At 71.7% G+C, this 105,335-nt stretch carries 83 protein-coding genes and 2 pseudogenes (1 of these 85 cut by a window edge); 48 read left to right on the forward strand and 37 right to left on the reverse strand.

Annotated elements, in window-relative coordinates:
- The 3 genes and pseudogenes from ACZ4AA_RS14195 to ACZ4AA_RS14205 all read right to left on the reverse strand — a co-directional run.
- Positions 1-1,149, reverse strand: the 5' portion of a protein-coding gene (locus ACZ4AA_RS14195; RefSeq protein ID WP_467600766.1) for a PHP domain-containing protein. It extends 561 nt beyond the left edge of the window; 1,149 of the gene's 1,710 nt are visible here — the first part of the coding sequence; the start codon lies at positions 1,147-1,149; its stop codon lies beyond the left edge, outside the window.
- Between the two features lie 247 nt (positions 1,150-1,396).
- Positions 1,397-2,122 carry a rhomboid family intramembrane serine protease gene (locus ACZ4AA_RS14200; protein ID WP_467600769.1) on the reverse strand — a complete coding sequence of 242 codons (726 nt, stop codon included), beginning with the start codon at positions 2,120-2,122 and terminating at the stop codon, positions 1,397-1,399.
- 48 nt (positions 2,123-2,170) lie between these two features.
- A pseudogene (locus tag ACZ4AA_RS14205) lies at positions 2,171-3,905 on the reverse strand (DUF2264 domain-containing protein).
- A 246-nt stretch (positions 3,906-4,151) separates the two neighbouring features.
- Between ACZ4AA_RS14205 and ACZ4AA_RS14210 the strand changes: the two are divergent.
- The 3 genes from ACZ4AA_RS14210 to mmuM all read left to right on the forward strand — a co-directional run bounded on the left by ACZ4AA_RS14210 (position 4,152) and on the right by mmuM (position 7,673).
- A complete protein-coding gene (locus tag ACZ4AA_RS14210) occupies positions 4,152-4,604 on the forward strand; it encodes a hypothetical protein (RefSeq protein WP_467600772.1) in 453 nt (150 codons plus the stop codon).
- On the forward strand, positions 4,597-6,600 hold the full coding sequence (locus tag ACZ4AA_RS14215; protein ID WP_467600775.1) for a caspase, EACC1-associated type: 2,004 nt from the start codon (positions 4,597-4,599) through the stop codon (positions 6,598-6,600). The genes ACZ4AA_RS14210 and ACZ4AA_RS14215 overlap by 8 nt, the downstream gene beginning before the upstream one ends.
- Positions 6,601-6,746: 146 nt before the next feature.
- Complete coding sequence (gene mmuM / locus ACZ4AA_RS14220) at positions 6,747-7,673, forward strand: homocysteine S-methyltransferase (RefSeq protein WP_467600778.1); 927 nt, start codon at positions 6,747-6,749, stop codon at positions 7,671-7,673.
- A 61-nt stretch (positions 7,674-7,734) separates the two neighbouring features.
- Here the strand turns inward: mmuM and ACZ4AA_RS14225 are convergent, their stop codons facing one another.
- Both ACZ4AA_RS14225 and ACZ4AA_RS14230 read right to left on the reverse strand, forming a co-directional pair.
- Complete coding sequence (locus tag ACZ4AA_RS14225; RefSeq protein ID WP_467600781.1) at positions 7,735-9,633, reverse strand: carboxylesterase/lipase family protein; 1,899 nt, start codon at positions 9,631-9,633, stop codon at positions 7,735-7,737.
- Positions 9,634-9,764: 131 nt separating this feature from the next.
- The gene (locus tag ACZ4AA_RS14230) at positions 9,765-10,454 is read right to left on the reverse strand and encodes a ThuA domain-containing protein (RefSeq protein WP_467600784.1); all 690 of its coding nucleotides are present in this window, start codon (positions 10,452-10,454) and stop codon (positions 9,765-9,767) included.
- 154 nt (positions 10,455-10,608) lie between these two features.
- Between ACZ4AA_RS14230 and ACZ4AA_RS14235 the strand changes: the two genes are divergently transcribed.
- Positions 10,609-11,022, forward strand: a complete 414-nt coding sequence (locus ACZ4AA_RS14235; RefSeq protein ID WP_467600787.1) for a VOC family protein — start codon at positions 10,609-10,611, stop codon at positions 11,020-11,022.
- Here the strand turns inward: ACZ4AA_RS14235 and ACZ4AA_RS14240 are convergent, their stop codons facing one another.
- On the reverse strand, positions 11,023-11,736 hold the full coding sequence (locus ACZ4AA_RS14240) for a helix-turn-helix transcriptional regulator (protein ID WP_467600789.1): 714 nt from the start codon (positions 11,734-11,736) through the stop codon (positions 11,023-11,025). It abuts the gene before it with no gap.
- 193 nt (positions 11,737-11,929) lie between these two features.
- Positions 11,930-13,099 carry a YihY/virulence factor BrkB family protein gene (locus ACZ4AA_RS14245; RefSeq protein WP_467600792.1) on the reverse strand — a complete coding sequence of 390 codons (1,170 nt, stop codon included), beginning with the start codon at positions 13,097-13,099 and terminating at the stop codon, positions 11,930-11,932.
- 17 nt (positions 13,100-13,116) lie between these two features.
- Here ACZ4AA_RS14245 and ACZ4AA_RS14250 point away from each other — a divergent pair, with 17 nt between their 5' ends.
- From ACZ4AA_RS14250 to ACZ4AA_RS14320, 15 genes are all read left to right on the forward strand, one after another.
- Positions 13,117-14,751, forward strand: a complete 1,635-nt coding sequence (locus ACZ4AA_RS14250; protein ID WP_467600795.1) for an acyl-CoA dehydrogenase family protein — start codon at positions 13,117-13,119, stop codon at positions 14,749-14,751.
- Between the two features lie 259 nt (positions 14,752-15,010).
- A complete protein-coding gene (locus ACZ4AA_RS14255) occupies positions 15,011-16,306 on the forward strand; it encodes a GAF domain-containing protein (protein ID WP_467600798.1) in 1,296 nt (431 codons plus the stop codon).
- 334 nt (positions 16,307-16,640) lie between these two features.
- Complete coding sequence (locus ACZ4AA_RS14260) at positions 16,641-17,987, forward strand: hypothetical protein (RefSeq protein WP_467600801.1); 1,347 nt, start codon at positions 16,641-16,643, stop codon at positions 17,985-17,987.
- Positions 17,988-18,051: 64 nt separating this feature from the next.
- Positions 18,052-18,624 (forward strand): GNAT family N-acetyltransferase, encoded by a 573-nt coding sequence (locus ACZ4AA_RS14265; RefSeq protein ID WP_467600804.1) that lies wholly within the window; start codon positions 18,052-18,054, stop codon positions 18,622-18,624.
- A gap of 162 nt (positions 18,625-18,786) precedes the next feature.
- Positions 18,787-18,870: a putative leader peptide gene (locus ACZ4AA_RS14270; RefSeq protein ID WP_309486338.1), complete on the forward strand. Its 84-nt coding sequence runs from the start codon at positions 18,787-18,789 to the stop codon at positions 18,868-18,870.
- A 135-nt stretch (positions 18,871-19,005) separates the two neighbouring features.
- Positions 19,006-20,700, forward strand: coding sequence for a nitrite/sulfite reductase (locus tag ACZ4AA_RS14275; RefSeq protein ID WP_467600806.1), 1,695 nt, complete (start codon positions 19,006-19,008; stop codon positions 20,698-20,700).
- On the forward strand, positions 20,697-20,876 hold the full coding sequence (locus ACZ4AA_RS14280; protein ID WP_261704338.1) for a hypothetical protein: 180 nt from the start codon (positions 20,697-20,699) through the stop codon (positions 20,874-20,876). The genes ACZ4AA_RS14275 and ACZ4AA_RS14280 overlap by 4 nt, the downstream gene beginning before the upstream one ends.
- Positions 20,873-21,583 carry a phosphoadenylyl-sulfate reductase gene (locus ACZ4AA_RS14285; protein ID WP_467600809.1) on the forward strand — a complete coding sequence of 237 codons (711 nt, stop codon included), beginning with the start codon at positions 20,873-20,875 and terminating at the stop codon, positions 21,581-21,583. The genes ACZ4AA_RS14280 and ACZ4AA_RS14285 overlap by 4 nt, the downstream gene beginning before the upstream one ends.
- On the forward strand, positions 21,580-22,170 hold the full coding sequence (gene cysC / locus ACZ4AA_RS14290; protein WP_467600812.1) for an adenylyl-sulfate kinase: 591 nt from the start codon (positions 21,580-21,582) through the stop codon (positions 22,168-22,170). The genes ACZ4AA_RS14285 and cysC overlap by 4 nt, the downstream gene beginning before the upstream one ends.
- Positions 22,167-23,105: a sulfate adenylyltransferase subunit CysD gene (cysD, locus tag ACZ4AA_RS14295; protein WP_467600815.1), complete on the forward strand. Its 939-nt coding sequence runs from the start codon at positions 22,167-22,169 to the stop codon at positions 23,103-23,105. The genes cysC and cysD overlap by 4 nt, the downstream gene beginning before the upstream one ends.
- A 2-nt stretch (positions 23,106-23,107) precedes the next feature.
- On the forward strand, positions 23,108-24,463 hold the full coding sequence (locus ACZ4AA_RS14300; protein WP_467600818.1) for a sulfate adenylyltransferase subunit 1: 1,356 nt from the start codon (positions 23,108-23,110) through the stop codon (positions 24,461-24,463).
- Positions 24,464-24,692: 229 nt separating this feature from the next.
- A complete protein-coding gene (locus tag ACZ4AA_RS14305; RefSeq protein WP_467600821.1) occupies positions 24,693-25,814 on the forward strand; it encodes an aliphatic sulfonate ABC transporter substrate-binding protein in 1,122 nt (373 codons plus the stop codon).
- 36 nt (positions 25,815-25,850) lie between these two features.
- Complete coding sequence (locus ACZ4AA_RS14310) at positions 25,851-26,639, forward strand: ABC transporter ATP-binding protein (protein WP_467600824.1); 789 nt, start codon at positions 25,851-25,853, stop codon at positions 26,637-26,639.
- Positions 26,626-27,525: an ABC transporter permease gene (locus ACZ4AA_RS14315; RefSeq protein ID WP_467600827.1), complete on the forward strand. Its 900-nt coding sequence runs from the start codon at positions 26,626-26,628 to the stop codon at positions 27,523-27,525. Before ACZ4AA_RS14310 ends, ACZ4AA_RS14315 begins: the two co-directional genes overlap by 14 nt.
- Before the next feature lie 7 nt (positions 27,526-27,532).
- Entirely contained in the window at positions 27,533-28,279 is a 747-nt protein-coding gene (locus ACZ4AA_RS14320; RefSeq protein WP_467600830.1) for a sirohydrochlorin chelatase, read from the forward strand.
- Between the two features lie 201 nt (positions 28,280-28,480).
- On the opposite strand, the gene ACZ4AA_RS14325 is transcribed toward ACZ4AA_RS14320, so the two are convergent.
- From ACZ4AA_RS14325 to ACZ4AA_RS14340, 4 genes are all read right to left on the reverse strand, one after another.
- Positions 28,481-29,098, reverse strand: a complete 618-nt coding sequence (locus ACZ4AA_RS14325; protein ID WP_467600833.1) for a mycothiol-dependent nitroreductase Rv2466c family protein — start codon at positions 29,096-29,098, stop codon at positions 28,481-28,483.
- Positions 29,099-29,188: 90 nt separating this feature from the next.
- Entirely contained in the window at positions 29,189-29,782 is a 594-nt protein-coding gene (locus tag ACZ4AA_RS14330; protein WP_467600836.1) for a TIGR03086 family metal-binding protein, read from the reverse strand.
- Between the two features lie 10 nt (positions 29,783-29,792).
- The gene (locus ACZ4AA_RS14335; protein ID WP_467600839.1) at positions 29,793-30,200 is read right to left on the reverse strand and encodes a nuclear transport factor 2 family protein; all 408 of its coding nucleotides are present in this window, start codon (positions 30,198-30,200) and stop codon (positions 29,793-29,795) included.
- Positions 30,193-30,741 (reverse strand): DUF1697 domain-containing protein, encoded by a 549-nt coding sequence (locus ACZ4AA_RS14340; RefSeq protein ID WP_467600842.1) that lies wholly within the window; start codon positions 30,739-30,741, stop codon positions 30,193-30,195. Before ACZ4AA_RS14340 ends, ACZ4AA_RS14335 begins: the two co-directional genes overlap by 8 nt.
- Positions 30,742-31,058: 317 nt before the next feature.
- On the opposite strand from ACZ4AA_RS14340, the gene ACZ4AA_RS14345 reads away from it, so the two are divergent.
- Together ACZ4AA_RS14345 and ACZ4AA_RS14350 are read left to right on the forward strand one after the other, a co-directional pair.
- Entirely contained in the window at positions 31,059-33,332 is a 2,274-nt protein-coding gene (locus ACZ4AA_RS14345; RefSeq protein ID WP_467600846.1) for an MMPL family transporter, read from the forward strand.
- Positions 33,333-33,533: 201 nt separating this feature from the next.
- On the forward strand, positions 33,534-34,397 hold the full coding sequence (locus tag ACZ4AA_RS14350) for a phosphotransferase enzyme family protein (RefSeq protein ID WP_467600849.1): 864 nt from the start codon (positions 33,534-33,536) through the stop codon (positions 34,395-34,397).
- A gap of 138 nt (positions 34,398-34,535) precedes the next feature.
- On the opposite strand, the gene ACZ4AA_RS14355 is transcribed toward ACZ4AA_RS14350, so the two are convergent.
- From ACZ4AA_RS14355 to ACZ4AA_RS14370, 4 genes are all read right to left on the reverse strand, one after another.
- Positions 34,536-35,258 (reverse strand): exonuclease domain-containing protein, encoded by a 723-nt coding sequence (locus ACZ4AA_RS14355; RefSeq protein WP_467600852.1) that lies wholly within the window; start codon positions 35,256-35,258, stop codon positions 34,536-34,538.
- Between the two features lie 106 nt (positions 35,259-35,364).
- Complete coding sequence (locus tag ACZ4AA_RS14360; RefSeq protein ID WP_467600855.1) at positions 35,365-36,603, reverse strand: SAV2148 family HEPN domain-containing protein; 1,239 nt, start codon at positions 36,601-36,603, stop codon at positions 35,365-35,367.
- 119 nt (positions 36,604-36,722) lie between these two features.
- Positions 36,723-38,039, reverse strand: a complete 1,317-nt coding sequence (locus ACZ4AA_RS14365; protein ID WP_467600858.1) for a copper amine oxidase — start codon at positions 38,037-38,039, stop codon at positions 36,723-36,725.
- Positions 38,040-38,095: 56 nt separating this feature from the next.
- Positions 38,096-38,914, reverse strand: a complete 819-nt coding sequence (locus ACZ4AA_RS14370) for a Tat pathway signal sequence domain protein (protein ID WP_467600861.1) — start codon at positions 38,912-38,914, stop codon at positions 38,096-38,098.
- A gap of 178 nt (positions 38,915-39,092) precedes the next feature.
- On the opposite strand from ACZ4AA_RS14370, the gene glgX reads away from it, so the two are divergent.
- Together glgX and treY are read left to right on the forward strand one after the other, a co-directional pair.
- Complete coding sequence (gene glgX / locus ACZ4AA_RS14375) at positions 39,093-41,201, forward strand: glycogen debranching protein GlgX (protein ID WP_467600864.1); 2,109 nt, start codon at positions 39,093-39,095, stop codon at positions 41,199-41,201.
- Positions 41,202-41,364: 163 nt separating this feature from the next.
- A complete protein-coding gene (gene treY / locus ACZ4AA_RS14380; RefSeq protein ID WP_467600868.1) occupies positions 41,365-43,815 on the forward strand; it encodes a malto-oligosyltrehalose synthase in 2,451 nt (816 codons plus the stop codon).
- Here the strand turns inward: treY and ACZ4AA_RS14385 are convergent.
- Entirely contained in the window at positions 43,775-45,049 is a 1,275-nt protein-coding gene (locus ACZ4AA_RS14385) for a cytochrome P450 (protein ID WP_467600871.1), read from the reverse strand. The genes treY and ACZ4AA_RS14385 overlap by 41 nt on opposite strands.
- Positions 45,050-45,422: 373 nt before the next feature.
- On the opposite strand from ACZ4AA_RS14385, the gene ACZ4AA_RS14390 reads away from it, so the two are divergent.
- Positions 45,423-46,673, forward strand: coding sequence for a M14 family zinc carboxypeptidase (locus ACZ4AA_RS14390; RefSeq protein WP_467600874.1), 1,251 nt, complete (start codon positions 45,423-45,425; stop codon positions 46,671-46,673).
- Between the two features lies 1 nt (position 46,674).
- Here the strand turns inward: ACZ4AA_RS14390 and ACZ4AA_RS14395 are convergent, their stop codons facing one another.
- From ACZ4AA_RS14395 to ACZ4AA_RS14405, 3 genes are all read right to left on the reverse strand, one after another.
- A complete protein-coding gene (locus tag ACZ4AA_RS14395) occupies positions 46,675-47,094 on the reverse strand; it encodes an SSI family serine proteinase inhibitor (RefSeq protein WP_467600878.1) in 420 nt (139 codons plus the stop codon).
- On the reverse strand, positions 47,091-48,443 hold the full coding sequence (locus ACZ4AA_RS14400) for a M14 family zinc carboxypeptidase (RefSeq protein ID WP_467601361.1): 1,353 nt from the start codon (positions 48,441-48,443) through the stop codon (positions 47,091-47,093). The genes ACZ4AA_RS14395 and ACZ4AA_RS14400 overlap by 4 nt, the downstream gene beginning before the upstream one ends.
- A 227-nt stretch (positions 48,444-48,670) precedes the next feature.
- On the reverse strand, positions 48,671-49,237 hold the full coding sequence (locus ACZ4AA_RS14405) for an FHA domain-containing protein (protein ID WP_467600881.1): 567 nt from the start codon (positions 49,235-49,237) through the stop codon (positions 48,671-48,673).
- 193 nt (positions 49,238-49,430) lie between these two features.
- Here ACZ4AA_RS14405 and treZ point away from each other — a divergent pair, with 193 nt between their 5' ends.
- Entirely contained in the window at positions 49,431-51,176 is a 1,746-nt protein-coding gene (treZ, locus tag ACZ4AA_RS14410; RefSeq protein ID WP_467600884.1) for a malto-oligosyltrehalose trehalohydrolase, read from the forward strand.
- A 63-nt stretch (positions 51,177-51,239) separates the two neighbouring features.
- Here treZ and ACZ4AA_RS14415 read toward each other — a convergent pair whose 3' ends face one another.
- The 6 genes from ACZ4AA_RS14415 to ACZ4AA_RS14440 form a co-directional block, all read right to left on the reverse strand.
- On the reverse strand, positions 51,240-52,193 hold the full coding sequence (locus ACZ4AA_RS14415) for an aminoglycoside phosphotransferase family protein (RefSeq protein WP_467600887.1): 954 nt from the start codon (positions 52,191-52,193) through the stop codon (positions 51,240-51,242).
- Positions 52,194-52,255: 62 nt separating this feature from the next.
- Positions 52,256-53,380 (reverse strand): M24 family metallopeptidase, encoded by a 1,125-nt coding sequence (locus ACZ4AA_RS14420; RefSeq protein WP_467600890.1) that lies wholly within the window; start codon positions 53,378-53,380, stop codon positions 52,256-52,258.
- 94 nt (positions 53,381-53,474) lie between these two features.
- Entirely contained in the window at positions 53,475-54,095 is a 621-nt protein-coding gene (locus ACZ4AA_RS14425; protein ID WP_467600892.1) for a LysE family translocator, read from the reverse strand.
- Positions 54,096-54,194: 99 nt separating this feature from the next.
- A complete protein-coding gene (locus ACZ4AA_RS14430) occupies positions 54,195-54,896 on the reverse strand; it encodes a PDZ domain-containing protein (RefSeq protein WP_467600896.1) in 702 nt (233 codons plus the stop codon).
- A 120-nt stretch (positions 54,897-55,016) separates the two neighbouring features.
- Positions 55,017-57,194 carry a germacradienol/geosmin synthase Cyc2 gene (cyc2, locus tag ACZ4AA_RS14435; RefSeq protein ID WP_467600899.1) on the reverse strand — a complete coding sequence of 726 codons (2,178 nt, stop codon included), beginning with the start codon at positions 57,192-57,194 and terminating at the stop codon, positions 55,017-55,019.
- A gap of 101 nt (positions 57,195-57,295) precedes the next feature.
- Entirely contained in the window at positions 57,296-58,495 is a 1,200-nt protein-coding gene (locus ACZ4AA_RS14440; protein ID WP_467600902.1) for a damage-control phosphatase ARMT1 family protein, read from the reverse strand.
- Between the two features lie 531 nt (positions 58,496-59,026).
- Here ACZ4AA_RS14440 and ACZ4AA_RS14445 point away from each other — a divergent pair.
- Positions 59,027-59,986, forward strand: a complete 960-nt coding sequence (locus ACZ4AA_RS14445; protein WP_467601364.1) for a lytic polysaccharide monooxygenase auxiliary activity family 9 protein — start codon at positions 59,027-59,029, stop codon at positions 59,984-59,986.
- Positions 59,987-60,114: 128 nt separating this feature from the next.
- Positions 60,115-61,079, forward strand: a pseudogene (locus ACZ4AA_RS14450) (IS200/IS605 family accessory protein TnpB-related protein); the annotation flags it as partial.
- Positions 61,080-61,085: 6 nt separating this feature from the next.
- Here ACZ4AA_RS14450 and ACZ4AA_RS14455 read toward each other — a convergent pair.
- Positions 61,086-61,751 carry a Tat pathway signal sequence domain protein gene (locus tag ACZ4AA_RS14455; protein ID WP_467600905.1) on the reverse strand — a complete coding sequence of 222 codons (666 nt, stop codon included), beginning with the start codon at positions 61,749-61,751 and terminating at the stop codon, positions 61,086-61,088.
- A 721-nt stretch (positions 61,752-62,472) separates the two neighbouring features.
- Here ACZ4AA_RS14455 and ACZ4AA_RS14460 point away from each other — a divergent pair.
- The 3 genes from ACZ4AA_RS14460 to ACZ4AA_RS14470 all read left to right on the forward strand — a co-directional run bounded on the left by ACZ4AA_RS14460 (position 62,473) and on the right by ACZ4AA_RS14470 (position 64,991).
- Positions 62,473-63,147 (forward strand): DUF6230 family protein, encoded by a 675-nt coding sequence (locus tag ACZ4AA_RS14460; protein WP_467600908.1) that lies wholly within the window; start codon positions 62,473-62,475, stop codon positions 63,145-63,147.
- Complete coding sequence (locus ACZ4AA_RS14465; RefSeq protein WP_467600911.1) at positions 63,147-63,560, forward strand: DUF6114 domain-containing protein; 414 nt, start codon at positions 63,147-63,149, stop codon at positions 63,558-63,560. The genes ACZ4AA_RS14460 and ACZ4AA_RS14465 overlap by 1 nt, the downstream gene beginning before the upstream one ends.
- A gap of 186 nt (positions 63,561-63,746) precedes the next feature.
- Positions 63,747-64,991 carry a cytochrome P450 family protein gene (locus ACZ4AA_RS14470; RefSeq protein WP_467600914.1) on the forward strand — a complete coding sequence of 415 codons (1,245 nt, stop codon included), beginning with the start codon at positions 63,747-63,749 and terminating at the stop codon, positions 64,989-64,991.
- Positions 64,992-65,056: 65 nt separating this feature from the next.
- Here the strand turns inward: ACZ4AA_RS14470 and ACZ4AA_RS14475 are convergent, their stop codons facing one another.
- Positions 65,057-66,484: an ATP-binding protein gene (locus tag ACZ4AA_RS14475; RefSeq protein WP_467600917.1), complete on the reverse strand. Its 1,428-nt coding sequence runs from the start codon at positions 66,482-66,484 to the stop codon at positions 65,057-65,059.
- A 209-nt stretch (positions 66,485-66,693) separates the two neighbouring features.
- Here ACZ4AA_RS14475 and ACZ4AA_RS14480 point away from each other — a divergent pair, with 209 nt between their 5' ends.
- Positions 66,694-67,662: an AraC-like ligand-binding domain-containing protein gene (locus tag ACZ4AA_RS14480; protein WP_467600919.1), complete on the forward strand. Its 969-nt coding sequence runs from the start codon at positions 66,694-66,696 to the stop codon at positions 67,660-67,662.
- A 39-nt stretch (positions 67,663-67,701) separates the two neighbouring features.
- Here ACZ4AA_RS14480 and ACZ4AA_RS14485 read toward each other — a convergent pair whose 3' ends face one another.
- A complete protein-coding gene (locus ACZ4AA_RS14485) occupies positions 67,702-69,105 on the reverse strand; it encodes a YhgE/Pip domain-containing protein (protein WP_467600922.1) in 1,404 nt (467 codons plus the stop codon).
- A gap of 537 nt (positions 69,106-69,642) precedes the next feature.
- On the opposite strand from ACZ4AA_RS14485, the gene ACZ4AA_RS14490 reads away from it, so the two are divergent.
- Both ACZ4AA_RS14490 and ACZ4AA_RS14495 read left to right on the forward strand, forming a co-directional pair.
- The gene (locus ACZ4AA_RS14490) at positions 69,643-70,731 is read left to right on the forward strand and encodes a lysylphosphatidylglycerol synthase transmembrane domain-containing protein (RefSeq protein ID WP_467600925.1); all 1,089 of its coding nucleotides are present in this window, start codon (positions 69,643-69,645) and stop codon (positions 70,729-70,731) included.
- A 158-nt stretch (positions 70,732-70,889) separates the two neighbouring features.
- The gene (locus tag ACZ4AA_RS14495; RefSeq protein ID WP_467600928.1) at positions 70,890-71,141 is read left to right on the forward strand and encodes a hypothetical protein; all 252 of its coding nucleotides are present in this window, start codon (positions 70,890-70,892) and stop codon (positions 71,139-71,141) included.
- 770 nt (positions 71,142-71,911) lie between these two features.
- Here ACZ4AA_RS14495 and ACZ4AA_RS14500 read toward each other — a convergent pair.
- Positions 71,912-78,898: an RHS repeat-associated core domain-containing protein gene (locus ACZ4AA_RS14500; protein WP_467600931.1), complete on the reverse strand. Its 6,987-nt coding sequence runs from the start codon at positions 78,896-78,898 to the stop codon at positions 71,912-71,914.
- A gap of 490 nt (positions 78,899-79,388) precedes the next feature.
- Here ACZ4AA_RS14500 and ACZ4AA_RS14505 point away from each other — a divergent pair, with 490 nt between their 5' ends.
- The gene (locus ACZ4AA_RS14505; RefSeq protein WP_467600933.1) at positions 79,389-83,456 is read left to right on the forward strand and encodes an SGNH/GDSL hydrolase family protein; all 4,068 of its coding nucleotides are present in this window, start codon (positions 79,389-79,391) and stop codon (positions 83,454-83,456) included.
- Positions 83,457-83,570: 114 nt separating this feature from the next.
- On the opposite strand, the gene msrB is transcribed toward ACZ4AA_RS14505, so the two are convergent.
- From msrB to ACZ4AA_RS14525, 4 genes are all read right to left on the reverse strand, one after another.
- Positions 83,571-83,978, reverse strand: coding sequence for a peptide-methionine (R)-S-oxide reductase MsrB (msrB, locus tag ACZ4AA_RS14510; protein ID WP_467600936.1), 408 nt, complete (start codon positions 83,976-83,978; stop codon positions 83,571-83,573).
- A 46-nt stretch (positions 83,979-84,024) separates the two neighbouring features.
- Complete coding sequence (gene murC, locus ACZ4AA_RS14515; RefSeq protein WP_467600938.1) at positions 84,025-85,413, reverse strand: UDP-N-acetylmuramate--L-alanine ligase; 1,389 nt, start codon at positions 85,411-85,413, stop codon at positions 84,025-84,027.
- Positions 85,414-85,591: 178 nt separating this feature from the next.
- Positions 85,592-86,065: an indole-3-glycerol phosphate synthase gene (locus ACZ4AA_RS14520; RefSeq protein WP_339132136.1), complete on the reverse strand. Its 474-nt coding sequence runs from the start codon at positions 86,063-86,065 to the stop codon at positions 85,592-85,594.
- Between the two features lie 113 nt (positions 86,066-86,178).
- A complete protein-coding gene (locus tag ACZ4AA_RS14525) occupies positions 86,179-86,991 on the reverse strand; it encodes a pyrimidine reductase family protein (RefSeq protein WP_467600941.1) in 813 nt (270 codons plus the stop codon).
- Here ACZ4AA_RS14525 and zapE point away from each other — a divergent pair.
- The 7 genes from zapE (at position 86,990) to ACZ4AA_RS14560 (ending at position 92,807) form a co-directional block, all read left to right on the forward strand.
- Positions 86,990-88,135: a cell division protein ZapE gene (gene zapE / locus ACZ4AA_RS14530; protein ID WP_467600944.1), complete on the forward strand. Its 1,146-nt coding sequence runs from the start codon at positions 86,990-86,992 to the stop codon at positions 88,133-88,135. The two genes, ACZ4AA_RS14525 and zapE, sit on opposite strands and share 2 nt — an antisense overlap.
- A 152-nt stretch (positions 88,136-88,287) precedes the next feature.
- Positions 88,288-89,445, forward strand: coding sequence for a slipin family protein (locus tag ACZ4AA_RS14535; protein WP_467600947.1), 1,158 nt, complete (start codon positions 88,288-88,290; stop codon positions 89,443-89,445).
- Between the two features lie 229 nt (positions 89,446-89,674).
- Positions 89,675-90,604, forward strand: a complete 930-nt coding sequence (locus ACZ4AA_RS14540) for a polysaccharide deacetylase family protein (protein WP_467600950.1) — start codon at positions 89,675-89,677, stop codon at positions 90,602-90,604.
- A 9-nt stretch (positions 90,605-90,613) separates the two neighbouring features.
- Positions 90,614-90,790, forward strand: coding sequence for a hypothetical protein (locus ACZ4AA_RS14545; RefSeq protein ID WP_467600953.1), 177 nt, complete (start codon positions 90,614-90,616; stop codon positions 90,788-90,790).
- A gap of 116 nt (positions 90,791-90,906) precedes the next feature.
- On the forward strand, positions 90,907-91,632 hold the full coding sequence (locus ACZ4AA_RS14550; RefSeq protein WP_467600957.1) for a peptidyl-tRNA hydrolase: 726 nt from the start codon (positions 90,907-90,909) through the stop codon (positions 91,630-91,632).
- Between the two features lie 192 nt (positions 91,633-91,824).
- Positions 91,825-92,538, forward strand: coding sequence for an antitoxin VbhA family protein (locus ACZ4AA_RS14555; protein WP_467600960.1), 714 nt, complete (start codon positions 91,825-91,827; stop codon positions 92,536-92,538).
- Positions 92,535-92,807 (forward strand): hypothetical protein, encoded by a 273-nt coding sequence (locus tag ACZ4AA_RS14560; protein ID WP_467600962.1) that lies wholly within the window; start codon positions 92,535-92,537, stop codon positions 92,805-92,807. The genes ACZ4AA_RS14555 and ACZ4AA_RS14560 overlap by 4 nt, the downstream gene beginning before the upstream one ends.
- 170 nt (positions 92,808-92,977) lie before the next feature.
- Here ACZ4AA_RS14560 and ACZ4AA_RS14565 read toward each other — a convergent pair whose 3' ends face one another.
- The gene (locus ACZ4AA_RS14565) at positions 92,978-93,451 is read right to left on the reverse strand and encodes a hypothetical protein (protein WP_467600964.1); all 474 of its coding nucleotides are present in this window, start codon (positions 93,449-93,451) and stop codon (positions 92,978-92,980) included.
- Positions 93,452-93,742: 291 nt separating this feature from the next.
- Here ACZ4AA_RS14565 and ACZ4AA_RS14570 point away from each other — a divergent pair, with 291 nt between their 5' ends.
- Positions 93,743-93,973, forward strand: a complete 231-nt coding sequence (locus ACZ4AA_RS14570; protein ID WP_467600966.1) for a DUF397 domain-containing protein — start codon at positions 93,743-93,745, stop codon at positions 93,971-93,973.
- A gap of 129 nt (positions 93,974-94,102) precedes the next feature.
- Positions 94,103-95,026, forward strand: a complete 924-nt coding sequence (locus ACZ4AA_RS14575; protein WP_467600968.1) for a helix-turn-helix domain-containing protein — start codon at positions 94,103-94,105, stop codon at positions 95,024-95,026.
- A 9-nt stretch (positions 95,027-95,035) separates the two neighbouring features.
- On the opposite strand, the gene ACZ4AA_RS14580 is transcribed toward ACZ4AA_RS14575, so the two are convergent.
- Entirely contained in the window at positions 95,036-95,863 is an 828-nt protein-coding gene (locus ACZ4AA_RS14580) for an SAM-dependent methyltransferase (RefSeq protein ID WP_467600970.1), read from the reverse strand.
- A gap of 315 nt (positions 95,864-96,178) precedes the next feature.
- Between ACZ4AA_RS14580 and ACZ4AA_RS14585 the strand changes: the two genes are divergently transcribed.
- From ACZ4AA_RS14585 to ACZ4AA_RS14595, 3 genes are all read left to right on the forward strand, one after another.
- Positions 96,179-97,555 (forward strand): MbnB/TglH/ChrH family RiPP precursor modification enzyme, encoded by a 1,377-nt coding sequence (locus ACZ4AA_RS14585; RefSeq protein WP_467600972.1) that lies wholly within the window; start codon positions 96,179-96,181, stop codon positions 97,553-97,555.
- 144 nt (positions 97,556-97,699) lie between these two features.
- Positions 97,700-98,473: a TIGR04222 domain-containing membrane protein gene (locus ACZ4AA_RS14590; protein WP_467600974.1), complete on the forward strand. Its 774-nt coding sequence runs from the start codon at positions 97,700-97,702 to the stop codon at positions 98,471-98,473.
- A 154-nt stretch (positions 98,474-98,627) separates the two neighbouring features.
- Positions 98,628-100,241 carry an alpha/beta hydrolase gene (locus ACZ4AA_RS14595; protein ID WP_467600977.1) on the forward strand — a complete coding sequence of 538 codons (1,614 nt, stop codon included), beginning with the start codon at positions 98,628-98,630 and terminating at the stop codon, positions 100,239-100,241.
- Between the two features lie 115 nt (positions 100,242-100,356).
- Here ACZ4AA_RS14595 and hemQ read toward each other — a convergent pair whose 3' ends face one another.
- Both hemQ and hemG read right to left on the reverse strand, forming a co-directional pair.
- Positions 100,357-101,088 (reverse strand): hydrogen peroxide-dependent heme synthase, encoded by a 732-nt coding sequence (gene hemQ / locus ACZ4AA_RS14600; protein WP_467600979.1) that lies wholly within the window; start codon positions 101,086-101,088, stop codon positions 100,357-100,359.
- A 4-nt stretch (positions 101,089-101,092) separates the two neighbouring features.
- Positions 101,093-102,547, reverse strand: a complete 1,455-nt coding sequence (gene hemG / locus ACZ4AA_RS14605) for a protoporphyrinogen oxidase (protein WP_467600981.1) — start codon at positions 102,545-102,547, stop codon at positions 101,093-101,095.
- A 194-nt stretch (positions 102,548-102,741) separates the two neighbouring features.
- Between hemG and ACZ4AA_RS14610 the strand changes: the two genes are divergently transcribed.
- Both ACZ4AA_RS14610 and ACZ4AA_RS14615 read left to right on the forward strand, forming a co-directional pair.
- Positions 102,742-103,764, forward strand: a complete 1,023-nt coding sequence (locus tag ACZ4AA_RS14610; RefSeq protein WP_467600983.1) for a DUF4349 domain-containing protein — start codon at positions 102,742-102,744, stop codon at positions 103,762-103,764.
- 27 nt (positions 103,765-103,791) lie between these two features.
- Positions 103,792-105,210, forward strand: coding sequence for an FAD-dependent oxidoreductase (locus tag ACZ4AA_RS14615; protein ID WP_467600986.1), 1,419 nt, complete (start codon positions 103,792-103,794; stop codon positions 105,208-105,210).
- Positions 105,211-105,335 lie beyond the last annotated feature (125 nt).

Genomic DNA, 105,335 nt, shown 5'->3' on the forward strand with positions numbered 1-105,335 from the left:
GTACTGGCCGGGCCAGAAGTCGCCCTGGGTGAGGTCGACCTTGCCGCCGTAGACGGGGTCGGTGTGCCGGCCGTTGAGGTTGAAGTCGCTGTCCGGCCCGCCGCGCACCGCGGTGTCCGTGTACACCTGGTGGGAGTCGGAGTTGGCGGTGATCCACCAGGGCTTGCCCTCGGCGAGCAGGCTGTCCCACAGGCCGCCGACGGTGGCGGTCATCCAGTCGAAGCCGCCCCAGGTGCGGTAGCTCTCCAGCGGGTAGCCGGCGAAGGAGTTGGCGCTCGGACTGTTGTCGTACAGACCGCGGGCGACGCCCATGCCGTACGTCTTCTCGATGCCGCCCGCCTGGTGGCCGGGGGCGCCCTCGAATCCGACGGCGATCTGGTGGGAGGCGGGGGTCGCGTCGCGCCAGGCGCGGATCTCGTGCGGGGAGTCGAGGCCCTTGCGGGCGGGGTGGTTGGCCAGCATCAGGATGTCCTTGACGCGACGGCTCCTGACCTGCTCGGAAAGGAAGTTGAGGCCCGCGACGGCGAGCGCCTCGTTGGCGGGCGTCGAGTCGGTGGCGCCCTTGACGCTGCCGTCGTAGTCGGTCTCGAACTGCTTGAGGACCGCGACCTCGTTGCGGCCCGGGTGGACGAAGACCGTGCCGTGCTCGGCGGCCGGGATGTTCCATTCGAGGCCCTGGAAGACGAGGGTGTCCTCGTAGGTGTCCCGGGCCTCCTTGATGTCCGGGTTGACCTTGTCGACACCGATCTTGGCGTGGGTGTCGCTGCCGTGGTCGGTGATGACCATCCAGTCCAGGCCGTGCGCGGCACCCTGGCGGACCTGGTCGCCGACGCGGTACTTGCCGTCGCTGCTGTACTGGGTGTGGATGTGGTGGTCCCCGGCCAGCCAGAGGTAGCCGTTCCTTCTGCGGCCGCCCGTGGAGGCGTACGCGGGGGCGGTGGCCCCCTGCGCGAGGACGCTTCCGGCGGCGAGGCCGGCGCCGAGCAGTCCCGCGCGGCGCAGCAGCGAGCGGCGCGAGCGCTGCTCGGGGGTGAGGGCCTCGTCGGGCACCGCGGTGTCGAAGGCGGCGGGCAGCGGGGTGTCCGTGCCCTCGTGGCCGTGCGGGTGGTGATGGTGGTGCCCGTGCTCGTGTCCGTGCGTGTGCCCCATGACCGCCTCCTGAGTCCAGCCCCGCCCCTGCGGGCGCGTCATGAGGAGATTCGGGGTGGAGCATGAACGGCGGACGGCTCCCTCGTGTGCGCGGGACGACCTGAATCGGTCAACTGGCCATATCTGTCGGCATGTTGGTGTGCGCCCTGTCCGTTGCGTCACGAATTCCGCGGAGTCGAGGGCTGTCCGAGCCCGATCTGACCGACGCAGTCCGCCTGTTGCGCAGCACGCTGACCCGCCCTCCCGGTCAGAGCAGTCCCAGATCGCCCAGTTCCTTGTGCAGGTCGGCACGCGGGGCGGCGGGGTCCTGGGTGGTGGTGCGGTGGGCGGGGGTTCCGGAGCCGGTGCCGCCGGCCGGGCGGGGACCCGGGCGGCGGTCGCGGAAGATCCAGGCGCCGGCCAGGCCGCCGATCAGACCGCCGAGGTGGCCGAGCCAGCTCACCCCCGGAGTTCCGGGCACCGCCACGGTGACCATGTAGGCGAAGGAGGCCGCCATGACGACACCGATCAGCGTGTCGATCAGGTGCCGGTCGAAGATCCCGCGGACCACGACATAGCCGAAGTACCCGAAGATCAGGCCGCTCGCGCCGACCGTGTCCACATCACCGCGTTCGAAGAACCAGACGACCGAACCGCTGGCCAGCGCCACCAACAGGCTCAGGCCGAGGAAGCGGACGACACCCCGGTAGGCGGCGAGGAACCCGAAGACGAACAGCGGTCCGGAGTTGCTCTCGATGTGCGCCCAACTCCAGTGCAGGAAGGGCGCGGTGAGGATGTCGGGCAGGGTGGTGACATCGCCGGACACCACTCCGTAGTCCCGGGAGAGGGCGTAGTGGTCGGCGTAGTTGGCGAGTTGTACCAGCCAGAGGACCGCCAGGAACCCGAACATCACGAAGAACGCCTTCCGCGCCTCCGCGATCATCTGCTCCGCGCCCACCGGGCCCTCGCTCCGGCCCACGTCGGAACCACCCATGACACACCCCCCTGCTCCGGCCGATCCGTCTCCGCCTCACCGCGAACTCTAGGCAACGCCGGTGAGGTCGCCGCCGTCCAGGGGCACCACTCCGCCGACGCCGTCGAAGCGGAAGGCCGCCGTTCCTCCCGCGGCCCAGGTCACCGTCACGTCGTACGTGCCGATTCCCGTGCCCTCCGGCGTCGTCACCCGCACGGACACCAGGTCCGGGAGCGGGAGCGGGTCCCGGTCGGCGGTGAGGCGGACGAGGGCGACGAAAAGGGAGGGGCCGTCCCCGGTGACGCCCTCCCCGGTGGCCGACAGACCGTGCGCGGGCCGGAGTTCGGGGCGCGCGCCGTCGTACGCCGCCCAGCCCGTGACCCGTACCGGCGTCCCGGGATCCGCGCCCGACACCAGATGCGCCCGCACCTCCACGGCACCCCGCGCCACCACGAGGCAGACCGCCTCGACGCCGTCCGAGACGGTGTGCCGGGAGGCCGCCCAGCCCTCTCCCACGCCCAGGGGCACGATCCCCGTACGGCTCGCCTCGCCACCGACGATCACGCTGTTGTCGTACGAGGGTGAGGGCTTCGTCGCCGTCGAGTAGGCGAGCCGCGTGTAGAAGGGGTCGTAGCGGACGTCCTCGCTGCCGTGGTTGTGGAGGCGGACCACACCGTCCGAACGCGTCGACTGGAGAAGCCAGTTGGGCGGGCCGACCGGGGTGACGGCGTCGGCGCGTTCCGCCGGGCCCGGCTCCTCGGTGGCCGTCCAGCGCGTGCTCCGGGGGCAGCAGCAGGGCGACGAAGGCCTTGCTCGCCCAGTACGGCGAGGCGGGGCCGGAATAGTGCTGGAGGAACGCCTGGTCGGGGCCGTGCCAGCCGAGGGTGAGCAGGCCGTCGCCGTCCACGGCACCCCGGTCGAGGAAGTGACGCAGGGCGCCCGAGGCGAGGCGGCGGGTCTCCCCCGGGGACAGGGGTGTGCGGCCGGTGAGCGCGCCGAGCCACAGCGGGGCGGTGGCCGCGAAGCGGTAGGTGAGCGAGCGGCCCTGGAGCATCGGGGCGCCGTCGCCGCCGAACAGGCGGGCGCAGTAGGCGAGATGGGCCTCAAGACGGCCGGCGTACAGGTCCAGGAGCGATGTGTCGCCGGCCAGCCACGCGTGCAGCACCGGGTAGAAGTGCATCGCCCAGCCGTTGTAGTGGTCGAACTTGCGGCCGTGGCCGTCGGTGTACCAGCCGTCGCCGAGGTACCACTGTTCGATGCGCTCAAGGCCCCGGTCGATCGCGGCGCGCGACGCCTCGGGCTCGTGCCCGACCTCCTGGAGGAAGCCGCCGACGGTCACCGGGAACAACTCCCAGTTGCAGGGCCACGGTTCGGCCGTCAGCGCGTCGCCGAGCCAGGCGGCGGTCCGCTGTCGCACCGCGTCGTCCAGACGGTCCCACAGCAGCGGACGCGTGAGCCGCAGCGCGAGCGCGATCGAGGCGGCCTCGACGAGGGGCTGGCCGCGGTCCTCGACCCGGGGCCAGACGCCCGCCGGTCCGGCGGCCAGCCCTCGCGCGTAGCGCTCCAGGACCTTCTCGTCCCGGCGGAAGCCGGCCAGCAACAGCGTGCGGGCGTAGCCCTCCAGTCCGTCGGAGAGCCGTCCGGCGCTGCTCGTGCGCTCCCCGGGGAGGTGGTAGAGGGCCTGGTCGGCGGTGGCGTACGGGGCGACGGCGGCGAGCAGGGAATCGGCGACCGCCTCCCAATGGGCGCGCGTGCGGCCGGTGTACGGGCTCAGCGACCTGTCCTCGGCGGGCTCGACGGGCATCACGGGCCTTCCTGTTCCGGTCCGGCCCCGACGGTACCGCCCCACGGCAAACGCTTTCCAGAGTGCGTCCCGAGGACGCCGGGGCATCGACCGACGCCCCGGGCCCGCGGCCCGCCGTGGGGGCGGCACCCTATACAGCCCGTCGGCCGAGGGACGCATTTGCCCCGTTCCGTCCAACGGCAGGCTCCGGGCTGCCACACTGGCCTCTTCCGGGTGGGGGCCCGGACGGCCGACGGGGAGGAAACCTTGAGCGATCCGCGATGCGAAGCCGCGCTGACGTTCACCGACGAGGCGGACTCCGAGGGCACGGAGGACGCCGTGGCCCTCCTGGCCGAGGAACTGGCCCTGCTGGACCTGTCCTCCGTACGGCACCCGTCGGGCGGCCCCGCTCCCGGCGGCACCCGGGCAGGGGAGACGGCGATCCTCACGACGCTCCTCGTCGGCATGACGAGCGCGGCGACGCTGCGGGCACTCCTCGCACTGCTCCAGGACTGGCTCGCGCGCCGCAACTCGGGTGCGATCGACCTGACGATCAACGGTGAGGAGCTGCGTCTGACGTCGGTCTCCCGCGCGGACCAGCGGCGCGCCGTCGAACTGTTCGCCGCCCGGCACGCCCCGCCGGACGTCCGAGACCCGCGTGACGCCCGCGAGCCGCGAGGCGCCGGAGACCCGCGTGATGCCGGCACGTCCGATGCGTAGAGCGGCGCTCCTCGTCGTCAACCAGCATTACGCGGACGGGCATTTCGACGAACTGCCCGGCGCCGCGGCGGACGCCGAGCACCTGGCCGCCGTGCTCGGCGACCCGGCCGTCGGCGCGTTCGAGGTCACCGTCGTCGAGAACGGCACGGCGCTGGAGATCCGCAAGGCGATCCAGTCCTTCTTCACCCGAGCGCGGAGCCAGGACCTGCTCCTGCTCCACCTCTCCTGCCACGGGCGCAAGGACCCGCGGGGCCGGCTGCACTTCATCGCCTCGGACACCGAAGAGGCCTGTCTGGACGCGACCGCCGTCTCCTCCCGGTTCGTCGCGGACCAGTTGGAGCAGAGTTTCTGCCGCCGGGCCGTCGTCCTGCTGGACTGCTGTTACAGCGGGGCGTTCGCGAAAGGGCTGAGGACCCGCGGGGCCGCGCCCGCCGTCGACGTGCGGGAGCCCTTCTCCGGGCAGGGCCGGGTCGTCATCACCTCATCGACCGCCCTCCAGTACAGCCACGAGAGCGAACTGACCAGCAGACAGCGGGCCGAGCCGTCCGTCTTCACCGCCGCCGTGGTGGAAGGGCTGCGGGACGGCACGGCCGACCTGGACGGGGACGGGTACGTGTCGGTGGAGGAGCTGTACTCCTTCGTCCACGACCGCGTGCGCGGACAGCTACCCAGCCAGACACCGACGCTGAGCGTCAACAACGCCGAGGGCACCCTCTATCTGACGCGCAACCCCGGCACGCTCCGTACCGCCGAGGCCGAGCGGCTCCGGCGCGGCCATGGCCTCGACGAACCGCCGCCGGGTGCACATGGCACCGCCCCCCGGACGCCGCGACCCACAAGGCCGACCGCGGACGGATCGAAGATCCTCGGCATCGACTTCGGGACGACCAATTGCGCGGTGGCCGTGTTCCTGGAAGGCGAGGTGCGGGTCATCCCGAACCGCCACGGGGAGCTCACCACTCCGAGCGTCGTGGCGTTCGCCGAGGACGGGACGCTGCTCGTGGGGAAGGCCGCCGAGGAGCAGTCCGCGCGCGTTCCGGGCGGCGGCATCCACCGGGTCAGACGGGAACTGGGCACGGGGTGGACCCACCGGCAAGGAGTGGACCGCTTCTCCGCCGAGGAGGTCGCCTCCTGGATCCTCGCCGATCTGCGCCGGAGCGCGGAAGCCCACCTCGGCGAGACGGTGACCCGGGCGGTCCTCACCGCGCCCGCCCACTTCACCCGCGTCCAGCGCGCGGCCCTGACGGACGCCGCGGCCCTCGCGGGCATCGAAACGGTCAGGATGCTCGACGCACCGGCCGCGGCGGCACTTGCGTACGGCTTCGGCCGGGACGAGGAGAACATCCTGGTGTTCGATCTGGGCGCGGCCACCCTGGACGTGTCCGTGCTCGGGATCGGCGCCCGGGGCGTCGAGACCCTGGTCACCGGCGGCGACAGCGAGCTCGGGGGAAGCGACTGGGACGGTCGCATCGTCGATCACCTCGTACGCGACCTCGCCCTGCGCCGGGGAGTCCGGCTCATCGACCGGACCGCCCTCCAGCGGGTGGCCGCGGCGGCGGAAGCCGCGAAGATCGAGCTGTCGCGGGCCACGGCGACCACGATCGACCTGCCGTACATCGCGGCCTCCCCGTCAGGACCGGTGCACCTGGACGTCACGCTGACGCGCGCGCAGGTGAAGATGCTGACGAAGGATCTGCTGGAGCGCTGCGCGGAGCCGGTGCGGCGGGCTCTGAAGACCGCCCGGGGCATCGAGGGGGTCGAGGACGTCGACCACGTCATCCTGGTCGGCGGTGCCACCCGGATGCCGGCGATCACCGGGCTCCTCAAGGAGCTGGCGGGTGGCCGTGAACCGATCCGGGCTGTCGTTCCCGAGGGCGTGGTCGTCGGCGCCGCGCTCCAGGGCGCCCTGCTGACCGGCCGGTCTCGCGACGATCCGCTGCCGGACGTGACCTCGCTTCCTCCCGGCAACGAGACGCGGGACGGCACGACCGCGTGACGGCCGGGGATCGGCGCCGATCCCCGGAAGGCGTTGACCCGCGTCCCTCGGCCGACCGGAGTGACGGCGGTTCTCATCCCTCGGGACGGTCGCCCAGCAGGTGGACGGCGCGTGGCGGGGATGCCCCGATCGGTTAGCGTCGTGCCATGGCCAGTGACAACGCCCTCACCCTCGCCGCCGCGCTGTCCTCCGGCACGGTCGTGCTCGACGGAGGCATGTCCAACCAGCTCGAAGCGGCCGGGCACGACCTCGGTGACGCGCTGTGGTCGGCACGGCTGCTCGCGGACCGGCCCGAGGCCGTCGTCGAGGCGCATCTCGCCTACTACGAGGCGGGCGCGGACGTGGCGATCACCTCCAGCTACCAGGCGACCTTCGAGGGCTTCGCCCGGCGCGGCATCCCGCGCGAACGCGTCGCCGAACTGCTCGGTCTCAGCGTCGAGGCGGCCCGCGAGGCGGCCCGGCGGGCACACGCGAAGGGCGCGACGCGGCCCCTGTGGGTCGCCGCGTCGGTGGGCCCGTACGGGGCGATGCTCGCGGACGGTTCCGAGTACCGGGGGCGGTACGGGCTGAGCGTCGCGGAACTGGAGCGGTTCCACGCGCCGCGCCTGGAGGTGCTGGCCGCCGCCGCGCCCGACGTGCTGGCCCTGGAGACGGTTCCGGACGCCGACGAGGCGCGGGCGCTGCTCGGGGCGATACGCGGGCTCGGCATACCGGCGTGGCTGTCGTACAGCGTCGCCGGTGACCGTACGCGGGCCGGGCAGCCACTGGAGGAGGCTTTCGCCCTGGCCGCCGAGGCGGACGAGGTCATCGCGGTCGGGGTCAACTGCTGTGCCCCCGAGGACGTCGACGCGGCCGTCGCCACGGCGGCTCGGGTGACCGGAAAGCCGGTCGTGGTCTACCCGAACAGCGGCGAGGCGTGGGATGCGGCGGCCCGCGCCTGGAGAGGCGACTCCACGTTCACGGCCGCCCAGGTCGGCGCGTGGGAACAGGCCGGAGCAAGGCTGATCGGGGGCTGCTGCCGGGTGGGTCCTGAGGCGATCACGGGGATCTCGTCGGCGCTGCGAGCCGCCTGACCTCCCGCCCGGTGCACAGGGACCCCGGAGCGCCCGCGGACGCGGGCGGGCTCAGCGGTGCTCAGCGTCGCCCCGTGGAGCCCGGGCGGCGGAATCGGAGGACGGCCGCCAGCGGTGCCGTGATGCGCACGGGCGCGTCGGCTACGGGAGGGGCCGACGCGGACGCGCCCTCGCTCGCGCCTGCCGTGCCGGGCGGACCGTCCGCGCGATCCGTTCCGGGGGCGGGAGCCACGACGGAAGCGGAGCCGGAGCCGGAAGCGGTGCTGGGACCGGTGTCCGCACCGGCAGCGGGAACCGTGTCCGCTCCCGCCGCGGGCCGGCCGGCGGTCGTGAGGATCGGCGTGCTCATGGTCCCGACCGTGGATCCGCCTGTGTGCCTGCGGGTGGAGCCGGTCGCGGGCTTGGCCGCCGCTCTGGCCGATTCGGCTTCCCACAGGGCGAGTTCGCGGTCGCGCGGGCCGTGCGCGGTGTGCGGCTCGTCGCGGCCGTCGCCCTCGCCGAAGACGCGGACCGGGTGCGAGGCGTCCCACGCGGCCCACCCAGGGTCACCGTCGACCGCGAACCGCACCCACGCGCTGTGCATGGCGTCGGCCAGTTCCCGCGGGGCGCCCTCTCCCGCGAGCTTCGCCGCCTCCGGCACACCGGCCGTGTCGAAGACGAAGCCCAGTTCCAGGGCGTGACAGGCGCCGAGGCCGGGCACATTGGAGGGCCAGGCGAATTCGTAGACGTGCGCGGGGGCCCGGTCCCCGCCGGGGGCGTCGGCGCCGGGAGGCCCGGTGCACGTGCCGCTCCGCGCGTCGGCGAGGCGGTGCAGCGGCACCCGCAGCAGATGGTCGGTGATCATCTGGCCGACGAGATCGGCGGTGCCGCACTCCGGGTGGAGGGCGCGGTAGCCGCGGGGCACCTCGTGACCGCAGTGGCAGCGGGCCATCGCACCGGCCAGGGCGACAGGACCGAGCCGGTCGACGCGTTCCAGGAGCCCGCCCGGCACGAGCCACAGCCGGTACTCGTCACGGGTCCAGCCCAGCATCAGGCCGACGTCGGCCGCGGCACCCTCGACCAGGGCCTCCAGCGGGTCGCGGGGCACGAGGTCGCCGTCGACGACGATGCCGAAGGCGGGACCGCCGAGAACCGGGCTGCTGAGCCTGCCCACCTCGGCCTGGGTGCGCAGCAGCAGATCCCGGTCCACGGCGGCGAACGCCTCCGCCGTAGCGGGGATCTTCAGCCGGGTGGCCATCCTGCGCACCATGCGGCGCACCTTGTCGCGGTCGCTCGCCTCCGGCGGCCCGCTCTGGAGCACCGCACGCCGGAACAGGCCCCGGGCGCGCGGGCTCGCGAGCAGCGCGCCGATGCTGATGGCCCCGGCGGACTCGCCGAACACGGTCACCCGGCCGGGATCTCCCCCGAACCGGGCGACGGACTCCCGCACCCACTCCAGGGCGGCCAGCTGGTCACGCAGCCCGGGGTTGGCGGGAGCATCCGGGAAGAGGCCGTAACCCTCCACTCCCAGGCGGTAGTTGACGGACACGAGGACCACGCCGTCGCGGGCGAAGGCGTGCCCGTCGTACACGGGCACGGCCGAGGAACCCCGGGTCAGGGCTCCGCCGTGGATCCAGACCATGACGGGAAGGCGGGCGGCGGGGTCGGGCGCCGGGGTCCACACATTGAGGTTGAGGCAGTCGTCGCCGGGCACGACGGGGTCGGCGAGGAGCCGGGAGAACGCTTCGGAGTACGGCGGCTTCGGCGGCGTCGGCCCGAACGCGCCGGCGTCCCGGACTCCGTCCCAGGGCTCGGGCGGGACGGGGGGCAGGAAGCGGCGGGCACCGAAGGGCGGGGCAGCGTACGGGACGCCCCGGAAGACCGCGATCCCGTTCTCGTACCGGCCGCGCACCGCGCCGTAGGGGGTGGAGACCACCGGGTCCTTCGTCTCCGCCACCGGATCCACCGAGTCCACCGCCATCCGGGACCAGCTCCTCACCGTCGCGCGCTGTAGAGATCAGAGCACCACAACGCGTCCCGGTATTCCTGCGGAGGTCCCCCGGACGGCCGACACCGCCGTACGACAGGGGCCGGACCGGACCCGTGATCCGGTCAGCGGCCCCGGTCCTGAGCGGTCGCGAAGGGGTCCGGGGCCGCCCAGAGGATGCCGCCGAGCAGATGCCGACGGAAGTCCGGATCCTCGTACGCCTCCGCGGCATGGCCGAGCGCCGTGTAGAAGACCCGGCCCGCGCCCTGTTCCCGGCACCACACCAAGGGATGGTCGGCGCCCATGCCCCCGCCCCGGTACGAGGCCTCGTCGGCGGTGGCGAGCACCCGCACGCCATCCGTATCGCGCGGGTTGGAGCGGAAGTCGTACCACTCGTCCGTGAACTCCCAGACCGGTGGCAGGAGCCGCGTCGCGGGGTGTCCGCGGTCCTCGACGAGGACCCGGCCCGGCTGGAGGTCCGGGTGCCGGTCGAAACGGGCGCCGAGCAGTTCGCCGTAGTGGGGCCAGTCGTATTCGGTGCAGGCGGCGGCGTGCACCCCGACGAAACCGCCGCCGCCCTCGACATGGGCGGCGAGCCGGTCACGGCCCTGCGGGGTCAGCACCTCGCCGCTCGTCGACAGGAAGACGACGGCCGCATATGGGGCGAGGGGGGCCTCGAAGACCGCGGGGTCCTCGGTGGCGTCGGTCTCGAAGCCGTGCTCACGGCCGAGGGCGCGCACGGCACCGACGGCGGCCGGGATGGAGTCGTGCCGGTAGCCGGTCGTACGGGTGTACACGAGAACGCGGAAGACCATGCCCGGAGCCTAGGTCGTACCCGGCCGGTCACCCCAGCCCCTCGGGCGAACCGGTCAGCCCGGTCCCGCGGCCGCGCACCCAGGGGCGGGCAGGCTGCGGGCGGTGTCCGTTTCCTTCAAGACCGGGCGCCCGCGGCACGCCTACGGTGGCCGTATGACTCCACGATTCGATGTGATCGGGCTGGCCGTCTCCGACATGGCCGCCTCCGTCGCCTTCTACGGCCGTCTCGGGCTCGTCTTCCCCGAGGGCGCGCCGGACGAACCGCACGTCGAGGCCCCGTTGCCCGGTGGGCTGCGCCTCGCGCTGGACACGGAGGACACCATCCGGTCGTTCCACAGCGGGTGGCGGCCTCCGAGCGGCGGCGGCCGGGCCTCGCTCGCCTTCCGCTGCGAGAGCCCCGCCGAGGTCGACGCCGTCTACGAGGAACTCGTCGGCGCGGGCCACCACGGCGAGCTCAAGCCGTGGGACGCCTTCTGGGGCATGCGGTACGCCGTCGTGCACGACCCGGACGGCAACGGCGTCGACCTGTTCGCCCCGCTGCCCGCGGAAGCGGACGCCTCGCGCTAGTCACCGGCGACCGACGAGTGCACCGAGCGTCGCTCCCGTCAACTCCCTGACGTCCCGGGCCAGATGGGCCTGGTCGGCGAACCCGGCGCGCAGCGCGGTCTCCGCGAAGGGCCTACCGCCGCGGGCGAGGGCGAGCGCCCGCTGAAGCCGCAGGATCCGCGCCAGGGTCTTGGGCCCGTAGCCGAAGGCGGCTAGCGAGCGGCGGTGCAACTGGCGTGCCCCCAGGCCGAGCCGGTCGGCCGTCTCGGCGACCGGGCGGCCCGCGTCCAGGGCTGCCACCACGTCCAGGAGCAGCGGATCCGGGGGCGGTGCCCCGGCCGCCCGGAGCAGCGCGACCTCTTCGAGCGCGACCACGGGGTCGGCGGCCGCGTCGATCCGGGCGGTGAGGCGGCGCACCTCGGCGGCCGGCCACAGGTCGGTCAGCTCCACCCGCCGGTCGCGGAGTTCGTACGCCGGTACGCCCAGACGGACGGGCGCGGTGCCGGGGTGGAAGCGGACGCCCGCCCAGCCGCCGGGCACCTCGTCCGGGCTGTGGGGCCGTGTGTCGGGACCGGCGACGAGCAGCCGGCCCTCGGTCCACAGCAGATCCATGCAGCCGTCGGGCAGCACGGCGTCCCGGACGCCCTCCCCCGCGGCCGTGTCCGGTGCGGGAGCGGGCGGTGTCCGGCTCCAGAGCACCGCGCCCGGCAGCCGGGACGCCCGTTCCGCGTACATGTCCGCCAGGCTACGCCGGGCGGGTCCGGTGCTCCCGCGGACTGATGCCGTACACCCGTTCGAAGGCGCCGGAGAGCACTAAGGCGCTGCCGTGGCCGACACGGCGCATGTCCGAGTGCGGCGGAGCGTCCGTGCGGCCGGCGTAGAGGGCGGCACGGACGGCGAAGGCCCGCGCGCGGGGGACCGGCCGGGGTCAGTCCTCCGGCGGGTGCTCCTCGCCGTTCTTCGGAGCGTGGTGGGGGTGGTGGGTGTTCTTGGCGTGGGTGCGCAGGCGGGAGGTGACGTCCTCCGGGGGCAGGAAGCGCGACCAGCGTTCGGGGAACTCGGAGGGCATGTCGGGGTCGTCGGGATCGGCGTCGTACGAGCGGTGCGCGGCGACGCGGGCCACGTACTCGGCGGCCTGGGCCTCGCGCAGCCGTTCGTTGGCGGCACGGGCCGCCGCGGTGGCGGCGGCCGGCCAGACCCGGTCGATGGCGGCGTTGACGGCCGCGCCGACCAGGACGGCGAAGGCGGCGACACCGATCCACAGCAGGACGGCCACGGGCGCGGCGAGGGAGCCGTAGATGGTGGGGCCCTCGATGGTGTTCGTCAGGTAGATGCGCAGCAGGAAGCTGCCGAGGACCCACATGGCGAGGGCGACCAGGGCGCCGGGCACGTCCTCGACCCAGGGTGAGCGGACGGGCACGGACACGTGGTAGAGCGTGGTCAGGAAGGCGACCGACAGGACGATGACGACCGGCCAGTACAGGACCTGCACGAGGGTCGTCGACCACGGCACCACGCTCACCACGGCGTCCGGGCCGGCCACCATCAGCGGGAGCGCGACGGAGCCGATCAGCAGCGCCACGATGAACAGCAGGAACGACATCATCCGGGTCTTGACGATGCCCCGGGTGCCGTCGAGCCCGTACATCACGGTGATGGTGTCGACGAAGACGTTGACCGCGCGCGAGCCGGACCACAGGGCGAACAGGAAGCCCAGGGAGATGATGTCGGGCCGCCCGCCCTTCATCACGTCGTGCAGGATCGGCTCGGCGATCTGGTGGACGCCCTTCTCGGTGAGCACCGTGCGGGAGGCGTTCAGGAGGTTCGACTCCAGGCTGGCGATGGTGTCGGCGCCGGTCCAGGCGTCCACGTATCCGAGCAGCCCGATCATGCTGAGCAGCAGCGGCGGGACGGACAGGAGCGTGAAGAAGGCCGCCTCCGCCGCGAGTCCGAGGATCCGGTACTCCATGCACGAGTTGACGGTGTCCTTGAGCAGCAGCCAGGCGGTCCTGCGCTTGGAAACGTTCCGGTAGAGCGCGCGAGCGCGGTGGAAGCGGCCCGAGCGAGGCCGTTCAGGTGTTTCTTTTGCCTGGTGCACGTCCTTACGGTAGCGGTATGGCAGCCAGCACCCACACCGTGACCAACCAGGCTCCGCCCCTGGTCGGATATGACGTATTCGCCGCCGACCGGGCCCTCGTCGAGGCGGTCGACCGGCATCTCGATCCAGAGCTTCTCCAGGAGGCGCGTGAGGAACTGTCGTCGCTCGGCCGGACGACGGGGTCCGCCCAGGTCCAGGAATGGGGTGCGCTGGCCAACGAGAACCCGCCGAAGCTGCGCACCCACGACCGCTACGGCAACCGGGTCGACGAGGTCGACTTCCACCCGGCCTGGCACCGCCTGCTCGGCAAGGGCGTGTCGGCGGGGCTGACATCGGCGTGGACCCGGCCCGGCGGGCATCTCAGGCGCGCGGCGGGCTTCGTGATCTGGACGCAGGCCGAGGCGGGCAACGGCTGCCCGCTGTCGATGACCCACGCGGCGGTGCCCGCGCTGCGCACCGACCCGGCGCTCGCCGCCGAGTGGGTGCCGCGTCTGACGTCGGCCGTCTACGACCAGGAGCTGCGCCCCGCCTCCCAGAAGGCCGGCGCGCTCTTCGGTATGGGCATGACGGAGAAGCAGGGCGGCAGCGACGTCCGCGCCAACTCGACGGAGGCGAGGCCGCTCGCCGAGGACGGGACGTACGCGCTGACCGGGCACAAGTGGTTCTGCTCGGCACCGATGTCGGACGGTTTCCTCGTGCTGGCGCAGGCCCCGGGCGGGCTGACCTGCTTCCTGGTGCCGCGGGTCCTTGAGGACGGCACCCGGAACGTCTTCCGGATCCAGCGGCTCAAGGACAAGCTCGGCAACAGGTCCAACGCGTCGAGCGAGGTCGAGTTCGACGGGACCTGGGCGCGCCGGGTGGGCGACGAGGGACGCGGGGTGCGCACCATCATCGAGATGGTCGCGGCGACCCGTCTCGACTGTGTGCTCGGTTCGGCCTCGCTGATGCGGCAGGCGGTCGCGCAGGCGATCCATCACTCCACGTACCGCGAGGCGTTCGGCGGCCGTCTCATCGACAAGCCGCTGATGCGCAACGTCCTGGCCGATCTGGCGCTGGAGTCGGAGGCGGCGACGACGTTGGCGATGCGGCTCGCGGCGGCGTACGACGACGGGAGCGAGCAGGAGCGGGCGTTCCTGCGGCTCGCGGTGCCCGCCGCCAAGTTCTGGGTGACCAAGCGGTGTACGCCGGTCGCGGTGGAGGCACTGGAGTGTCTGGGCGGCAACGGCTACGTCGAGGAGTCGGGCATGCCTCGACTGCTGCGGGAGTCTCCGCTCAACTCCATCTGGGAGGGCGCCGGCAACGTGCAGGCACTGGACGTCCTGCGCGCCCTCCAGCGGGAGCCCGGGGCCCTGGACGCGTATCTGCGGGAGGTGGGCCAGGCGCGCGGCGCCGATCACCGGCTGGACGGGGCCATCAAGAACCTGCTGACCGAACTCGCCGACCTGGACGGGATCGAGGCGCGTGCCCGCCGGCTGGTCGAGCGGATCGCGCTGGTGCTCCAGGGATCGCTGCTCGTGCGGTACGCGCCGCCGGAGGTGGCCGACGCGTTCTGCGCCTCACGCCTGGGCGGCGACTGGGGCACGGGGTTCGGCACGCTGCCGCACAGTCTGGATCTGGCCACGGTGGTGGAGCGGGCCCGGCCGGTGGTCTGAGGAGGCGCTGACGCGGGGGTGGTGCTGCGCCGACACGGCACCACCCCCGCCGCTCGCCCCCGTTCAGGAGCTCGGACACCGCACGGGCGGCGTCGCTGTCAGTTTCGAGGAACCTTGTGACCGTTGGCGAGAGTTGCAGACCGTTGCATTCCTTTGTGCACCTTGTGCGAAGCTCCGGCGGACGGCCCCGAGAGCAGGCACGATGTGGGAAGACGGCTGTGCCGCGACCCGTACGAGGTCCTTGTTTCGGGAGTGCTCTGTGAAGACCACATCGTTCGACCCAGCCCGTGTCGCACCGTCCGACGCGTCCGGGAAGGCCGGCCATCTCAAGGAGACCTGGACCGCGTCGGCCGAGGGCGGGCGGGGCGCGTTCGCCCCGCGTCCGCTGATCGGCCGGTCCTGGCAGAGAGCGAAACGTTTCGGCATCAAACCCGAACAGGGAACGGACAGCATCCTGCTCCAGCCGGACGAACTCGAACACCGGCGGACGTCCACGGCACTCGCCGATGTGATGCCGACCCTGCACGGCGGCCTCGGGACGGTCGCCGACGCCTCGCTCCAGATCATGGTGGTCACCGACGCCGAGGGCCGGGTCCTGTGGCGCTCGGGGAACCCGGGGGTACTGCGCCGGGCCGACGCCATCTGCCTGGAGGAAGGCGCCGCCTGGGGCGAGGAGGCCACGGGCACCAACGCCATCGGAACCGCCCTGTCCGCGGACCTCCCCCTCCAGGTGCACTCCGCCGAGCACTTCGTGCGCGCCCTGCACGACTGGACGTGCGCGGCCGCGCCCGTGCACGACCCGCGCGACGGACGGTTGCTCGGGATCATCGACGTGAGCGGGCCGGGCAGTACCTTCCATCCCGCCACCCTGGCCCTGGTCGACACGGTGTCCAGACTGGCCGAAAGCGAACTGCGGGCCGCGCATCTGACGGCCATCGAGCGGCTGCGCGCGGTGGCCGCGCCCCTGCTGTGCCGCCTGGACGGTCCGGCCCTCGTGGTGGACTCCCACGGCTGGCTCGCCGCGGTCACCGGGATGCCGCCCGTGGACCGGGTCCCGCTGCCCGACTCCTTCCGCGCGGGCCGCAGCTGGCTGCCCTCCCTCGGTACGTGTGTCGCCGAGCCGATGCCCGGCGGCTGGCTGCTGCGCGTCACCGGCGCCGACGACCTCGGGAGCGCCGGCCGGGTCGTCCTCGACCTCGGCGAACCCCGGCGCCCGCACATCACCGTCTCGGGCACGGCGGGCAGCTGGGCCCAGGACCTGAGCCCGCGGCACGCCGAGCTGCTCTACGTCCTCGCCGTGCACCGGCAGGGGCGCAGCGCGGCCCAGCTCGCGGTCGACCTCTTCGGCGACCCGACCCGCACGGTCACGGTCCGCGCCGAACTGTCCCGCGTACGCCGCCGGCTCATCGGGCTGCTCGACCACCGGCCGTACCGCTTCCGCGAGGAGGTGGAGGTCGAGGTGCTGTTGCCCCACGACCCCCGGGACCTGCTGCCGCACTCGACCGCGCCCGCGGTGCTCGGCGCCCGCACACCGGCCGAACCGGGAACACCCTGAGGAGGAGTCCTGAGGAGGGGTCCTGGGGAGGCGTCCTGAAGCGGGGCGGAGACGGGGACGGGGAGCGGGGCCGGGGTGGCGAGGGTGGCGAGCGGGGCCGGGGTGGCGAGGGTGGCGAGCAAGGCCAGCGGGGCGACGGTGACGAGCAAGGCCAGCGGGGCGAGGGCGGCGAGTGGGGCGAGGGTGACGGCGTGAGCGTATTTCGTGGGCGTCTTCCGCCGTCTTTGTCCTGGCCGGGGGGTCACTGCCGTAGCATCCACTCCACGGGCCACCCCACCCGTCTCTCCGTCAACGCCCTCGGCGGGGGAGGCAGTTGGCCTATCCGGGAGGACGCATGAAGCAGCGCGGCAGGCACCGTCGCCGAAGAAGGGGTCAGGCGCTGCGCGCCGGCCTGGCCGGAACCGCGCTCGCGCTCACCGCGGCCGCCACGCTGATCAGCACCTCACAGGCCACCGGCGCCAACAGCCCGGGCGACCTCACCGCGCTGCGCGCCGGAACCTCCTCGCAGCTGCGCCTCCACGAGAACCTGACCTCCCGGGAGACGCTCGACACGCTCAGCGGGAACATGGGCGGCAACGTGGGCGTCGACGGGGTCCTCGGCGACACCGACCACGCGATGCGCAACACCGCCGACTGCACGACGGACGAGCGGACCGCGCTGCCCGTAGAGCCGACGGCCACCCGCGCGTACTGCTGGGACGACGTCGACGCCGGGACCGCGCGGTGGCGGCCGCGTTCGGTGACCACCTCCGGTGACGCCGAGTACAACGGCGCGTGGGGCACACACCAGGTGATCCTGGCCGGCTGGACCCACCGCGACGGACAGGCGGCCGCGCCGGACCGGGACGAGGGACTGGCCCGGATCGCGTTCGTCGACGCCACGGACCCGGACACCCTGCGCTACCGCTGGGTCCTGCTCGTCGTCCCGCGCGCCGGCGGCAGGGACTTCACGGCGGTCCGCACCGGCCTCGGCGGCATGGTCTGGTACCGGGACAAGCTGATCGTCACCGCGGACCACGGCGACGGCCTGCTCGTCTTCGACCTGCACCGGCTGCTGCGGACCGACGTGGACGGTCCCGCCGTGGGCCGGGTCGGCCACGGCTACTCGGCGGCCGGCTACCGGTACGTGCTCCCCGCCATCGGCTCGTACGACCCGGAGGGCGGCTCGTGCACCCGCGGACGTGACCACGCGGTCCCCTGTATCGGCTCGCTCTCCCTCGACCGTACGACGGCTCCCGACAGCCTGGTCGCGACGGAGGCCCCGGGCGACCGCCCGGAGCGCACCCGTATCTGGCGGTACGCGTTCAGTACCGCCGCGTACCGCACCGGGCTGCTCGCCGACGCCCAGGGGCATGTGGACGCGGCCGAGGCCTACACGACCAAGGGGTCCGGGATCTCCGGCGCCCTCTCGCACCGGTCCGCCGGGGCCCACGAGGCCCAGTGGTACATCGGACGGCCGTCCGACAGACGTGAGGGGCACGGCTCTCTGTGGCGCCAGAGCGGACACGGTGCCGGGGCGGCCACCTGCACCGCGGACCAGTCGCACGCCTGCTGGGGCCTCGGTACCGGGTCGCTGTCGTACTGGCAGCGGACCGGCGAGCTGTGGAGTCTCAGCGACAGGGCGGACCGCAGGGTGCTCTACGCGGTGCCGCTGTCGTCGGTCGACGGCTCGCTCGGTTAGCGGGGCGGCGGGGTCGGGCGGGCGCCTTTGGAGAGGCGGCCGCCCCCGTGATTCCCTGGCCGTCATGAGCGACATCAGTGTGACCACCTGGTCCCTGGAGCAGACGGCCCCGGCCGACCTGCTCCCCGCGAGCGTGCCCGAGGGGGATCTGCGGATCGTCCGCGCCGAGATCCCCTCCCCCGAGTTCAGCCGCTTCCTGTACGCCTCGGTCGGCGGCGACATCCTCTGGACGGACCGGCTCGGCTGGACGTACGCGCAGTGGCAGGCGGTCCTCGGCAAGCCGGGCACGGAGACCTGGGTCGCCTACGACCGGGGCACCCCGGCGGGCTACATCGAACTCGACGCCCAGGACGACGGGGTCGTGGAGATCGCCTACTTCGGGCTCGTCCCCGCGTTCCGCGGGCGCCGGATCGGGGGGCACCTCCTGTCGTACGGCGTCGCGCGCGCCTGGGACCTGGCCGACCGTTGGCCGGGGCGGGCCGGGACGAAGCGGGTCTGGCTGCACACGTGCAGCAAGGACGGCGAGCATGCCATGGACAACTATCTGCGGCGCGGCTTCCGGCTCTTCGACACCAAGGTCGAGGAGGAGGCGGAGGCCCTCACCCCGGGTCCCTGGCCGGGCGCGTACACCGTCTGACCCGCTTTGCACCGCCGTGTCCACGACTCGCGGCCCTCCTGACGGCACCGCGGGAGGGCCGGTCATGTGACCGGCACCACCCCATCTCAGGATTCGGGACCAGTGTGTCCACATGATGGATGACGGTGGACTGCCCCGAGATCCCCGTGACACGCTTCCGTCATGTCTGGAACTGGAATTGCCTTGGTGAGTCGGCGGCACGTCGACCTCGGCCGCATGTCCAGCGCCATCTGTCCGGCGAGCTGATCAGCCCAGCACCGCCGATCCTCTTCTTTTTGCGACCCTTGCGCAGTGCTGCGCCCATTCTTCCGTATGCACCCGTATGCGCAGGTCAGAGCCGCAGATCAGACCTGCCCCGCAGTCTCGAAGGACGTAACAGCCATGGCCGCCACCCCGCAGGATCCCGTTGTCGCGCCCCGCCGCAAGGTGAGCCGTCACCGCGGTGAGGGCCAGTGGGCCGTAGGTCACTTCACCCCGCTCAACGGCAACGAGCAGTTCAAGAAGGACGACGACGGTCTCAATGTGCGGACACGCATTGAGACGATCTACTCGAAGCGGGGATTCGACTCGATCGACCCCAACGACCTGCGCGGCCGGATGCGCTGGTGGGGTCTCTACACCCAGCGCAAGCCCGGGATCGACGGCGGCAAGACCGCGATCCTGGAGCCTGAGGAGCTGGACGACAAGTTCTTCATGCTGCGGGTGCGCATCGACGGTGGCCGGCTGACCACCGAGCAGCTGCGGGTCATCGGCGAGATCTCGCAGGAGTTCGCGCGCGGCACCGCCGACCTCACCGACCGCCAGAACGTCCAGTACCACTGGATCCGCATCGAGGACGTCCCGGAGATCTGGGAGCGCCTGGAGGCCGTCGGTCTGTCCACCACCGAGGCCTGCGGCGACACCCCCCGTGTCATCCTCGGCTCACCGGTCGCCGGCATCGCCGAGGACGAGATCATCGACGGCACCCCGGCCGTCGAGGAGATCCAGCGCCGGATCATCGGCAACAAGGACTTCTCCAACCTGCCCCGCAAGTTCAAGTCCGCGATCTCCGGCTCGCCCCTGCTCGACGTGGCGCACGAGATCAACGACATCGCCTTCGTCGGTGTGAACCACCCGGAGCACGGCCCCGGCTTCGACCTGTGGGTCGGCGGTGGTCTGTCGACCAACCCGAAGATCGGGCAGCGCCTCGGCGCCTGGGTCCCGCTCGACGAGGTCGCGGACGTCTACGAGGGTGTCATCTCGATCTTCCGTGACTACGGCTACCGGCGGCTGCGCAACCGCGCCCGGCTGAAGTTCCTGCTCGCCGACTGGGGCGTGGAGAAGTTCCGCCAGGTCCTGGAGGACGAGTACCTGAAGCGCCCCCTGGTCGACGGCCCCGCCCCCGACCAGCCCGTCGCCCGCTGGCGCGACCACGTCGGAGTGCACCGGCAGCAGGACGGCCGCTACTACGTCGGCTTCGCCCCGCGCGTCGGCCGCATCGACGGCGCCACCCTGACGAAGATCGCCGAGCTGGCCGAGGCGCACGGCTCGGGCCGGGTGCGCACCACCGCCGAGCAGAAGATGATCGTCCTCGACATCGAGCAGGAGCAGGTCGACTCGCTGGTCGAGGGCCTGGAGGCGCTGGACCTCACCGCCCGGCCGTCCTCGTTCCGGCGCGGCACGATGGCCTGCACCGGCATCGAGTACTGCAAGCTCGCGATCGTCGAGACCAAGGCGCGCGGCGCCTCCCTGATCGACGAACTCGAGCGCCGCATCCCCGAGTTCGACGAGCCCATCACCATCAACATCAACGGCTGCCCCAACGCCTGCGCCCGTATCCAGGTCGCGGACATCGGCCTCAAGGGCCAGTTGGTCCTGAACGACGCGGGCGAGCAGGTCGAGGGATTCCAGGTGCACCTGGGCGGCGCGCTCGGCCTGGAGGCCGGGTTCGGCCGCAAGGTCCGCGGCCTGAAGGTCACTTCGGACGAACTGCCCGACTACATCGAGCGTGTCCTCAAGCGCTTCCAGGCGGAGCGCGAGACGGACGAGCGCTTCGCTCTCTGGGCGGCGCGTGCCTCCGAGGAGGCCCTGTCGTGAGCGAGCGCGCGGCACCTTTCTACTGCCCGTACTGCGGAGACGAGGACCTGCGGCCCAGCGAGGAGGGCCACGGGGCGTGGGAATGCGCGGCGTGCAACCGAGCCTTCCAGCTGAAGTTCCTGGGGCTGCTGTCCCGGGGCGTCCAGCGGGAAGAGCGTGGAGGGGCGGAGATATGACGGTCGTTCAGCACGAGCGCGCGGACGGCGACTTGAAGGTCCTGGCCGAGCGGGCCGGACGCGACCTGGAGGACGCCTCCGCGCTGGAGATCCTGCGCTGGGCCGCGGACACCTTCGGCGCGAGGTTCTGCGTGACCTCCTCCATGGAGGACGCGGTGGTCGCTCATCTCGCCTCGCGCGCCCGGCCCGGTGTGGACGTGGTCTTCCTCGACACCGGCTACCACTTCCCGGAGACGATCGGCACGCGGGACGCGGTCGAGGCCGTGATGGACGTCAACGTCATCACCCTGACCCCGCGTCGCAGCGTCGCCGAGCAGGACGCCGAGCACGGGCCGCGGCTCCACGACCGCGACCCGGACCTGTGCTGCAAGCTCCGCAAGGTCCAGCCGCTGGAAGAGGGCCTGACCGACTATCAGGCCTGGGCGACCGGCCTGCGCCGCGACGAGTCCCCCACCCGGGCGAACACCCCGGTCGTCGGCTGGGACGAGAAGCGCCGCAAGGTCAAGGTCTCCCCGATCGCCCGCTGGACGCAGGACGACGTGGACGCGTACGTCGCCGAACACGGCGTACTGACCAACCCGTTGCTGATGGACGGCTACGCCTCCGTCGGCTGCGCCCCCTGCACCCGCCGGGTGCTGGAGGGCGAGGACGCGCGCGCCGGCCGCTGGGCGGGCAGCGCGAAGACCGAGTGCGGACTGCACGGATGACGACGAACACCGCGCCCGCCGCGGACCCCACGACTTCCCAGGAGCGGCACGTGACGAGCGGAGCCACCGTCTGGCTCACCGGACTGCCTAGCGCCGGCAAGACCACCATCGCCTTCGAACTGGCGGGCCGGCTGCGCGAGCAGGGCCATCGGGTCGAGGTGCTCGACGGCGACGAGATCCGCGAGTTCATCTCGGCGGGCCTCGGCTTCAGCCGCGAGGACCGGCACACCAATGTGCAGCGCATCGGCTTCCTCGCCGAACTGCTCGCCCGCAACGGCGTCAAGACCCTCGTCCCGGTCATCGCGCCCTACGCCGACAGCCGCGAGGCGGTGCGCGGGCGCCACGAGGAGAACGGCACGACGTATCTGGAGGTGCACGTCGCGACCCCGGTCGAGGTCTGCTCCGTACGCGATGTGAAGGGTCTGTACGCCAAGCAGGCGGCGGGCGAACTGAAGGGGCTCACCGGGGTCGACGACCCCTACGAGGCGCCGGAGTCGCCCGACCTGCGCATCGAGTCGCACACCCAGACCGTGCAGGAGTCCGCCGCCGCGCTGCACGCGCTGCTCACCGAGAAGGGTCTCGCATGACGACCGTCGCCAGCGTCTCCGAGGGGACCGAGAGCAGCCCGTACGCGCTGTCGCACCTGGACGCCCTGGAGTCCGAGGCCGTCCACATCTTCCGTGAGGTGGCGGGTGAGTTCGAGCGGCCGGTGATCCTCTTCTCCGGTGGCAAGGACTCCATCGTCATGCTGCACCTGGCGCTGAAGGCGTTCGCGCCGGCCGCGGTGCCCTTCACGCTGCTGCACGTGGACACCGGGCACAACTTCCCCGAGGTCCTCGAATACCGCGACCGGACCGTGGAGCGCCACGGGCTGCGGCTACATGTGGCCTCGGTGCAGGACTACATCGACCGCGGTGTGCTGCGCGAGCGTGCCGACGGAACCCGCAATCCGCTCCAGACGCTGCCGCTGACCGAGAAGATCCAGGCCGAGCGCTTCGACGCCGTGTTCGGCGGCGGACGCCGTGACGAGGAGAAGGCGCGGGCCAAGGAGCGGGTGTTCTCGCTGCGCGACGAGTTCTCGCAGTGGGACCCGCGCCGTCAGCGGCCCGAGCTGTGGAACCTGTACAACGGCCGGCACGCGCCCGGCGAGCACGTCCGGGTGTTCCCGCTGTCCAACTGGACCGAGCTCGACGTGTGGCAGTACATCGCCCGTGAGGGCATCGAACTGCCCGAGATCTACTTCGCGCACGAGCGTGAGGTCTTCCAGCGGTCGAACATGTGGCTGACCGCCGGGGAGTGGGGCGGCCCGAAGGACAGCGAGAACGTCGAGAAGCGGCTCGTCCGCTACCGCACGGTGGGTGACATGTCCTGCACCGGTGCCGTCGACTCGGAGGCGACCACGCTGGACGCCGTCATCAACGAGATCGCCGCCTCCCGGCTCACCGAGCGCGGCGCGACCCGCGCCGACGACAAGATGTCCGAGGCCGCGATGGAAGACCGCAAGCGCGAGGGGTACTTCTAGACATGACCAGCACCACCGAACCCACCGAGCCCCTGTCGGTCGAACAGCTGTCGGCGACCACCCTGCTGCGTTTCGCGACCGCGGGCTCCGTCGACGACGGCAAGTCCACGCTCGTCGGACGCCTGCTGCACGACTCGAAGTCGATCCTGACCGACCAGCTGGAGGCCGTCGAGCACGCCTCCCGCAACCGCGGCCAGGACACCCCCGACCTCGCGCTGCTCACCGACGGTCTGCGGGCCGAGCGCGAGCAGGGCATCACCATCGACGTCGCCTACCGCTACTTCGCCACCGCGCGCCGCCGGTTCATCCTCGCCGACACCCCCGGCCATGTGCAGTACACGCGCAACATGGTCACCGGCGCCTCGACCGCCGACCTCGCCGTCGTGCTCGTCGACGCCCGCAACGGCGTCATCGAGCAGACCCGCCGGCACGCCGCCGTCGCCGCGCTGCTGCGCGTCCCGCACGTGGTGCTCGCCGTCAACAAGATGGACCTCGTCGCGTACGAGGAGACCGTCTTCGCCGCGATCGCCGAGGAGTTCACGGCGTACGCCTCCGAACTGGGCGTCCCCGAGATCACCGCGATCCCGATCTCCGCGCTGGCCGGCGACAACGTGGTGGAGCCGTCCGCGAACATGGACTGGTACGGCGGCCCGACCGTCCTCGAACACCTGGAGACCGTGCCGGTCAGCCACGACCTGGCGCACTGCCACGCGCGGCTGCCCGTGCAGTACGTGATCCGCCCGCAGACCGCCGAGCACCCGGACTACCGCGGCTACGCCGGCCAGATCGCCGCCGGTTCGCTGCGCGTCGGCCAGGAGATCACCGTGCTGCCCTCGGGGCGCACCTCGACGATCTCCGGCATCGACCTGCTGGGTGAGCCGGTCGACGTCGCCTGGACCCCGCAGTCGGTGACCGTCCTGCTGAAGGACGACATCGACATCTCCCGCGGCGATCTGCTGGTGCCGACCAAGGACGCCCCGCCGACCACGCAGGACGTCGAGGCGACCGTCTGCCACGTGGCCGACGAGGCGCTCACCGTCGGCCACCGGGTGCTGCTCAAGCACGGCACCCGGACCGTCAAGGCGATCGTCAAGGACATCCCCTCCCGCCTGACCCTCGACGACCTCTCGCTGCACCCGCACCCGGGCCGGCTGGTCGCCAACGACATCGGCCGCGTCAAGATCCGCACCGCGGAGCCGCTGCCGCTCGACGCGTACGCCGACTCCCGCCGCACCGGCGCCTTCATCCTGATCGACCCGGCCGACGGCACCACGCTGACCGCGGGCATGGTCGGCGAGTCCTTCGCCGCGCCGCAGCCGGTCAAGGACGAGTCCGACGACGACGGTTGGGACTTCTGACATGAATCCCATCGACATCTACTCCACGTTCGCGAAGGAGGGCGGCCGCGTCGGCAGCGGCGCCCTCGGCAGCGGGCAGGGCGGAGTCGCGCGATGTGCGCGATGACGTACGCGCACTGCCTGCGCGCCCCGTCCCCCCACCCGACGTCCCGGATGCGACGAAGACCTGCCGACCTTCCCGGCCACGATTGAAGACGTGACCGCCGGGCCACCGAGAGGAACACCTCCCGTGCCTGCCATCCGCTCCACGCGTTCCAAGCTGCTGACCCGCGGCGTAGCCCTCGCCACCGCTCTCCCCCTGCTGACGCTCGCCGCTTGCAGCTACGGCTCCGACGCGAAGGACGACAACGCCGCGGCCAAGGTCGCCACCGGGGCGAAGAAGATCGACGGAGTCGACTCCGTGAAGATCGGCTACTTCGGCAACCTGACGCACGCCACCGCACTGGTCGGCAACCAGAAGGGCTTCTTCCAGAAGGAGCTCGGCGCCACCCAGGCGAAGTACCAGATCTTCAACGCCGGGCCCTCCGAGATCGAGGCGCTCAACTCGGGCTCCATCGACATCGGCTGGATCGGCCCGTCGCCGTCCATCAACGGTTTCACGAAGTCCGAGGGCAAGAGCCTGCGGATCATCGGCGGTTCGGCCTCGGGCGGCGTCAAGCTCGTGGTGAACCCCAAGAAGATCAAGTCCCTGAAGGACGTCAAGGGCAAGAAGATCGCGACCCCCCAGCTGGGCAACACGCAGGACATCGCGTTCCTCAACTGGGCCGCGGAGCAGGGCTGGAAGGTCGACGCGCAGAGCGGCAAGGGTGACGTGTCGGTGGTCCGCACCGACAACAAGATCACCCCGGACGCCTACAAGTCCGGTTCCATCGACGGCGCCTGGGTGCCGGAGCCGACCGCGTCCAAGCTGGTCGCCGAGGGCGGCAAGGTGCTGCTCGACGAGTCGAACCTGTGGCCCGACAAGAAGTTCGTGATCACGAACATCATCGTGTCGCAGAAGTTCCTCAAGGAGCACCCGAAGGTCGTCGAGGCGGTCCTGAAGGGCTCCGTAGAGACGAACAAGTGGATCAACGCCAACCCGGACGACGCCAAGGCCGCCGCGAACAAGCAGCTGGAGGCCGACTCGGGCAAGGCACTGCCGGCGAACGTCCTCGACCCGGCGTGGAAGTCCATCCAGATCACCAACGACCCGCTGGCCTCCACGCTGAGCACCGAGGCGGACCACGCGGTGAAGGCCGGTCTCCTGGACAAGCCGAACCTGACCGGCATCTACGACCTGACGCTCCTGAACAAGGTCCTGACCGCCGCGGGTGAGAGCAAGGTCGACGACGCCGGTCTCGGCGTCAAGTAAGCCCGGATCCCGATGAGTTCCCAGGAGGTGACGACCATGGCAACGACGCTCGCCAAGGCCGCCGACGGCGCCGACACGACCGAGTACGCCGCCCGCATCGAGCACGTCTCGAAGTCCTTCGCCGGACCCGCGGGGCCCCAGCTCGTCCTCGACGACATCACCCTCGATGTCGCGCCGGGCGAGTTCGTCACCCTCCTGGGGGCCTCGGGGTGCGGCAAGTCCACACTGCTGAACCTGGTCGCGGGTCTCGACCAGCCCTCGGCCGGCACCATATCGACCAACGGGCGCCCCGCCCTGATGTTCCAGGAGCACGCCCTCTTCCCGTGGCTGACCGCGGGCAAGAACATCGAACTCGCCCTGCGGCTCAGGGGAGTCGCCAAGCCCGGACGACGCGAGCGGGCCGAGGAGCTGCTCGAACTCGTCCGGCTGAAGGGCGCTTACGGCAAGCGGGTGCACGAGCTGTCCGGCGGTATGCGCCAGCGCGTGGCGATGGCCAGGGCGCTCGCCCAGGACAGCCAGATCCTGCTGATGGACGAGCCGTTCGCGGCGCTGGACGCCATCACCAGGGACGTGCTGCACGACGAACTGACCCGGATCTGGCGCGAGACGGGAGTGTCCGTCCTCTTCGTCACGCACAACGTCCGCGAGGCCGTCAGGCTCGCCCAGCGCGTGGTCCTGCTGTCCTCCCGCCCGGGGCGCGTCGCCCGCGAGTGGAGGGTGGACATCCCGCAGCCGCGCCGTATCGAGGACGCTCCCGTGGCGGAGCTGTCCATCGAGATCACCGAAGAACTGCGTGGGGAGATCCGCCGTCATGGCCAGCACTGAGACGAAGTCCGACGCGGACGTCAGGGACACCGGGCTCGGCGGGCTGGAGGCGGGCCTCGACGCGCTGGAGTCCTCCGTCGCCGGCCGGCGCTCCTTCGGGACGACGTTCCGGGAGAAGGTGCTGCCGCCGCTGGTCGCGTTCGTGATCGTCCTGGCCGCCTGGCAGGCACTGATCACCTTCAAGATCGTCGACGACCCGACCAAGCTGCCCTCGCCGTCCGACGTGTGGGGCGAGGTCAAGAACGCCTGGCTCGAAGGCACCCTGCTCGACTACATCTGGACGAGCGTCTCGCGCGGTCTGCTCGGCTTCCTGTTCGCCCTGGTGATCGGGACCCCGCTGGGTCTGCTGGTGGCCCGGGTGAAGTTCGTGCGCGCCGCGATCGGCCCGATCCTGTCGGGCCTCCAGTCCCTGCCGTCGGTGGCGTGGGTGCCGCCGGCGGTGATCTGGCTCGGCCTGAACAACTCCATGATGTACGCGGTGATCCTGCTCGGCGCGGTCCCCTCGATCGCCAACGGGCTGGTGTCGGGCGTGGACCAGGTGCCGCCGCTGTTCCTGCGGGCGGGCCGCACGATGGGCGCGACGGGGCTGCGCGGGACCTGGCACATCGTGATGCCGGCCGCGCTGCCGGGCTATCTGGCCGGTCTGAAGCAGGGCTGGGCGTTCTCCTGGCGCTCCCTGATGGCCGCGGAGATCATCGCCTCCTCCCCCGACCTCGGGGTGGGCCTCGGCCAGCTGCTGGAGAACGGCCGCAACGCCAGCTCCATGCCGATGGTCTTCCTGGCCATCTTCCTCATCCTGTTCGTCGGTATCGCCATCGACCTGATCGTCTTCAGTCCGGTGGAGCGGTGGGTGCTGCGCAGCCGCGGACTCCTGGTGAAGGGCTGACCCCGTCATGAGCAGGCCCGAGCGTCCCGTCCTCGTCGTCATCGCCCACGGCAGCCGCGATCCGCGGCACGCCGCGACGGTGCACGCCCTGGTGCGAAGGGTGCGCGCCCAGCGCCCGGGCCTGCGCGTGGAGACCGGGTTCCTCGACTTCAACATCCCTTCCGTGCAAGGGGTGCTGACGTCGCTGGCGGCGGAGGGGGTGCGCGACGTGGTGGCGCTGCCGCTGCTGCTGACCCGCGCCTTCCACGCCAAGTCGGACATCCCGGCGGTGCTGCGCGAGGCACCGTCACAGCTGCGGATCCGGCGGGCGGAGGTGCTCGGCCCGTCCCCGCTGCTGAACTCCGCGCTCGAACGACGGCTGTACGAGGCCGGGCTCGCGCCCGCCGACAAGTCCCGGACCGGGGTCGTACTGGCCTCGGCCGGGTCCACCGACCCGGAGGCGATCGCGGTGATCGCAGACATCGCGCGGGAGTGGCGGCACACCGGTTGGTGCGCCGTGCGGCCCGCGTTCGCCTCCGCGGCCCTCCCCCGCACCGAGGACGCCGTCCGCGAGCTGCGTGCCCTCGGCTGCGAGCGCGTGGCCGTCGCCCCGTACGTCCTGGCCCCCGGTTTCCTGCCGGACCGCATCGCCCGGGGCGCCGCCGAGGCGGACGTGCTCGGCGATGTCCTCGGTCCGGCGCCCGAGGTGGCGCGGGTCCTGCTGGACCGCTACGACGAGGCCCGGATGCCGTCGCTGGCCGCGGTCGGCGCCTGACCCGCGCGCGGCACCCCTTCCAGGGCCTGTCTGACAATTCGCGTCGTCGCCCGGAGGGCGGCCCTGCGGCGTCAGGCGCGTGCTCTCGGCGTGCCTGCCCCAGGCCTGCGTACTGGACGTACTCGGGTCTGGGGCCGGTGCGGCGAGAGTGCGTGCATGGCGTCGCAGGGCAGACGCGAATTGTCAGACAGGCCCTAGGGGTCAGTCGAAGGAGAGCCCGCCGGTCCGGGTCCGCTTGAGCTCGAAGAAGTCGGGGTGGGCGGCCAGGACACGGAAGCTGTCGAAGAGTTCGGCGGCCTTCTCGCCGCGCGGGACGGCCCGGAGCACGGGGCCGAACCACACCGTTCCGTCGACGTGGACGGTGGGGGTGCCGACATAGGCTCCCGTGTCCGCCTCGGCTCCGGCGTCGTGGCTGCGGCGCACCGCCTCGTCGTACGAGGGGTCGTGGGCCGCGTCGGCGAGGGCGGCCGGGAGCCCGAGCTCGGCGAGCGACTCGGCGACCACCGCGTCGAAGTCCTTCGCCCCGCGCTCGTGGATGCGGGTGCCGAAGGCGGTGTACAGCTCGCGCAGCACCTTCTCGCCGTGCGCCTCGGCGGCGGCCACCGCGACCCGTACCGGACCGATGGACCGGTCCACCAGATCCCGGTACCAGTCGGGCAGTTCGTTGCCGGTGTTGTGGAGGTACAGGCTCATGGCGTGGAACCGGAGGTCGAGCGGACGGCTCCGCTCGACCTCCAGGATCCAGCGCGAGGTGATCCAGGCGAAGGGGCAGGCGGGGTCGAACCAGAAGTCGACCCGGGTGGGCGAGGTGGTTGTCATACCGTCGACGCTAGTGGCCCGGTGGCACGGAAACCCGGCCCACTTCCGTACGGAGAACGTGGGCCACTTCTCCGGTTCGGACCTCGGGCGCTACACGGCGGACAGGCGTGGATCCCGGCCGCTGTGGGCGAGGGCGCGGTCGAAGGCGGGGGCGTCCTCAGGGACGTCCACCGGGTCGGCGAAGCCGTCGTACCGGCGGTAGAGCTCGGCGTGGGTGTCGACCACGCCGAGGACGAAGCGGGCGGCGCCGTCCGAGACGCGGAACGTGCCTCCCGTGGCCGCGGCGACGTCCCAGCCGTGCACCGCCATCTCCTTGACGATCATCGCGGCGATGTCCGCCGCGGGCATCCTCGCGGAGCCGAGCTCGACCTCGCCGTCCCACACGGCGGGGTCCTCCCAGGCCGCGACCGCGCGGTCGAGCTGTTCGGCGTAGGCCTCGGCCCAGCCGGGTTCGGCCGTGAAGTCGCGCGCGGTCAGCTCGTCGGGCAGCTGCTTGCGCAGGGCCCGGTGCTCCAGGCCGTGCGAGGTGTAGAGGACCCAGTGGTTCACCAGGGTGCGGACGTCCCAGTCCGTGCAGTGCGAGGGCCCGGGCAGCTGCGCGTCGGTGACACCGCGGGCCACCCGGGCCGCCTCGGCGGCGCATTCGGCCATGTGCGGATACACGTTCTCGTACGCATCGTTCATGGCGTCCACGCTAGGGACCGGGAGTCGCCGGTTCTTGAACAAACGCGACAGCGTCGGCGGGACCGTACGGCGTGCCCTGATGGAAGTAGAGGAGCCAGTCGTCGCCGAGGAGCCGCCACAGGGAACTCCGGTGCGCCCGGCGGCCGTTGTTGTCGGTGTCGAAGGTCAGGTGGACCAGGTCGGGGGCGAGCTGCACGCCCTTCACATGCGAGGTCGTGGTGCGGCTGCCGTCCTCCGTGCCGGCGGCGAGCAGCGCGACGGTCGCGGCGCGGTCCCAGATACGGCCGGAGGCACCGAACTCGTAGAAGTCGGGGTGCAGCAGCGCGCCGACGAGGTCGGCCGAGCGGCGCACCGCCGGGTCGAGCAGGCGCAGTTCGCCCTCGATGGCGGCCTCCACGGCGGCATTGCGCTCAAGCACCGGTCAGCTCCTCCAGTTTGACGACGGTGTTCCAGTTACGCGTGGTGGCGAGGAGGCCCTTGAGCAGTCTGGCCTTCCCCAGGGTCTCCGCCAGCTTGGAGCGGCCTAGGCCGTCGGGCGCGTAGAGGTAGAGGGCGCGGTCCCCGAGGCGGAACTCCTCGGGGAGGAAGGCAGCGGGTTCGACGGAGGCGAAACGCTCGGCGTCGACGGGGTGCGAGAAGTACGTGATGTGCAGCTGCCTGGCCTCGAGCTCGGCGGCCGGGAACGGGCAGGCCTCCCGGACGGCCCGCAGATAGGCGTGATCGCGGACGAGGACGCCGACACCGAAGCCGAAATGTTCCTCGATGGCGCCGGAGAGCTCCCCGGCGAGCGACTCCTCGTCCCCGGCACCGCTGCTGAACACCGCGTTGCCGCTCTGGAGATAGGTGCGGACGTCGCCGTACCCGAGCCCTTCCATCAGGGTCCGCAGCTCGGCCATCGGCACCTTCTTCGCACCGCCCACGTTGATGCCGCGCAGCAGCGCCGCGTACGTCGTCGTCATCCGCACACCATAGGCCGGGCGCCCTGCCACCGGGCGTGGGCGCGACGGCCGTGCCGCGGGGAGCCGTCCGCGTGCCGAGGGGAGCAGTCCGCCCCTGCCGCGGGCCGGTCCGGTCCCTGAGCGGCGTCCCCGAGAAGTGCCGTTACGTGTAAGGGGCTTCTGTCCTCCCCAGTGCGGAGAACGCGGGGTCCGCGGGGAGGAGCGGGAGGCGCGACGGTTCACCGGACAGTACGAGGAGACAGGCTTATCGGGCCCTTACCTTCGATAGGAAAGGTGGCGGCAGGGGCTGTCACCGTGCTCAAGGGGGCAGGCCCGTCATGGGGAACACGGACACACGGGTGCGCGGCATCGCCGCGCGAGCAGGCGGCTGGAGCGCCCGCCACCGATGGGCGGCCGTCGGAATCTGGGTGCTGTTCGTCGTCCTGGCGATGGGCCTCGGCTCCGCGGCGGGCCGTGTCGACGTCAACGAGAGTGACCAGCTCAAGGGCGAGACGCACACCGCCGCGAAGATCATCGAGGACGCCGGCATCAAGGAGCCGGCCAGTGAGACGGTCCTGATCCAGGCGAAGGGCACGGGCCTCAAGGCCACGGACGCCGAGTTCAGGAGCGCGGTCTCGGCGGTCGTCGAGGCGGTGGGCACCACCGGCAAGGTCACCGATGTGACCTCGCCCTACGACACGAAATCGATCTCGAAGGACGGGCGCAGCGCGCTCGTCCAGTTCGACATGCGCGGCGACGCGGACACGGCGGGTGATCGCGTCGCGCCCGTGCTGGACGCCGTCAAGGGTGTGCAGAAGGACCACGCCGGGCTGCGGATCGAGGAGATCGGCGGCGCGAGCATGAAGAAGCAGTACGACGACGCGTTCGGCGACGACTTCCAGAAGGCCGAGCTCTCCGCGGTCCCCGTGGCGCTGGGCATCCTGCTGATCGCGTTCGGCGCGCTGGTGGCGGCGCTGCTTCCGGTGGCGCTCGCGGTCACCGCCATCATGGCGACGATGGGCCTGATGGGCATCGTCAGCCATCTGATGCCGATGAGCGACACGGCCAACTCCGTGATGCTGCTGGTGGGTCTGGCCGTCGGCGTCGACTACTGCCTGTTCTATCTGCGGCGTGAGCGCGAGGAACGCGAGGCGGGCCGTGACGCCGGTACGGCGCTGCGGATCGCCGCCGCCACCAGTGGCCGCGCCATCATCGTCTCCGGCGTCACGGTGTGCGTGGCGATGGCGGGCATGCTCTTCACCGGGCTGGCCCAGTTCGAGGCGATGGGCCTGGCCTCGCTGATGGTCGTCGCCGTCGCCATGGTCGGCTCGGTCACCGTGCTGCCCGCGCTGCTCTCCCTGCTCGGCGAGCGGGTCGAGAAGGGCCGCGTTCCGTTCCTGCACCGGGCCAGGCGGCGCGCCGCGGGCGCCGGCCGGGGCAACCGGCGGCCCGCCGACGAGGGCAGCCGTTTCTGGGGTGCCGTTCTGCGGGTGGTGCTCGCCAGGCCCGCCGTCTCCTTGTTCGTGGCGACCGGAGTGCTGCTCGCCATCGCCGCTCCGGCCCTCGGCATGAAGACCCAGCAGCTCACCCTGGACAAGGAGTTCGGCAACTCGCTGTCGATCGTCGGCACCTACAACCGGGTCAACGAGGCCTTCCCCGGCGGCTCCGAGCCGGCCGAGGTGGTCGTCAGGGCGCGGGACATCAACGCCGCCGAGGTGAAGACCGCGCTCGCCGACTTCCGTACGGCGGCGGTCACTTCGGGCGCCTCGCGCGGTCCGATCGACATCAGGGTGCACGCCGATCACAATGTCGCCCTCGTCTTCGTCCCGCTGGTCGGCGGCTCCGACCAGGCCAAGGCGGAGAAGAGCCTGGAGCTGCTGCGCGACACGGTGCGCCCGCGGACGCTCGGCAAGATCGACGGTCTCCAGGCACCCATCACCGGCCAGGTCGCGGGGTCCCGCGACTTCAACGACCAGCTCATCGGCTCGGTGACCCCGGTGTTCGCCTTCGTGGTCGTGTTCGCCTTCGTCCTGATGCTGCTGTCCTTCCGTTCCCTGACGATCGCGGTCACCTCGATCGTGCTCAACCTCCTGTCGGTGGCGGCCGCGTACGGCATCCTGGTCGCGGTCTTCCAGCACGGCTGGGGCGCGTCGCTGGTGGGCGCGGCGGGCGTCGGCGCCATCGTCACCTGGCTGCCGCTGTTCCTGTTCGTGATCCTCTTCGGGCTCTCGATGGACTACCACGTGTTCGTGGTGTCCCGGATCCGTGAGGCCCGGATGCGGGGCCGCAGCACCAAGGACGCGATCCGGCACGGGGTGGTCACCACGGCCGGTGTCGTCACCAGCGCCGCCGTCATCATGGTCGCCGTCTTCGCGATCTTCGGAACGCTGTCCATGCAGTCCATGAAGCAGATGGGTGTGGGCCTGGCGGCCGCGGTGCTCATCGACGCGACGGTCATCCGGGGTGTGCTGCTCCCCGCGGTGATGGCGCTGCTCGGGGAGCGCAACTGGTATCTGCCGAAGTGGCTGAACCGGATGCCCGACCTCACGCACGACGAGGCTCCCGAGGCCGTGGCCGCGCCGGTGCGGAAGGACGAGCGGGCCAAGGTGTAGCCGTCCGCCGGTCTCGCCTGTGCAGGGCCTGCCCGTCTCACCTGTGAAGGGTCTGCCGGTCTCCTCCTCCCGGAGGGGCCGACAGGCCCTTTCGCCGGTCCGGCCTGGGCGAATGCGACACTGGCCGACGGACGGCGCGCACCTGGAGCCGTCGTGGTGCGGGGGCCGCGCGGGCGGTACGCGAGGACATGGAGGCGAGTGATGGACGAGGCACGGGCGCGGGACGTACTGGCCGCGGCGAAGGTGCTGCTGGGGCCGGCGCGGGACGCCTCGCTCCTCGCCCTCGGCGAGAACGCGGTGTTCGGCTCCGGCGATCTGGTCGTCAAGGTGGGGCGTGACGCCGAACTCCTCGACCGGGCGCGCCGCGAACTGGCCGTCGCCGCGTGGCTCGCGGACTCGGGCGTCCCCGCGGTACGGGCCGCCGACCCCAAGGCCCTGCTGGTCGACGGACACCCGGTGACGGTGTGGCACCGGCTGCCCGATGCCGTCCGCCCCGCCGAGCCGCGCGATCTGGCGGAGCTGCTGCGGGTGGTGCACGCGCTGCCCTCCCCCTCCTTCGCGCTGCCGCCCCGCGAGCTCCTCGGCGGTGTGGAGCGCTGGCTGCGTCTGGCCGGCGAGGCGATCGACCCCGTGGACGCGGCGTATCTGCGGGAGCGGCGCGACGGCTTCGCCGCGGCGGCCGCGGCGCTCGTCCCGCATCTGCCGCCCGGCCCGATCCACGGCGACGCGCTGCCCCGCAACGTCCATGTCGGCCCGGACGGACCGGTCCTGGTCGACCTGGAGACCGTCTCCGCGGATCTGCGGGAGCACGATCTGGTGGTCATGGCCCTGTCCCGCGACCGCTACGGACTTCCCGCCGAGGCCTACGACTCCTTCACCGAGGTGTACGGGTGGGACGTCAGGGCGTGGGAGGGCTGCTCGGTGCTGCGGGGTGCCCGCGAGACGGCCAGCTGTGCCTGGGTCGCCCAGCACGCGCCGACGAACCCCAAGGCGCTGGCCGAGTTCGAGCGCCGGGTGGCGTCGCTGCGGGACGGCGACGAGACGGTGCGCTGGTACCCGTTCTGACGTGACCGGCCCGACCGGCTCGTCCGGGCTGACCGGCTTATCCGGGCTGACCGGCTTATCCGGGCTGACCGGCTTATCCGGCTTCCCCGGCTCGACGTCGGAAGCCCGCCCTGGGTCCGCCCCGGGGCCGCCCGGAGATCAGACGCGTTCGTCCGCCAGGTCCCGCAGCGGCCAGGTGCCGTCCACCACCGCGTCCGTCTCGCCCTTGCGGCGCAGGAAGGCCTGGAAGTCGGCCGCCCAGTCCGCGTACCACTCGATCTGGCGGCGGTGCAGCTCGACCGGGCCGAGGGCGGCGACCTTGGGGTGGCGGCCGGCTATCGCGCAGGCGAGCCGGGCGGCGGCCAGCGCGTCGGCCGAGGCGTCGTGCGCGGAGTCCAGGACCACTCCGTACTCGGTGCAGACCGCCTCCAGGTTGCGCTTGCCCCGTCGGTAGCGGTCCACGGAGCGGTCGATCGTGTACGGGTCGATGACGGGAGCGGGGTCGACGCCGCCGAGCCGCTCGCTCAGCGACGGCAGTCCGTGGCGCCGCAGCTCGGCGGAGAGCAGCGTGAGGTCGAAGGCCGCGTTGTAGGCGACGACCGGGACGCCGGTGCGCCAGTACGTGACGAGGACCTCCGCGATGGCGTCGGCGACCTCGTCCGCGGGACGGCCCTCGGCGGTCGCCCGCTCATTGCTGATCCCGTGCACCGCCACCGCGTCGACCGGGATCTCCACGCCCGGATCGGCCAGCCACTCACGGCGGCCCAGCGGCTCCGAGTCCCTGACCTCTATCACGGCGCCCGTGACGATGCGCGACTCGCGCGGATCGGTCCCGGTCGTCTCCAGGTCGAAGCCGATCAGCAGCTCCCGGTGCCAGCCCATGGGTGGCCCCCCTTCCTCGTGGTGCTTTCCCCCAGTGGTCTCCACGATCGCACGACCCACTGACAATCCCGGGACCGCGTTCCACCGGGACGCAAGGAACGGCGTCTCAGGACACGGGCCGCGAATCGGCCCAGGCCACCTCGAACTCCTCGCGATAGGTGGGGAAAAGTCCCTCGTCACCCATTTCGTCCGGTTTGAGGACCCGGCTCCCGCCGCGCAGCACGAGGACCGGCGCCTCCATGCCACGGGTGCGGCGCAGATAGGACTGCACGATCGCGACCCCGTCCGAGCCGTCCCCGTCGACGAGGTACGCGGTGAAGCGGGGCGTCTCGTCGTAGACCTGGATCTCGAAGGCGTCCGGGTCGCGCAGCCGGGACCGCACCCGCCGCATGTGCAGGATGTTCATCTCGACCGACCGGCTCAACTCCCCGCGCTTGATTCCGAGTTCGCGCTCGCGTCGCTTGACGGCGCTGGAGGCGGGGTTCAGGAACAGCAGCCGGGTGCGGCAGCCGGACTCGGCGAGGCGGACGAGCCGGCGCCCGGAGAAGTTCTGCACCAGCAGGTTCAGGCCGATGCCGATCGCGTCGAGCCGCCGGGCTCCGCCGAAGAGGTCCTCGGCGGGGAACTGGCGCAGCAGCCGCACCCGGTCGGAGTGCACGCCGACGACGTCGCCGTAGCGGTCGCCCACCAGGTCCTCGACGGCGTCCACGGGCAGCCGGCGCGCGGAGGGCACGTCGCTCCCGGCGCCGAGGATCTCCAGGAGCTTGGCCGCGGCCCGCTCGGCCTGGTTCAGTACGGCCTCGGACAGGGCACGGTTGCGCGACACGACGTTCCGGGTCACTTCGAGTTCGTCCAGGGCGAGTTCGACGTCCCGGCGTTCGTCGAAGTACGGCTCGAAGCACGGCCAGTGCTGGACCATCAGCTCGCGCAGCTGGGGCAGCGTGAGGAAGCTCAGCACGTTGTCGTCCGCCGGGTCGAGCAAGTACCCCTTGCGGCGGCTGACTTCGCGTACGGCGACCGCGCGCTGCACCCATTCCTGGCCGGCAGGACCCGCGGCGGCGACCACCCAGTCGTCGCCGTGGACGGGTTCGTAGATGGGCCGGAGAACAGCGGCCACGACCGCGCGCAGCCGCTGTTCGACCAGGTTCAGCCAGATGTAGGCGCGCCCGGCGCGCTGGGCGCGTGTACGCACCTCGCGCCAGGCGTCGGCGCCCCAGTCCAGTTCCGGTCCGATGGATCCCATCTCCATCGGCCGGGCCAGGGACACCGCGCCGGGTGGGACATCTGTGGAGTTCCCCTCGTGACCCTCGTCACCAGGAGGCAGCTCCAGCCCTCCCGAGCCCACCCGCGCACCGCCTTCCGCTCCCCCGAGCACTCCCCAGGGGCCAGGCCCCAATCAACGATCAAGGAAGGGTACTCCGGGAGCGGCGAGCGGTGCAGCCCGATGCACAGGTCGTTTCCCAACTACCTAGGTTCGACATGCCCGTTCTGGTTCGCGAGCTCCGGCGGAGTGAGCGGATTCATAGCGGTGACGTCACGCGGGGCGATGGAGAATCCCTGCCAGTGGACCGGCATCGGCTGCTGGTCCTCGTCCCTGGCGATGTGGTGGAAGCCCACGTTGACCCAGACCACGGGGTGGGTGAGCGTCTGGCCGTCGACGTACCTGTCGACGGATTTGCCGTGCCCGGCACCGCAGTTGCGCAGGTTGTCGCTCGCGAACTGCTCGCAACTGTTGTACTCGGTGAAGTAGACGTCGTGCTTGGTGAACGCGTGACCGAGGTACTTGGTGGTCGCGCCCGGGACTATCTCGTACGAACGTGCGTGGTTGTCCTTGTTCTTGCCCGAGTTGCTGACGAGGCGCCACCAGCGCATGTTCTTGGCGTCGCCGGCCAGTTCCTTGGTGACCTTGGTGACCGTGGTCTTGTTGCTGGGGGCCTGCTGGCCCTGCGCGGGCGGGCTGACCACGGAGTCGTACTGCTCGACCTTCTCCTTGGACGAGCCGTCCAGGGCGAAGTTGAGCCGCCAGAAGATGTTGTGGCTGTGGCTCGTGGCGTAGTCCTTGGCACCCTTGCCGAGCGGCCAGCCGCGGCCGTCGCCCGCGTCGTAGTCACCGGGGGACAGGCTGCCGGTGGCGCCGACGTTCATGTTGATGGTGCCGTCGTCCTGGAAGCGCCACTCGGTGATGTACTCGTACCAGCCGACCTTGTTGACGGTGTAGATCAGCAGGTCCTTGCCCTGCTTCTGGAAGACCTTGTTCCCGGTGTCGGCCTCCATCCGGTAGGCGTGACCGCGTGAACGGGTCGTGGTGCACAGGCCCTTGACGTTCGCGTGCTGCGGGTCCCAGGCGTCGGGGACCTTGACCGTCTTGATGGCACCGCCGGGACACTCGGCCGGGACCATGTCGACCAGTCCCTGTCCGAAGCCGGCGCCGGTCAGGTCGCTGTACTCGACCGAGCCGTCGTCGTAGGGGACGTCGATCTGGGCGAGCTTGGCGGTGCTGAGGACCTTGATCGGGGCGGCCTCGCCGGGGGGCTGGTAGGAGATGTTCTCCAGGACGAGCCCGGCCTCGCTCTCGTAGTGCCAGCACATCCGCCAGGTGGTGCCGGTGGAGAGCTTCTGTTCGATCTGGTACGCGGAGCTGCACGCGGGCGCCGGGGCCGGCGCGGACCTGGGCTGGGCGACGGCCGGTCCCGCGGCCGTCGTGGCTCCGGCCGCCAGGGCGAGCGTCGAGAGGCCCACGGCCGCCCGGCTGCGGGCACGGCTGTTTCTGTTGACGCGCATGAAGAGACGACTCCTTGCGGAAAGCTGTGAAGGTGGGAAGGAAAGAAGGGCGGCGCTCAGCCGAGCTTGCCGACCTTGCGAGCGCTCAGGTCGATCACCAGGTCACGGCTGTCGATCCAGGGCCCGTTCTTGACCTTCGGGAAGAGCCGGACGCACCGGTGCTCGCCGCAGGCGCCGAGAACGGCGGGCTGGGCGCCGGATGTGGCGCGGTAGACCATGCTGTTGAGCATCAGCTGGTCGGGCGAGGTGAGTTCCTTGCCGGTCGCGTCCTTGAAGTCGGCCTTGAGGCCCGCGCCGAGCGGATCGGCGATCAGCAGCCTGGCCGCCTCGGTCATCTCGTCACGGCTGATGGGCGGCTGGACGCCGTGCTGGACGCCCGTCCCCGCGACCTTCCCCGTGTCGAGGTCGACGGTCTTGGTGACGAGCGTGTCGTTCTTGTAGTCGTAGAACGTGAGGTCGGCCCGGCGTGGCGCGTTCGGGTTGTCCAGATCGGCCGTCTCGGGCTCGGCGAGGTCGACTCCGATGCGCTGCGGTCCGCGCGCCCCCTCGACGTTCTCGCTGGAGTTGAAGAGCTGCCGGCTCACCGCGATCTGTTCGGCGCGCCGCATCTCGTCGTCGGTCAGCGGGTCGCGGCCCGTGCCCTTTCGGCCCTCGGCCGGCGCCCGCTCGACGACTCCGGGCCGCACGGCGCCGCCCTGCCCGTCCTGGCCCGACTGCGCGGTCCCGGCGCCTCCGCCGCTCCCGGTCGTTCCGCCCGATTCGTCGGCCCCCGCCGACCCCGGAAGGGTGACACCGATCATCACGGCCGTCCCCGCCACCGCGATGGCCGCACCCGCCACCACCTTGCCCAGATGGCGGTGCACTATCTTGCGCACATTTCCCCCTACTCCCCCTACTTCCCCAGGAGTCGTTTGAGTCCCACTGGTTCGGCATACGAGATATGCCTGGTCGCGGGGTAAGAGGGATGTAAGTCATAGGAGGTTCCATCAATTTCGAGGAGACTCGGCCCGGACTCGCCCCCAGGGGCACGGCACTACTGGAAGAGTCATATCCATGCAGGTCTGGCCTGGCGAGGCGTATCCACTCGGTGCCACGTACGACGGTGCCGGTACCAATTTCGCGGTCTTCTCGGAGGCCGCCGACCGTATTGAGCTGTGTCTTCTGCACGACGACGGCTCGGAGACGGCCGTGGAACTGCGGGAGACCGACGCGTTCGTGCGGCACGCGTTCCTGCCCGGCATCATGCCGGGACAGCGCTACGGCTTCCGGGTGCACGGGCGGTACGCGCCCGAGCGCGGGCAGCGCGCCAACTCGGCGAAGCTGCTGCTCGACCCGTACGCGCGTGCGATCTCGGGCTCCATCGGCTGGGGCGAGGAGGTGTACGGCTATCCGTTCGGATCACCCGACAAGCGCAACGACCTCGACTCGGCACCGCACACCATGTCGTCGGTCGTGGTCAATCCGTACTTCGACTGGGGCGACGACCGGCGCCCCCGGACGGAGTACCACCACACGGTGATCTACGAGGCCCATGTGAAGGGCCTCACGATGCTCCATCCGGACCTCCCCGACGAGCTGCGCGGCACCTACGCGGCCCTCGCGCATCCGGCGATCATCGGGCACCTGACGGAACTGGGCGTCACGGCGCTGGAACTGATGCCCGTACACCAGTTCGTGAACGACCACCGGCTGTCCGACATGGGCCTCGCCAACTACTGGGGCTACAACACGATCGGCTTCTTCGCCCCGCACAACGCGTACGCCTCCTGGGGCGACCGGGGCCAGCAGGTGCTGGAGTTCAAGTCGGCCGTCCGGGCCCTGCACGAGGCCGGCATCGAGGTCATCCTGGACGTGGTCTACAACCACACGGCCGAGGGCAACCACCTGGGCCCGACCCTCTCCTTCAGGGGCCTCGACAACGCCTCGTACTACCGGCTGGCGGACGACCCCCGCTACTACATGGACACCACGGGCACCGGCAACTCGCTCCTGATGCGCTCCCCGCACGTGCTCCAGCTGATCATGGACTCGCTGCGCTACTGGGTCACCGACATGCACGTGGACGGCTTCCGCTTCGACCTCGCGGCCACCCTGGCGCGCCAGTTCCACGAGGTGGACCGGCTGTCGTCCTTCTTCGACCTCGTCCAGCAGGACCCGGTGGTCTCCCAGGTGAAGCTGATCGCCGAGCCCTGGGACGTCGGCGAGGGCGGCTATCAGGTGGGCAACTTCCCGCCGCTGTGGACCGAGTGGAACGGCAAGTACCGCGACACCGTACGGGACCTGTGGCGCGGTGAGCCGCGCACGCTGGCCGAGTTCGCGTCCCGGTTGACCGGCTCCTCCGACCTCTACCAGGACGACGGCCGCCGTCCGCTCGCCTCCATCAACTTCGTGACCTGCCACGACGGCTTCACCCTGAACGATCTCGTGTCGTACAACAACAAGCACAACCAGGCCAACGGCGAGGACAACCGCGACGGCGAGAGCCACAACCGCTCCTGGAACTGCGGCGCCGAGGGTGAGACGGACGACGCGGGCGTGCTGGCGCTGCGGGGCCGGCAGCGGCGCAACTTCATCGCGACCCTGATGCTCTCCCAGGGCGTGCCGATGCTCAGCCACGGCGACGAGTTCGCGCGCTCCCAGGGCGGCAACAACAACGCCTACTGCCAGGACAGCGAGCTGGCCTGGGTGCCCTGGCCCGAGGAGGACCGCGAGCTCCTCGACTTCACCCGCGCGATGGTGTGGCTGCGCCGGGACCATCCCGTCTTCCGGCGGCGGCGCTTCTTCCACGGGCGGCCCGTCCAGGGCACCCACGACGAACTCTCCGACATCGCGTGGTTCACCCCCGAGGGCCAGGAGATGACCCAGCACGACTGGGGGTCGGCCCAGGCCCGGGCGCTGTCCGTGTTCCTGAACGGCAACGCGATCTCCGAGCCGGGCGCCCGCGGGGAGCGCATCAGTGACGACTCCTTCCTGCTGATGTTCAACGCCTCCCCCAAGTCGCTGGAATTCGTCGTGCCGGCCGATCACGGCCGTCAGTGGCAGGTCGTCGTCGACACGTCCCTGCCGGAGGGGGTGGCCCCCGGGACGGGCGCCAAGGTCACGGCCGGCGACCGGCTCACCCTGGTCGACCGGAGCCTGACCGTGCTTCAGCGGCCCGTCTAGGAGGACCGCTTTCCCGCCCCGCGCGCGTGGGGCCGCCTCGCCGGGGGCACGCGCGCGCGGGGCGGAGCCGTACGAGCCCGTCCCCGCGCGCGGGCAGGGGCCGTGCGTGCCCTTGTGCGGGCCGCGATGACAGAAAGGCGGCCGGACGGGTACGTAGAGTCGCATGACACCTGAGCGCCCCGAACCGGCGATCGCGGACTCGGTCGTCCCCGGCCCCCTCGCCCCCGTCGTGCCGACCGCCACCTACCGGCTCCAGCTCCAGCCCGAGTTCCCCTTCCGCCGCGCCGAGGCGGCCGTGCCCTACGTGGCCGCGCTCGGCGTCTCCCATCTGCACCTCTCCCCCGTCCTGGAGGCCGTCCCCGGCTCGACGCACGGCTACGACGTGGTCGACCACACGCGCGTACGGGCCGAACTCGGCGGTGAGGAGGGGTTGCGGTCCCTGGCACGCACCGCGCGCGAGCACGGCCTCGGGCTCGTCGTGGACATCGTGCCGAACCACATGGCGATGTCCCCGCGCCACAACCACGCCCTGTGGGAGGTGCTGCGCGAGGGCCCCGGATCCCCGTACGCGCGCTGGTTCGACATCGACTGGGACGCCCAGGACGGCCGGGTGCTGCTGCCGGTGCTCGGGGACCGCCTCGGCGCCGAGACCGGCCAGCTGAAGGTCGACGGCGACCTGCTGCGCTACTACGACCATGTGTTCCCGCTGCGCGAGGGCACCGCGGGCCTGCCGATGCCCGAGCTCCTGGACGCCCAGTGGTACCGCCCCGCGTGGTGGCGGCTGGCCCGCACCGAGCTCAACTACCGGCGCTTCTTCAGCATCTCGGAGCTCATCGGGGTGCGCGTCGAGGACCCGGAGGTGTTCGCGGCGACCCACGCGAAGATCCTGGAGCTCGTCGCCGACGGGGTGATCGAGGGACTGCGGATCGACCACCCGGACGGGCTGGCCGACCCGGACGCCTATCTGCGCCGGCTGCACCGGGCGACCGAAGGCCGCTGGACGGTGGTCGAGAAGATCCTCGCCGACGGCGAACCGCTCCCGCCCGCCTGGCCCGTGGCGGGCACCACCGGCTACGACGCGCTGCGGCACATCGACGGCCTCTTCACGGACGAGACGGGCGCGAGCCGGCTGCTCGGCCGCTACCGGCGCTTCGCGGGCCCCCAGGCCGACCGGGGCGGCCACTGGGACAGCACGGTGCGCCGGGCCGCGTACAAGGTGATCACGCACGAACTGGCCGCCGAGACCGAACGCCTCACCCGCGAGGTGAGCGCCCTGTGCGCCGCCTCCCCCGACCCCGCCGCGCGCGACCACGCCCCGTGGGCCCTGGGCACCGCGCTGCGCGAGCTCCTGGTCCGGATGGAGGTGTACCGCTCCTATCCGTCGACGGACGCGGCCCAGGTGCTCACCGAGCGGGCCGCCGCCGAGGCCAGGTCGGCGTTCGCCGTGCCCGAGGAGGCGCAGGCGGTGGATCTCGTACGGGATCTGCTGCTCGCCCGGGACGGCGACGGGCCCGGAGCGGCCGCGTTCCGGGCCCGGTTCGCGCAGACGTCGTCGGCGCTGCGCGCCAAGTCGGTGGAGGACACGGCGTTCTACCGCCACGTACCCCTACTGTCGGCGAACGAGGTGGGCGGCGACCCGGGCAGCCCCGCGGTGTCCCCGGACGACTTCCACGCCTACTGCGCGCGCGTGCAGCACGACCGGCCCGCCACCGGAACCGTCCTGTCCACCCACGACACCAAGCGCAGCGCGGACGTGCGCGCCGCCGTCTCCGTGCTCACCCAGTGCCCGGAGGCCTGGTCCGAGGTCCTGGCGGTGGCGGGCGACGAGGTTCCGGGGAGCCCCGACCCGCAGCTGGCGTGGGCGGCCTGGCAGACGGTGTTCGGCCTCGGCCCGGCCGCCGGGCAGGAGACGGCCGGGGCCCACACCGAGCGCGTGCGGGACGCCCTGCTGAAGCACGTCAGGGAGGCCGGGACCCGCACCGCCTGGACCGAGCGCGACCCCGCGTACGAGGACGCGGTGGCGGCGTTCGTCTCGGACGGGCCGTGCGGGCCCCCTGGACGGCACGTGGCCGCGCTGCGGGCCGCCTTGGCACCCCATGTGCGGGCGAACGTCCTGGGGGCCGCCCTGGTCCATCTGACGATGCCCGGGGTGCCGGACGTCTACCAGGGCACGGAGGACGAGTACCGGGCGCTGGTGGACCCGGACAACCGGGAGGCGTTCGCGCCGCGGGACCCGTCGGCCGAGAAGCCGGCGCTCACGGCCGCCGCGCTGCGGCTGCGCGCCCGGCGGCCCGGTGTCTTCGGCGCGTCGGGGACGTACGCGCCGCTGCCGGCCGAGGGTCCGGCGGCCGGGCACTGTGTGGCGTTCGCGCGGTCGGGAGAGGTGATCACGGCCGTGACGCGGCTGTCGCTGGCCCTCGCCGAGGCGGGCGGCTGGCGGGACACCGTCCTCGCGCTTCCCCCCGGCCGGTGGGCCCATGTGCTCCCCTCCGGTTCCGCGGAGCGGGAGTTCGCCGGGCACGCGCGCGTGGCGGACCTCTTCGAGGGGGCACCCGTCGCCCTGCTGGAGCGCGTCAGCGCGGACACACCGGAAGGGTCCGCGGAGAACGGCTGACCAGGCCCTCGGGGCGCGGCCGGGGCCCGGAGGCCCTGCGCAGGCCCGGCAGCACGGTCAGCAGGGCGCGCAGCCCCGCTTCCGCCGTCAGCCGGGCCAGCGGCGCGCCCGGGCAGTGGTGCGGTCCGCGGCCGTACGCGAGGTCGCCGGGGTCCGCGCGGAAGATGTCGTAGCGGTCCGGATCGGCGAACCGGGCCGGGTCGCGGCCCGCGGCGCCGAGCAGACACGCCACGGTGGCGCCCTCGGGTATCGAGCCGACCGGTTCGAGCGTCCGGCGGGGCACGATCTGCAACGGCGGGTCGCGGCGCAGCGACTCGGCCCAGGCGGCTCCGGTCAGCTCGGGGCGGGCGCGGATCAGGGCGAGTTGGCGCGGATGGTCGAGGAGGTTGGCGAGGAAGGACGCGAGGGCGCGTGCCGTCGTCTCGCCGGCCGCGCCCAGCACGGTCCCGGCGATCCCGGTCACGGCCTCGTCCGGCAGTGGATCGCCGCCGGGGCGGGCCGCGCACAGCGCGGACAGCAGGTCGTCACCCGGGTGGGCGCGGCGGCGGGCGATGTGGGGCCGCAGATAGGCGTCGAGGGCGGGGCGGTGACCGCCGAGGTGGTCGAGTCCGGTCCGGCACCAGGCGTGCACGCGGGCCGTGTCCTCGTACGGCAGTCCGAGCGCGGCGACGGCCGCGGCGGCGGGCAGCCACTGGCAGAACTCGGCCACCAGGTCGACCTCCTGACGGGACGCCAGACGGCTCGCGAGGACGTGGGCGGTGCGCTCGGCGCCGGCGCGCAGCGCGGCCGACACCTGGTCCCGCCGCACCGAGGCCAGGGCGGCCCGGTACGCGCCCGCGTGCGGCGGTACGGGTCCGGGCGCCGGGGCGACGAACCGGGGGTCCCCGAGCACCGCGCGCACATCGGCGTACCGGCTGACCAGCCAGGCCCCGAACGGCTCGTCGTGGAACAGCGGGAAGGTGCCGCGCAGGGCGCGGTGGAAGGAGTGCGGATCATCCCGGGTCCCCGGGTCGAGCAGGCTGCCCGGAGCACCCAGGCGCGCGCGGGAGCCGCGGGGCGGTGCGTACGGCGCCGGGTCCGGGTCCGGGGGAGCCGGAGCGGGCGAGCCGGGGGCGGGTGCCGGTCCCGCGCGGGCGCGGGGCGCGGCCGCCTCGCTCGCCGAGGGTGGGCCCGGCGGGCCCGCGGGGATCGTCGTCGGGGGGCCTTCGACGGGAAGGCCGTGTGGACACAGCACCGCGGGCCACCACCTCGGGTCGGCGCGCCGGACCCGCGCGCGGTTGTTCCGAGTCGAACACCGCCCGGGCGGGACCGCAGTTCCCGTACACCCGGACGAGTGAATCGTGTACGTCGCACCCGGCCCGCCCGCCCAGGGCGGGGGCGTACGCCGGTCGCCGCGCGCCGACCGCCCCGCACGGGCTCGCGCCGGGGGTACCCGCAGGCCTGCGGGACGTGGTCCGCCCCGGCCGGGAATCCGCGCGCACCCGCCGCTGCCCCTTGCCGCCGGAAAATGCCATCAGGGGTCCCCCGGTGCCGCGCCGACGCGTCCTTGACAGTTCTCCGAGACCGTGGAGTACTGCCAAAAGCGACGCAGGGCGGACAAGTCGGGGGTGAGTCATCTGCCGGAGTTGCGCTACCCCAGTGTGACCGAAATCGTGTCGTCCGCCTCGGCGCTGGCGGCTCACCGGCCCGACCTGTGCGTCCTCAGAGAAGTGGGCACCTCGCGCGCGGGCAGACCCCTCCACCTGCTGTCCGTCGGCCACGCCCGGCGTGCCGTCCTCGTCGTGGCGGGGGCCCACGCCAACGAGCCGACCGGTGGTTCCACGCTGCTGTCCCTGGCCGAACGTGTGCTGTTCCGGCGGGAGTTGCGCAGGGACACCTCGTGGCATTTCCTGCTCTGCGCGGACCCGGACGGAGCGAGCCTCCATGTGACCCCCGCGCCGCGGACCCTCCTCGACTACCACCTGGGCTTCTTCCGTCCGGCCGGACCCGAGCAGCCGGAGTGGTCGCCCTCCGTCCTGCCGCCCGACCGGCTCCCGCCGGAGACCCGGGCGCTGACCGGGGTCATCGACGAGGTGCGGCCCTACCTCCAGGTGACGCTGCACGGCACCGATCTCGGCGGCAGCTGGGTGCAGTTGACCAAGGACGTCCCCGGTCTCGCCGAGCCGTTCGCCAAGTCGGCGGCGGAGCTGCGCATCCCGGTGGAGACGGCCGCCTCGGACGCCGCGGGCTGGCCCGCCTCGGGGCCCGGGGTGCATGTGATGCCGGCGCCCGGTTCGGACACGGCGTACCCGAGCATGCCGGACGACGCCCGGCACAGCACCTGGTACCACGCCCACCGGTACGGCGGTCTGACGGCCGTCGTGGAGGTGCCGATGTGGGCCAGCGACCTGGTGGACGATCCGGCGCCGCACCCCGCCCCCACGGCGGCGATGCGGGGCCTGGCCCAGCGCCTGGTGACGGACGCCGCACAGGTGGAGGCGGTGCTCGGCCGGGCCCTGCCCCGGCTGCCCGGACCCGACGGACCTCTGCTGCGGGCCGCGAAGTGGGCGCTCGACCTGGTGCCCGGGCTCGCCGCCGACTGGTCGCAGCCGCCCCCCGTGGACACGACGATGGCGTACGTGGGCAGCGTGGACGCGTTCGGCCGGCGGATCCCGCTGCGGGCGGCCTCGATGCTGCTGCGCGTGCTCCGGGAGGCCGACGACCGCGAGGCACCTCGTCTCGAAGAGCTGGTCGCCGGCTGGAGCGACGCCTTCGCCGAACGCTTCGGCGCGCGCTGGGTGCCGCTGGAGAACCAGGTCGAACACCAGGCCCGTACGGTGATCGCGGCCGCCCGTCACGCGCGCGAGGGCGCGGCCTGACTCAGCTCGACAGGTCGAACACCGCGCCCGTCTCGGCGCCCATCACACAGGAGTTGGCGTATGTGTGCCTGAAGTCGACGCGGCGGCCGTTCCATCGGCCGTGCGCGGACGCCGTCACGGGCGCGTAGAGCATCGGGCACATGGTGCCGGTCCGGCGCGGAATGCGGCCGAGGTCCCCTCTGGCGGCGGCGAGTTGACGGCAGGCCCTGGCCGCGTGGGCGTGGCCCTGGGGTGGGTCGCAGAGCAGCAGGACGCCGCGGGTGTCGCTGGAGCGGGCGTCGCCGCGGGTGACCGCGAGGCCGAGCCAGTTGCCGGGGAAGCCGTGCCGGGGGGACGCGTGGGCCGCGGGGGCCGCGCCCGCGAGGAGGAGTGCGAGCGGCAGGAGCAGGAGGGCGCGGATCGCTCGAAGGGTTGTCGTCATTCCCGGTGCATCGGCACCGTGGCCCGCGCGGTCCAGCCGGAGTCACCCGAACGGGGACGTACGCCGTCGTGGCGTCCGGCGAGTTCGAACGCGGAGAGGACGACACGCGCCTGGTACTCGACCTGGCGTGCGACCGGGATCCAGCGTGCTCCGCAGCCGTCGCGGTAGTCGGCGCACCACGCGTCGATCAGCCGGTCGAGCTCGGGCAGCGCGCCGGAGGGGTCCTGGCCGGAGGCGGTGACGAGCTGGTGCAGCAGTCCGGCGGTGCGCAGCGCGACCCGGCGCCCGGCGAGGCGCAGGGCGGTGAGCCGGGCGGTGTCGAGCGGCGGCAGGGCGCGGGTCCCGGCGTGGCGGACGTCGGGGTCCCAGGAGTCGGCGAGTCCGGGGCCGACCAGTAAATAGTCGTCGACCGGCGCGAGCAGACAGGTCACGTCCGGCGAGCCGCCGAGGCCGGGACGCACCCGGGCCAGGAGGTCCTTGAGGACCCTCGTGTCGTGGCGCAGGGTCCGGCTGACGGAGCGCAGGGCCGGGTCGGGGTCGGCGGGGCGCGCCGGGTCCTCGACGGCCGCGACGCCCCACATGGGTGCCTCGACGATGGCGGTGACCGTGCCGTGCCGCTGGGGGTGGAACCAGGTGGAGTCGACCGCGGCCTCGGTGATGGCGGCGGCCAGGTCTCCGGTGCGCGGCGGCGGGACGCGGTAGACGGCGGGTCCGAGTTCCGGCCAGTACAGGGTGTCGTACGGGCCGAGTTCGCGCGGGATGCCGAGGCGGGCCGCGCTGTGCGCGACGCGCTGGGACAGGCCGGGAAGGTCGCGGGTCAGCTCGACGAAGGCGCCGCCGACGTCGACGCCGTGCAGCGAGCACTGGAGGAAGGGCCGCAGCTCGTCCTGGAGTCCGAGCAGGACCCGGGTCTCGGGCAGGGCGGCGCCCCGCGGGCCGTCGGGCAGCCATTCCGGCTGTTCGCGGAAGCCGGGCCGGAAGAAGTGCCGGAAATAGTGGCCGAGGGTGTAAGGGCCCCGGAGCCAGGCCTCGTTGCGGCGGGAGCCGTCGGGGTCGAGGCACAGGAGGAGGTTCCAGGTGGCGTCCGCGCCCTCGGTGAGGCGGGGGTCGGCCAGGGCCCGCTCGGCCAGCCGGAGGGCGGTCGCGCCGCCGACGGGTTCGTTGGCGTGCGGTCCGGCGACGACGAGTGCCTGACGGCTGCCGTGTCCGACGGACAGGAGCAGCATCGGGACGCCCGCCCGGGAGGTGCCCACCCGGCGCAGCCGGGCCTCACCGGGGCGCCGGGCGACGAGCGCGGCGGCGCGGGTGCCGAGTTCGTCGACGGTCGGGTAACGGCGCAGTGGCGGCAGAGCACACCTCCACTCGTACGTGCCGTCGTTTCACCGGATGTACATCACGTCCACACAGTCAGTCACGGACTCGGGGTGTACGTCAACACCGCGGAGGCGCGCGGATGGTGGGGGCGAGCCGGCGAACTCCGGTCCGTACGCGCTCTCCGGGCGCGCGGAGGCCGCTCGGGTGGGAGGGCGGTGCCGCCCGGCCGGCCGTGCGGAGGCCTCCTGGCCGGAGGCGCGGTTCAGGCCGAGGCGAGGCGGAACATCATGCGGCCGAAGCCGACCTGGTCGCCGTCCTTCACGACGGACGCGCCGATGACGCGCCGCCCGTTGACGGTCGTGCCGTTGGTCGAGCCGAGGTCGCGCAGCACCCACGCACCGCCCTGGCGGCGCAGTTCGGCGTGCACCCGGGAGACCGTCTCGTGGTTGAGGCGCAGTCCGCTGGCCGGGTCGCGGCCGATGCGCAGCGGGTAGGCGTCACCCGGGTCGGGCAGCTGGAGTTTGGGCAGGCGCTCGGCCTGCCAGGCCCGGCGCAGCCGGACCGTGAAGCCGGACAGGGCCTCCACGGTGCCGAACACCCGCTTCGACCAGCGCCGCCCGGCGCGTTCGTCGCCGGGGGGCAGGTCGGCGGTGAGCACGGCGAGTTCGTCGGAGCGGCGGGCGGCCAGCGCCAGCTCCATGCGGTGGACGAAGGTGTCGTGCGAGAGACGGCCGAGGGCGACGCCGTCACGGAGGGACTTGAGCGCCCGGTCGCGCTCCGCGTCGGACAGCCGCGCGGGGTACGGGTGGAACTCGAAGGACGACGTCACGTTCGTGATTGTCGGGCAGTAATGACAACGTGTCCAGAAGACCCGGAAACGGCTGGTGGGACCGCGTGCGGCCGTTCGCGCGACCAAAGGGCGACGAACACGCGGCAAAAGGGTGGATCCGAAAGCGAATTGATCTCTTGTGGAGCACCATGGACGTGCTGGGTCACTGCGAGCCGACAAGGGGGAAGCGTCCATGCGATTCGAGGTGTGGGCACCGCGGGCCGACCGGATGACGCTCCATCACGCCGGTGTCACGAGCGCGTTGGAACGCGATCCGGGGCGTGCCGGATGGTGGACGGGTGAGGCGGAGGTGACGGACGGGACGCGGTACGGGTTCGCGGTGGACGACGGTCCGGTGCTGCCCGATCCCCGCTCGCGCCGCCAGCCGGACGGCCCCGACGGGCCGAGCGCGGTGGTCGACCAGGGCCGGTACGCGTGGCGTGCCGACTGGCCAGGACGCCCGCTGCCGGGTGCGGTCCTCTACGAACTGCACGTGGGGACGTACACGCCCGAGGGCACGCTGGACGCGGCGGCGGACCGGCTCGGGCATCTGGCCGAACTGGGTGTCACGCACGTCGAGTTGATGCCGCTCTGCCCGTTCCCCGGCCGGCACGGCTGGGGGTACGAGGGGGTCTCCCTGTGGGCGGTGCACGAGCCGTACGGCGGTCCCGAGGCGCTGAAGCGCTTTGTCGACCGGGCTCACGAACTGGGTCTCGGTGTCGTCCTCGACGTCGTGCACAACCATCTCGGTCCCTCGGGCAACCATCTGCCCGCGTTCGGGTCGTACTTCACGGACACCCATCAGACGCCCTGGGGCTCGGCGGTGAACCTCGACGCGCCAGGCTCGGACGAGGTGCGCTCCTATCTGGTGGGCAGCGCGTTGGCCTGGCTGCGTGACTACCGCCTCGACGGTCTGCGGCTCGACGCGGTGCACGCCCTGCGGGACACCCGGGCGCTGCACTTCCTGGAGGAGCTGTCGGCGGCCGTGGACGCGCTCGCCGGCGATCTGGGCCGGCCGCTGTTCCTGATCGCCGAGTCGGATCTCAACGACCCCCGGATCATCACCTCACGCGAGGAGGGCGGCCTCGGACTGCACGCGCAGTGGAACGACGACTTCCACCACGCGCTGCACACCACGCTGACCGGTGAATCGCAGGGCTACTACGCGGACTTCGCGCACACCCCGCTCACCGCGCTGTGCAAGACGCTGACGTCGGGGTTCTTCCACAACGGCACCTGGTCGAGCTTCCGCGGGCGCCGTCACGGCCGTCCACTCGACCGCGCGCGGGTCTCGGCTCAGCGGCTGCTCGGCTACAGCCAGACCCACGACCAGATCGGCAACCGCGCCCAGGGGGACCGGCTGTCGGCCACCCTCTCCCCCGGGCTGCTGGCCTGCGCCGCCGCGCTGACGCTCACCGCGCCCTTCACCCCGATGCTGTTCATGGGCGAGGAGTGGGGTGCCACGACACCCTGGCAGTTCTTCACCGACCACACCGACCCCGAGCTCGCGGAGGCCGTACGGCGGGGCAGGCGGCGGGAGTTCGCGGCGCACGGCTGGGCCGAGGAGGACGTGCCGGACCCGCAGGACCCGGCGACCCGGGACCGCTCCTGTCTCGACTGGTCGGAGCCCGAACAGGCCCCGCACGCACGGCTGCTGGCCTGGTACCGCGAACTGATCGCCCTGCGCCGGAGCCAGGCCGACCTGTCGGATCCCGATCTCGCGGCGGTCAGGGTCGCCCACGATCCGGCGGCCCGCTGGATCGCCGTCCGGCGCGGGGACGTCCGCGTCGCCGTGAACCTCGACAAGGACCCCGCGGCGATTCCCCTCGGCATCCGCCGGGTCCGGTTCCTCGCCGCCTGGGAACCGGTGGAGGCGCCCGGCCCGGACGGGGTACTGAACGTGCCGGGCGAGTCGTGCGTGGTACTGACCCAGGCGTGAGGACCCACTTGGGAGCCGTCCTGGCCGGTCCGTCCTGCCGGGCCCGTCCTGCCGATTCCGGTCCTAGGGTGCCTCGTCCGGTGTGTCCCGGAGGTCGGTGACCCGCTCCAGGAGGATCGACTCCCAGGCGCGCCTCAACCGGGCCTCCAGGAGCGGAAGCCCGGCGGGGTCGTGGCCGCCGTGGAGGCCGTCGGCGAGCCGGACGACGGTGTCGCAGCGGGCGAGCCACAGGCCGCGCAGGCAGGAGCGGGCGCCGTGGCCGGCGAGGGTGGCGGCGCGGACGGCGGCGGGGGCGCCGACGGCGAGGGCCAGCCCGGCGATGTCCTCGGCCGGATCCCCGATCACCGCGCCGCTCCAGTCCAGGACGCCCCGCACCCGTCCGTCGGGGCCGACCACGAGGTGTTCGCCGAGGAGTCCGTGGTGGACGAGGACCGCGGGGCCGGTCTGCGCGCCGAGCTGGACGGCCGCGGGCGCGGCGAGCTGGTCGAACCTGGCGGGGTCGAACTCCTCCGCGGGGAGCCGTTCCGCGGCCCGTACGGCGGTGGCGCGCAGGGCCTCAAGGGAGCGCGGTGGGACCCGCGGCACCCCCAGCGTCTCGGCCTGCCGTACAGGGACCTCGCGCAGCCCGGTCAGCAGGTCCGCCAGGTCGGCCTCGCCGAGCGCCGAGACGGCCTGCTCCTCTCCGGAGACGCCGGGCACCCTGGTGTCCAGGGTGTAGCTCAGCCCGGCCGCCCAGTCGCCCCGCGCGACGCTCAGGGGAACGACGCCCCCGACGAAGGGACGGATCAGCTCGCGCAGCCGCAGTTCACGGCGGCGGCGCAGGGAGGCCCCGGGGTCCGGGGCGAGCCGCAGCACATGGCGTCGGCCCACCCACCAGGTGAAGTGTCCGCCCTGCTCGCGGACGGGCCGTACGTCCGGCCCCGGACCGGGGGCGGCGGCGTCGGAGAGCAGCGCGCGGACCAGCCGACGGACGGTCTCGGGGGTCGGTGGCGGTGCGGGTGCCGGTGTCGGGTTCATGGTCGCGCCCTTGTCGTCCGGGGGCGGGGTCGAAGGATCGTCGCACGGTCCGCGGGCCCGCGTCAGTCGACGACGACCATCTCGCGGGACGTGTTGTTGAGCCGGCGTCCGCCGTCCTCGGTGACCGTGACGATGTCCTCGATGCGGACGCCGAAGCGCCCGGGCAGATAGATCCCCGGCTCCACGGAGAAGCACATGCCGGGAACCAGGGGCTGTTCCTCGCCCTCGACCATGTAGGGCGGTTCGTGGGTGGTGACGCCGATGCCGTGCCCGGTGCGGTGGATGAAGTACTCGCCGTACCCGGCGGCCTCGATGACGGCGCGCGCCGCGCGGTCGATGTCCTGGCAGGCGGCTCCGGGCCGCACGGCACGGAAGCCGGCCTCCTGGGCCTCGCGCACGATGTCGTGCACCTTGCGCTCCTCGTCGTCCGGTTCGCCGACGTGGACGGTGCGGGAGGTGTCGGAGCCGTAGCCGTCCTTGAGGCCGCCGAAGTCGAGGACCACCATGTCGCCGGGCTCGATCACGCGCTCGTCGGCCTCGTGGTGCGGGTCGGCCCCGTTGGGGCCCGAGGCGACGATGGTGAAGTCCACCTGGGAGTGCCCGAACCGGCGCAGGAGATCGGCGAGGTCCTTGGACACCTCCGACTCCCTGCGGTCGGCGAAGCGGACCTTGCGGATCTCCTCGAAGGCCTCGTCGGCCGCGGCTCCGGCGGCCGCGAGCCGCTCCAGTTCGGCCGCGTCCTTGACGGCCCTGAGCATCGGCAGGGCCACGGTCAGGGCCTCGTAGCGGGTGTCGGGGAGCCTCTTCTGGATTCCGAGCAGGTGCAGGGCCCAGCCGTTGTCGCTGATGCCGAAGCGGCCGGCGCGGTTCATGAAGGGTTCGGCGGCGGCGTAGGGGTCCATGCCGTCGGTCCAGTCGTGCAGGGTCAGCGCGGGCGCGCCGGGCGACTTGGCCGCGTCGGGCGCCTCCAGGGTGGGCACGACGAGGGCCGGATCGTGTCCCGCGCGCAGCACCAGCAGGGTGAGCCGCTCGGTCTCCACCGGGCGGTACCCGGTCAGCCACACCAGGTCGGGCCCCGGCGCGACGAGGACGCCGTCGAGCCCGGCGTCGGCCGCGGCCTCGGCGGCGCGCCGCATACGGGCCTCGTAGTCGTCCGCGGTGAAGGGCGCGGGTGTGGCGGCGGTCATCCTTGCCTCCGTGTGTGCGGAGTTCCCCGGGGGGCTACGGCAGCATCCTGCCTCTCCGGTGGGGTGCGCGCGAGCCGGTCGTACCGCGGCGGGGTCAGCCCTCCAGGGCGAGGCGGGCTCCCAGGAGCAGCAGGACGCCTCCGGAGACCTGTTCCAGGCGCCGGCGCACACCGGTGCGGGACAGCACGGCCTTCATCCGGCCGACGAACCACACGTAGACGCCGTAGTACCCCACCTCGTAGACCGCCCAGAGCGCGGCGAGGCCGAGCATGGCGGGCAGGTGCGGGGCGCCCTCGGGCACGAACTGCGGCAGGAAGGACATCGCGAACACGGCCGCCTTGGGGTTGGCGAGGTTGAGCAGCAGCCCGCCCCGGTACGACGCCCAGTCGCTCCGCTCCGCGCCCTCCCAGCCGCCGTCGGCGCCGTCCTTGGGACGGCGTGCCTGCCACAGCGTCTGGACCCCGAAGCCGACGAGCACGACGGCACCGACGACGCGCATGACGTCGTAGGCCATCTCGGAGGCGGCGAGCAGCGCGGTGAGGCCGAACGCGGCGACGGCGCCCCACAGGAAGACGCCCGTCTCGTTGCCGAGCACGGTCAGGAACCCGGACCGCCTGCTGCCCAGGGACCGTTTGATGATCAGCACGGTGCTCGGTCCGGGCGAGGCGGCGATCAGGGTGCAGGCGCCGAGGAAGGCCGCGAGAGTGCTCAGCATGCGGCCATCGTGACGGTCCGCGGCTCCGTTGACCAGCCCCTTTTCCCGGGGACCGGCGCGACGGGCCCCGCCTCCGGGGCGCGGGCGGGCCGGAGCGTCTCAGGTCGCGGTGCCCGGTACCGCGGACAGGCGCCCGCGGCCGCCGTTCGCGTGGCGCACCCGCAGGGTGACCTCCCGGCCCGGTGCCGCGTCCGCCACCGCGCGCGCGAGGTCGGCGGCCGAGGTGATCCCCCTCCCGTCGAGGGCGAGCAGGACGTCACCGCGTACGAGGCCCGCGGTGTAGGCGGGACCGGGGTCGTGCACCGCGACGACGAGCGCGCCCCCGCCGCCGGGGGTGTCGACGGCCTCGACCCCGAGGGTGCCCCGGACCGGTTGCCGCTCGGACCCGGCGGCCCGCGGGGCTCCGGAACCGCCCGGCCCCGGCCTTTCCGGGCCGGCGGACAGGGGTGCTTCCGAACCGGCCGGCAGGGGTGCCGCGACGCCGGCCGGTTCGGGTGCCGCGGCGGCGCCCCGCCTCGGCGCTCCGTAATCGGGGGACGGCTCCCGTGCCGTCGGCCCGGCCCCGCCGACCTGCTTCTGGAGTTCCGCCAGTCCGCCCGCGCCGAGCACGGTCGCGCCCACCGCGCCGAGCCCGACGCCGGACAGCACGAGCACCGCCGCGGCGAACACCCCGGCCGACAGGGTGACCAGGCGTCCGCCGCGCCCCCGCTCCTCGCGCGGGGGCCGGGTCGCGCGGGACGGACGGGTGCCGCCCGGGTCCCGGCCGGGCATCGGTTTGGGACGCAACGCGGCCTGTTCCATGAGTCGCCTCCGGCAGATGTTCCACGGACCGCCTTCGGCTCTTGCCCTACCCCTCTCGCCGGCGCGCGACGATCCCCGAACGAGTGAGACTGGACGGCCCCCGCTCCGGAAACGGTCCCCTCAGGACGCCACCGTCTCCGCCCGTCGGGCCAGCGGTGGCGCGGGCACCCGGTCGGGTACGAAGCCGTGGGCGCGCCGGGCCAGGTCGGCCGCGCCGTAGCGGTGGCAGTCCTGATGCCATTTCAGGACCCCGGCCAGCCAGTTCTCCAGCTCGCGGACATAGCCCCGCATCACCTCGCGCGCCTCCTCCGAGAGTTCGAAGTCCTCGTAGAGGAGCGGCAGTTCATGGGCGACGACATGCTGGAACTGCTCCATGCGCCGGGTCATCAGGTCATGGACGATTCCGAGCGCCGTCGGATAGTCGCAGCCGAAGAAGTTCTGCACGACGAGGACGCTGTTGTGGATCTCTCCCTCGTACTCGATCTCCTTCTGGTACGAGAAGACGTCGTTCAGGAGCATCGCGTAGTCCATGGCCGCGTTCTCCAGCGACCGGACCGGGCCGCTGCGGTAGACCTCCGGGGGGACCGTCCGGCCGTGTCCGAGGCGGGACAGGCTCATGGTGAGCTCGGAGCCGAAGGTGGCCCGGCGCATCTCCAGATAGTCCACCGGGTCCGGGACGCGGTTCTGGATCTGGTTGGACAGCTCCCACAGCCAGCTCTCCGTCATCACGTCCACCGACGCGCGCAGGGCGCCGGCGGCCTCCGGGGTCATCTCCGCGGTGGTGCGCCGCCACAGGTCGATCAGTCCCCGTTCCATGCCGTTGACCGGGAGGGGCGGGTCCGCGCCCGCCTCGGGCATGCAGGCGGACAGGCGGGCGGTGGCGAACCTGGCGGCGGCCAGGTCACGGCGGTTGCCGAAGTGCAGCGGGTAGTAGTCGTCGGCGTACGTGCCCCAGGCCAGCCACTGCGAGCCGAGGTCGAGGGCCTCGGGCGTCGCGTCGGGGTGGATGCCCGCGGCGCACAGCGGCAGGTCGTACGCGATGAGCTTGTCCTCGTCCCAGACGCCCTCCCGGAGCATGCCCATGGCGTGCGTCCAGCCGCCGAGACGCTCGCGTGCGCCCGCGAGGTGCGGGCTGAGGGTGACCTCGAAGGGCATGAGGAAGTCGGGGAGCACGGACGGCCCGACCTTCTGGAACGGGACATGGGTGTACGCGCGCCGCCGTTCCGCCTCGGCCGCCGAGAGCAGTGCCCCGACGTCCGTGGCGGAGGTCCCGAGCCCGCTCGGGACAAGGGTCCGCGTCTCCTCGACGACGCCCTCGTTCATGTAGCGGCTGGAGCGCAGGTGCCATTCGTGCCCGCCGGACTGCCAGTCCTGAAGGCCCTTCGTGTACGCGGCGACGGCGCCGGTCTCCGCGGCCGTGAGCCCCTTCTCCAGGGTCAGCGCGGGCACCTCGGTGAGCGCCGTGTGCTCGAACTGGTGGAGCCGTGAGGTGAGGACGTCGTTGACGGTCTCGGCGGCCTGCTGTGTCGTGCAGCCGAAGAACGACTCCAGGACGAGGACGCCGTTGCTGAGCTCGCCCTCCTCCTCGACCTCCCGCTGGTAGGAGAACAGGTCGTTGCGCAGGTGGACACCGTCGGAGAACGTCTCCATCAGGACCCGCAGCGGCCTCGACCCCGCGACGGACTCGGGCACTTCGGCGGTCGCGAACTCGACGAGCCCGGCCGACCAGGGGGCTCCGCCCACCTTGCGGCGCATCTCGATGTACTCGACGGGGTTGGCGATCCTCCCCTCGTGGATGTTGGACAGCTCCCACATCGACTCGTTGAGCAGGTGCTCGGTGGACCGGGCGAACCGCTCGCGCCAGGCCGTGGACATCGAGGGCACCGTGCGCGCCCACAGGTCGGCGAGTCCCGCCTCGACGGGATTCTCCGGTGCGGGCACGGGCGTCGACAGGTCGAGCGGCATGAAGAGGGGGAGCCGGTCCAGGTAGGCCTTGCCACCGGCGCGATCCTGGGTGCGCTTGAAGGTCTCCAGGAAGTGGTCGTCGAAGAAGAACACCCACACGTACCAGTCGGTGATGAGGGAAAGGACCGGACCGTCGCAGTCGGGGTGGGTGTAGGCGCACAACAGGCCGTAGTCGTGGGCGTCGAGGTCGGTCTGCTCCCAGATGCCCGAGCCTTCGAGCATGCCCATGGAGCGGGCCCATTCGGCCGAGTGGGCCCGCGCCTCGTCGAGGTGCGGGTTCAGCCGGGCGGCGTAGGGCATGTAGAAGTGCGGGAGTCGGAACGGCTGCGTCATGGCCGGGCCCTACCCAGGCCTCCACGCGCGCATCCGCAGGCCAGGACATGATCACACCATCGCGTGAACCCTCCCGAAAGCCGCACACGGCGGGGCGACGGTCATCCGCGTCTCGCCTGGATCAGCGCGTGGGTCCCGCCGGTGCGCCAGCGGTCGCCCTCGGCGGCGTCGAGGTCCGCCTCGACGGCGGCCGTGAGCCCGACGACGACATCGGACTTGAGCGTCCGCAACGCGGCCACCGACCCCGGGAAAGCGGCGGTCGCGACGGCGAACGGGGTGGTGGCGGGGTAGAGCCGGTCGCCGATGAGCCGGCGGTAGTTCAGATCGCCCTTGAGCACGGTCACGTCGGCCGCGGCGAACTCCCGTCGCAGGTCGTCGGGCAGATCGGCGTACGGCAGCGGGGCGCAGGCGAAGGGATGGGTCCGGACGGTGAGACGGCCCGCGGACAGGGCGGCCCAGAGGCGGTTCCCGGCCTCGCCGGCCGCTCCCTTCGCGGCCGTCAGCCGGCGCAGCGCGTCCAGCACGTCGGCCGCGGTGGCGTCGGAGACGTAGTACGGGTACGGCTTCACGTGCAGGGTGGCCCGCCCGGCCCGGCCGTGCCGGAGCAGATGGTCGACGAGGAGGAGGTCGGGGATGAGTTCCCGGCCGGCGTTGTCCGCCACCAGGCAGAGGGTGCCGCCGGTGATCAGGGACCGCAGCAGCTCCGTGTCGTTCGCCACGAGCCGCTCCTCGGCGGCCGCCGCGCCTCCGGTGCCGGCCAGGCTGAACCCGAGGTCGGCCCGGTTGCCCCACAGGGAGCCCCGCAGCAGCGCCTCCTCCTGTTCGTCGGCGGGCCGGAGCGCGAGGTCGTCCAGCGCGGCGAGTTCCGCGGCGGCCTCGGGGGTGTCGAGCTCGGCGAGCTTGAAGGGGCGGAAGGGGTCGATGCCCTGCCAGGGCCCGGGCGCGAAGTAGCCGACGGCTTCGAGGAGTTTGCGGTAGAAGTAGCTCTCCGACCACAGGAAGGGCAGGTCGAACCAGGTCCGGCCGTAGGACTCCCGGCCGCCCCAGGCATCCCAACGGCCGCGGTCCGCCGCGGATTCCGCGAGCGGTTCGACGACACCTTCGGCGCAGTTCCGGAGCAGGGCGTCGAGCGCGAGACGCCGCTCGGGACCGTACGGAAAGGCGTCCCGCACCTTGTGGATGAGCGCCGGATGCCGCTGCGCCAGCACACTCCAGGGGAACGAGCCCGGTACCGAGCTCACGACCACCGGGACGTCGTCGGGACCGGCGGCGAACGGGGCGGGGACGTCGGGATCACGCATGCGGCTCACCGTACCGGCTGAACAGAAGGGGCCGTCCGACGCGATGCGCGCCGGGCGGCCCCTCCCCCCGCAGAGCTCAGCGTTCGGCCTAGGTCGGTCGGCTTCGAGCTGTCGACCGCTTCGGAGTCCTGCGCGGCCCGGTCGTGAACAAGGGGCGCGCAGGCGCCGGCGGCGGTCGCGCTGAACGATAGGCGGGCGACGGAGAGGAGGGATAGCGGGAAAACCCTCGATCCGTACGGCGTACGGCCCTCGATGCGTTCGGCGTGCGGCCCTCGATCCGTGCGGCGGGCGGCCCTCGATCCGGCCGATGCCGGGCCCTCAACCGGGCGGGACCGGGCGGCCGGGACGGGCCGGGCGGAACCCGCCGGGACCGGGCGAGTCGGCTCCCCTTTCAAGCGGGTCGCCGATCTGAACACACCGCGCCCCGGATCCGTATCCTCCCGTACCCCGTGCGAGGAGTGCGTGCCTGCCGCGCGCGGTGGCCCACCGCGCCGCGCCCAGCGCTTCCCCCGCATCGAGGAGACGTCCCGGATGACCGCCTACCGCACCGCCACCGCGGCCGCAGTCGCCCTGGCGGCTCCGCTGCTGCTCACCACGTGGGCCGCGGGGACCGCGTCGGCGCACGGCGCCCCGACGTCTCCGGTCAGCCGGGTCTACGCGTGCTCGCCCGAGGGCGGCAGCCAGAACCGGACGGCCGCCTGCCGGGCGGCGATCGCCGCGAACGGCGCGCCCTTCACCGCGTGGGACAACCTGCGGGTGGGCGGTGTGAACGGCCGGGACCGTTCGGTGATCCCGGACGGAAAGCTGTGCAGCGGCGGTCTTCCCGCCTACAAGGGGCTCGACCTGGCCCGCGCCGACTTCCCGGCGACGCGTCTGACGGCCGGGGCGCCGATGACGATGGCCTACAGTTCGACGATCGCGCACGCCGGAACGTTCAAGCTCTATCTGACCAAGCAGGGCTACAGCCCGACACGGCCGCTGACCTGGTCCGACCTTCCGGAGAAGCCGTTCGCCTCGGTCACCGACCCGGCGCTGGTCGCCGGCGCCTACCGCATTAAGGCGACGCTGCCGTCCGGCCGCACCGGCCGTCAGATGCTGTTCACGATCTGGCAGAACTCCAGCACGACGGACACCTACTACTCGTGCTCCGACGTCGTGTTCTCCGGCGGGAGCGGGGCCTCGAAGACGGCCGGGAGCAGCGGGACTTCGGGGAGCGCCGGGAGCGGATCCGCCGGCAAGAGCGCCAAGGCGTCGCCCAAGGCGACCCGGTCGGCGACCGCCACGCCCAGCCCCTCGACCGTCTCGGCCCCGGCCGACTCTCCGTCCAGCACGGCCGGTCCGGCCGCCGAGAAGGCGGGCACCGATCATCTGGCACCCGCGGCCGAGAACACCTCGGGCGGCGGCCCCGCCCTCCCCATGGTCGCCGGAGGGGCGGGAGCGGCGCTGCTGCTCACCGCCGGCGTCGCCGTGGTGCTGCGACGCCGGCAATGAACCGGTTTCCCGTGGGGATTCCCAACGGTTGCCTGTCGACTGTGCGTATCCGTGTCCTGGCGTGCATGAGTGAGTGTCGGCGGTCTTCGCTCGTGCGAGGCACGGGAGAGAACGAAGGTCCGTGCCTCCCCGACGGCCACGTCAGCATCGGACTCCCGGCCCCGCTCACCCACCTCGCCAACGCCCCGCACGGCCGCTACGTCCTGGCAGCGCGGGTGTCGTTCGCGCACCGGGGCGGGACCTGGCGCGACCGCGTCGAGGCGAACCGGGCGGTGGCCTATCGCGTCCATGAGGACACCGGCCGCAACCACTGGTACCTGACAGCCTCGTGGACCTTCCCACCCGCCGCCGTCCTGCCCTTGAATTCTGTGCGGGCCGGTGGCCTGATCGGCATCGACACCAACGCCGACCACCTGGCGGCCTGGCGGCTGGACGTACACGGCAACCCGGTCGGCGCCCCGCGCCGCTTCGACTACGACCTGTCCGGCACCGCCGACCACCGCGACGCCCAGGTACGCCATGCCCTGACCCGCCTGCTGCACTGGGCCCGTCGCCACCGCCTGGCGATCGCGGTCGAGAACCTCGACTTCACTGACGGGACCAGCCGGGAGAAACACGGCTACCGAAAGAAGTTCCGCAAGCTGATCTCCGGGATGCCAGTGGCCCGGCTGCGCGCCCGCCCGGTCTCCATGGCGGCAGAGCTCCGTATCCCCGTGGTCGCTGTGGACCCCGCCTTACCTCCCGCTGGGGAGCCCAGCACTGGCAGAAACCCCTCACCACCCGCAAACGCACCACCACCCGTCACGACGCTGCCGCCGTGGCGATCGGAAGGCGCGCCCTGGGGCATCCGATCAGGCGTCGGACGGCACCGCCCCGTACCCACCAGAGCGATGGGTACGGGCATGGGACCGTCCAGGCCCGACCGGACACCCCAGGACGTGAGGAAAGCCGCCCCCGCATCCCCGGACCACGGACACGATCCGTGCCGCCCGGACGCGGAGCGAACGCGGGCAACCAGAACGCCCAACACCGTCCGGGGCGTTCGGCTGAGTGTGAGTCCTGGCAACAGGACTCACTTCCGCTCAGTCCATAGGAACGGTCAGTTGACGAAAACGGCCGGGCTGCCCGTCTGGCTGGTGTCGGTCACGGGGGCGTACTTCGCGGTGAAGTAGCCGTTCGCGAAGCAGAGGGACGAGCCCGAGAACTTGGTGAACTGCTGGCTGGTGAAGTTGATGCTGTTGTCACTGTTGTCCGCCGTGCCCGACAGACTGTTCGCCCGGTAGACGCAGGTCAGCGTGCCCAGCAGCGAGCGCAGCTTGACCGTGGTCTGGATGGTGGAGCCCGCGGCCGGGGTGACGGTGACGCTTCCGTCGGAGCCCACGGCGGTGCTGTAGGGCAGGTTGTCGACGGTGATGCTGGTGACGCCGAGGACGCCGATGACATTGCTGCTGCACGAACTGGCGTTGAACGTCTGGCCGGTGAGGGACTCGGTGGCCGTGCCGGGGGACGCCGGGTTGTCGGCGGCGGTCGCGGTGAAGGTCGACGCGGAACAGGAGACGCCGCTCGTGCCGGTGCTGCTGGAGTAGAGCGTGGCGTTGGTGCCGCTCGCCAGCGAGGCGGCGAGGACGTCACCCACGGCGACGGGGGTCCCGCCGGCGCCGCCGGTGGTGAGGACCGCGACGTCGTCGGCGGAGGCGGGGACGACGGCGGACGCCGAGAGGGCCGCGACGACGCCGGCGACGGCGAGCAGGGTTCGAGTGCGCATGGGGGTGTGCCTCTTCTCCGATGGGGGTGTGGGTGCCTGACCGCGCCGGGGCGCGGGGGTGCGGGTCGAGAGGGTGGCGCGGTGTGCGGGGTGGGACGGCCGCGCGCGACGGCGGCGGGCGAACATGCCGGGGCCCGCGTGCGGGGGTGGTGCGGACAGTGACCGCCGCCGGTCCGTGACGCCTTCTCCGTACGCCACGGGCCGGCAGCGACAGCCGGGCGGCCGGCACGGCCCTCGGGGGAAGGTGACCGCAACCGGTGCCACGGGAACGGGGAACGGCCGTGAGGCGCGCCATGTCGGCGTACGCGCCAGGGCCGTTCCTGGACACGCCATGACCGCCCCGCAGTGCGGGGTCCGGGAGGTGACGGGCGTGTCGGCCGGCGGATCCGGCGCCACGGATCCGGGAAACAGGGAGAGTTGTAGACCTGATGGATGGTCAACGTCAAGGCGTAGCAAGGAAGTTGAAGGTCAGTGCGACTGTCCGGCGGATGACTGTTCACGGGTGGGACACAACTGGCACGGTTTTCCCACACGCGCCTTGACCCGTTCGTGTAACCCCCGGTAACTTCCTCGAAGGCTACTGCCGCGTAACGAGAAAGCCCTTGCAACCGCCGGGAGGCGCGAGGAGGCGTACGCGTCAGCCGCTGTCCGCGCCAGGACAACGTGCCGATGGAGCCCCACCCGCATCGACTTCAGCATCGAACGTGCCCAGGGAGCAGACATGGCCTCGTCCCCGGACGCCACGGCGTCCAACGGTTCCACGCCCGAGAACCCGGAAAGCGGTTCAGCCGCCGCCGGACAGGACAGACGCGGGCGGGTCCGGCTGCGCCGCGCCGCGGTGATGGCGGTTCCGGCCACCATGGTCGCCGCGGGACTGATGATCGCGACGGCGCAGGGCGCCCTCGGCGTCCAGTTCGCCATCTCCGGCATGCCCTTCACGGTCACCGCGACCGAGCTCAACGGCACCGGCTTCGAGCAGTTCGGCGGCCTCGACAACATGGCGGACGGCAGCCCGAACGCCGGCGACACCGGCGGCCAGGTCCTCATCGTCACGTCGGCGATCAAGAACGCGACGCTCGACCACCTGTGCCAGAGCGTCGACCTGGGGGGCACGAACCTGCTCATCACGGCCGGCAGCGGGTCGGACAAGGTACAGGCGACCAACCTGACCACCGACTCCACCGAGCTGTCAGGCAACGCCTCCTTCAACAACATCGAGATCGGCAACGACGCCAGCACCCTCGACAAGGCCGGGGTCCAGGGCCCCAAGGGCGTGTTCAGCCAGCAGGCGGACACCGTACGCATCGCGAACCTGCGTCAGACCAACTACGCGACGACAGCGGCGGTGTTCAAGCTCCCCGGCCTCAAGCTCCGCTTCAGCGACCAAGGCTGCTGATGAGTGCCGAGGTACGGGAGGAGGAGGACCGGGACCTGCGGGACACCTTCCGGCGGTGGCGCGCGAACCGCCCGTTCTGGGGCGGGCTGCTGCTCACCCTGGGAGGCGCGGAGATCCTCCTCACCGAGAAGGCGTCGCTGAAGGTCGTCCTGCACATCGGGATGCAGGGCCTCGCGGGGTATCTGCTGCCCACCACGATGCTGCTGTGCGGCCTGCTGATCCTCTTCAACCCGGCCCAGCGGCTGTTCTACTCCCTGCTGGGCATCCTGCTGTCGCTCGGCACCTGGGTCACCTCCAACCTCGGCGGCTTCTTCGTCGGCCTGCTCCTCGGGGCCGTCGGCAGCTGTCTGGCCTTCGGCTGGCTCCCCGACCAGAAGCCGCGCAGACGGCTGCTGCGGCGCGAGCACGCCTGAGGCCGACGGCGGAATCCGAACCTCGGCCTGGCTTGCCCGCACGTACGGAAAAGGGGCAATTGCCTGTACGCGCAGGGAAGTTGGCACCGTACGCAGTCGGCACCCGGCGTATCCAGGCGGGTCCGCGTCGTCGCGTAGCGTGACGTGCCGTATGCGCATCGGTGTTCGACTGCGGGGAGGCTCCCGATGGCAGATCCACGACCTTTGGTGATCGACGCGACCGGACGCGACATCCATGGAGAGGCGGCCCGGATCCGTGCGAGAGGACCACTGGCCCGGGTGGAGCTTCCCGGCGGTGTGCGGGCCTGGTCGGTGAGCGGCCCCGAGTTGCTCAAGCGGCTGCTCACCGACCCCCGGGTGTCGAAGGACGCGGGGCAGCACTGGCCACTGCTGACGAGCGGCGCGATCACACCCGACTGGCCGCTGTTCACCTGGGTGTCCGTGCAGAACATGTTCACCGCGTTCGGGGGCGAGCACCGGCGCCTGCGCACCCTGGTCTCCAAGGCGTTCACCGCCCGTAGGACGGCAGCGCTCCAGCCGCGTATCGAGGAGATCACCCGGGAGCTGCTGGACCGTGTGGCGAAGGCCGGACGCGGCGCCCAAGTCGTCGACCTGCGCGCGGAGTTCTGCTGTCCGCTGCCGATCCGGGTGATCAGCGAGCTGTTCGGACTGCCCGAGGAGCGGGGCCCCGAGCTGCGCGAGCTGGTGGACAGCATCTTCGACACCTCCGCCGAACCCGGTGAGATGACGGCGGCGTACGGCCGGATGCTCGCCGTCCTGGCCGAACTCGTCGCCGTCAAGCGGAAGTCACCGGGCGACGACCTCACCTCCGGGCTCATCGCGGCCCGCGACGACCGGAACGGCACCGCGCTCAGCGAACAGGAGCTCCTGGACACCCTGAGCCTCATGGTCAGCGCCGGTCACGAGACGACGGTCAATCTCATCGACAACGCCGTGCACGCCCTGCTCACCCGGCCCGAACAGCTCGCTCACGTCCGGGAGGGCCGCGCGGGCTGGGACGACGTGGTGGAGGAGACGCTGCGCGTGGAGGCGCCGGTCGCGAGTCTGCCGCTGCGGTACGCCGTCGAGGACATCGCCCTCTCCGAGCTCGGCGGCCCCGAGGGCATCGTGATCGCCCGGGGCGAGGCGATCCTCGCGGCGTACGCCGCCGCCGGGCGTGATCCCGGGCGCCACGGCGAGGACGCCGAGCTGTTCGACGTCACCCGCGCCGACAAGGAGCACCTCGCCTTCGGCCACGGGGTGCACCGCTGCCTCGGGGCGCCACTGGGCCGTCTGGAGGCTCTGATCGCGCTTCCGGCCCTGTTCGGGCGCTTCCCGGATCTCCGGCTGGCCGTCCCCGCGGAGGAGCTGAGGCCGGTGGAGTCCTTCATCTCCAACGGCCACCACTCACTGCCGGTGCACCTTTCCTAGGTCTCCGCACACCGGACCCGACAGACGTCGAGCATCCGGCCCGGCTCGTCGGTCCTCGGCCGCGGTCATCCCTGTGTGCCGCCCTCGGCCGGGCGGGTTGGGGTGTCCTGCGGCCGCGGGGCCTCCGGGGTTCCCGCCGTGTCCCGCTCCGCGCGGCCGGAGCGGAGGCCGCGGGCGAACGCGCCCATGCGCCGGGCGATCTCCTCGGCGGACCGCGCGCCGGCGTCCTCCGCGGGCGCGGCAGCGGTCCGGTCCCGTTCCGCGGGGCCCGGTTGAGCGGGCGCGGATGCGGTCCGTTCCGCCGGGCCCGGCTGCTGCGGGGCCCGGCGCCGCCGCTTCGGCAGGCCGCCGGCCCTGGTCGTCCCGACAGGTTCCGCCGAGCGCCGGGTGGGAAGCAGCGGCGGCATGGACGGGGGCCTCCTGCCCGTCGGCACCGGCACGGACCGCGGGACCACCCGCGCGGCCGGGACCGGATGCGTGAGCAGTGCCGCGGGCAGGAACAGCACCGCCCGCACACCGCCGTGGGGCGACCGGGATTCCACCGAGACGCTGAATCCGTACCGGGCGGCGAGGACACCGACGACGGCGAATCCGAACCGCGGAGGGTCGCCGAGCCGGGTCACGTCCACCGGGTCGCGGCCGCTCAGCAGGCCGGCCGCCCGCTCGGCCTCTCCCCCGTCCATGCCGGCACCGGTGTCGTCGACGACCACACGGGCACCGTCCTGCGCCGGCTGGAGGGTGACCTCGACCCTCGTGCCGGGCCCCGAGTGGCGGGCCGCGTTGTCCAGCAGTTCGGCGACGGCGAGGACCACGGGTTCGACCGCGCGGCCCTCGACGGCGAGGTCGACCTGTCCGTCGACGCGCACGCGCCGGTAGTCACGGACGCGGGAGGCGGCGCCCCGCACCACCTCGGCCAGGGCGGAGGTGCGTCGCCTGCGTCCGGGCCAGGAGCCGCACAGGACGGCGATCGCCTGGGCGCGACGGCCGAACTGGGCGTTGGTGTGGTCGATCTCCAGGAGGTCGCGCAGGATGTCGTGCTGGTCGTGCCGGTCCCGCATCTCGGCGATGGCCACCTGCTGCTCGTCGGCGAGAGCCTGGATCGAGAACATCGAGGCCTTGAGCACGGACTTCGCGGACCGGTCGGCGCGCACCCGCGCGTGTCCCACCGCCTCCGAGAAGCGTTCGAGGACGGTGCCGAGCCGCTTCGCGAAGTCCGTACCGGCCAGCCGGGCGTCGAGGAGGCCGCCGTCGAGCGGGCCCGCGTGCTCGGCACCCGTGCCCGCGTACGGGTGCGGGGCGTCCTCCAGGGCGGGCAGGCGGACCTCGGCCAGATGGCGCAGCTCCTCGTCGCGGGCGCGCAGGTCCCGCGCGAGATCGTCGGTCCGCCTGCGCTGCCGTGCGCTGATCCCGCGCTGCCGCACCAGCAGTACGGTGACGGCGAGCAGGCCGGCGGCCAGGCACCAGGACACGGCCACCGGTATCCGTTCGGTCATGGTCCTCAAGTCCTTTTGCGCAACGACGCATTACTGGGGCTGAAGCAGGAAAAGTGAGGGGCGGGACGCGAGTTGGCGGGGCGGATGACGGTAGCCCCGCGTCGGGTTCCACGCTTTCCCTCGCGCGCAAGGAAATTGCCCCCCTGCGCACCAGCCGTGTGCACTAGGCTGACGCCGCGTAACTGCCCTCACTCGTCGGGGAGTCGATGGTGGCCTTGCCCACGGGGAACTACCTGGTGGAAGCCCGGTCGACGGGCGCGGTGGAGCCGTCCGAGCGGGCCGACTTCTGGAGCGAGCACATCGGGTCGTACCAGCCCCGGATGGGTTACCGGTACGGACGCACCGACGACTTCCGCGGCAGGACGGTCCGTCAGCGTACCGAGGCCTATCAGCTCGTCAGATTCCGGTCGGACGCGATCGAGTACAGCAGGACCGCGCGGCAGATCCGCGAGGACCCCGACAGGGACTACCGGCTGCTGCTTCCGCTGACCGGCGAGATCGTCCTGCGCCAGGACGGGCACGAGGCGCGGCTGACACCGGGGACGGGCACCCTCGTCTCGTTCGGGTCGCCCTTCCGGTGTCTCCAGGACGCCTCCACCCAGGCGTTCGTCCTCACGATCCCGGCCCGCGAGCTGGACGGCCCGCTGAACCGCAAATCGCCGCTGGCCACCGCCCTCGATCTGAGCAGGGGCCTCGGCCGTGTCGTCCGCTCGATGCTCGACGGTCTGTACGCCGGGCGCGAGGGCCTCACGGACTCCCAGTTCAACGCCGTGTCCGACCGTGTGGTGGAGCTGTTGTGCATGCTCACCACCGGCGACGACCGCCCCGACGGCGCCCGTCATCTGACGGACGTGGAGACGGTGGTGCGCCGCCATGTCCGCGAGCACGCCGCCGACCCCGGTCTCACCGGTACGTCCATGGCCCGCGCCCTGGGCTGGTCGCTGCGCCAGATCCAGCTGGCCCTCCAGCGCGCGGGCACCACCCCCCGTGACCTGATCCGCGAGGAGCGGCTGCGGCTGGTCCGCGAACGGCTCCGGTGCGGCGACTGCGAGCACCTGACGATCACCGACCTGGCCTACGCCTCGGGGTTCTCGTCGGCGAGCACCCTGAGCACCGCCTTCCGGCAGCGCTTCGGGGTGAGCCCCCGGGAGATGCGCAACGCCGTCCGCGGAACGTGATCCCCGGCCGGCTCCGTCCCAGCGGCGCCGACGACCGGTTCAGGCCGAGGGCGCGGGACGGCCGGCCGGGTGGGCCGGGGGTTGCGGGGTCAGCCGGTCCAGGCCCTTGCGGTCGTAGTAGCGGGTCATCGCGAAACCGAAGACCAGGGCGAGCACGGCGCCGACACCGATCATGAGCCAGGCGCGGCCGAGTCCGGCGTCCGTCCGGGCGTCGAAGAAGAGGATGGCGCGCACCCCGTCGCTGAGCTGGCGCATGGGCTCGAAGACGGACAGGAAGCGGTAGAAGCCGGGGACGGCCTGGAGCGGGACGGTGGCGCCCGAGGACGGCAGGCCCAGCACGATGAACACGAACATGGACACGAGCTGCCCGATCCCGCCGAACGCCGCGTTGATCGCCTGGACGCCCAGTCCGACGGCGAGGCTCGCACAGTAGGAGTAGATCCACAGCAGCGGCAGGTGGGTGGCGTCCATGCCGAGGATCGCGACGGTGGCCACCATGACCAGGGAGACCGTGAGCACGGTGATCCCGGCGGTCATGACCATTTTCAGGAGCAGCGTCTGGGTGCGGTCGATCGGGACGGTCGGGCGGCGGGTGTGCCAGGGGCCGATCTCGTTGTCGGCGTAGCCGAGGGCCGTGTCGACGCCGGTGCTGATCAGGTTGCCGCCGAGGAAGCCGGCCAGCACCAGGAGCAGGGTGTAGTAGAACGCGCTCAGCCCCAGACCGCTGTGCGCGCCGATGGGGTGCCCGATGCGGGTGACGACCTGGACGGGGTCGGCGAGGAGCAGCCGGGTGGTGGAATCCGCCCGCGCGGTCACGGGCGACGCGGTCAGCTGCTTGCCGATGGTCGTGGAGGTCTGCTGGGCCGCGGCCGTGGTGATCCGGCTCGCGAGGGACGAACCCAGGCTGCCCATACCGGGGTTGGTGAGCACCGTCATGGTGGGCCGGACCGTGGCGTTCGCCGTGGTCAGCGCGGTGAGGGAGGCGGTGAAGTCCGCGGGGACGACGAGGGCGCCGTAGATCTTGCCGGAGGAGAGTTCGTCCTGGGCCTGCGCGCGGGTGAGTCTGCGCCAGCGCGCCACGCCGCCGGTGTCGTTCGCGACGATGGCCGCGGTGACCTGGGTGCCCACGTTCTGCCGCTGCCCGGGCGGCGGTTTCCCGGTGTCCTCGTTGACCAGCCCGATCGGCAGATGCCGCAGATGCCCGTTCGGGTTGACGATGCCACCCATGTAGAGCAGCGACAGCAGCAGCGCGAGCAGCCCCGTCAGCACGGTGGGCACCAGCCACAGCTTCGGACGGCGCAGGAGCGTGGCCGCCCGGGCCTGGGCGGAAGGACCGGAGGGGCCGCTCCCGCCGCCGGGGCGCGGGGCGTCGCCGCCCGGACCCACGGCGCCCATGGGCTCCTCGGCGCCGTCGTCCGCGGGGTGGTTGCTGTCGGCGTCCATGGTTCTCCGTAGGTTCCGGGGCGGCACGGGGGCGGCGATGAGCGCGCGGCCCCCGGCCGGGGAGTCCGGGGCCGCACGTCAGGTCAGGATCGGGGGTGCGCGCGGGTCACGGACGACGACTCGCCGTAGCTCGGGCGGTGGCGGTGGCGGTGGCGGTGCGCCCGAGACAGCGACGCAAGGCGTCATGGCGTCACGGCTTCGCGGCTTCGCGGCTTCGTGGCTTCACGGCTTCGCGGCTTCACCTGGGCGGCGGTCCACGGCTGCGCGTGGGAGCGCACACCGGCGGCCCCGACCGAACTCTCCCGGGCGGGACTTCGACCGCGAGGCCGGATTCCCCGGTCGCGCGGCCGCCCCACGGGTCGTACGTTCGTCACCCCGGTCGGCGCGTCTCCGGCCGTGTCGCCCGCACGGTGGTCCCGCTTCCCCTCCCGGACACCGCGCGGTCATACCGAACGGGAACGTTCTCCCCGTCCCCGTTGCTTCGCCTCGGATCCGTCCGTCCGTACCCGGGCGTGACGCGGAAGGACGACGTGTGCCGTGTCCCTGCCCCCGCTCGACAGCCTCCCCACACCCACCGTCGCCACAGCCGCGACCACACCGGCACACGCGCCCGCACCGGCACCCGGTGACGGACCGTGCGTCACCCGACCGGACGCCGCCACCCGCCTGACATCCCTCACCCGCGTCACGTCGCTCACCCGCCCCGCCCGCCTGGTCCTCGCGCTGCTCCCCCTGCTGGTCATCGGGACCTGGGCGGCGCTGGACCGGAGCGCCTGGCGCGGCGGCGCCGAACGGCTGGCCGCCGCCGATCCCTGGTGGTTGCTCTCCGGGATCTTCTTCACGCTGCTGGGCTGGGTGGTCGCCGCGTGGATCCGCCAGGGCGCCCTGCCGGAGCGGCTGCCGCCGGGACTGCTGCTGGCGTCTCAACTGGCCGCGGGGGCCGCCAACCTGGTGCTGCCGTCGAGCATCGGCGCCCACGCGGTCACCCTGCGCTTCCTTCGGGGCCGAGGCATCCCGCTGGCTCGCGCCACCGCCTCACTCGCCCTGTACTCACTGGTCAAGCCGGTGGCGAGGATCCCGGTGCTGATCTTCTTCCTGGTGGCCCTCGAAGACACCCGCAGGCTCGGCGGACTCGTCCCGGACGGCCGGACGCTGCTGCCGGTGGCGGCCGGTGTGACACTCGGTCTCGCGGCCGCCTGCGTGCTCCTGACCGTCGTCCGTCCGCTGCGGCGCCCGTCCCTCGGCCTCCTTCGCACCGCGCTGACCGATGTACGCATCCTGCACACCCGGCCCAGCCGCGTCCTGGCCCTCTGGGGCGGATCGGCCCTCGCCCCGGTGCTCCAGGGAACCGTGATCGCCTCGGTGGGCTTCTCGCTCGGGCTGCCGTTGTCGTGGGCGCAGGTGGTGTTCGCGCTGCTGGTCGCCGGCACGGCCGCCGGTGCCGTACCCGCGCCGGGCGGCATCGGCCCGGTGGACGCGGCCCTGGTCTTCACGATGGTCGCGCTGGGCGCCCCGATGACCCTCTCGACGGCCACCGTCATCACCTACCGCGTCCTGACGGTCTGGATCCCCCTGCTCCCGGGCACACTGATCCTCTCGGCCCTGGTGCACCGCAAAGTGCTGTGAGACCGCGAACACTTGTGCCGACTAGGTCAGTTCACCGTCACTGGCGAACTCCCGGACCTTGGGCGGTCCAATATCCCCCGGGGCCGCTGGGTGATGCATCGAGACCGAGACACTTGCAGGCCCGTTTCTACACCGAACTGCGGCGCCCGCTACGGGCCGTGCCGCTGCTGACGGACGTACTCGGACGATACGACGCCAGCCACGCCCGGGAATTGGCGCTGTACCTTTCCTGGCTGGCGGTGGCCTACGCCGACGCCAACGAGTCCGAGGCCGCAGCGGGAACAGCGGGTCGGATGCCCGCCCTCGGGCAAAGTGGCAGCGAGCGCACGGCGGAACGCACGAGGATCGTACTCAATCGGCTGCTGGCCTGTCGCAACGTGCCCGAAGTCGCCGAACTGCTGGCGTCCTGAGCACCCTCGGAGTTGGCTGTCCGCCGGCCGGAGCAACCTCCGGCACATTCCGGGCCTGAGCGGGAGAGGGACCCTCACCGGTTGGGCTTATCTGCACAGTCAGCATCGAAATTGTGAACCAGCACTGGCGTGGTCCTCGCCACCACATACGGCAACAAACCACCGATACAGTCGCAAGACGCCAAGAAGCCCCGTCGAAGTCGAATTCAACGGGGCTTCTTTTCAGCCCATCACAGCCGGATTCGCCAAGCCGGCAGAACAACAGATAGCGATCCTAAATCCGACCAGGACCGTCAGCCAAATCGTCGAGCAGTTGACGTGCAACCGCAGCCACAGCGGCGTCAGAGTCTCGCGTAAGCGATTCGATGATCCCCCTCGACGCCTGCACTGCCGCCCTCGAGTTGTCTTCCCATGAGATCTTTTCCTCATAGGATCGGCGATACTGTGGTGCGGCAGCAGCAGCAGCATCAGCCCACTGTCGAGTGGAATTCACGGCAGAAACCAACTCCAAGATCTCAATCCGGCAAAGCGATTCGGGGATTTCCGCCAATTCCATAAGGAATGGAATTACGCTAGCAGTGGCCTCCGTGAGAACGAATCCCAAGGCACACACCCTGTCCGCCAGTTCCTCAATGGCATCACGAGCGTCACCCTCGCCGGCCCATGCCAACTTTGAGAGCAGCGCCGGAAGTTCTACTGCCGAGCCGGTAGCATCAGAGAGCTCACCCCATCGAACAGTAGGAAGTCGCTTGAGCGGTCTTCCCATTACATCACCCTTGATATAGGTCAGTTATCCGGAGCCCCGACATCACGGCCTGACATTGCGGACACGCTGGGAGCAAGTCCCTGTAGCGGGCGTGATCAAATGGTTTGCGGAGCATAGCTAGACTACTGCTTCCGCGTACCAGATCTCCAGCCTCCATCGCCTGCGCAATGCAGCCTATTTCGGCGCACCCGCCGTGATGGCCGGTTTGATTAATTACCCGACGCAACGACAAGGGGAGACTCCTCAAGGCCTCACTCGACCTGCGCGTGCTGATATCGAAATAAGTATTCCCTGAAGGCGTCAAGAGAACGCTCGCCGCACCCTCATTCTTCCCAGGTGCAAGCCTGGCCAGATCCGTATACGCCCGGAGATCACACTTCAAGCCGTCCGTGTTGTGGACGAGGACTGGCGTGGCACCTGCGAGTACATAGTACGTATGCACCGTACCGACCGTCAGGTCATAAGTGGTGCCGTGGCTGTGGTAGTTGCGGACCCTTATGACCGTGGCAGAGCGGCCGTCGGGACGGCGGAGCTTCGTGCCTGTGGTCAGGTCGTGGGCGTCGGTCCAGCGGTGGTGCGTAGCGTCCCAGAAGGGGTGGTGCCAGGTGGTGGTGAGGGCCTGCGGGGCCCGCCCGTGCGTCTTGGCGTGGGTGCCGGTCGGGGCCGCGTCCACGGTCAGGGTGGTGAAGTCCTTGTCCGTCTTCGTGACGATGACGTTCTGGACCTTCTCCGGAGCCGTGACACCCGTCTGCGGGTCGGTGGCGAGGACCGTGTCCCCGGCCTTGACCGAGCTGATGGGTTTCGACGAGCCGTCCGCCAGACGGACGCCAGTACCGGGCATGAAGCTGTGCGTGGCGCAGCCGGCCGCCCCAGCCCCCGCGTCTTCCGCCGCACGCGCCTCCGTGATGGCGTGTTCGGCCTTGACCGCATCCTCGGCCAGCTTCGCGGCCTCCTCCGCGTCCTTCACCGCGGTGTATGCGCGATCGAGAGAACGCCAGACCTTGAACGCTTCGACGCCGACCTTGATGGCCTTGAAAACCTTGCCCCAAGGAACAGCGGTCAGGGCTGTGTTGATGCAGCCCATGACGTCGCCCTTGGTGAAGCAGTTGTAGGCGTCGGTCAGACCGATGACGTCCGCGACCAGGCTGAGCAGTTGGTGCTGGAGCCCGGATGCCTGCTTCTTCGCCGCCGCGGCAGCCGCGTCCGCGGTGGACTTGGCCCGCTGCACGGCCTTGGCCTCGGCCTGCGGGTCGTACGTCTTCTTGCTGATGTTGCCGCCGCTGGCGCCGAACGAGTGGCCGTCTGAGCACTTGCCGTGGTGGCAGACGGCCTTGTTCGAGCCGCCGGGGTCCACCGGACCGGTCGTGACGACCCGGACCGGGTTGCTCTTGCTGGTGCCGGTGCCGCCGATGGGGTAGCCGATGCCGCACTGGTCGGCCATGCACAGGCCTGACGGGTCCGACTCGGTGACCGGGGAGTCACCGGCGTAGTCGTAGGCGTTCCAGGTCTGCGGGGACCCCGGGTCCAGAATGGGGTCGGGGCTGAGGAAGCGGCCGATGGACGGGTCGTACTCGCGGGCGCCGAGGTTGGTCAGGCCCGTGTTGTCGTCCTGGGTGCCGCCGACGTAGCCCTGTTGCCCGATCCACGTTCCGCTCTGGTCGCGTGACTCGCCGAAGGGCTTGTACTGACGGCGGACCACCTTCTGGGTCTGGGAATCGATCTCCAGCGTGCCGGTGCCCTGGCGGTCGGGGATCAGGTAGGTGAACCTGCCGTCGGAGGAGTGCGTGGCCACGGACTGTCCGCCGATGGAGATGTAACGCACGCCGTCCGCACTGGTGGCACCGGTCTTCAGGGTGATCTCCTCGTCACCCGTGTAGAGGGTCGTGGCGTCGGGGCCGTGCCGGAGCAGAAGGCTGCCACCCGCGTCGTACAGGTACTTCGTGTCACCGCTGGAGCCGGTCGAGGCCAGTTCCGACAGATGGCCTTCGTCGTCGTAGGTGAAGGTGTCCGTTCCCGAACGGGTGGTGCGGGTCCGGGCGTTGCCGTCCTCGTCGTACGTGTAGTAGTTGGTAGTGTCGGCCGCCGCGTCGTCGGGTGTCACCTTGTCCACCTCGGACACCGCGTGGACCGGACCCTTGCCGGTCTTGAACGGGTTGTACGAGGACGTCATGTCGTGGGAGGTGTCGCCCGACGGGTCGTGATCCACCTGGGAGGACCGGGCGCCCGTCGCGTCGTAGTTCCACGACTGCCAGTAGGGCGAGGTGCCGCCGACCGTGGTGGCAGCTCCTGGTGCGGGGGTGGCGGCACAGTCGTCGGTGGCCGTCCACGCGTCCTTCAGACGCTGCGCCCAGTCGTAGCCGAAGCACTGGGTGTCGGTCGCGCCCGTCTGCAGCTTGTCGATGATCTTGGTGACGTTGCCGGACGGCTGGTAGCTGTAGCTGGTCTTGTCGGCGATCGCGGCGCCGGACTGGGTGACGGTCGTGGAGTCCGACAGACGGTGGGTCTGATCGTCGTAGTTCAGGGTCTGCTGGGCGAAGCTGCCCGAGGTTCCGTAGGTGAACTGGTACGGCTCGTCGAACTCCGTGTAGCTGAGCTTGTCGACGTAGTCCCAGCTGTTCGTGGTGCCGCCGACCGACGTGGGACGGCCGAAGGTGTCGTAGTTGTAGGTGACGGTTTCCTGCGGCAGCGAAACGGCGGCGGGGTCCTGGTCGGTGTAACTACGCAGCGTGCCGGTCAGGTTGTACGTGTTCTGATGGGTGTAGGTACCGGCCAGGGCACCCTCTGCGGTGGGGACTACGAGCTGGGTGGCCTGGGGCCAGCCGTGACTGTCGTAGCCGGTCACCTTCTCGGTGTAAGCGGATCCGCCGGTGCCGCCCACGTAGCGGACGGAGGCGGTGGGCCTGCCCTTCTTGAGCGAGTCGTACGTCCAGGAGGCCAACTCGTTGGTCGTCGACGGCGCGGCGCCTCCGGTGATGTCGTACTGGGCCTTCTTGCGGCCCATCTCGTCGTACGCGTAACCGATGACCTTGCCGCGGGCGTCGGTCGTCGTCAGCAACTGGCCGGCGTTGTCGTACGTCGAACTGGAGGAGCCGGTGTCCGGATCGGTCTGGGACGTACGGCGGCCGAGAAGGTCGTAGCCGCTGCTCCAGCTGTGATCCTGGCCGTCGTCCTGGCCGGTCTGGTGGCCCTGCGCGTCGTAGGAGTAGGTGACGGTGTCGGCTGCGCCGCTGGGCGTGGTGCCGTGGTAGCGCAGCAGCTTGACGAGTTGGTCGCGCGCGTCCGTGTACGTGGTGGTGGGAGTGGCGCCGAACGGGGTGGCGCCGGCGGAAGGAGTGATGTCGACGCGGTCGACGCCGGGGTAGGCGGTGGTGGTGCGCCAGGTCTCGGACGCGAAGTGGTAGGCGATCGAGGCGGTCACCCTGCCCGCGCCGTCGTAGACCGTGCCCGTCTGGGACGGGGTCTTGTTGTCGGGCGCGTCGACCAGCGTGCCGGTCGGGGCACCGCCGTTGTAGTACGGGGCGGAGGAACTGACGCTCCAGCCGTGCGAGTCGTAGACGGTGTCGCTGATCGTACGACCGCCGTCGACCGTCGCCGTCTGTGTCTCACGCGGCCGCAGCATCGCGTCGTAGATGGAGACGGAGGTCCGGTAGGTGTTGTCGTCGTCGAGCGTCTGGGTGGTGACCGTGGACGGCACCGACGCGGAGAGGTTGTAGCTGTACTTGGTGTTGGGGTTGTTGTCGGTCGGAAAGCCCGGGCTCCACACCGCGGTGAGGCGGCCCAGCGGATCGTAGGCGCTGGTGGTGGAGTATCCGGCCGCGTCCGTGGTCTTCAGGTCGAGGCCGCGGACGGGGTCCAGCGTGGTCGTGGTGGTGAAGCCGGCGGTCTGGCCGGTGACCTTCGGCCTGGTGACCGTGATGGACGTCGGGGAGGGCCCGGTCGGCGGGTTGTAGGCGGTGGTCGTGACGCGGCCGTCGGCGTCGGTCTCGGTGAGTTCACGGCCGTAGGAGTCGTAGGTGTTCTTCAGCGCCGTGATGTAGTGCGGAGTGCCGTCGGCCGCCACCGAGTCGGCCTTCTGGACCATCGTCACATCGCCCTTGGTGGGGGCGGCGGTGTTGTCCGTGGATCCGTCGAAGAACGTCAGATCGTCACTGAGCAGGTCCTGGGGGTACTTCGGGGCGGTCGCGCAGGAGACGGCGAGCTCCTGGACCCGGCGCGGCACCGGCAGAAGGTTGCCGGAGCCGTCCGCGTCGTACCAGGTGCGGGTGCACTTGTCGTCCTTGGACGTCCCTGTGTCGCCCAGGTCGTCCACGCTCTGCGGCAGACCGGTGGCGGCGTCGATCGTGTAGTCGACCTCGGTGGTGCGGGTGGTGCCGTCCGCCTTGGTGGTCGCGGTGCGGGCCCGCTGGATGTTGGTGCGGCGCGCGATCAGCGGGTCCAGACCGGCCTTCGTACGCGCTTGGGTAGCCGTCGCCGCCGAGCTCCAGGGGTCGGTGACGCCGTCCGAGAGCAGGGCGCCGCCGTCACCGTCGAAGGACTGCGCTTCGAAGGTCTGGCCGGCCAGCCAGTCGGAGTCCTTCTGCGGGTCGTCCTTGGCCCTGTCGTTGAGCGTGACGGTGCGCGTACCGATGGAGTTCTTGTCGCCGTCCATCCCGCGGAAGAACATGTCCCGGGACAGCGTGATCTTCGCCGGTGCGGTGCCGGTGCGGGTTTCGACCGTGCCGTAGCCGCGCCACTGGTTCCAGGTGCGGTATTTGGCCTGGGTCAGCGGGTCGTCGTTGTAGTGCCAGGCCGGGTCGCCCACATAGGTGTACGACGTCTGGACGGGCAGGCCCCCGGCCGTCGGGTCCTGCGTCGTCACCGAGTTGACGAGGAACTTGTTGAACCAGTCCAGCTGCGGGGAGGTCTGCCCCGGCGGGGTCCAGTACTGCGGATAGCAGCGGAGGGTGTTGCCGTCCTGGCTGGACGGCAGGAGCGGGGTGCCCGTGCGGTGACACTGGGGTCCGGTGTAGTTGACGGTGATCACTTCACCGGACTCGGTGGTGACCGTGGTCATCCGGTAGCGGGTGATCGGCTGGTAACCGTCGAGACCGTCCACCCGGTTGGCGAGGGCCTGCCCGGCGAACTTCACCGGAGGCAGGTCAAGGCTTCCGCCGTCCTTGCCGGTGTGCACGATCTGGCTCAGCCACAACGAGGGAGTGGTGGTGTCGCCTGTCGTCGGAAAGGTGTGGGTCAGGGTCCAGACGTCGACGTCCTTGTACGTCGTACCGACCAGGGCCTGGGTACGGATCCCCGTCAGACGCTTGGTGGTGAAGAACGTCGGGCCGTGGTTGTTGCAGGTCCCCGAGGACGCGCAGGTCTGGTCGACCGGGACGTCGGGCCAGTGCGTCGCGTTGGTGCTCGTCATCTTCGAGGAGGCGCAGTCGAAGGTCGAGTCCGCCAGGCAGCGCTCGGAGGTGTCGAAGAGCACCTGGGCGGCGGCCGGGGCGGTGGTGTCGTAGACCTTGCCCGCGAGCTGTCCGTACTGGATCTTGGCGAGGTAACCGCCCCGCGCGTACGTGGTGGGGGTGGTGCCGTTGTCACGGCCGTAGTAGCCGGTCTCGGGCGCGTACCAGTAGCTGATGGCGTTGCCGTGCGGGTCGACGGTGTAGTCGAGGTTCCACCGGTAGCCCTGCTGACACCAGGAGTTGGCGAACGTCGAAGCGTGGCACGGCTCGTTGGCATCGTTGCCGTAGACGGGCGTGGTGAACACCGAGTTGGTGGTGTCGTTGCCCGTCGCCCAGCCGGGCAGCCGGTTCCTGCCGAAGTAGTACTGCGTGCCGTCGGCCGTGGTGACGACGAAGTATTCGTTGTCGTTGTCACCGTTGACCGTGTCGGTCCTGATCTCGATCTTCTCGCCGTTGTCGCCCTGCGGGTGCCACAGACCGGTCTTGTCGTCGTGGACGAGCGTGTTGGACGAGCCGTTCAGGGACAGGGTGAGCGAGTCGACGTCGTCGGACCAGCACTCGTCCGAGGTCTTCGGGGAGCCGCTCGCCGCGTCATCGGAGCAGGAGGCGTAGCTGCGCTCGACGAAGCCGGGCGAGTAGTCCCAGCCGTCTCCGATCCAGGAGGACTGGGCGTTCGTGGAGGAGGTGCGCCCGTCGACGCTCTGGGAGCTGTAATCGAGGGACACGTTCGGGGCCAGGCTGCCGGGAACGTCGGGCACGGAGACGGGGTACGAGTAGCTGAAGGCGCCGGCCGAACCCCCTGCCGACCATTGGCCGGACGGAGCCAGCGAAGTGGCCCCGTAGCTGCCGCCGCCACCCGATGCGGCCGCTTCCGCCGCGAGTACCAACGGCCGGGCCGTGGCCGAGGCGGACACGCCGACCGAGGCCGAGACCGTCCGGGCCTCGGTGTTGTTGTCCGACACCAGCGGAGTGCGCGCACGGCACTCAGCGGCCTGCGGAGTGGTCAGCGCGCAGGCGGGTAACCGTACGAGGCGGAGCCTTCCGGCCCAGTCGCCGCCGAAGGCGTCCTTGAAAGCCGAGTAGTCGAGGCTCACTCGGGCGGTACCGGCCGAGGTTCCGGCCTCCGGCGCGACAGCAAGAACCACACCTCGTACACCGAGCTTCCGCGCGACCGCCTGGCCGGGCAAGGAGACCCGCACGTGGGCGCCTGCCCTCAGGCTGTGCACGCCCTTCGCCGGCGTGACGGTCACAGGGATGCCGGCGGTCCGTTCCGCCGCCGCGGCCGGCGCGGAGACCGCCAGATCGGCGGTCCTCTTCGCGGGCCACGTCCGGCGCGCGGAGGCGGCGCTCCAGCGAGCCATCGCCGGCGGCTTCACGGCCTTGCCCCTGACCGGCGAAACGGCGACCGGCTTCTCCTGTCTCGCCTTCACGAGATAATTCGCATGCCGCCCGTCCGCGAATGCGTCAGTCGGCGCGGTCAACCCCAGGATCAGGCCGAGTGTGCCGATCCCGACGATCCACAGTGCGGGCACCCTGCGAATCCGCATGGTCTTCCTGTAAATCCGCCAACGTAATTTGCGACGCACTCCGGCCCCCCCCATTCCAGCATGACAACCAAAGGCAAAGTCGATCAGATGATCGACGATCCCCACAGCCCCTTCACAGAAGAAAAGGTATAGAAATTACCATGCGTAGCCCTTCATTCGATCAAACACCATGCCCATACTGATCATTTTCGCCATAAAAACGGTCATCTATGCAAGATCAACCTCAACTTGCCTACCTGTCGGCAAAGAGTTGCATTCGTCGGCCGCATAACGAGCATCTTCACCGGGCGACCATTTTCAGCCACGCCGGTTGCCCCTTTGTCGAGAATTCGGATAGCGTCCCTCGCGCCCATGGGCGCTTTCCACTCGGACTAAAATTGGGGGGCAGATGTCCGACTTCCTCCGCCGACGTTCGTCCGGCGGTCCACTCAAAAATGGCGTGCGAATACCGAGCCGATTCCTGGTCCTTGCCACGGTCGGCGCGCTCTGCATGACTCCGCTCGCGATAAATCCTGCCGCGGCCGACCCCGCGCCCGGCTCCGTGGCGGATGTCAACGCCGGCCAGCCGGACCTGACTCCAGCACCATCGGACGACACGGTGCCGCCGGAGCCGACCGGCTCCCTGCGTCCGAGCGACGGCGGCGGCTTCACCGCGACCGAACAGGCAGCGTTGTCCAGCGCACAGAAGCGGGCCGCGGCGACCGGCCGGCCGGCTCGCGTCGACGCCCTCACGACCGAGACCGCCACCACGACAGCGAACCCGTCCGGAACCGTCACCTACGACTCGAACCTGCTGCCGGTACGGGTGCGCAAAGCCGGCCGCTGGGCCCCCGTCGACGCTACCCTGACGCGCAATGCCGACGGCACCTGGAGCCCCCGGGCGGCGGCCGAGCCCCTTGCGCTTTCCGGCGGCGGCGCCGCCCCCCTGGCAACCATGACGAAGGGCAAGGCCTCTCTGGCTCTGTCCTGGCCCCGGGCACTGCCGGCCCCGCGCGCCTCCGGCGCGACCCTGACCTACCCCGAGGTGCTGCCGGGCGTGGACCTGCGGGCCACCGCCGACACCCAGGGCGGCTGGTCCGAGGTGCTGGTCGTGAAGAATGCCAAGGCCGCGGCCGACCCCGCGCTCGCCCGACTCGCCCTGACCACCAAGAGCAAAGGCGTGACCGTCACGGACGACGGCCACGGCAACCTTGCCGCGACCGGTTCAGAGGGCCAGGTGCTCTTCAGCGCCCCGCAGCCCGCGATGTGGGACTCCAGCGGCCTCGGCTCCTCGCACGCGCATGCCGAAGCGGGCCCCGCGCCGAAGGCTCGGGTGGCCCGCGTCCGAGGACGCCTGCACGGCCGGACCCTGTCCCTCGTCCCGGACGCCGCACTGCTCGGCGACGCACACACCCGGTTCCCGGTGTTCATCGACCCGACCTGGAACCCGCACTACGCCAGCGGCGCGAAGCAGCACTACGTCGAGACCCAGCAAGGCTGCCCCACCGCGAAGAACTTCGACTCCACGCAGTATGGCGACCCGGGCGTCGGCTACAACAGCTGGTCCGGCTGCATCGGCGGAGAGCGCTCCTACTTCCAACTGGCCGTACCCTCCAGCATCCTCGGCACGCACATCGTCTCGGCCACGGTAGACGCCAAGGAGAACTACTCCGCCAGTTGCAGTCTCTCCTCGGACGTCTCGCTCTACTGGTCCGGAGCGATCAGCTCGGGTACCACCTGGAACAACAAGCCGTCCTTGACGAGCAAGCTGGCCACCAAGAGCTTCGGCCCGGCCTGCACCAGTGAGCCCTCCGGCGGGTTCTCCGTGACCTCCACCATCGCCAAGGGCGCGGCCGCGCACTGGAAGAGCTGGAGCTTCGCCCTGGTCAACAGCCAGAGCGGCAGCGGTGACGGCAACTACTTCAAGCGGTTCGACAACAACCCCTCCATGTCCATCACCTACAACCACGTGCCCAACAAGCCCGGCACCCTGGCTACGAAGGTCGGCTCCACGTCGCTCGGCTGCGGCACCACCGCGCCCTACCCGATCGTCGGCAAGACCCTGGCCACCACTCCTCCCACGCTCAACGCCAAGGTCAGTGACACCGACAAGGACGCCCTGGCCGCGACGTACTCGTACTGGGTCGGAAGCGGGACCGCCTCCACGGCGACCAGCGCAACCGTCGCCAGTGGCGCCAACGCGCCGAAACAGTTGTCGACCTCGTTCATGAGCGGCCTGGCCGACGGCAGCCTGGTCAGCTGGAAGGTCACATCCAGCGACGGCGAGGACACCTCCGCCCCGTCGGCGACCTGTCACTTCACCGTGGACCTGCACAGCCCCGCGCAGCCGACGGTCAAGACCGCGGACAACCTCTACAAGGAGGACGTGGCAGGCACCACCGCCGCCGGCACCCCGGGCAGATTCACCGTGTCGGTGAACCCCGGCAGCAGCGGCAACAACGCCTCCAAGTTCCTCTTCGGACTCGACGCGGCCCCGTCCGTGTCGAACACGCCGGCCGACCAGACCGCGACGGCGAGCAACAACGCGGCCACGATCACCGTGACGCCGGTGGCACCCGGCACCCACACCCTCTATGTGTACGCGGTCGACTCGGCCGGGAACGTCTCGACCCAGCAGCAGTACGTATTCACCGCGCTGGGTCACGCCGGGAAGACGTACGCCAGCCTGCAAGCCGCCTACAACAACACCGCCACGACCGACGACACCAAGCCGACCACTGGCGACGCCGACGGCGTGGGTGCCACGCTCTCGTTGCAGGATCTCAAGGCGGCCGGATGGCAGCCCGGCGGCAAGATCACCGTGGACGGGGCGGCCTTCACCCTTCCCAGCTTCGGCTCCTCCGGCGGCGACAACGTCATGGCCGCCAACCAGACCATCCAGATGAACGGCGCCAGCGGCCAGGCCCTCGTCTTCCTCGGCTTCTCCACCTACGGCTTCGTCGCCTCCGAGCACCAGGACGGCGACACCACGAACCCCGTGGTCCCCGACAGCACCAACATCTCGGCCACCGATTGCAGCCTGGGCAACAGCACATACGAGGACTGCACCACTCCCACCGGGGCCGTCACGTACGGCGACGGCACATCACAGCCCTACTACCTGACCATGCCCGACTGGGTCCACGGCTCGGACTCCCTGGCCGCCGTCACCCTGCTGCACCGCAACACTCCGAGCGCCCGGGAGACCCGTAGCACCAACATCTACGCCTTCGCGGTCCCGTTGAAGGCCGGAGCCACCGTCAACTCGGTGACGCTGCCCGACCTGGCCGCCGCAGCGCGCAAGTACGTGCCGGGAATGCACATCATCGGCATGTCCGTTCGCAACACCACCTCCGCGTCGGGCGGCGCCACGTGGACGGGCACCTGGAGCGCACCCACCGAGGAACGGTTCCAGTTCTCCGGCATGGGCGCCTTCAGCAACCAGACCATCCGGACGGTCACCCAGACCAGCGCCGGCGGCGACAACGTCCGGCTGCGGCTGTCCAACGCCCTGGGCACCGACCCCCTGACGCTCGACCACGTCACTGTCGCCCCGTACAGCAGCGGCGCGACGACCCTTTCCGCACCCGTGGACGTGTCCTTCGGCGGCAGCAAGTCGGTCGTGATTCCCGAGGGCGGCGAGCTCTACAGCGACCCGATCCCGATGACCGTGAACCCCGGCACCTCGCTGACAACCAGCATGCACCTGGTCAACAAGGTGAACTACCTGGTCATGCATCCGTGGGCGGCCACGGACACGCTCAGCTACGTCAGCGCCGTCGGCAGCGGCGATCACACCGCCGATACCGCGGACACCGCGTTCACCGCGACGGGCAGTACATCCGGCCGCTTCTCCGACATCCTCACCGAAGTCGACGTCACCACCTCGGATCACCGGCCCGCGGTGGCCGTGCTGGGTGACGGACTGATCAACACCCGCACCGCGGGCAACACGGCCGCTACCAGCGCACAGCGCTTCAACCAGCGGCTGTCCTACCGCTTGCGCACCAACACCGACGGCATTCCGGTCTACGGTGTCCTGGCCTCCGGGATCGAGAACAACTACCTCGGAACGGACCAGGGCGCGGGTGCCGGCGGCCGCGCCGCGGCAACGCGCCTGGACCGGGACATCCTGTCGGTCCCCAACATCCGCACCGTCGTGGTCACCCAAGGCCTCGAGGACATCGTCGCCGGTCACGACGATGTCGACATCGACAATGCTCTCGGGCTTCTCCGCGACCAGCTCAAGGGGTGGGGCATCAAGGTCGTCCTCACCACCCTGACGCCCTGCGACGGTTACGGCGCCTGCACGGCGACGGTCGACCAGAACCGCATCGACACGAACACGTGGATCACCGACCAGTCCGACATTACGTCGCCGGGCCTCAGCTCTGTGGACGCGGAACCCGTCGTATCCGTGACGGACATGGCCAGCACGAGGGATCCGCAGGCGCTGAAGCTGGGCAGTGACGCGGCGCCCGCGGACTTCGACTCCGGGGATCACGTCAACCTGACGGCGGACGGATACAGCGCGATCAGCGACACGTTCGACCTGGCCGCGCTCGGGCCCAACCCCTAGCGCACACCCCGGTGAGGCAGCAGGCGCTCCCCGCACGACTTCCGGTGTGCGGGGAGCGCCTGTGTCCGGGCTCGGCCACCCGGCCCCGGATCCGCGTCCGGGGCCGGTGCGAGGTCAGCCCTCGTCCGGGGTGAGTCGCAGCGAGATGCTGTTGATGCAGTAGCGCTGGTCCGTCGGCGTCGCGTAGCCCTCGCCCTCGAAGACGTGGCCGAGGTGCGAGCCGCAGCGGGCGCAGCGCACCTCCGTGCGCACCATGCCGTGCGAGCGGTCCTGGATCAGCTCGACGGCGTCGGAGTCCTTCGGGTCGTAGAAGGACGGCCAGCCGCAGTGCGACGCGAACTTCTCCGTGGAGGTGAAGAGCTCGGAGCCGCACGCGCGACAGGAGTAGACGCCCTTCTCCTTGGTGTCGGTGTACTCGCCGGTGAAGGCAGGCTCGGTGCCCGCCTTGCGCAGCACCGTGTACTCGGCCGGGGTCAGCTCCGCGCGCCACTGCTCGTCCGGCTTTTCGATGTCGTACGACATGAAGCTCAACCCCTCACGTTCAAGGAGGCCCGCTGTGGGGCCACGGTCACTCGGCCAGGCGGGCGAGGATCTCCGGTCCGAGATCGGTCACGTCGCCGGCGCCCATGGTGAGAACGAGATCACCGGCCTTCGTCATTCCCGCGACGACGGACGGGACCTCGTTCTTGTCGTGGACCGGTGTCACCTCGGCGCCCGCGGTCCGCGCGGCCTGGATGATCAGCTCGCTGGTGACACCGGGGATCGGGTCCTCGCGGGCCGGGTAGATGTCCAGGACGACCGAGGCGTCCGCAAGGGACAGGGCCTCGCCCATCTCCTTGGCCAGCTCCTGGGTGCGGGAGAACAGGTGCGGCTGGAAGACCACGAGGATGCGGCCCGAGGTCCCGGCGCGCATGGCCTCCAGGTCGGCCGTCATCTCGGTCGGGTGGTGCGCGTAGGAGTCGATGACCTGGACGCCGGCCGCCTCGCCCTTCAGCTGGAGGCGGCGCTTCACCCCGGTGTAGGAGGCGAGCGCGGGGGCCAGCTCGGCGGCCGGGATGCCCAGGGCGGCGCCCGCGGCCAGCGCGGCCACCGCGTTGTGCGCGTAGTGGCGGCCGGGGACGGAGACCGTGAAGGTCAGCTCGGCGCCGTCCAGCAGGACCGTCACCTCGCTCTTCAGCCCCTGCGGGATCACGGACAGCACCCGGACGTCGGCGTCGGCGGCGTCGCCGTACGTCACGACGCGCACGGCACGGCCGGCGAGGCGCCGGGTCAGCTCGCGGGCGCCCTCGTGGTCCGAGGAGATCACCAGCGTGCCGCCCTCGGAGACACGGCCCACGAACGTCTCGAAGGACTCGTAGATCTCTTCCATGGACGCGTAGTTGGCGTGGTGGTCGAGCTCCACGTTGAGGATGATCGCGACCTCGGGCGCGTACTTGTGGAAGCTGCGGTCCGACTCGTCGGCCTCGGCGACGAAGATCTCGCCCTCGCCGTGCAGGGCGTTCGAACCGGGGGCGTCGAGGTCGCCGCCGATGGCGTACGAGGGGGCGAGGCCCAGCGTCGACAGGGACACGGCCAGCATCGAGGTGGTGGTCGTCTTGCCGTGGGTGCCGGCGACCGCGATCGGGCGCAGTCCGTCCATCAGGCGGGCCAGGGCGTCCGAGCGGTGGACGACCGGGATGCCGAGCTCGGCCGCGCGGGCGAGCTCCGGGTTGTCGGCGCGGATCGCGGAGGAGACGACGACGCAGGTGGCGTCCGGGGCGAGGTGGTCGGCCGCGTGGCCGATGTGGACCGTCGCGCCCAGCGCGCGCAGCGCCTCGGCGGTGGCGGACTCCTTGGCGTCACTGCCCGCCACGGCGGCTCCACGCTGGGCGAGGATCTTCGCGATGCCCGACATCCCGGCGCCGCCGATGCCGATGAAGTGCGGTCGGTCCATCGCGGTAGGAAGGCCGGGTGCCATGCGTGTTTCTCCCCAAGATCCGGTACGAAGGTGGGCGCGTTCTCCCGAAGGGAACGCGGGCCCAGCCTATTGGGTACGGCGGACAGCGCCTCACAAGGGACACCGGGGGGCTCGCCAGGGACACCGGGGCGCCTCCGCGGGACACCCGGGCGCCCGGCACGGGACACCCCGCGCCGGGTCACGCCTTGCTGTGCGAGAACAGCTTCAGGACCGGTACGCCGACCTTGTGGCGGGCCCGGGAGGCCCAGTCGCGGTGGAAGAACTCCTCCACGTAGTGCGGGTCGGTCAGCACGATGACCTCGTCTGCCTCCACCTGGTCGACCAGGCTCTTCAGCGCGTCGAGGGGGTGGTCCTCGATCAGCCGGCCCTCGGCGGTGCTGCCGGAGGCCCGCAACGCCACCAGCGACACCTCCAGCGCCCGCTCGCCCTGGCCGGCGGCCTCCTCGCCCTCGGGTGTCTCGCCCTCGCGGGCCGCCTCGTCGATCTCGCCCATCGCGACGTCGTCGATGGCCCGCAGCAGCCGGTCCGCCTGGTCGCCCCGGGGCTGGAGCAGCACGTGGAAGGCGACCGTCTCGTCGCCGTGCAAGGTGGTGACGAACTCCACGTCGGCGGACGTCAGGGCCTTCTCGATCATCAATACGCTCGTGAACACGACAGGCGCCCTTCTCGTCCGTGGGCCGTCCCGGCCCCCTGCGGAAACCATCCTGCCCCGTAACAACACGGGTACTGCGCGAATTAGTGTGCCCGTCCGAAGAGAAACGGAATCTAAGATTCCGACTGCCGGTCAGATCGACGGTAGCGGCTGTAGAGGAACCCGGCCTCTTCCAGCAAGGTCACCAGTTCGAAGCGCCGGGGAACCGGTACCGAGGGTCCTCCGGCGATCCGCTGGGCGTCGCCCGCCACGAGCATCGGGGACAGCGTCACGCACATCTCGTCCAGGACGCCGGCCGCGATCCACTGGCCGAGCAGTCTGGGCCCGCCCTCGGTGAGCAGCCTGGTGTGCCCGAGGTCGCCCAGGGCCCGTACGGCACGGGCGGGATCGATCCCCGCGCCGTCGCCGGCGATCACCACCCGCGCCCCGGCCCGCTCGGCCGCGGCGATCCGCTCCGGGGCGGCCGCGGCACCGGTGAGCACCAGCGTGGGCACCAGGGGCGAGGTGAACAGCGGCAGCGAGAAGTCCAGGTCGAGGCTCGCGGTGACCACCGCGATCGCGGGCGCGGGGCCCTGCCCGGCGGCCTTCCTCATGGCCGCGAAGGCCTCCCGCGCGCGAGCCGGCCGGTAGCCCTCCTGCCGGACGGTCTCCGCCCCGACGACCACGACGTCCGCGAGCGCCCTGAGGACGCCGAAGATCCTCATGTCGGTGGCGTTCGAGATGGGCTGCGAGCGCCCCTCGTGCTGGGCGGCGCCGTCGAGGGTGGACACCATGTTGGCCCGGAGCCAGGGCGACCGGACGCCGGGATACGCATAGGCCTCGGCCAGTTCCCCGAGCTCCCACTCGCGCTCCGTCACATCCGTCCCGGAGGCCTCGCCGGAGGGCTGGACTGCTGTTTCGTAGGTCACAGGGAACAGGCGTCGCATGGGTTGCAGTGTGGCACGGCGCATAGAGTGGGTAACCGTGTCGTCCACCTCCACCGCCTCCGCGATCGACCCGATAGCCGAAGCGGCCCCGCTGTCCCTGTGCGCCCGCGAGCCGCACGTCCCCGCCGACCGGCTCGTCGCCGAGATGGTGCCGCCGCCGCGCTTCGACTCGGTCCGCTTCGCCACGTACATCCCGGACCCGAACCAGCCCAGCCAGCCCGAGGCCGTGGGCATCCTCGAACGGTTCGCGGCGGGGCTCGGCGGAGCACACGCCGTGGGCGCTCCCAAGCGCAGGCTCTTCGGCTTCGGCAAGGCCCCGAAGACGCCGACCGGCCCCCGGGGTGTCTATCTGGACGGCGGCTACGGCGTCGGCAAGACCCACCTCCTCGCCTCCCTGTGGCACGCGACCCCGGCGGAGCCCTCGCTCAAGGCGTTCGGCACCTTCGTGGAGCTGACGAACCTGGTCGGCGCGCTCGGCTTCCAGAAGACCGTGCAGACCCTCTCCGGGCACCGCCTCCTGTGCATCGACGAGTTCGAGCTCGACGACCCGGGGGACACCGTCCTCGTCTCTAGCCTGCTCGGCAGGCTGGTCGACGCGGGCGTGGCGCTCGCCGCCACCTCGAACACCCTGCCGGGCAAGCTCGGCGAGGGCCGGTTCGCCGCCGCCGACTTCCTGAGGGAGATCCAGGGGCTGTCCGCGCGGTTCCGCCCGCTGCGCATCGACGGTGAGGACTACCGCCACCGCGGCCTGCCCGAGGCGCCCGACCCGTTCTCCGACGAGCAGGTCACCAAGGCCGCGTACGCGACCGACGGCGCCTCCCTGGACGACTTCCCGCATCTGCTCGGGCATCTCGCCCGCGTCCACCCCAGCCGGTACGGCGCCCTGACCGACGGGGTCGAGGCGGTCTGCCTCACCGACGTCCAGCCCGTCGCGGACCAGTCGACGGCGCTGCGGCTCGTCGTGCTCGCCGACCGGCTGTACGACCGTGAGGTGCCCGTCCTCGCCTCGGGAATGCCCTTCGACCGGCTGTTCAGCGAGGAGATGCTGAACGGCGGCTACCGGAAGAAGTACTTCCGCGCGATCTCCCGGCTGACCGCGCTCGCCCGCGACGCGAAGGGGCTCGTGGAGGGCCAGGGAGCGTAGTCGCGGTACCGCGACGAACAGCGAACACCGGTCCCTGTACGGCGTCCGCCCACGACGGCACGAACCCCTCCCGGCCGACCCGGCGGCAACCGCACCCCCGCGACGTAAAGTGGAATGGACAGACAAACTGGGCGGCTCGGAAGGGGGTCGTCATGGTCCAGGAACTCATCGTGGCGATCACGGCGGCCTGTTCCGCCTCGGTGGTCTACGTCGCGGCCGGCGCCAGGGTCGTCAAGCAGTACGAACGCGGGGTCGTCCTCCGGCTCGGGCGGCTGGCCGGTGAGGTGCGCGGCCCCGGTTTCACCATGGTCGTGCCCTTCGTGGACCGGCTGCGCAAGGTCAACATGCAGATCGTGACCCTGCCCATTCCGGCGCAGGAGGGCATCACCCGGGACAACGTCACCGTCCGTGTGGACGCGGTCGTCTACTTCCGGGTCGTGGACGCGGCGAACGCCGTCATCCAGGTCGAGGACTACCGCTTCGCGGTCTCCCAGATGGCACAGACCTCGCTGCGGTCGATCATCGGCAAGAGCGATCTGGACGACCTGCTCTCCAACCGCGAAAAGCTCAACCAGGGGCTGGAGTTGATGATCGACAGCCCGGCGATCGGCTGGGGCGTGCAGATCGACCGGGTCGAGATCAAGGACGTGTCGCTGCCCGAGACGATGAAGCGGTCCATGGCCCGACAGGCCGAGGCCGACCGCGAGCGCAGGGCCCGGATCATCAACGCGGACGCGGAACTTCAGGCGTCCAAGAAGCTGGCACAGGCCGCCGAGGTCATGTCGGAACAGCCCGCCGCGCTCCAACTCCGCCTGCTCCAGACCGTGGTGGCCGTGGCCGCCGAGAAGAACTCCACCCTCGTCCTGCCCTTCCCCGTCGAACTCCTGCGCTTCCTGGAACGGGCCCAGTCCGGACAGCCGGCGGTGGTTCAGCCGCAGCCGGAGCGGTCGCCCGCGGCGCCGCCCGCGGTGGACCGGCGGCCCGGGGTCGACCCCGTCGAGCCTCCCGTCACACCGGACCGGCTCGGCAAGGCGCTGGGAGCGCTCGGCCTCCCGGAGGCGTTCGCGGACACGGACGGGCTCGGAATCCCGGACACCTTCGGGATCCTCGGCGAGCCCAGGGTGCCGATGGAACCGGAGGGACCGGAGAGTCCGGCGGACCCCCGGAACCCGGACGGACTCGGAACCGGCACGGACCCGTCCTCGAACGGCGCGGACCCGTCCGGGAACGGAGCGGGCCCTTCCGGGAACGGAGCAGCCCGGTCCGGGGCCGTGGAGAAGCGGACGGAGCCGGAGACGCCCGCGGGTTAGGGCCTGTCCGGCGGGTCGGGCCGGAGGACACCCGCGGTCCCGTGCGGACCCGACCCCCGCACGCACCCCGCACGGCGGACCCGGCCGGACCCCCGCACTCGCCCCGCACGGCGGCCCCGGCCCCCGTCACCGGCCCCACCGGCCCCGTGCGGGTGACATCGGGACCGTGGGCGGGCGGCGCGTCCAGCAGAGGGCCCAATCTTCACACTTACATACATATCGTCACACGATGACCCTCTCTGTACGGAGCATCGCCGTGGCCTGCGCCGTGGGAACCCTCGGCGCCGCGCTCGCCGCCTGCGCCGGGCCGGCCGGCCCGACAGCGGCCCGTCGCGGGCACCACGCGGCCGCCACCGCCTCGGTCACGGCCACCGCAGCCGCACCCTCGCGGCCGCCCACCCTCGCACCTGGCCCCGCCGGTCTGACACCGGTCTTCGAGAACGGGCCGCGCACCCGGGACAGGACGGTCGCGCTGACGTTCGACGCGGACATGACCGCGGACGAGGGGGCGCGGGCCGCGGGCGGCGAGCATTTCGACAATCCGCAGCTCATCGCGACGCTGAGGAGGTTCAAGGTGCCCGCGACCGTCTTCATGACCGGTCGGTGGGCGGACGAGTACCCGCGGGAGGCCAGGGACATCGGGCGGGACCCGCTGTTCGAGATCGCCAACCACTCGTACAGCCACTACGCCTTCACGAGCGACTGCTACGGACTGCCGACCGTGCCCGAGGACCGGATGCGCGCCGACGTGGAACGGGCGTACGCCGCCTTCAGGAGAGCGGGGGTGCGGGACGCCATGCCCTACTTCCGCTTCCCCGGCGGGTGTTACGACCGGCGCTCGCTGCGGGCGCTGAGCGCGGCCGGGGTCACCGCCGTGCAGTGGGACGTCGTCAGCGGGGACGCGTTCGCCACGGACGCGGACGCCGTCGCGCAGCAGGTCCTGGACGGTGTCCGGTCAGGATCCGTGGTCGTCATGCACTGCACACGCAGCGCGGCGCCCGTGACGGAGCGGGCGCTGCGGACGATCGTCCCCGAACTGCGCCGCAGGGGCTTCCGATTCGTGAAGGTCTCCCAGTTGATCGGCGCCGCCGACGGACGGCACGGACCGTCCCCGCGGCCCACCCGCTCCTCTCCCGCTCCGGTCCCCCGTTCCTCGTAAGCTGACGGCATGAGCGACGACCACCGCGCGACCGGTACGGACGACCCGGCGGGACCGGACGGACCCCCGTACGCGGAGTGCGTGCTGTGCCGTGAGCCGACCGAGTACCCGGAGTCGCACAGGGGGATCACGCTGTGCCCCGTCTGCACATGGCAGGAGGCGCAGCGCACCGCCTGTTCGGGCTGACAGGGCCCGGTGCAGGTGCGCAAGGCGGCCGTCCCCCGGAACCGGGCCGCCCACCCGCCTGTCAGCCCGTCCGCCCGCCCGTCCGGAACAGATCTTCCGCCTGGCAGACTGGGGGCGTGAGCAGCGACGACCCGACACCCGCCGACGACAGCCCCTTCCGTGACGAGCCCACCGCGCGCGACGAGGCACGGCAGTACGTGCTGCCGCTGGTGGTGCACATCGAGAAGGCGGCGCCCCCGGAGCGCACGGACGCGCTGGAGACCTCCGCGCGGGCCGTGCTGACCATCCTGAGCGACGAGCGTTCCCTCGGCGACGGGATCTGGGCGCAGGCGATGCGGGACTGGCAGGACGCCCGGATCCGCAAGGTCGTACGGCGGGCGCGCGGTGCGGAGTGGCGGCGGGCCGAGGCGCTGCCCGGCATCACCGTGACCGGCCGGTCGGCGGAGGTACGGGTCTTCCCGCCGGTGCCGCTGGACGGCTGGCCCAAGGACCTGGCCCGGCTCCAGGTGTCCGGTACGGACCTCGACGATCCGCGGCCCCCGGCACCGGCCGATCCGGCCGCGCCCGTGCTGTGGCTCAACCCCGAACTCGGCATGTCGGCCGGGAAGACGATGGCGCAGACGGGCCATGGTGCCCAACTGGCCTGGTGGGAGCTGTCGGAGGAGGAGCGGACCGCGTGGCGCGCGTCGGGCTTCGCCCTCTCCGTACGGACGGCCGATCCGGCCCGCTGGCGTGAACTCAGTTTCTCGGACGTGCCGTTGGTCCGTGACGCGGGATTCACGGAGATCGCCCCCGGCAGCGCCACGGTCGCCGCCGACCACCCGGCCCTACAGCGCGGCTGACGGCCGCCTAGGACCGCCGGGATTCCTCGGAACCGCCCTCGCTCACGCCGGCAATCTTGCCGCCGACGAAAGCCACGCCCAGCGCGACGGCAGCAGCGCCGCCACTCACAGCAGTTGCACATATTGCACTTGGTTCACTTATTCCATACACCGGAGGAAGGATCACCACCACTCGAAGCTGAGGACGCGCCGATGCCCGGGACGCACCAGGAACAGAAACCGGCCAAGGGGACAAAGCGCATCATCGACGACAACACGACGGCCCCCCTATACGAGGTCAAGGGCTCTGGCGCTCGGAGGAAGTTGCGCAAGCGCCCTGTCGAGGACCCGCTGGCACTGCGGGGTGCCCAAGCGCAGCGCACACGGAAGGAACAGCCCAAGCGCACCGTCGAGGATGCCGTTCCATGCCTGCGTGACGCCCTCACCAGCAGGGCCGAGACGTTCCACGTCACCGTCGCCGAAGCGGGCAAGGTCACCATTGAGGTGCCGCGCGAAGCCTTGGCGGTCCTCATGGAGACCATGGCGCTCATCGCGTCCGGCCGCGCCGTCGACGTGATCGCCAAGAACCTGGAACTCTCCACCATCCAGGCAGCGAAAGCCCTCGGCGTCTCCCGACCGCACCTGGTCAAGCTGCTCGACAAGGGAGCGATCGACTTCCGCATGGTCGGCACCCACCGCCGTGTGGACGTCGCGTCGCTGGAGGCTTACCAGCGACGCGAACAGAAGGACCAGGCCCAACGTCGCCAAGCGGCGGTCGCCTCCGCCATAGGCTCCACCGAGGCCGAGGGACTGCGCGTCAGCGCAGACACCACAGCCGACCTCGACGCCTACGCACGCGGAGAGCTCGACGCCACAGCCCTGCGCGCCCGCACCCTTGCCCGCTACACCCGCAAGGCCGCTGAGTGACCGACCCCTACAGCGAGCCCGATGGCGTCCTCCGGAACAGTCTCGGTATCACCGACGCAGCCGAGCTCTCCGAGGCCGAAGCGGACATCGCCGCAGTGGAGCTCGCCATCCTCGACGCCGAGCCGCTGCCCGGCAACTACGACCTTGCGCACCTGCAAGCGTTCCAGGACATGGACCAAGAGGAGAACATCGCCGCGTCAGTGGCCAGCTTCAACGCCAGCAACGACTTGCTGGAGAAGATGCTCAACGGGCTGGTACACCTCGCCTGAGCAATGGGGTCCAGTCAAGCCAAGTCGGTGCAGGACCTTTGTCGAGGGTCAGGGGGATCGCCCCCCGGACTGACGGTCGCCGTCGAGGGACATCACCGCGTCGGCGCCCTGCCGGAGCACACCGCGGACGCGGCGGGCTGACGACCGGTCTCAGTCGGCCACGACCGGTCTCAGTCGGCCAGGGTGGTCGCGAGTTCCGCGGTGACGCGGACGAGTTCGGTGTCCGGCTCGGCGAGCAGATGCTGGAGGCTGCCGCGCTGGGCGCGTACGGCCTGGCGGGCCTCGCGCTCCCAGCCCACCCAGTTCTCACGGCGGTTGAGGAGCTTGGGGTAGGCGGCGGCCGTGCGTTCCCACTGCCGGGCCTCCGCGATGTCCCGCAGCAGCTGGATTATCTGGACACGGCAGGTGACCTGCGGGAGTTCGGCGAGTTCCCACAGGAAGGGGACGGTCGCGGCGGTCGCCTGCTCCACCACGAATCCGAACTGGCAGATTCGTTCCCTCAGGTCCTGGAGCGCCGCCCTGGCCGTCTCGGCGTCACCCCGGGCGACCGTGTCGAGCAGGAAGGGGATGGCTTCCGCCGATCCCTTGGAGTCCTTGATCTCGTGCCATGAGACGCGTGCCAGGTTCCTGAGTGGTGTTGCCATTTCCGCTCCCTCCGAAGGCGTCGGACAGTGACAGGTGCGCGGGCGGGCCACCAGCCCCTCCCGGACGATCACGCTCCTCGCGGGAGCGGCTGAAGCGACGTCAGCACAGGCCTCTGGTAACGAGGTTGACGCCACGGCTATTATCCACGCTGACAGCGTCTTCGTGCAATTGCACGAGAAATTGCACGAAGCCGGAGAGAGTCATGGGTCACGTGAGGTCCGGCCGGAACCCGCGACCGGGCGGACGGCCCGGCGCGCACCTGGTGGAACGTCAGCAAGGAGAGTGCGTTGGTGCCATCAGTGCCGAACGGAGTGCGGGCCAGTTCGCTGGGCGCCTCCTGGATCAAGAGCAGGCACAGCAATGCCGAGGGCAACTGCGTCGAGGTGGCCTCCCTGGACGACGGGGGCATAGCGGTGCGCAACTCCCGTGACCCCGACGGTCCCGCCCTCGTCTACACCCCGGCGGAAGTGGCCGCGTTCCTGGCCGGGGCGAAGGACGGGGAGTTCGACCACCTGCTCTGAGCGGGTCCTTCGCGGCTCCGAACTCCGTTGAACCGGAAGGATAGTTGTCCACTTCTGTCTCCCGCTGCGACAGAGTGCGGAGCAGTGCGATAATTTTGGCTGCCTTCTGCCGGTCGTCAGGGAGTCAGGATGTCCGTCGAGTCACCCCGCACCTCCCGTCTCGAACCGTATCTGAGCCGGGAGGAGCCCGCTCCCACTCTGCTGAAGATGCTGGTCGGCGTTCAGCTGGCCGGCGCGCGCGAGGACTCCGGTCTCTCCCAGGAACAGGCGGCGCGTTCCCTGGGGTTCAGCGGGGCGAAACTGTCGCGCATAGAGGCGGGCAAGGGCCGCAGGCCGCCCACGGAGGCCGATGTCCGTGCCCTGCTCGGCCTGTACGGCACCGAGGAGTACGAGGTCTCGGTCCTGCTCCGACTGCTCAAGCGCGCGGGCGAGCCGGGATGGTGGCAGCGCTACGACAAGCGGCTGATGCCCGAGTGGTTCGACCGGCTGGTCGGACTCCAGGAGGCGGCCACCACCATCCGCACCTTCGAGATCCAGTACGTTCCCGGTCTGTTGCAGACTCCCGACTACACCCGGGCCGTGGTGGAACGCGGGCTGCCGACGGCGCCCGCGGGCGAGGTGCAGCGCCGGGTGGAGCTGCGCATGCGCCGGCGGGAACTGCTGGACCGGGCGGATCCCCCGCATCTGTGGGCCGTCGTCGACGAGTCCGTGCTGCTGCGTGTCCTGGGCAGCCGTGAGGTGATGCGCGCCCAGCTCGAACACCTGATCGCGATGGCGCAGCGTCCCCATGTGGTCGTGCAGATCGTGCCGTTGGACGTCACCAACGCCTCGGCACCGGCGATCCCCGTCACCTATCTGCGCTTCGGCGGCGTCGAACTGCCCGACATCGTCTATCTGGAGCACATCAGGAGCGCCAACTTCCTTGAGGACCGGGACGAGACGGAGGAGTACCGCGTGGTCCTGGACCGCCTCGCCGACGAGGCCCTCAGCCCGCGCGCGTCCCTGGCACTGCTGCGCTCCACGGTGGAGCAGCGCTACAGCGCGTCCCGTTGAGCGGTTCGGTCAGCCCCTGGGCCGGATCCGGCCGACCCCGCCGTACTCGATCCACTCCTGGGTGAGCTGGCGCGGCACGACGTCGCTGTCCGGGCGCCAGGTGGACACCTCGACCAGCCCGGGTTCGAGGATGTCCATGCCGTCGAAGAACGCCTCCACGTCCTTCTCCTGGCGGACCCGGCCCCAGTGCCCCTGCGTCGCCTTGTCCATGAAGCCGGTGACGAAGTCGCGGACCGCGGCGTCCTCGCTGACCAGCTGGCACATCACCAGGAAGCTTCCGGGCGCGAGCCGTTCGGCCACGCGGCGGATCACCGGGAGGGGGCCGTCGGTCTCGCTGTCCGGGATGCAGTGGAAGACCGAGTTGAACAGCACGGCCACCGGCTGCGAGAGGTCGATCAGCCGCCGGGTGTCGGCGTGGGCGAAGATCTCCTCCGTCTGCCGCAGGTCGGCGTGGATGACGGCGGTCCGCTCGTTCTGGTCCAGCAGGGCGCGGCCGTGCACCAGCACCATCGGGTCGCTGTCGACATAGACCACCCGGGAGGCCTCGTCGACCGCCTGGGCGACCTGGTGGACGTTGTCCTGCGTGGGCAGGCCCGATCCGTGGTCGAGGAACTGCCTGATCCCGTATCCGTCCGCCAGCGTGCGGACCACCCGCTGGAGGAACCGGCGGTTGTTCAGGGCGAGCGCGCGGGTGCTGGGGACGACCTTGTCCAGCTCCTCGCAGGCCGCCCGGTCGGCGGCGTAGTTGTCCTTGCCGCCGAGATAGTGGTCGTACATGCGCGCGGCCGTGGGCACCGTGGCATCGATCGACGTGGACAGCTGCTCGCCAGGCTGCATCGTTCCCCCAGATCCGTCTCGGCCGGCTGACCGGCCCGACCGGCAATCCATCTTAGGGAAGCGGAAGTTGACGTTGCCAGCCCCGAACGAGGGACGCGGCGGGGGTTTCGGGCCAAGTTGCGGCCGCTCGTCCGGCGAGGTGGCGCGAAACGGCCGATCGGCGGGCCCGGCCGGAACCTCAAATGTTCCTCTGAAGGTCCGCCCCGGTGGGTTCGGTCCCGGTCCCCGGGGCCATCACCTGCTCACGCCGGTGCTCCGGCCGTCGTGGGGAGCGACGTGAGGCAGGCACGCCTCGGGCGTGACGGAGGAGGGGACATGCGGGAATCGGGACGGCTGGGTACGGGCATCGGGTGGCGGCCGGAGATCGCCGAGGCCGTGGAGAACATGCCCGGCGTCGACTGGGTCGAGGCCGTGGCGGAGAACGTCTGCCCCGGGCATCTCCCCGAGTCGCTGCTGCGGCTGCGCGCGCGGGGTGTCACGGTGGTGCCGCACGGCGTCTCCCTGGGTCTCGGCGGGGCCGACCGGCCCGACGAGGCACGGCTGGCCGCGCTCGCCGAACGCGCCGAGGCGCTGGGGTCGCCGCTCGTCACGGAGCACATCGCGTTCGTCCGGGCGGGCGGACCGCTCACCGCGTCCCCGCTTCTGGAGGCCGGGCACCTGCTGCCGGTGCCCCGCACCCGGGACGCGCTGCGCGTCCTGTGCGAGAACGTCCGCGCCGCCCAGGCGGCGCTGCCCGTCCCCCTCGCCGTGGAGAACATCGCCGCGCTGATCTCCTGGCCCGGCGAGGAGATGACGGAGGGACAGTTCCTCTACGAACTGGCCGACCGCACCGGCGTACGGCTGCTCATCGACGTGGCCAACCTCCACACCAACCACGTCAACCGCGGCGAGGACCCCGCCAAGGCACTCGACGAACTGCCCGTCGAGGCCATCGCCTACGTCCATGTCGCCGGGGGCTTCGAGCGGGACGGCGTGTGGCACGACAGCCACGCCCACCCCGTCGCGCGGCCCGTGCTCGACATCCTCGCCGACCTCGCGTCCCGGGTGACCCCGCCGGGCGTCCTGCTGGAACGTGACGAGAACTTCCCCGAACCGGCCGAACTGGAGGGGGAGTTGACCGCGATCCGGGGGACGCTGGACAGGGCGACGGGGCCCCTGGGGCGGGGCGGCGAGGCTCCGGCCGCTCCCGTGATCATCGTGCCGCGGTCCCCGGTGCCCGAGGGTCCCGAGGCGGCGCTGGGCGAGCCCGTCGAGGCGGGTCCGCACGCCGGCCCGGACGACGCCTCCCGTCAGCGGGTGGCACTGGCGCAGGCCGCGCTGCTGTCCGCGCTCGTCGCCGGGACGCCCGCGCCCGAGGGCTTCGACCGCGTCCGCCTCGGGGTGCAGTCGCGCGCCCTCGCGGCCAAGCGGGCGGACGTCGTGGCGAAGGTGGCCCCGGAACTGCCGGAGATCCTCGGCGACCGCTACCGGCCGGCGTTCCTCGCGTACGCGCAGCGGCGTCCGATGACCGGCGGCTACCGTCGCGACGCCCTGGACTTCGCCGCCCACCTGCTGCTCGCGGGGCTCCCCGAGGACAGCGGGACACGGCGGCTGCGCGACTGGTGGCTCGAACGCTCGGGCCCGGCCCCGCTCTCCGGACGTCCCGTGGCCCGGCTGGCCCGCGCCACCCGCCGGGCCCTGCTGCGCCGCTGACGGTACGACGGGACCTCGGGAACATCCCGCGCGCGGCGCCTCGACGCGAGGCTCCGATGCGGAACATCACATACCGGCAACGGCTCCGTCCCACATAGTGGGTGGAGCATGGCGTCCGCCCCGCCCATCGCATAGAAAAACGCCATGTTCTGGGTCCTTCTCCTGCTCCTTGCCTGGCCGGTGGCCGGTGTCTCGTGCATCCGGCTGTGTCTGGCCGCGCTGCGCGCCGCCTCGCTCGACACCGACGCCGGGCGCGGGCACGATCTCACGCTGTACGAGGCCGCGTTCCTGTCCGGCGGTCCGGCCCGGGTGGCCGATCTGACCCTGGTGTCGATGGCCCGTCAGCGCCGTCTGCTGCTGGCGCACACCGGCTGGGCCACGGTCGTCGACCCGCGCGGCCGCGACGACATGGAACGCTCGGTCATCGGAGCCATCGGGCCCGAGGGCCAGTCCCGGATAGCGCCGGTGCGGGCGGCCACGGCCACCGCCGACTCGGTACGCCGTCTCGCGGACCGCCTGGTCGCGGCGGGTCTCGCCGTCCCCGACGGGGACCGCACCACCGTCGCGGGCGCCGTCCGCCAGGTCCAGGCCGCCGCGGCCGCGGTCCTCGCGCTGGGCACCGTGGCCGTCCTGCTGCCGGGTCAGGCCCCGGGCAGCGGCGTCCCGGTGGCCGTCTGGTTCCTGCTCCCGCTCATTCTGACGGTGAGCTGTCTCGCCATCGCCCGGATCGAGGTGCACCCCTGCACCCGCTGGGCCTCCCCGGCCGGGCAGCGGCTGCTCGGCACCCTGGCCCGGCACTCCGACGTCTCCGGCGACGACCGTACGTATCTCACCTCCGTCGCCGTACGCGGCATCCGTGCCGTCGGCGAACCGGAACTGCGGGCGGCCCTGGCCCACCGCGACCGCGGCACCGCGTAGCAACGGCGGAGGCAGGGGGGCTCACCGGGCGGCGGACGGCGCCCTCGGGGGCGCATCGGGGTCATTGGGGCCGACACCGGCGGGCGGTCCTTTACTTCGCCCTCCGCCGAACGAAGCATCCTTCTGTCGCTGCCGCGCGCTGAAGGGATTCGCGATGAGAGCTGCCGTCCTCCACGGAACCGCAGGGGCCTTGCTCCTGACCGGCCTGGTCGCCGCTCCGGCAGGCGGCGCCCCGGCCTGGCCCGACCCGGTGCTGACCGCCGAGACGCACGGCACCGCCGTCGCCGCCGGGCGCGCCGCCGCCGCGGGCATCCGCTTCGGCCCGTGCGCCAAGGAGGAACACCTCCCGTCGAACGTGCGGTGCGGCACGGTCACGGTGCCGCTCGACTACGCGCTCCCCGACGGCAAACGGATCCGGCTGACCGTCAGCCGCGTCCGTGCCACCGGGAAGGACCCGCTCAACGCGAAGCGCAAGGTGCCGCGCCAGGGCGCGCTCGTCTACAACCCCGGCGGTCCCGGCGCCTCCGGCATGTTCTTCCCGCTGATCGGCTTCCTGCCCGAGTGGAAGCGGATCGGAGCCGCCTACGACCTCGTGGGCTACGCCCCGCGCGGCGTCGACCGGTCGGCGCCGCTGTCCTGCCGGGACCCCGGGCACCCGCCGAAACCGCACCTCCAGTCCCCGACCGCCCCCTCCGAGTCGTACAAGAAGGCGCGGATCGCGGAGGCCAAGGCGTACGCCCGCGGCTGCGCCCGGCGTTCGGGCTCCGCCCTGCGCCACTACACCTCGCTCAACAACGCCCGTGACCTGGACGTGCTGCGCGCCGCGCTCGGTGAGCGGAAGCTGACCTTCATGGGCGCCTCGTACGGAACGTACTTCGGTTCGCTGTACGCGACGCTGTTCCCCTCGCACGTACGCCGGATGGTCTTCGACTCGGCGGTGAACCCGGACCCCGAGAAGGTCTGGTACGAGAACAACCTCGACCAGTCGGCCGCGTTCGAGGTCCGCTGGGCGGACTTCCGCGCGTGGATCGCGCGGCACGACAAGGTGTACGGGCTGGGCCGCACCGCCGAGGAGGTGCGGCACTCCTACGAGAAGGCGCGGGCCCGGCTCGCCGCCTCGCCCGCGGGCGGCACGGTGGGGCCCGCCCAGCTCCAGGGCGCGTTCCTCCAGGCCGGGTACTACGACGACTACTGGCCGCAGCGCGCGCTGGCGCTGTCCGCCTATCTGAAGGGTGACCCGAAGCCGCTGATCCAGGTGGCGGGACCGCATCCGGAGGCGGCCGCCGAGCAGGAGAACGGCAGCGCGGTCTACACAGCCGTGGAGTGCAACGACGCGCCCTGGCCGACCGACTGGCACGTCTGGGACCGCGACAACACCCGTCTCGCGCGGGTCGCCCCGTTCGAGACCTGGGACAACGTGTGGATGAACCTGCCGTGCGCGTACTGGTCCGCGCCCCGGCAGAAGCCGCTCGACGTCAGGACGCTGCCCGGAGAGCTACCGCCGACGCTGATCCTGGCCGCCGAGCGGGACGCGGCGACCCCTTACGAGGGTGCCGAGGAGCTCCAGCGGCGGCTGTGGGGCTCGGTGCTGGTGACCGAGAACGGCGCGGGCACCCATGGGATCGCGGGCGGGCCCAACAAGTGCGTCAACGGCTACCTGGACGCCTACCTCCTTCAGGGCAGGCTGCCCGAGCGGAACGCGGCCTGCGCGCCGCACCGGGAGCCGGTGCCGCCGGCGTCCACGAGGGCGGCGCGGCGAGGGGCCTGACGGAGCCGGTACGGGCGAGGCGGGCGCCCCTCGAAGGGGCGCCCGCCTCGGTGCCGGGTGCGCCGGCGACCTGCCAGGGAGCGCCCGGCGAGGCGCCGGGCGCGGTGTGCGACCGTCAGGCGAGACCGGCGACCAGGTCGGCGACGTCCTTGCGGCGGCCGGTGTAGAACGGGACCTCCTCGCGGACGTGCATCCGTGCCTCGGAGGCACGCAGATGGCGCATCAGGTCGACGATGCGGTGGAGCTCGTCGGCCTCGAAGGCGAGGATCCACTCGTAGTCGCCGAGCGAGAACGAGGCGACGGTGTTCGCGCGGACGTCGGGGTAGCCGCGAGCCATCTTGCCGTGGTCGGCGAGCATCCGGCGGCGGTCCTCGTCGGCCAGCAGGTACCAGTCGTAGGAGCGCACGAAGGGGTAGACGCTGACGTAGTCGCGGGGCGTCTCGTCGGCGAGGAACGCCGGGATGTGCGAGCGGTTGAACTCGGCGGGCCGGTGCAGCGCCATGTTCGACCAGACCGGCTCCAGGGCGCGGCCCAGCTTCGTACGGCGGAAGAGGTTGTACGCCTCCTGGAGCTGGTCGCTGGTCTCCGCGTGCCACCAGATCATGACGTCGGCGTCGGCGCGCAGACCCGAGACGTCGTAGGTGCCGCGGATCGTCACGTCCTTGGCGGCGAGCTGGTCGAACAGTTCCTGGACCTCGTCGGCGTAGCCGGTGCGGTCCTCGGGGAGCACGTCCTTCAGCTTGAAGACCGACCACAGGGTGTAGCGGATGGCCTCGTTCAGGTCCTTGGCCAGCTTGCCCTTGTTCGGGACCCTGGCGGACTCGGTGGAGGGGGCGTCGTCACTCATGGGGCTATTCTCCCGCGCCGCCGTGCAGGCTCTGCACCGGGTCGGCGCTGAGCTCCTCGACACCACGCGGGTCGCCGCCCAGCTGGTCCACGGCGGCGTACGCGCTCGCGACGCAGGCCGGGATGCCGACGCCGTCGTACTGCGCTCCGCACACCGCGAGGCCCGGGAGCTTGGCGACCTCCTCGCGGATGCGGGCCACGCGCGCGTGATGGCCGACCGGGTACTGCGGCAGGCCGTCGTCCCAACGGGTGACGCGGGTCTCCAGCGGCTCGGCGTCCAGGCCGGTGGCCTCGCGCAGGTCGCGCCGGGAGACGTCGACGAGATGGGCGTCGTCCCGCTCCAGGATCTCCGTCTCGCCGTAGCGCCCCACGGAGGTGCGCAGCACCAGCACGTCGGGGTCCTCGTCGGCGATCCAGCCCCATTTGCGGGAGGCGAAGGTCGACGCCTTGATCGTACGGCCGTCGACGGGCGGCACCAGGAAGCCGCTTCCCTCGGGGAGCCGGATGCCGGAACGGCGGTAGGCGAGGGTGACCAGGGCCATGGAGGCGTACTCGACCGTGCGCAGTGCGGCGGCGGCCGCGGGCGATTCGGCGCCCAGCAGCGCGGCCGCGGCCGGGGCGGGGACGGCGACGACCACCGCGTCGGCGTGCAGGACGCGCTCACCGGCGACCACCTGCCAGCCGGCCGCCGCGGTCCGGCGCAGTTCCGTCACCGGGGTGCCGGTCAGGATCTCGCCGCCGCGGTCCGTGACCGAACGCGCCACGGCGAGCGGCAGCCGGCCGACACCGCCCTCGATGCCCATGAAGACGGGCCCGGTCTGCCCGCTCGCGGCCGCCTTGGCCTGGATCTCCCGGACCGCCTCCGTCAGCGAGTCGTGGGACCGCACGGCCTGGAAGAGCTGCGGGACGGCGGAGCGCATCGAGATGCGGTAGGCGTCGCCCGCGTAGACGCCGCCCAGGAGCGGCTCGACCAGACGGTCGACGACCTCACGGCCGAGGCGGGCCGCCACGTACTCCCCGACGGCCACGTCGTCGCCGACCTCCGTGCGGGGCAGCTCGGCGTCGCGCTCGATGCGGGCGAGTCCCTCGTCCGACAGGACACCGGCGAGGGCGGCGGCGGTGCCCGGTACGCCCATCACATGGCCCTTGGGCATCGGGCGCAACGCACCCCGGGTCCAGATCGAGGCCGTCGCGGTGGCCGGCGGCCGCAGCCGGTCGCTCAGACCCACCGCGCGCGCCAGGTCCACCGCCTCCGGGCGGCGCGCCAGCACGGACTCCGCGCCCAGGTCGACCCGGACACCGGCGATCTCTCCGGGAAGGAGCTTGCCGCCGACCCGGTCCGAGGCCTCGACGACGGTCACGCGCGCGCCGCGCCCGAGCAATCGGTGAGCGGCGGCCAGTCCGGCGATGCCTGCCCCGATGACGACGACGTGCCGCGTGTCCGTGTCCGATGCGCTCATGGCTCCACCCTCTCAGACGGCACGAACCCTCCCGCCGGGGCCATGCGGCCTCTTCGAGTCCCGACCGTGACCGCATCGGGACCGGAACCCGCCAACGTCCCGCACCCCTCCGGCGTCGAAGAACCGTCAGTCGTCACCACCCTGGGGGGTAGACCCATATGCGCACACACGGTCCCGGACGTCCGGTCCGGTCCATGTCACCTGTCCCGTCCGGCTTCTCCGCCGCCCCGGTACGACCCGGCCGCCCGGCCCGGGTCCTGGCGGGGATGTTCCTCGTCACCGCGCTCGCGCTGACGGGATGCGGCGCCGGCGGCTCGGGCAGTTCGGGCGACAAGTCGCTCGCGGGGGGCGCCGGGGACGCGAAGGCCGCTCCCGCGGAACGCGCGGACTCGGGGGCGGCCGGCAGCGCCGCGGCCGACGGCCGCAAGAGGGCCGCCCCGCCCAGGGCGACCGTGAACAGCATCATCCGCACCGCCTCGCTGACCGTCGTGGTCAAGGACGTTCCCGCGGCACTGGACGACGCCCGTACGGCCGCCGAGAACGCGGGCGGCTACGTCGGCGACGAGACCACCACCCGGGACGGGCACGACCACGCGCGCACGCGGGTGGTCCTGCGGGTGCCCTCCGAGCGGTACGACCAGGTGCTCGCCGGTCTGGAGGGCGCCGGGAAGGTCGTCGCGCGGACGGCCAAGGCGCAGGACGTCACCGACCAGGTCGTGGACGTGGACAGCCGCGTGAAGTCGCAGCGGGTGAGTGTGGCCCGGGTCCGCGAACTGATGGACCGGGCGACCAAGCTCAGTGATGTGGTGGCGCTGGAAGGGGAGTTGAGCAGCCGGGAGTCCGATCTGGAGGCGCTGCTCGCGCAGCAGGCGTCGCTGAAGGACCGTACGAGCCTGGCCACGATCACGCTCACCCTGTCCGAGACCCCGGTGAAGAAGGCCGGGACGAAGGAGGCGGACCCGGGCTTCCTTGACGCGCTCTCGGGCGGCTGGAACGTGCTGGTCACGGTGGTGCGCTGGCTGGCCCTGGCGGTCGGGGCGGTGCTCCCCTTCGCGGTGGTGCTCGGTCTGATCGCCCTGGCGTGGATACGCGGGGTGAGCCCGCGGCTGCGGCGCCGCCAGGACCCGGCGCCGGCCTCGGGACCGGCTCTCCCCCCGGTTTCCGGCCCGGCTTCGGGGACCACGGCCCCGGCGGCGGGAGGCGGCGAGGAGGACTGAAGTGCCGTGCCCCCGTAGCGTGTTCGCATGAGTATGAGCGGTACGAGCGGTACGGGCCATGCGGGCGGGGCACGGGAGCGGCTGGTCGTGATCGGGGGTGACGCGGCGGGCATGTCCGCCGCGTCACAGGCGCGCCGGCTGCGCGGTCCGGAGCAGTTGGAGATCGTGGCGTTCGAGCGGGGCCACTTCACGTCGTACTCGGCGTGCGGGATCCCGTACTGGGTGGGCGGCGACGTCCCCGAGCGCGACCGGCTGATCGCGCGGACCCCCGAGGAGCACCGCGAGCGCTCCATCGACCTGCGGATGCGTACGGAGGTCACGGAGATCGATGTCGCGGGCTCCCGGGTGCGTTCGCGGGACCTCGAGACCGGGGCGGAGGCGTGGACGTCGTACGACAGGCTGGTGATCGCGACCGGTGCGCGGCCGGTACGCCCCGAGCTGCCGGGTGTGGACGCGCCGGGTGTGCACGGCGTGCAGACGCTGGACGACGGGCAGGCCCTGCTCGACTCGCTGGCGGCGACCGAGGGCCGCCGGGCGGTGGTCGTCGGGGCGGGCTACATCGGCGTGGAGATGGCCGAGGCGCTCATCAACCGCGGCTACGAGGTGACGGTCCTCAACCGGGGCGGTGAACCCATGTCCACGCTCGACCCGGACATGGGCCGCCTGGTGCACACGGCGATGGAGGGCCTCGGGATCACCATGGTCGGCGGCACCGAGGTCACGGGGTTCCTCACGGGTGACGACGGCCGGGTCCGCGCGGTCACCACCGAGGACGCCACCTACCCGGCGGACGTGGTGGTGCTCGGCATCGGCGTCCGCCCCGAGACGTCGCTCGCCCGCGCGGCCGGGCTGCCGCTCGGCGAGCACGGCGGGCTGCTCACCGATCTGTCGATGCGGGTGCGCGGGCACGAGGACATCTGGGCGGGCGGGGACTGCGTCGAGGTGCTCGACCTGGTCTCGGGGCGCGAGCGGCACATCGCGCTGGGCACCCACGCGAACAAGCACGGCCAGGTGATCGGCTCCAACGTGGGCGGCGGATACGCCACGTTCCCCGGGGTCGTCGGCACCGCGGTGAGCAAGGTCTGCGATCTGGAGATCGCCCGCACCGGACTGCGCGAGAAGGACGCGCGCCGGGCGGGCCTCAGGTTCGAGACCGTCACGATCGAGTCGACGAGCCGCGCGGGCTACTACCCGAACGCCGCCCTCATGACGGTCAAGATGCTCGCGGAGCACCGCACGGGACGGCTGCTCGGCGTGCAGATCGTCGGCCGGGAGGGCGCGGCGAAGCGCGTGGACATCGCGGCGGTGGCGCTGACCACGGGCATGACGGTGGAACAGATGACGATGCTGGACCTCGGCTACGCGCCGCCGTTCTCCCCGGTCTGGGACCCCGTCCTGGTGGCGGCGCGCAAGGCGGTGACGAAGGTGCGCGAGGGAGCCAGGTGACGGGCGGGACTGGGTGAGGCGGGAGCCGCGTGAGGCGGGAGCCGCGTGAGGCGGGAGCCGCGTGAGGCGGGAGCCGCGTGAGGCGGGAGCCGCGTGAGGCGGGAGCCGCGTGAGGCGGGAGCCGC

It is taken from the genome of Streptomyces sp. NPDC024698 (genome assembly GCF_055559015.1).

What these genes read in the sequence shown, in the direction of transcription:
- ACZ4AA_RS14200 (WP_467600769.1), bottom strand. Translation starts at nt 2,122, where the DNA reads ATGGGTGGTTCCGACGTGGGCCGGAGCGAGGGCCCGGTGGGCGCGGAG.
- ACZ4AA_RS14215 (WP_467600775.1), top strand. Translation starts at nt 4,597, where the DNA reads ATGCGTAGAGCGGCGCTCCTCGTCGTCAACCAGCATTACGCGGACGGG.
- mmuM (WP_467600778.1), top strand. Translation starts at nt 6,747, where the DNA reads ATGGCCAGTGACAACGCCCTCACCCTCGCCGCCGCGCTGTCCTCCGGC.
- ACZ4AA_RS14225 (WP_467600781.1), bottom strand. Translation starts at nt 9,633, where the DNA reads ATGGCGGTGGACTCGGTGGATCCGGTGGCGGAGACGAAGGACCCGGTG.
- ACZ4AA_RS14230 (WP_467600784.1), bottom strand. Translation starts at nt 10,454, where the DNA reads ATGGTCTTCCGCGTTCTCGTGTACACCCGTACGACCGGCTACCGGCAC.
- ACZ4AA_RS14235 (WP_467600787.1), top strand. Translation starts at nt 10,609, where the DNA reads ATGACTCCACGATTCGATGTGATCGGGCTGGCCGTCTCCGACATGGCC.
- ACZ4AA_RS14240 (WP_467600789.1), bottom strand. Translation starts at nt 11,736, where the DNA reads ATGTACGCGGAACGGGCGTCCCGGCTGCCGGGCGCGGTGCTCTGGAGC.
- ACZ4AA_RS14250 (WP_467600795.1), top strand. Translation starts at nt 13,117, where the DNA reads ATGGCAGCCAGCACCCACACCGTGACCAACCAGGCTCCGCCCCTGGTC.
- ACZ4AA_RS14260 (WP_467600801.1), top strand. Translation starts at nt 16,641, where the DNA reads ATGAAGCAGCGCGGCAGGCACCGTCGCCGAAGAAGGGGTCAGGCGCTG.
- ACZ4AA_RS14265 (WP_467600804.1), top strand. Translation starts at nt 18,052, where the DNA reads ATGAGCGACATCAGTGTGACCACCTGGTCCCTGGAGCAGACGGCCCCG.
- ACZ4AA_RS14270 (WP_309486338.1), top strand. Translation starts at nt 18,787, where the DNA reads ATGTCTGGAACTGGAATTGCCTTGGTGAGTCGGCGGCACGTCGACCTC.
- ACZ4AA_RS14275 (WP_467600806.1), top strand. Translation starts at nt 19,006, where the DNA reads ATGGCCGCCACCCCGCAGGATCCCGTTGTCGCGCCCCGCCGCAAGGTG.
- ACZ4AA_RS14285 (WP_467600809.1), top strand. Translation starts at nt 20,873, where the DNA reads ATGACGGTCGTTCAGCACGAGCGCGCGGACGGCGACTTGAAGGTCCTG.
- cysC (WP_467600812.1), top strand. Translation starts at nt 21,580, where the DNA reads ATGACGACGAACACCGCGCCCGCCGCGGACCCCACGACTTCCCAGGAG.
- cysD (WP_467600815.1), top strand. Translation starts at nt 22,167, where the DNA reads ATGACGACCGTCGCCAGCGTCTCCGAGGGGACCGAGAGCAGCCCGTAC.
- ACZ4AA_RS14300 (WP_467600818.1), top strand. Translation starts at nt 23,108, where the DNA reads ATGACCAGCACCACCGAACCCACCGAGCCCCTGTCGGTCGAACAGCTG.
- ACZ4AA_RS14310 (WP_467600824.1), top strand. Translation starts at nt 25,851, where the DNA reads ATGGCAACGACGCTCGCCAAGGCCGCCGACGGCGCCGACACGACCGAG.
- ACZ4AA_RS14315 (WP_467600827.1), top strand. Translation starts at nt 26,626, where the DNA reads ATGGCCAGCACTGAGACGAAGTCCGACGCGGACGTCAGGGACACCGGG.
- ACZ4AA_RS14320 (WP_467600830.1), top strand. Translation starts at nt 27,533, where the DNA reads ATGAGCAGGCCCGAGCGTCCCGTCCTCGTCGTCATCGCCCACGGCAGC.
- ACZ4AA_RS14325 (WP_467600833.1), bottom strand. Translation starts at nt 29,098, where the DNA reads ATGACAACCACCTCGCCCACCCGGGTCGACTTCTGGTTCGACCCCGCC.
- ACZ4AA_RS14330 (WP_467600836.1), bottom strand. Translation starts at nt 29,782, where the DNA reads ATGAACGATGCGTACGAGAACGTGTATCCGCACATGGCCGAATGCGCC.
- ACZ4AA_RS14340 (WP_467600842.1), bottom strand. Translation starts at nt 30,741, where the DNA reads ATGACGACGACGTACGCGGCGCTGCTGCGCGGCATCAACGTGGGCGGT.
- ACZ4AA_RS14345 (WP_467600846.1), top strand. Translation starts at nt 31,059, where the DNA reads ATGGGGAACACGGACACACGGGTGCGCGGCATCGCCGCGCGAGCAGGC.
- ACZ4AA_RS14350 (WP_467600849.1), top strand. Translation starts at nt 33,534, where the DNA reads ATGGACGAGGCACGGGCGCGGGACGTACTGGCCGCGGCGAAGGTGCTG.
- ACZ4AA_RS14355 (WP_467600852.1), bottom strand. Translation starts at nt 35,258, where the DNA reads ATGGGCTGGCACCGGGAGCTGCTGATCGGCTTCGACCTGGAGACGACC.
- ACZ4AA_RS14365 (WP_467600858.1), bottom strand. Translation starts at nt 38,039, where the DNA reads ATGCGCGTCAACAGAAACAGCCGTGCCCGCAGCCGGGCGGCCGTGGGC.
- glgX (WP_467600864.1), top strand. Translation starts at nt 39,093, where the DNA reads ATGCAGGTCTGGCCTGGCGAGGCGTATCCACTCGGTGCCACGTACGAC.
- treY (WP_467600868.1), top strand. Translation starts at nt 41,365, where the DNA reads ATGACACCTGAGCGCCCCGAACCGGCGATCGCGGACTCGGTCGTCCCC.
- ACZ4AA_RS14395 (WP_467600878.1), bottom strand. Translation starts at nt 47,094, where the DNA reads ATGACGACAACCCTTCGAGCGATCCGCGCCCTCCTGCTCCTGCCGCTC.
- treZ (WP_467600884.1), top strand. Translation starts at nt 49,431, where the DNA reads ATGCGATTCGAGGTGTGGGCACCGCGGGCCGACCGGATGACGCTCCAT.
- ACZ4AA_RS14415 (WP_467600887.1), bottom strand. Translation starts at nt 52,193, where the DNA reads ATGAACCCGACACCGGCACCCGCACCGCCACCGACCCCCGAGACCGTC.
- ACZ4AA_RS14420 (WP_467600890.1), bottom strand. Translation starts at nt 53,380, where the DNA reads ATGACCGCCGCCACACCCGCGCCCTTCACCGCGGACGACTACGAGGCC.
- ACZ4AA_RS14425 (WP_467600892.1), bottom strand. Translation starts at nt 54,095, where the DNA reads ATGCTGAGCACTCTCGCGGCCTTCCTCGGCGCCTGCACCCTGATCGCC.
- ACZ4AA_RS14430 (WP_467600896.1), bottom strand. Translation starts at nt 54,896, where the DNA reads ATGGAACAGGCCGCGTTGCGTCCCAAACCGATGCCCGGCCGGGACCCG.
- cyc2 (WP_467600899.1), bottom strand. Translation starts at nt 57,194, where the DNA reads ATGACGCAGCCGTTCCGACTCCCGCACTTCTACATGCCCTACGCCGCC.
- ACZ4AA_RS14440 (WP_467600902.1), bottom strand. Translation starts at nt 58,495, where the DNA reads ATGCGTGATCCCGACGTCCCCGCCCCGTTCGCCGCCGGTCCCGACGAC.
- ACZ4AA_RS14445 (WP_467601364.1), top strand. Translation starts at nt 59,027, where the DNA reads ATGACCGCCTACCGCACCGCCACCGCGGCCGCAGTCGCCCTGGCGGCT.
- ACZ4AA_RS14455 (WP_467600905.1), bottom strand. Translation starts at nt 61,751, where the DNA reads ATGCGCACTCGAACCCTGCTCGCCGTCGCCGGCGTCGTCGCGGCCCTC.
- ACZ4AA_RS14460 (WP_467600908.1), top strand. Translation starts at nt 62,473, where the DNA reads ATGGCCTCGTCCCCGGACGCCACGGCGTCCAACGGTTCCACGCCCGAG.
- ACZ4AA_RS14465 (WP_467600911.1), top strand. Translation starts at nt 63,147, where the DNA reads ATGAGTGCCGAGGTACGGGAGGAGGAGGACCGGGACCTGCGGGACACC.
- ACZ4AA_RS14470 (WP_467600914.1), top strand. Translation starts at nt 63,747, where the DNA reads ATGGCAGATCCACGACCTTTGGTGATCGACGCGACCGGACGCGACATC.
- ACZ4AA_RS14475 (WP_467600917.1), bottom strand. Translation starts at nt 66,484, where the DNA reads ATGACCGAACGGATACCGGTGGCCGTGTCCTGGTGCCTGGCCGCCGGC.
- ACZ4AA_RS14485 (WP_467600922.1), bottom strand. Translation starts at nt 69,105, where the DNA reads ATGGACGCCGACAGCAACCACCCCGCGGACGACGGCGCCGAGGAGCCC.
- ACZ4AA_RS14500 (WP_467600931.1), bottom strand. Translation starts at nt 78,898, where the DNA reads ATGCGGATTCGCAGGGTGCCCGCACTGTGGATCGTCGGGATCGGCACA.
- ACZ4AA_RS14505 (WP_467600933.1), top strand. Translation starts at nt 79,389, where the DNA reads ATGACTCCGCTCGCGATAAATCCTGCCGCGGCCGACCCCGCGCCCGGC.
- msrB (WP_467600936.1), bottom strand. Translation starts at nt 83,978, where the DNA reads ATGTCGTACGACATCGAAAAGCCGGACGAGCAGTGGCGCGCGGAGCTG.
- murC (WP_467600938.1), bottom strand. Translation starts at nt 85,413, where the DNA reads ATGGCACCCGGCCTTCCTACCGCGATGGACCGACCGCACTTCATCGGC.
- zapE (WP_467600944.1), top strand. Translation starts at nt 86,990, where the DNA reads ATGGGTTGCAGTGTGGCACGGCGCATAGAGTGGGTAACCGTGTCGTCC.
- ACZ4AA_RS14525 (WP_467600941.1), bottom strand. Translation starts at nt 86,991, where the DNA reads ATGCGACGCCTGTTCCCTGTGACCTACGAAACAGCAGTCCAGCCCTCC.
- ACZ4AA_RS14535 (WP_467600947.1), top strand. Translation starts at nt 88,288, where the DNA reads ATGGTCCAGGAACTCATCGTGGCGATCACGGCGGCCTGTTCCGCCTCG.
- ACZ4AA_RS14540 (WP_467600950.1), top strand. Translation starts at nt 89,675, where the DNA reads ATGACCCTCTCTGTACGGAGCATCGCCGTGGCCTGCGCCGTGGGAACC.
- ACZ4AA_RS14545 (WP_467600953.1), top strand. Translation starts at nt 90,614, where the DNA reads ATGAGCGACGACCACCGCGCGACCGGTACGGACGACCCGGCGGGACCG.
- ACZ4AA_RS14555 (WP_467600960.1), top strand. Translation starts at nt 91,825, where the DNA reads ATGCCCGGGACGCACCAGGAACAGAAACCGGCCAAGGGGACAAAGCGC.
- ACZ4AA_RS14565 (WP_467600964.1), bottom strand. Translation starts at nt 93,451, where the DNA reads ATGGCAACACCACTCAGGAACCTGGCACGCGTCTCATGGCACGAGATC.
- ACZ4AA_RS14575 (WP_467600968.1), top strand. Translation starts at nt 94,103, where the DNA reads ATGTCCGTCGAGTCACCCCGCACCTCCCGTCTCGAACCGTATCTGAGC.
- ACZ4AA_RS14580 (WP_467600970.1), bottom strand. Translation starts at nt 95,863, where the DNA reads ATGCAGCCTGGCGAGCAGCTGTCCACGTCGATCGATGCCACGGTGCCC.
- ACZ4AA_RS14585 (WP_467600972.1), top strand. Translation starts at nt 96,179, where the DNA reads ATGCGGGAATCGGGACGGCTGGGTACGGGCATCGGGTGGCGGCCGGAG.
- ACZ4AA_RS14590 (WP_467600974.1), top strand. Translation starts at nt 97,700, where the DNA reads ATGTTCTGGGTCCTTCTCCTGCTCCTTGCCTGGCCGGTGGCCGGTGTC.
- ACZ4AA_RS14595 (WP_467600977.1), top strand. Translation starts at nt 98,628, where the DNA reads ATGAGAGCTGCCGTCCTCCACGGAACCGCAGGGGCCTTGCTCCTGACC.
- hemQ (WP_467600979.1), bottom strand. Translation starts at nt 101,088, where the DNA reads ATGAGTGACGACGCCCCCTCCACCGAGTCCGCCAGGGTCCCGAACAAG.
- hemG (WP_467600981.1), bottom strand. Translation starts at nt 102,547, where the DNA reads ATGAGCGCATCGGACACGGACACGCGGCACGTCGTCGTCATCGGGGCA.
- ACZ4AA_RS14610 (WP_467600983.1), top strand. Translation starts at nt 102,742, where the DNA reads ATGTCACCTGTCCCGTCCGGCTTCTCCGCCGCCCCGGTACGACCCGGC.
- ACZ4AA_RS14615 (WP_467600986.1), top strand. Translation starts at nt 103,792, where the DNA reads ATGAGTATGAGCGGTACGAGCGGTACGGGCCATGCGGGCGGGGCACGG.